This is a genomic window from Candidatus Magnetobacterium casense (assembly GCF_000714715.1).
In the GTDB taxonomy this organism is placed as follows: Bacteria; Nitrospirota; Thermodesulfovibrionia; order Thermodesulfovibrionales; family Magnetobacteriaceae; genus Magnetobacterium; species Magnetobacterium casense.
The window spans coordinates 1-115343 of record NZ_JMFO01000007.1; the positions used below are offsets into that span (position 1 = coordinate 1).

At 49.4% G+C, this 115343-nt stretch carries 96 protein-coding genes, 3 tRNA genes, 1 other RNA gene and 2 pseudogenes (1 of these 102 running past the window's edge); 48 read left to right on the top strand and 54 right to left on the bottom strand.

What is annotated here, in order from left to right; genetic code table 11:
* The 12 genes and pseudogenes from Mcas_RS05525 to Mcas_RS05575 all read right to left on the bottom strand — a co-directional run.
* Positions 1–335, bottom strand: a pseudogene (locus Mcas_RS05525) (ISAzo13 family transposase); the annotation flags it as partial.
* Positions 336–374: 39 nt separating this feature from the next.
* Positions 375–524, bottom strand: a complete 150-nt coding sequence (locus tag Mcas_RS18050; RefSeq protein ID WP_156033176.1) for a hypothetical protein — start codon at positions 522–524, stop codon at positions 375–377.
* 300 nt (positions 525–824) lie between these two features.
* The gene (locus Mcas_RS05530) at positions 825–6647 is read right to left on the bottom strand and encodes an alpha-2-macroglobulin family protein (protein WP_052566896.1); all 5823 of its coding nucleotides are present in this window, start codon (positions 6645–6647) and stop codon (positions 825–827) included.
* Between the two features lie 177 nt (positions 6648–6824).
* Positions 6825–7457, bottom strand: a complete 633-nt coding sequence (locus Mcas_RS05535) for a hypothetical protein (protein ID WP_040334535.1) — start codon at positions 7455–7457, stop codon at positions 6825–6827.
* Between the two features lie 19 nt (positions 7458–7476).
* Entirely contained in the window at positions 7477–8364 is an 888-nt protein-coding gene (locus Mcas_RS05540; RefSeq protein ID WP_040334536.1) for a ParA family protein, read from the bottom strand.
* Between the two features lie 88 nt (positions 8365–8452).
* Positions 8453–9001, bottom strand: a complete 549-nt coding sequence (gene rsmD / locus Mcas_RS05545) for a 16S rRNA (guanine(966)-N(2))-methyltransferase RsmD (RefSeq protein WP_040334611.1) — start codon at positions 8999–9001, stop codon at positions 8453–8455.
* Positions 9002–9080: 79 nt separating this feature from the next.
* The gene (locus tag Mcas_RS05550; RefSeq protein ID WP_040334537.1) at positions 9081–9548 is read right to left on the bottom strand and encodes a YbjN domain-containing protein; all 468 of its coding nucleotides are present in this window, start codon (positions 9546–9548) and stop codon (positions 9081–9083) included.
* Positions 9549–9575: 27 nt separating this feature from the next.
* Positions 9576–10811, bottom strand: a complete 1236-nt coding sequence (locus tag Mcas_RS16340) for a trypsin-like peptidase domain-containing protein (protein ID WP_081853635.1) — start codon at positions 10809–10811, stop codon at positions 9576–9578.
* A gap of 53 nt (positions 10812–10864) precedes the next feature.
* Entirely contained in the window at positions 10865–11614 is a 750-nt protein-coding gene (locus Mcas_RS05560; protein WP_040334538.1) for an N-acyl homoserine lactonase family protein, read from the bottom strand.
* A gap of 64 nt (positions 11615–11678) precedes the next feature.
* Complete coding sequence (locus tag Mcas_RS05565) at positions 11679–11939, bottom strand: nucleotidyltransferase family protein (RefSeq protein ID WP_200873640.1); 261 nt, start codon at positions 11937–11939, stop codon at positions 11679–11681.
* A gap of 47 nt (positions 11940–11986) precedes the next feature.
* Positions 11987–12220: a type II toxin-antitoxin system HicB family antitoxin gene (locus tag Mcas_RS05570; RefSeq protein ID WP_040334540.1), complete on the bottom strand. Its 234-nt coding sequence runs from the start codon at positions 12218–12220 to the stop codon at positions 11987–11989.
* Between the two features lie 86 nt (positions 12221–12306).
* Positions 12307–12495 (bottom strand): ferredoxin, encoded by a 189-nt coding sequence (locus tag Mcas_RS05575; RefSeq protein WP_040334541.1) that lies wholly within the window; start codon positions 12493–12495, stop codon positions 12307–12309.
* A 303-nt stretch (positions 12496–12798) separates the two neighbouring features.
* On the opposite strand from Mcas_RS05575, the gene Mcas_RS05580 reads away from it, so the two are divergent.
* From Mcas_RS05580 to Mcas_RS05590, 3 genes are all read left to right on the top strand, one after another.
* On the top strand, positions 12799–15030 hold the full coding sequence (locus Mcas_RS05580) for a heavy metal translocating P-type ATPase (protein ID WP_040334542.1): 2232 nt from the start codon (positions 12799–12801) through the stop codon (positions 15028–15030).
* 149 nt (positions 15031–15179) lie between these two features.
* Positions 15180–15710 (top strand): Uma2 family endonuclease, encoded by a 531-nt coding sequence (locus Mcas_RS05585; protein ID WP_040334543.1) that lies wholly within the window; start codon positions 15180–15182, stop codon positions 15708–15710.
* A gap of 43 nt (positions 15711–15753) precedes the next feature.
* Positions 15754–19143, top strand: a complete 3390-nt coding sequence (locus Mcas_RS05590) for an HsdM family class I SAM-dependent methyltransferase (protein WP_040334544.1) — start codon at positions 15754–15756, stop codon at positions 19141–19143.
* 174 nt (positions 19144–19317) lie between these two features.
* Here Mcas_RS05590 and Mcas_RS05595 read toward each other — a convergent pair whose 3' ends face one another.
* From Mcas_RS05595 to pstB, 3 genes are all read right to left on the bottom strand, one after another.
* Positions 19318–19569, bottom strand: a complete 252-nt coding sequence (locus Mcas_RS05595; RefSeq protein WP_040334545.1) for a hypothetical protein — start codon at positions 19567–19569, stop codon at positions 19318–19320.
* Positions 19570–19724: 155 nt separating this feature from the next.
* Complete coding sequence (phoU, locus tag Mcas_RS05600) at positions 19725–20393, bottom strand: phosphate signaling complex protein PhoU (RefSeq protein WP_040334546.1); 669 nt, start codon at positions 20391–20393, stop codon at positions 19725–19727.
* Between the two features lie 4 nt (positions 20394–20397).
* Entirely contained in the window at positions 20398–21159 is a 762-nt protein-coding gene (gene pstB, locus Mcas_RS05605) for a phosphate ABC transporter ATP-binding protein PstB (protein WP_081853636.1), read from the bottom strand.
* Positions 21160–21396: 237 nt separating this feature from the next.
* On the opposite strand from pstB, the gene ffs reads away from it, so the two are divergent.
* The 4 genes from ffs (at position 21397) to recR (ending at position 24488) form a co-directional block, all read left to right on the top strand.
* An RNA gene (ffs, locus tag Mcas_RS17445) (signal recognition particle sRNA small type) lies at positions 21397–21494 on the top strand.
* Between the two features lie 182 nt (positions 21495–21676).
* Positions 21677–23458 carry a DNA polymerase III subunit gamma/tau gene (gene dnaX, locus Mcas_RS16345; protein ID WP_081853637.1) on the top strand — a complete coding sequence of 594 codons (1782 nt, stop codon included), beginning with the start codon at positions 21677–21679 and terminating at the stop codon, positions 23456–23458.
* A gap of 55 nt (positions 23459–23513) precedes the next feature.
* A complete protein-coding gene (locus tag Mcas_RS05615) occupies positions 23514–23855 on the top strand; it encodes a YbaB/EbfC family nucleoid-associated protein (protein ID WP_040334548.1) in 342 nt (113 codons plus the stop codon).
* A 39-nt stretch (positions 23856–23894) separates the two neighbouring features.
* Positions 23895–24488, top strand: a complete 594-nt coding sequence (gene recR / locus Mcas_RS05620; protein WP_040334549.1) for a recombination mediator RecR — start codon at positions 23895–23897, stop codon at positions 24486–24488.
* Positions 24489–24644: 156 nt separating this feature from the next.
* On the opposite strand, the gene Mcas_RS05625 is transcribed toward recR, so the two are convergent.
* The 6 genes from Mcas_RS05625 to hpt form a co-directional block, all read right to left on the bottom strand.
* Positions 24645–25856 carry a type II secretion system F family protein gene (locus Mcas_RS05625; protein WP_040334550.1) on the bottom strand — a complete coding sequence of 404 codons (1212 nt, stop codon included), beginning with the start codon at positions 25854–25856 and terminating at the stop codon, positions 24645–24647.
* A 9-nt stretch (positions 25857–25865) separates the two neighbouring features.
* Positions 25866–27416, bottom strand: a complete 1551-nt coding sequence (gspE, locus tag Mcas_RS05630) for a type II secretion system ATPase GspE (RefSeq protein ID WP_052566899.1) — start codon at positions 27414–27416, stop codon at positions 25866–25868.
* An 8-nt stretch (positions 27417–27424) separates the two neighbouring features.
* Positions 27425–28444 carry an aspartate-semialdehyde dehydrogenase gene (locus Mcas_RS05635; protein ID WP_040334551.1) on the bottom strand — a complete coding sequence of 340 codons (1020 nt, stop codon included), beginning with the start codon at positions 28442–28444 and terminating at the stop codon, positions 27425–27427.
* Positions 28445–28685: 241 nt separating this feature from the next.
* Entirely contained in the window at positions 28686–30023 is a 1338-nt protein-coding gene (locus Mcas_RS05640) for a TldD/PmbA family protein (RefSeq protein WP_052566900.1), read from the bottom strand.
* Complete coding sequence (gene queD, locus Mcas_RS05645; protein ID WP_040334552.1) at positions 30013–30384, bottom strand: 6-carboxytetrahydropterin synthase QueD; 372 nt, start codon at positions 30382–30384, stop codon at positions 30013–30015. The genes Mcas_RS05640 and queD overlap by 11 nt, the downstream gene beginning before the upstream one ends.
* 39 nt (positions 30385–30423) lie before the next feature.
* Positions 30424–30945 carry a hypoxanthine phosphoribosyltransferase gene (gene hpt / locus Mcas_RS05650; protein WP_040334553.1) on the bottom strand — a complete coding sequence of 174 codons (522 nt, stop codon included), beginning with the start codon at positions 30943–30945 and terminating at the stop codon, positions 30424–30426.
* 270 nt (positions 30946–31215) lie between these two features.
* Between hpt and Mcas_RS05655 the strand changes: the two genes are divergently transcribed.
* Entirely contained in the window at positions 31216–32628 is a 1413-nt protein-coding gene (locus tag Mcas_RS05655; RefSeq protein WP_040334616.1) for a sigma-70 family RNA polymerase sigma factor, read from the top strand.
* Between the two features lie 404 nt (positions 32629–33032).
* On the opposite strand, the gene Mcas_RS18055 is transcribed toward Mcas_RS05655, so the two are convergent.
* From Mcas_RS18055 to Mcas_RS05670, 4 genes are read right to left on the bottom strand one after another with little or no spacing between them, the layout of a single operon-like run.
* Complete coding sequence (locus tag Mcas_RS18055; protein WP_156033178.1) at positions 33033–33227, bottom strand: hypothetical protein; 195 nt, start codon at positions 33225–33227, stop codon at positions 33033–33035.
* A 42-nt stretch (positions 33228–33269) separates the two neighbouring features.
* The gene (locus Mcas_RS17450) at positions 33270–33491 is read right to left on the bottom strand and encodes a DUF2335 domain-containing protein (RefSeq protein WP_040334554.1); all 222 of its coding nucleotides are present in this window, start codon (positions 33489–33491) and stop codon (positions 33270–33272) included.
* Positions 33475–33681, bottom strand: a complete 207-nt coding sequence (locus tag Mcas_RS18465; RefSeq protein ID WP_040334555.1) for a hypothetical protein — start codon at positions 33679–33681, stop codon at positions 33475–33477. Before Mcas_RS18465 ends, Mcas_RS17450 begins: the two co-directional genes overlap by 17 nt.
* Positions 33682–33684: 3 nt before the next feature.
* Positions 33685–34071 carry a nitrous oxide-stimulated promoter family protein gene (locus tag Mcas_RS05670; protein WP_040334556.1) on the bottom strand — a complete coding sequence of 129 codons (387 nt, stop codon included), beginning with the start codon at positions 34069–34071 and terminating at the stop codon, positions 33685–33687.
* A gap of 91 nt (positions 34072–34162) precedes the next feature.
* On the opposite strand from Mcas_RS05670, the gene Mcas_RS05675 reads away from it, so the two are divergent.
* From Mcas_RS05675 to ybgF, 12 genes are all read left to right on the top strand, one after another.
* On the top strand, positions 34163–34474 hold the full coding sequence (locus Mcas_RS05675) for a YlxR family protein (protein WP_052566902.1): 312 nt from the start codon (positions 34163–34165) through the stop codon (positions 34472–34474).
* Positions 34462–36813 (top strand): translation initiation factor IF-2, encoded by a 2352-nt coding sequence (gene infB / locus Mcas_RS05680; protein ID WP_040334557.1) that lies wholly within the window; start codon positions 34462–34464, stop codon positions 36811–36813. Before Mcas_RS05675 ends, infB begins: the two co-directional genes overlap by 13 nt.
* Positions 36814–36876: 63 nt before the next feature.
* On the top strand, positions 36877–37155 hold the full coding sequence (locus tag Mcas_RS05685; RefSeq protein WP_040334558.1) for a DUF503 domain-containing protein: 279 nt from the start codon (positions 36877–36879) through the stop codon (positions 37153–37155).
* A 22-nt stretch (positions 37156–37177) separates the two neighbouring features.
* Entirely contained in the window at positions 37178–37528 is a 351-nt protein-coding gene (rbfA, locus tag Mcas_RS05690; RefSeq protein WP_040334559.1) for a 30S ribosome-binding factor RbfA, read from the top strand.
* Positions 37528–38529, top strand: coding sequence for a DHH family phosphoesterase (locus Mcas_RS05695; RefSeq protein WP_052566903.1), 1002 nt, complete (start codon positions 37528–37530; stop codon positions 38527–38529). Before rbfA ends, Mcas_RS05695 begins: the two co-directional genes overlap by 1 nt.
* A 222-nt stretch (positions 38530–38751) precedes the next feature.
* Positions 38752–39534 (top strand): HD domain-containing protein, encoded by a 783-nt coding sequence (locus Mcas_RS05700; RefSeq protein WP_040334560.1) that lies wholly within the window; start codon positions 38752–38754, stop codon positions 39532–39534.
* A 44-nt stretch (positions 39535–39578) separates the two neighbouring features.
* On the top strand, positions 39579–40223 hold the full coding sequence (locus tag Mcas_RS05705) for a MotA/TolQ/ExbB proton channel family protein (protein WP_052566904.1): 645 nt from the start codon (positions 39579–39581) through the stop codon (positions 40221–40223).
* Positions 40204–40605 (top strand): protein TolR, encoded by a 402-nt coding sequence (tolR, locus tag Mcas_RS05710; RefSeq protein ID WP_040334561.1) that lies wholly within the window; start codon positions 40204–40206, stop codon positions 40603–40605. The genes Mcas_RS05705 and tolR overlap by 20 nt, the downstream gene beginning before the upstream one ends.
* Positions 40602–41519 carry a cell envelope integrity protein TolA gene (gene tolA, locus Mcas_RS05715; protein WP_040334562.1) on the top strand — a complete coding sequence of 306 codons (918 nt, stop codon included), beginning with the start codon at positions 40602–40604 and terminating at the stop codon, positions 41517–41519. Before tolR ends, tolA begins: the two co-directional genes overlap by 4 nt.
* Complete coding sequence (tolB, locus tag Mcas_RS05720; RefSeq protein WP_052566905.1) at positions 41516–42796, top strand: Tol-Pal system beta propeller repeat protein TolB; 1281 nt, start codon at positions 41516–41518, stop codon at positions 42794–42796. The genes tolA and tolB overlap by 4 nt, the downstream gene beginning before the upstream one ends.
* 13 nt (positions 42797–42809) lie before the next feature.
* Complete coding sequence (gene pal, locus Mcas_RS16350; RefSeq protein WP_052566906.1) at positions 42810–43373, top strand: peptidoglycan-associated lipoprotein Pal; 564 nt, start codon at positions 42810–42812, stop codon at positions 43371–43373.
* 21 nt (positions 43374–43394) lie between these two features.
* Positions 43395–44447 (top strand): tol-pal system protein YbgF, encoded by a 1053-nt coding sequence (gene ybgF, locus Mcas_RS16355; RefSeq protein WP_156033180.1) that lies wholly within the window; start codon positions 43395–43397, stop codon positions 44445–44447.
* Between the two features lie 106 nt (positions 44448–44553).
* On the opposite strand, the gene Mcas_RS05735 is transcribed toward ybgF, so the two are convergent.
* A complete protein-coding gene (locus Mcas_RS05735) occupies positions 44554–46038 on the bottom strand; it encodes a B12-binding domain-containing radical SAM protein (RefSeq protein ID WP_052566908.1) in 1485 nt (494 codons plus the stop codon).
* Positions 46039–46337: 299 nt separating this feature from the next.
* Here Mcas_RS05735 and Mcas_RS16360 point away from each other — a divergent pair, with 299 nt between their 5' ends.
* The 4 genes from Mcas_RS16360 (at position 46338) to Mcas_RS05755 (ending at position 51870) form a co-directional block, all read left to right on the top strand.
* Entirely contained in the window at positions 46338–47213 is an 876-nt protein-coding gene (locus Mcas_RS16360; protein ID WP_052566909.1) for a cyclic nucleotide-binding domain-containing protein, read from the top strand.
* 308 nt (positions 47214–47521) lie between these two features.
* Positions 47522–48583, top strand: coding sequence for an RNA-guided endonuclease InsQ/TnpB family protein (locus Mcas_RS16365; protein WP_052566910.1), 1062 nt, complete (start codon positions 47522–47524; stop codon positions 48581–48583).
* Positions 48584–48976: 393 nt separating this feature from the next.
* Complete coding sequence (gene serA / locus Mcas_RS05750; RefSeq protein WP_040334563.1) at positions 48977–50554, top strand: phosphoglycerate dehydrogenase; 1578 nt, start codon at positions 48977–48979, stop codon at positions 50552–50554.
* Between the two features lie 32 nt (positions 50555–50586).
* Entirely contained in the window at positions 50587–51870 is a 1284-nt protein-coding gene (locus Mcas_RS05755; RefSeq protein WP_040334564.1) for an adenylosuccinate synthase, read from the top strand.
* A 222-nt stretch (positions 51871–52092) separates the two neighbouring features.
* Here the strand turns inward: Mcas_RS05755 and Mcas_RS05760 are convergent, their stop codons facing one another.
* Both Mcas_RS05760 and Mcas_RS19155 read right to left on the bottom strand, forming a co-directional pair.
* Complete coding sequence (locus Mcas_RS05760) at positions 52093–53232, bottom strand: sigma 54-interacting transcriptional regulator (RefSeq protein WP_081853640.1); 1140 nt, start codon at positions 53230–53232, stop codon at positions 52093–52095.
* 156 nt (positions 53233–53388) lie between these two features.
* The gene (locus Mcas_RS19155; protein ID WP_353740384.1) at positions 53389–53478 is read right to left on the bottom strand and encodes a hypothetical protein; all 90 of its coding nucleotides are present in this window, start codon (positions 53476–53478) and stop codon (positions 53389–53391) included.
* 465 nt (positions 53479–53943) lie between these two features.
* Between Mcas_RS19155 and Mcas_RS05765 the strand changes: the two genes are divergently transcribed.
* From Mcas_RS05765 to Mcas_RS05780, 5 genes are all read left to right on the top strand, one after another.
* The gene (locus Mcas_RS05765; RefSeq protein WP_040334565.1) at positions 53944–55671 is read left to right on the top strand and encodes an AMP-dependent synthetase/ligase; all 1728 of its coding nucleotides are present in this window, start codon (positions 53944–53946) and stop codon (positions 55669–55671) included.
* A gap of 24 nt (positions 55672–55695) precedes the next feature.
* The gene (locus Mcas_RS05770) at positions 55696–56472 is read left to right on the top strand and encodes a sensor histidine kinase (protein ID WP_040334566.1); all 777 of its coding nucleotides are present in this window, start codon (positions 55696–55698) and stop codon (positions 56470–56472) included.
* Positions 56473–56487: 15 nt separating this feature from the next.
* Positions 56488–56946: a response regulator gene (locus Mcas_RS05775; RefSeq protein ID WP_040334567.1), complete on the top strand. Its 459-nt coding sequence runs from the start codon at positions 56488–56490 to the stop codon at positions 56944–56946.
* Positions 56943–57155, top strand: a complete 213-nt coding sequence (locus Mcas_RS18060; protein WP_156033182.1) for a PIN domain-containing protein — start codon at positions 56943–56945, stop codon at positions 57153–57155. Before Mcas_RS05775 ends, Mcas_RS18060 begins: the two co-directional genes overlap by 4 nt.
* Before the next feature lie 445 nt (positions 57156–57600).
* Complete coding sequence (locus Mcas_RS05780) at positions 57601–59415, top strand: GspE/PulE family protein (protein WP_081853641.1); 1815 nt, start codon at positions 57601–57603, stop codon at positions 59413–59415.
* Between the two features lie 60 nt (positions 59416–59475).
* Here Mcas_RS05780 and Mcas_RS05785 read toward each other — a convergent pair whose 3' ends face one another.
* The 4 genes from Mcas_RS05785 to mnmL form a co-directional block, all read right to left on the bottom strand.
* Positions 59476–60420 carry a ribose-phosphate pyrophosphokinase gene (locus tag Mcas_RS05785; RefSeq protein WP_040334568.1) on the bottom strand — a complete coding sequence of 315 codons (945 nt, stop codon included), beginning with the start codon at positions 60418–60420 and terminating at the stop codon, positions 59476–59478.
* Positions 60421–60501: 81 nt separating this feature from the next.
* Positions 60502–60573 (bottom strand) — tRNA-Gln (locus Mcas_RS05790).
* 57 nt (positions 60574–60630) lie between these two features.
* Positions 60631–63873, bottom strand: a complete 3243-nt coding sequence (locus tag Mcas_RS16370; RefSeq protein WP_052566912.1) for an ATPase, T2SS/T4P/T4SS family — start codon at positions 63871–63873, stop codon at positions 60631–60633.
* 155 nt (positions 63874–64028) lie between these two features.
* Positions 64029–64958 (bottom strand): tRNA modification radical SAM protein MnmL/YtqA, encoded by a 930-nt coding sequence (gene mnmL, locus Mcas_RS05800; protein ID WP_040334569.1) that lies wholly within the window; start codon positions 64956–64958, stop codon positions 64029–64031.
* Between the two features lie 179 nt (positions 64959–65137).
* On the opposite strand from mnmL, the gene Mcas_RS05805 reads away from it, so the two are divergent.
* From Mcas_RS05805 to Mcas_RS05845, 9 genes are all read left to right on the top strand, one after another.
* The gene (locus Mcas_RS05805) at positions 65138–65419 is read left to right on the top strand and encodes a hypothetical protein (protein WP_040334570.1); all 282 of its coding nucleotides are present in this window, start codon (positions 65138–65140) and stop codon (positions 65417–65419) included.
* Between the two features lie 155 nt (positions 65420–65574).
* Positions 65575–67095 carry an SPOR domain-containing protein gene (locus Mcas_RS05810; protein ID WP_040334571.1) on the top strand — a complete coding sequence of 507 codons (1521 nt, stop codon included), beginning with the start codon at positions 65575–65577 and terminating at the stop codon, positions 67093–67095.
* A 42-nt stretch (positions 67096–67137) separates the two neighbouring features.
* Positions 67138–68295, top strand: coding sequence for a radical SAM/SPASM domain-containing protein (locus Mcas_RS05815; protein WP_162176265.1), 1158 nt, complete (start codon positions 67138–67140; stop codon positions 68293–68295).
* Positions 68296–68448: 153 nt separating this feature from the next.
* Positions 68449–68521: transfer RNA gene (locus Mcas_RS05820), tRNA-Lys, on the top strand.
* A gap of 6 nt (positions 68522–68527) precedes the next feature.
* Positions 68528–68605: transfer RNA gene (locus Mcas_RS05825), tRNA-Glu, on the top strand.
* A gap of 117 nt (positions 68606–68722) precedes the next feature.
* Positions 68723–70654 carry a WD40 repeat domain-containing protein gene (locus Mcas_RS05830; protein ID WP_052566913.1) on the top strand — a complete coding sequence of 644 codons (1932 nt, stop codon included), beginning with the start codon at positions 68723–68725 and terminating at the stop codon, positions 70652–70654.
* Complete coding sequence (locus Mcas_RS05835) at positions 70624–72060, top strand: caspase family protein (protein ID WP_156033184.1); 1437 nt, start codon at positions 70624–70626, stop codon at positions 72058–72060. The genes Mcas_RS05830 and Mcas_RS05835 overlap by 31 nt, the downstream gene beginning before the upstream one ends.
* A 108-nt stretch (positions 72061–72168) precedes the next feature.
* A complete protein-coding gene (locus Mcas_RS16375) occupies positions 72169–75369 on the top strand; it encodes a caspase family protein (RefSeq protein ID WP_333782391.1) in 3201 nt (1066 codons plus the stop codon).
* A 79-nt stretch (positions 75370–75448) separates the two neighbouring features.
* Complete coding sequence (locus Mcas_RS05845) at positions 75449–76444, top strand: sensor domain-containing diguanylate cyclase (RefSeq protein WP_052566915.1); 996 nt, start codon at positions 75449–75451, stop codon at positions 76442–76444.
* Between the two features lie 306 nt (positions 76445–76750).
* On the opposite strand, the gene Mcas_RS05850 is transcribed toward Mcas_RS05845, so the two are convergent.
* From Mcas_RS05850 to Mcas_RS05860, 3 genes are all read right to left on the bottom strand, one after another.
* Positions 76751–80083, bottom strand: a complete 3333-nt coding sequence (locus Mcas_RS05850; protein ID WP_081853644.1) for an Lcl domain-containing protein — start codon at positions 80081–80083, stop codon at positions 76751–76753.
* A 12-nt stretch (positions 80084–80095) separates the two neighbouring features.
* The gene (locus Mcas_RS16380) at positions 80096–81547 is read right to left on the bottom strand and encodes a M23 family metallopeptidase (RefSeq protein ID WP_052566916.1); all 1452 of its coding nucleotides are present in this window, start codon (positions 81545–81547) and stop codon (positions 80096–80098) included.
* Positions 81548–82187: 640 nt separating this feature from the next.
* The gene (locus tag Mcas_RS05860) at positions 82188–83702 is read right to left on the bottom strand and encodes a glycoside hydrolase family 3 protein (protein ID WP_040334575.1); all 1515 of its coding nucleotides are present in this window, start codon (positions 83700–83702) and stop codon (positions 82188–82190) included.
* A gap of 292 nt (positions 83703–83994) precedes the next feature.
* On the opposite strand from Mcas_RS05860, the gene Mcas_RS05865 reads away from it, so the two are divergent.
* The 5 genes from Mcas_RS05865 to Mcas_RS16385 all read left to right on the top strand — a co-directional run bounded on the left by Mcas_RS05865 (position 83995) and on the right by Mcas_RS16385 (position 90736).
* Positions 83995–84219: a hypothetical protein gene (locus Mcas_RS05865; RefSeq protein WP_040334576.1), complete on the top strand. Its 225-nt coding sequence runs from the start codon at positions 83995–83997 to the stop codon at positions 84217–84219.
* A gap of 1007 nt (positions 84220–85226) precedes the next feature.
* Complete coding sequence (locus Mcas_RS18065) at positions 85227–85394, top strand: hypothetical protein (RefSeq protein ID WP_156033188.1); 168 nt, start codon at positions 85227–85229, stop codon at positions 85392–85394.
* Positions 85395–85740: 346 nt separating this feature from the next.
* Positions 85741–85863, top strand: a complete 123-nt coding sequence (locus Mcas_RS18965; RefSeq protein WP_268748987.1) for a hypothetical protein — start codon at positions 85741–85743, stop codon at positions 85861–85863.
* Positions 85864–86058: 195 nt separating this feature from the next.
* Positions 86059–87636, top strand: coding sequence for a DUF8213 domain-containing protein (locus Mcas_RS05875; RefSeq protein WP_040334578.1), 1578 nt, complete (start codon positions 86059–86061; stop codon positions 87634–87636).
* A 55-nt stretch (positions 87637–87691) separates the two neighbouring features.
* Positions 87692–90736 (top strand): InlB B-repeat-containing protein, encoded by a 3045-nt coding sequence (locus Mcas_RS16385; RefSeq protein WP_052566917.1) that lies wholly within the window; start codon positions 87692–87694, stop codon positions 90734–90736.
* Between the two features lie 508 nt (positions 90737–91244).
* Here the strand turns inward: Mcas_RS16385 and Mcas_RS05885 are convergent.
* The 15 genes and pseudogenes from Mcas_RS05885 to Mcas_RS05950 all read right to left on the bottom strand — a co-directional run bounded on the left by Mcas_RS05885 (position 91245) and on the right by Mcas_RS05950 (position 107266).
* Positions 91245–91910: a radical SAM protein gene (locus tag Mcas_RS05885; RefSeq protein WP_235203280.1), complete on the bottom strand. Its 666-nt coding sequence runs from the start codon at positions 91908–91910 to the stop codon at positions 91245–91247.
* A complete protein-coding gene (locus tag Mcas_RS05890; RefSeq protein ID WP_040334580.1) occupies positions 91907–93520 on the bottom strand; it encodes a glycosyltransferase family 39 protein in 1614 nt (537 codons plus the stop codon). Before Mcas_RS05890 ends, Mcas_RS05885 begins: the two co-directional genes overlap by 4 nt.
* Before the next feature lie 23 nt (positions 93521–93543).
* On the bottom strand, positions 93544–94995 hold the full coding sequence (cysS, locus tag Mcas_RS05895) for a cysteine--tRNA ligase (protein ID WP_040334634.1): 1452 nt from the start codon (positions 94993–94995) through the stop codon (positions 93544–93546).
* 153 nt (positions 94996–95148) lie between these two features.
* Positions 95149–95655, bottom strand: a pseudogene (gene cysE, locus Mcas_RS18680) (serine O-acetyltransferase); the annotation flags it as partial.
* 115 nt (positions 95656–95770) lie between these two features.
* Complete coding sequence (locus tag Mcas_RS05900; RefSeq protein WP_040334581.1) at positions 95771–96181, bottom strand: type II toxin-antitoxin system RnlB family antitoxin; 411 nt, start codon at positions 96179–96181, stop codon at positions 95771–95773.
* Positions 96178–97272 carry a type II toxin-antitoxin system RnlA family toxin gene (locus Mcas_RS05905; protein ID WP_040334582.1) on the bottom strand — a complete coding sequence of 365 codons (1095 nt, stop codon included), beginning with the start codon at positions 97270–97272 and terminating at the stop codon, positions 96178–96180. The genes Mcas_RS05900 and Mcas_RS05905 overlap by 4 nt, the downstream gene beginning before the upstream one ends.
* Entirely contained in the window at positions 97265–97588 is a 324-nt protein-coding gene (locus tag Mcas_RS05910; protein WP_040334583.1) for a hypothetical protein, read from the bottom strand. Before Mcas_RS05910 ends, Mcas_RS05905 begins: the two co-directional genes overlap by 8 nt.
* A 171-nt stretch (positions 97589–97759) precedes the next feature.
* Positions 97760–99325, bottom strand: coding sequence for a bifunctional ADP-dependent NAD(P)H-hydrate dehydratase/NAD(P)H-hydrate epimerase (locus Mcas_RS05915; RefSeq protein ID WP_040334584.1), 1566 nt, complete (start codon positions 99323–99325; stop codon positions 97760–97762).
* Positions 99326–99378: 53 nt separating this feature from the next.
* Positions 99379–99744 (bottom strand): holo-ACP synthase, encoded by a 366-nt coding sequence (acpS, locus tag Mcas_RS05920; protein ID WP_052566918.1) that lies wholly within the window; start codon positions 99742–99744, stop codon positions 99379–99381.
* A complete protein-coding gene (locus Mcas_RS05925) occupies positions 99741–100451 on the bottom strand; it encodes a pyridoxine 5'-phosphate synthase (protein ID WP_040334585.1) in 711 nt (236 codons plus the stop codon). The genes acpS and Mcas_RS05925 overlap by 4 nt, the downstream gene beginning before the upstream one ends.
* Positions 100452–100573: 122 nt before the next feature.
* Positions 100574–101986: a mannose-1-phosphate guanylyltransferase/mannose-6-phosphate isomerase gene (locus Mcas_RS05930; RefSeq protein ID WP_040334586.1), complete on the bottom strand. Its 1413-nt coding sequence runs from the start codon at positions 101984–101986 to the stop codon at positions 100574–100576.
* 64 nt (positions 101987–102050) lie between these two features.
* On the bottom strand, positions 102051–102515 hold the full coding sequence (locus Mcas_RS05935) for a dTDP-4-dehydrorhamnose 3,5-epimerase family protein (protein ID WP_200873642.1): 465 nt from the start codon (positions 102513–102515) through the stop codon (positions 102051–102053).
* 69 nt (positions 102516–102584) lie between these two features.
* Positions 102585–103952, bottom strand: coding sequence for a TRAFs-binding domain-containing protein (locus tag Mcas_RS05940; protein ID WP_040334588.1), 1368 nt, complete (start codon positions 103950–103952; stop codon positions 102585–102587).
* 100 nt (positions 103953–104052) lie between these two features.
* Entirely contained in the window at positions 104053–106275 is a 2223-nt protein-coding gene (locus Mcas_RS05945) for an ABC transporter permease subunit (protein ID WP_040334589.1), read from the bottom strand.
* 31 nt (positions 106276–106306) lie between these two features.
* Complete coding sequence (locus Mcas_RS05950) at positions 106307–107266, bottom strand: PstS family phosphate ABC transporter substrate-binding protein (RefSeq protein WP_200873646.1); 960 nt, start codon at positions 107264–107266, stop codon at positions 106307–106309.
* Positions 107267–107593: 327 nt separating this feature from the next.
* On the opposite strand from Mcas_RS05950, the gene Mcas_RS05955 reads away from it, so the two are divergent.
* The 5 genes from Mcas_RS05955 to Mcas_RS05975 are packed head-to-tail and all read left to right on the top strand — an operon-like array spanning position 107594 to position 111512.
* Positions 107594–107866 (top strand): hypothetical protein, encoded by a 273-nt coding sequence (locus Mcas_RS05955; RefSeq protein WP_200873643.1) that lies wholly within the window; start codon positions 107594–107596, stop codon positions 107864–107866.
* A 22-nt stretch (positions 107867–107888) separates the two neighbouring features.
* Positions 107889–109334, top strand: coding sequence for a cytochrome c biogenesis protein ResB (resB, locus tag Mcas_RS05960; protein ID WP_040334590.1), 1446 nt, complete (start codon positions 107889–107891; stop codon positions 109332–109334).
* Positions 109335–110414 (top strand): c-type cytochrome biogenesis protein CcsB, encoded by a 1080-nt coding sequence (gene ccsB, locus Mcas_RS05965; protein ID WP_052566919.1) that lies wholly within the window; start codon positions 109335–109337, stop codon positions 110412–110414. It abuts the gene before it with no gap.
* A gap of 31 nt (positions 110415–110445) precedes the next feature.
* Positions 110446–110895 (top strand): outer membrane lipid asymmetry maintenance protein MlaD, encoded by a 450-nt coding sequence (gene mlaD, locus Mcas_RS05970; RefSeq protein WP_040334591.1) that lies wholly within the window; start codon positions 110446–110448, stop codon positions 110893–110895.
* Positions 110896–110909: 14 nt separating this feature from the next.
* Positions 110910–111512: an MlaC/ttg2D family ABC transporter substrate-binding protein gene (locus tag Mcas_RS05975; RefSeq protein ID WP_040334592.1), complete on the top strand. Its 603-nt coding sequence runs from the start codon at positions 110910–110912 to the stop codon at positions 111510–111512.
* Between the two features lie 42 nt (positions 111513–111554).
* Here Mcas_RS05975 and Mcas_RS05980 read toward each other — a convergent pair whose 3' ends face one another.
* From Mcas_RS05980 to gpmI, 4 genes are all read right to left on the bottom strand, one after another.
* The gene (locus Mcas_RS05980; RefSeq protein ID WP_040334593.1) at positions 111555–112619 is read right to left on the bottom strand and encodes a tetratricopeptide repeat protein; all 1065 of its coding nucleotides are present in this window, start codon (positions 112617–112619) and stop codon (positions 111555–111557) included.
* Positions 112620–112627: 8 nt separating this feature from the next.
* A complete protein-coding gene (gene rpe / locus Mcas_RS05985; RefSeq protein ID WP_040334594.1) occupies positions 112628–113275 on the bottom strand; it encodes a ribulose-phosphate 3-epimerase in 648 nt (215 codons plus the stop codon).
* A gap of 451 nt (positions 113276–113726) precedes the next feature.
* The gene (locus Mcas_RS05990) at positions 113727–114821 is read right to left on the bottom strand and encodes an oxidoreductase (RefSeq protein ID WP_040334595.1); all 1095 of its coding nucleotides are present in this window, start codon (positions 114819–114821) and stop codon (positions 113727–113729) included.
* Positions 114822–114832: 11 nt separating this feature from the next.
* Positions 114833–115343, bottom strand: the final stretch of a protein-coding gene (gene gpmI / locus Mcas_RS05995) for a 2,3-bisphosphoglycerate-independent phosphoglycerate mutase (RefSeq protein WP_040334596.1). It continues 1115 nt past the right edge of the window; only the last 511 of its 1626 coding nucleotides appear in the window; its start codon lies beyond the right edge, outside the window; the stop codon is at positions 114833–114835.

Here is a 115343-nt window from a genome sequence, read left to right on the forward strand (position 1 = left end):
CTCTTACAGGTCCACCGTAATGGAGACTCAGGGTCTCCTCGGGTAACCGGATCTACCAACCCCTCAATATCTACAAGCACGGATGGGTCTGTTTCAACAACCGGCTTGCGTCCACCTCCAGGTAAACGTATCTTCTTTTTCCCTTTTGAAGGTTTTTCCTTTGATTCAGCAATACGTCTAATTCCTTCATATATCGTTGTCCGCGAAAGACCAGTAGATATGGAAACTGAAGTAACTCCTCCTCGTCCCAATGCCTCGGCTTCCACTGCAGCCCACATTCGTCTGCCTTGTTCGTCTAAAACATCTTTGAGTACTTCAAATTTTCTTTGTATCATAAGTTCGGTATCGCTTTGCACTTTTTGATCATAACATATTTAGACACCATTTGTACAAGTTATTTGTGGACAAATCCTTAGCTTCTTTTTTGGAAACACTATTGACGTTTTATCCTCGTTAATATCTACACGCCCGATTTCTTTCAGGTTTTCAGAAATCTCCCTCAATATCTTTCCACGGTTATCCATATAAAGATAACCTCCCGAGTATCTTAGCTCAAACGTTATAGAATTAGGCATTAGTGCGTCGTAACTAATCATGACAGGTATTATCGCACAACAAAATTACATTTGTCAAGGATATTTTCTTGTGCGATTGAATATTTTCCCGCTCACACTATAAAAGTAGGCACGATAAAGTAAACAGGCTCAAGTAGAAGGGGTCAAGGGGGTTGGCCCCCTTGCGGGGTGGGTCTGAGGGAGGGGCGGAGGGGGTGAGGCACCCCTGCCACAGACCGCCCCCTTCTTTCTTTTCTTCTTTTTTTTTCTTCAGGGCAGTATTTCCCAGTTTGCATTTGGGAGTTCTCCGAACATCTCAGGGGCATAAAGGGCCTCTACACGAGTCTGCGGCAACTGAAATACACCGCTGTTGTTGAGCCTGATCACGTAATCAACGCTCCAATTGCCCTTGGGGACGTACTCGTAATACACTCGCAGCCCCTCAAAGGAAAGCTCCCTGTATGCCTCCCACACCCAACCATTGCCGCCGCTATCTCGCGAAAGCAATGATGAATCACGCCCCAAACCACCCCCAAGGATCGTTGCCCCGGCCGGGATCGGATCATTTATCACAACCCACGTCATATCAGATTGTGCCTCCAGCTCAAGATGCACCTTTACGACATCGCCGCTGGTGTACTTGCCTTTGACCTTCTGGTCTACAGGGGTAACGGTCTTTTTTATCTTGTAGCCACTCGAAAACGGCTCCTTCAACACCGTGGCAGCCAGCGACTGCACGGTCAACCACGGTTTGCCAGTCCCATCGTGTTTAACGGTCAAGGTTTCCTTCGTCTCCGGCCACTTCAGGAGGGTACTCTCAGAGCCTTTGGCAGACCCCTTGACCGCTGTCCAATCAACTGCCTTAGACTGCTTGTTGAGCGTTGAAACCGTATGACCGGTAACAGGCACCTTCTCAAAGACCTGCGTAAATCGCGCCATCGCCAACACGCCCCAGGCATTGGCCGGCGTGGTATCCCACCTGCCCTTCCTCAACCTCCCCAACGCCCCTGAGACCATCCGCGGTATATCCTCCTTCCACGTTGGCAACTGCACAACGGCAAGCAAGGCCTTTACGGCATTGAGGTCGGGTGTGGTCATCAACCACCACAGATTATCCATCGATTCCGTGGAAAAGCCCATCGTCGTACCCTGGAAATTCATCCGGCTGTGCAGGATGTGCAGTGCCTCGGTCAGCTTCTTATCGGCATCGGGTATGGCCTTGAGCCTCTGTAGCACATTGATCCAATCTATCACCGCCGACGTCGGCCAAAGGTTTGGCTCTATCGCAATCGACCCCAACAGGGCCACATCGGCAGCCCCGTAACGACTGAGGGCCTCCACGGCGGCCATCTTCCGGATCGAAAGGTCTGCCGTGGGCAGCGCAGAACGCCGGATAACCTTGCCCTCAACAAAACCCCTCAGACCGGCAAGCAGCAAAGCACGCACGTTATCAGAAAGCTCATAGCCCGCCTCATGGCTGATCGCCAACACGTATGACGTCAGCACGTCGCTGCCATACTGCATGGTCGGAAAGTACTTAAGCAGTCCGGCGGAGTCTGTATGCGCCGGCATTTCATTAACGGTATCCTCCCACAGCAAATCATCCCTGAGCGCCACCGCCCGTGAGACCTTCTGCTCCATACACGTATAGGGATATGCCTTCATGTAGTCGGTTACACCAACCAGGGAATTTTCAAGCGTGGGCCTCAGCGTCACCCGTATTCCGCCAAGGGCGGGCAGGGCATCGGCGGGTCTTTCCACCTCCATGCTCGATGTACCGTCAAGTTGTGTGAGCGTTGCCTGGATGGTTCGCACCATGTAGGGGGCAATGGCCTTGACGGAGACCTTGACCTTATCAGCGGCTTCTCCGTTGGTCTGCCTGGCCTTGGCTTCGTAGGTGAGCTTATCCTGATTAGGGGCGACGATGTCCCAGCCTATGTTGTCTGCCGCACCGGGTTTGAGTTGGACGTTAATCGGTTTAAGTGCCGCGGTGGACGTCTTGTCACTGGTGAGGGTCACCTCAACGGTCATGTCCTTGTTGGAGGCATTTCTTACAGTAAAGCCGGCACGAAACTTGTCCCCCTGTCTTACAAGCGGAGGCAGACCGGACAGCAGCATCAGCTCCTGTGTTGTCCGTATGGAGGTCTCACCGGTGCCAAAAAGCCACGTTGTCGCGGTTGCCACTGCCACGATCTTAAATGACGTCAATGAGTCATTCAGCGGAATGTGTACCAATGCCTCACCCTTGTCATCCAACACCACGGTGGACTTCCACAACAACAGAGTGTCAAAGAGCTCACGCGTGGTGCTCTTGCCGCCACCACCCCCGGCGGGGAGCGACTTCTTGCCAAAGTGCCGCTTGCCCACCACCATCATCTGAGCCGTTGAGGTTTCGACCTCGTAGGGTCTGTGCTGCATCATTGCCTCAAGCAACTGCCAACTGAGGTTGGGTTTAAGCTCCAGCAACCCCTCATCTACGGCAGCGATGGCAACCTCTGTTCCTTTTGGGGGTATTTTATCAGATTCGCTCCTTACAGTCGCGGGGTCTGAAACCGTGCGCACCTTCACCTTGACCGCAGCCTTCTGGCGCACCTTGTAGACGGCTTGGTCGGTTGAAACGCTGACTTTTAAGGTGTAGGGCTGCCAGCCAACGTTTATCTGTGTCAGTCCCAGCTTGTAGGCGGGTTTGCCCGGGTCAAACAGTGCCGTTGGTTTACCCTCCCCCACACGGCCACGCACCACAATGGCCGAAACATAGACGTTGGGGGCATAGTTGTCCTTTATCGGTATTTCGATCACGGGGGACTTTCTGGATATCTTCTTCAGATATACGTTAATGATCCCCTCCCGTTCCACGCTGACAAGCACATTTGCCTCACTGAAGGGCATCCTCACCTGAAACCTTGCCATCTGGCCAGGCTCATACTTCTTCTTCTCAGGCAGGAGGTCGATCCGGTCATCGCTGCCTGCCTCAAACCACCACTCACCCTTGCCTGCCACCCAGACCTCCTGTCTTGTCACAGAGACCTTCTTTGAGTCGTCAATGGCCTGTGCCTGGAGGATAACGCTGCCCGATATGGGGCTTTTGCCTTCGCACGACAGGAGTCCTTGTGCGTTGGTCTTGCCGGTACACAGGGGGGCAACCTTTTTGATCTCCGTCATGTGTTCAAAGGAGTAAAACCCGCCCGTAAGACGCCTCCTGTGCGAAATCGTTCTACGCTCAAACATGTTTACCACAACGTCCGCACCGGCAACGGGCTTCCCACGGAGGTTGACCACGGCAACCTCACACTTGACTGAATCGTTTGAGAGCGTCCAGCCCTCCGGTTTTATGCCAATCAACCACTTTGACGGATACAGTGCAATCCGTGAGGATACGGTCTGAACCTCTCCGTTTGGGTCTCTGTATTCAAGCTCTGCGAGGATATCCCTTGGGGTATCTGCCGGTATCAGACCGGAAATCTTTGTCCTTGCAGCACCGGCCTTATCGAGGGTGAGGTCTGTGCTGTGCATCTTGGCACGTCTCTTTGCCTCTTCCGAGGGGACAGCGGCATCCGCGTCTTGCCCAACTGTGGCATCCGAGACATCGGTATCCTCCGTATCCTCCTGTTGCTGGTAGGCCGGAACCACACCCTCTTTGACACCTCCTGTTGAGAAGGAAAAACCCTCGTAATCGGGCACCGTAACGGTCTTGGGCTGTACGTCTGAACGCAGCTTAACGGGTAATCCGGATGTCCCCCCACCGGATAGATACGTCACGGCCACATCCACCGGAGCCTCCGTAACCCCCACGAGGGGTTCTGCCGGACCCTGGACAACACCCTTCATCAGCGGAACACGGAACTCCTCGACCCTGAAGCTGCCCGACAGCAGATTGGTTTTGTCCTTGCTGTTGCCCCAGACCTCCGCCTCTATGATCAACTCGTAGGCGCCAAGTTTGGCGTCTTCAGGTACCTTCCATGTGGACTCCGCACTACCCGTTGGTGTCCACTTCAGTGCAAGCTCGTAGGTCTGCTCGCTGCCCATGTGTCTGATGAGGAGCTTTCCGGGGGCTTTGGACTTTGGCAGGAACTCAAACCCCTTGGTGGTATGTCCCCTGATGATATGCTTCATATGCAGAGTCTCACCGGCCCTGACAAGCGTGCGATCAAAGACGGTATGGGCAATGAGACCACGACCTTCGCCACTTTGACTATAATCGCTCATCTCTGCTGCCGATTCAATCTTAAAGCGCCAAGGCTCTATGCCCTCATTCCAGGACGAATGGGTAAAGGTCATGTCATCGGCGCTGCGTACAAAGACAAACAGGCCACCGTTTATTCGTGTCAGTGAGCCGGACAGTTCGGAGTAGTTGAACTTATCGGCCTTGCACCAGGGCAGTTTACTCTGCGAGGGTAGTTCCTGGTCTATGCGTGCTAATCCGTCTGAGTCGGTCTTACCGGTCCATCTGACCTTGCCGGTACAATCCCTTATGACGACGGAGGCGTCCTTTACGGGTGCGGCATCATCCAGGGATGTCACCCACACGGCGGATGACTCTCGTCCCCACTTAAAGTGTGCCACCATATTGGTCACAAGCGCTGCCGTGGGGACGTACATGGGTGCGGGTTTGGCCAGCAGTGAGGCACCAAGTACCTCGCTCTCTAATTCGACTATGTACAGGCCGGGTTTTTTCAGTGGAATTCCTATGACCTCAAAGGCCTTGGCCCCTTCCGGTTTTGGTATCCTGAGTTCGTCAACCCCCTTGGCTGCCTTAAGTGCCGGCTTTTCACGCTTGGCAGAGGCTATGGTGTTTAGCCACTTTATGACCTCTTCATCATCGCCCGGGACGACCTTATGAATCTTGCCGTTGATGTTTGCGTTTGTTTCCGGTGGTTTTTGTTGAGGGTGTATATCCTGGCCGGATTTTTTTAGCCAGAGTTTAAGTTCCTGTTCGATGTTTCTGACGGTCAGGGGCAGCATGGCCCCGGCCTTAAGCTCTATGATCCCAAAGCGTGAGGCAAACTTCGCCAGTGGCGGATAGCCTTCCGTGCTCACCGCAAGCGGGAACTTGCCCTGATTGGACAGCTCCCTGCCGGAATCGTCCTTGAGCGTGGCATTTAATTCAAGTGTATACTTTGTGTGTTCGGGGAAAGGTCCCACAAAGTTTACATAGCTGACATAGTCGTCTTTGTTGGCCTTGCCGTCCTTGCTTTCGGCGGCGAGTGTGTTTTTTATGACCTTGCCATCGCTGCTCTTTAGCACGATGCCTCTTGCCAGGTCACTGCTTACGGGAGCCGAAAAGTTCAGATTCATGTTAGATATGGGGATACAGCCGCTGCCGGCCTTCTCTCGCATACAGTGAAACGTAGCCGTAAACTCTGCCCTGCTCTTATAGGCCAGCACCTGATCGGCAGCGTTAGAGACACCGCTGAGACTCTTAACATCCTTGCCCCAGACGAGTTTTACGATGGTGTTGGGTGGGAAGGTGCGTTTGCAGGTCAGGACGATGAATTTTGGGTTGGCGCTCTTTTTGTCGCCGTAACCGTAGGCGGTTTTTATGTAGTCCAAGCGATCTTGTCCCTTTAGGATGTTGACCCCGACTCGGTCATTTATACCGTCGATGGCGCAGTAGACGTTTTTGGTGATGCTGTCCTCAACGGCCTCCGTATTTAGCGTGAGCACGAAGACCTGTTTTTCATCGATCTGCTCGTTGCCTTCGTAGGGGCGCATTTTTACAATTACCGGCCCACCGGTGGAGAAGGAAAACTCCCGTTTGCCTTCGATGGGTCTGCCGTTTAGTGTCTTGAGTTCAGGTTTCAGTGTGAACTTGCACACCACCCCACCTGGGAGGTCATTATCGAAGTCGTATGACCAGTTTTTGCCATCCACCCATCGGCCTGCCCCCTTCTGGACGCAGTCAATCTTGAAAGGGTTGTCAAGACGGGGCTGTCCAAATGGAACCATCTGCTCAGAAAAGCGCACAGTGACCTGTCTTACGTTCTTAACCGTCCCCTCCGGAGAAAACATCTCAACCGTACCAGCAGCACCTGAATGCGTCGTCCCCGGAATCAAAAACACACAACCAAACAACAACACCAAAACCCTTAGCACAACCAAACCTCCTTAAAATACAACAAAAAGCAAAAACATAGATAGGGATGGCTTTGCCCCTTTTATGCCGGGGGTCGCCGACCCCTCCCTCAGACCCACCCACAAAGGGTCACGGACCCTTTGAACCCGTTATAGACTAATTCTACATGTTATCTTTATGTACAGATACTTTGATTGTTACCTATAACGTCTTCTTTCACGTAATTTATTATATATTGCCTTGAGCATATTTTCCCTTATAGGTTCACCTTTGATTTCTAAATAGTTTGCCTCGCATAAGCGTTGTAAATCTTCATCTGAGCAGCGTTCGACTTCGATTTTTACCTCTTTTTCTTTCGCCTCTTCTTCTTTTTTTTCCTCTCCAGATGCCCATATTCGTGACAGTTCATTGAATTTACTCTGTAGTTTTTCTCTATCTCCAGATGAAAGTTCAATAGTCTGCGTTGGTTGTGATTTTTGTTTTGAAAGTTCGTTTAAGTTTGATGTAATAAGACTTATAAGTTCTTCTTTCGACGGTCTTGTTTTTGTTTTTAATCCACTTCCAGTGCATAGCTTTTTTAAAGTTGGTATAGTGTGAGTTCTAATTTCTTGTTCAACTTCATCCTTTTTTCCAATATTCCAATCTTCTAGTAACTTATCCATTGTAGAAAGAGGTAGAGGTTCTTTTTTCGGCTTATTGTCTTTTATATCAGCAATAGCCTTGTCTATTTTAGATAGATGTTCTTCCAGATTTTTTATTGAGTTGTTTATATCTTTTAAGGCTTTTATAATATCGAGGTTAGTCAGCTTATCCTTATCTTGATGTATCAATGTTATTCCTCCGTGTTATCTAAAAACTAAGTTCGTCACAAATTTTATTTAGCTGTTCTCTGACATCATAGGGCAAATCATTCCTGAAAACCCTTTTAATTGAGACACTATCTCGTAGAAAATTATCTAAACATTCAATGATAAATGTATTATTATTTGAATATTCCACTGCTTTGCTTTTTGCGTCTAAGAAATAACTATTAGTCTCTTTGGTAAAAGAGCTACCTTTTGCAAGTTGTGCCTTGTTCATTAAGACGTAAATCTTCGGAAAAACGCTATGTTCAAAGATTCCATGATTTCTTAACTCCCATAGTACATCCTTTAAAAGTAAGCCAAGTCCATTGATGGCGAAAAAATCAGGATTTATTGGTATTATAAGCGTATCAACACATTGCAGTACAGAGAAACTCAAGATACTTAATGACGGTGGACAATCAAACAAAATATAATCATAGGGTGTTAATTTTTCCGACTTTTCAATCTTGTTGATTAATTGTGTTATAAACTCTCGGGAGTGTCTGATTATATTAGGGTCTATGATACGGACTATCTCATGGTAGTATAAGCCCTCTACGGCAGGCACAAAATGCAGACTGTTTGATAGTTCAGTGTATATAAAACCATTATCTACATCAAAATCGAAACGCCTATTTCCATCTACGAATTTTTCCCACGCGTTGCTAATGGTCATATTTTTTTGGCGACAGGCTTTTTGCCAATACCTGAAGTGAGCATCAATTGCGCCCTCCTCATCACTAGTCAGGGCTTGTGTCAGAGACATCTGGGCGTCGATGTCAAAGAGCAAGACCCGCTTCTTCAGGGCCTGGGAGACGTACTTTCCCAACAACCATGTAATCGTGGTCTTACCGACACCACCCTTAAAGTTTATTATGGCTATCTTACGCATATATCTTAATAGCTACCGAATTAGTATAGCATATTTGTGTAATATAATTCTTGCTGTAAAAAACCGGCAGCAACCCAATCAATCGTTGTCAAAGCCGGTATACACTGAGCATTGTATCGCCGTATCTGTACGATCGTTTAAGCGTAAGCCTCTCCGATATCTCAGACATGGAGCGCCTTGAGGGGTGTTCGACAATCACTACAGCGTCTTTTTTCAGTACACTGCCGGTGCCTATGAGGGGGAGGGTGATATCGATCTCATCGCTGTTATATGGGGGGTCAACGTAGACTACGTCAAAGGTCTCCGAGTGGATTGCAAATTTCTTTAGCGCCTCTGCGGCAGGTGCCACAATTGCCTGATTGTTTGGGGTGGAGCAGAACGGCGGATATCTCTTTATGTTGTCTATGGCTGCGGGGTCTTTATCGACGAAGCAGACCCATGCGGCACCCCTGCTGAGGGCCTCAAACCCCACCGCCCCACTGCCGGCATACAGGTCCAGGAAGGCCGCACCCACAATCCCCTCACGGAGGATGTTAAATAGCGCCTGACGTACCTTTGCACCGGTGGGGCGGACTCCCTTACCCGCCCCTGCAGAGGCAAGCATCCTGCCCTTTGAGCTACCACCTGTGATCCTCATGCCCCGCGCATGTAAGACTTGCTCTGTCACCTAAGACATCAGGGGATTTCCTGCTGCCTGGTAGTTATTACTTATTGTGCTAATACGGGTCATGCTCCGTAAAAATCCGCGCACCAAACTCATCCGCAAACTCATTGTCGTACTTGTCCGCAAAATACGACAGCGTATCCAGATTAAACTCAAGTTCCTCAATGTCCAGACCCTCTATAGGACGCCTGTTTACCAGATAAATGATATCGTTAACGACGGCAAATGCACAGTTGTTTGTATACATATTCAGCTCAAGGCATCGCCTGTAAATGGCAACTATCCTGTTGTCAGGCAAAAACACGACAGGAGATTCTATGCTGATAACCGTGATGTCCTCAACGATAAACAAACGAATAAATATCACCGCACTGCCCCTGGAAATAACCCAGTAGGGGTGCCTGGTCAGATTGTCCTTGTAGCGTGAATTTGCCACATTAATCCCCTTGCCTTCAAGGAGCGTATCTACCATGGAGATTACTTCATCAATAGTTCTTTCTGATTTCTTCTTTTTACTCATTCTTGTATCCTCGTCAGCGGCTTACGGTTAATCCTTTTTTATCACGGCACCACAGAATTCACAGTAATCATTGTATGAGGTCAGCTTGCCGCAGATGTGGCAGTAGTATTTTTCACGCATACTTCCGATGAGACCTCTGACCCTTTTAATCTTCTCCTGAAGTATATCGGCAGGAATGGCGAAATTAAGACCCTGCATACCTCTTATGCCACTGGTATTTACACCGATCGCCTCGCCATAGTCATTAAACAGGGGACCTCCGCTGTTGCCAGGATTTATGGCCACATTGGTTTGAATATATCTTCTGCTGTTTATCTGCCGGTTTATATCGCTGATCAGGCCATCAGTAAAGGTAAAACTAAGCCCCGCAGGATTGCCAATGGCATAGACCCTGTCACCTACCTCCAGCTTGTGTCTGTACAACTGAGCCATCGTAACCGTCCTGGGAGAAGCGGCGTCTATCTTGACAAACGCTATGTCTGCGTCTTTAAAGTGATATATCACCTTACCTCTGAACTCTTTTTTATTGTACAGTCTGACATTGACACTGACATTGTTTGCCACCACATGCCTGTTTGTAACAATCAGTCCATCGGGGGCCACAAAGAATCCGCTGCCACTGCCGTCACTTGTCTCAATCAACACAACGGCATCCACCACCTGGTTAAAGATTTCCTTAGGGGCCAGGGGATGGTGTTGTGGTTGCCCGGAGGCGGCATCAGTGCCGGCGGTATCGATATCAATATCGGGGGCATAGAACTTGAGTATTTCGCTGAACCCCCCGGAAAAACCCTGTCCCATGGCACTGAATCTCCATTCATCCGTGAAGTAGAGTTCACATGTAATTATCGACCGCTCCGAGGAGAAATCACTGCCGGGATACTCATACGAAAGCAGTGTCCCCACGGATGACAATACCTGCGTATAGGCGCCAGACAACTGAGACATCAGATCATTACCATCAATGGTTTGTACAAATATGAGCTTCCTTACGTCCTTTGACAACCTTTTAAACGAAACGGAGAAGTCCTTATAGCCGGCGTTGGCATTGTCAAATCTGATACCCTTACAAGGAGATTCCATCTGATTGTAGAATATGAAGTATTTTTCATTTAACAGCTTTTCGTGTGCATCCAGAGCCAGACAACAGACATCGAAAAAGAGCCTGCAGTTGCTACCCCAACCTATTCTGACTGTAACGTTGTCGTCGGTTGTCACGGTTGACAGCTTTAATCTCTGACCTCTGCTGACGGATTTCATCATAGCCTCCTAAATGCTGTGCTAAAATAGCTTACCCATGTTTACAACCCCAGGCTTTATGTCGGTATGGTATCAACGGAGGCGAAGCTGGGTTCGTGCAGGGGCAGCAGGATGTCGGCCATATCCCTGATTTGGACCATGATGTCGTATGCCTCATAGACGTTTACGTGGGTACCCGTGGGGATCACCTCCATGTCCATGCCCCTGATGGTGGGCGGTGGATTGAAGTTTTCCATAATGCAGCAAAAGCCCGTGATGATGGCCTTACCACTGTTTGTCTGCACCTCGATGCTCATCCCGCCTTCGGTGTGTACGGGCGTGTGTATGGCGACAATGCCGCTGACTATCTCCTTATCGACGTACATAGGCTTGAGTTGCCCCCTCTGCTCCACCTCCAGGATGTAGTCCTCCATGTACCGGAAGTCCAGGGGGTGGGGGTTGTGTATGCGTTGTATCTCTTCTGCGTGTACGTAGATGTCGGCGTTGACGCATTTTTCGTCGTTTTCGCAGTGGTCGTTGTGCAGGTGCGTGTGGATGACTATGTCAATGTCCTCCGGGACAAGGTTGTACTTGGCAAGGCCCTCCTCAAACGTGTATATTCTGCCACCTATGGCCTTTTCTGCCGCCTGGGAGCGCGCAGGGGCCAACTCCCCCGTATCAACAAGTATCTTAGGCCCATCACCCTCCAGATACCAACTGTAGATCGGTATCGTAAACACCTGACCATAGCCATACTGGTAGGTCATCATCGTCTTGTCAAACACCTTCATCCCCATCACTATGGGGTGTATCTTATAAACGCCCATGACTGACTGAAACCTCCTTTATCAGGGATTCTATCATAATTTATATAATATTTATCGTCTTTATTCACTGGTATATTACTCTGAGGTCTTTCCTTATATTGTCTATGAGATACGGACTAATGGCATGTTCAGTTAAGAGGTCAACCTTATGATTAATGCTTTCTGTCAACTCCCTCTCTATTGCAACAAGCTCAAGAAGGCTTTTGCTGTCGCTAAAACTTACAAGGATATCTATATCACTATCGGGTGTCTCCTGCCCTCTGGCATAAGAACCGAACAGTCCTATCATCGTGGCATCATACTGCCTGAGAACAGATACTATCATCTCTTCTATCTCTTGCGCTTTCATAGTACCATTAAAGCGTACAACACTTAAATGTTACTTAAAAACTCTTCAATGTTTATTTCTGCATCACGCAAAGAATTTTTTAACGTAAAACGGTCAACTTCATCGTAATCTGGCTCTATAAACAACTCAATAGCCTCCTTGATATTGGTCAAAACCTCCTGCTGAGTCTTACCTTGTGACCAACAACTTTTTAATGACGGACAATGGGCTACAAAATAGCCATCCTCTCCTTTTTCTACTATGACTTTTATCTTCATTTAAAACCTCCCTGACATTGTCTCTACCGAAAAGGGGACCACATCGGATGCAGCCCCCTCCAGTAGGTGTAGCCGTCTACGGCTAATTACTTCCAGGCAATAGCTTCAACAGGGCAAGTGTCAATGGCTTCCTGCACCTGATCCTTGAGGGATTCGCCCTTATCCGCACCGTAGGCAAAGGCCTTGTCTCCCTGCATCTCAAATACATCAGGGGCCAGTGAAACACACGTCTCACACCCGGTACACAGGTCAGAATCAACTTCCGGCATGCTCATAAATAAATCCTCCTTTTTTATATATACATTTCATTGGATGCTCTCTGCACCCAAAACTTGTCCCTTTATGGTACAATAATGTTAAACAAAAGAGTGACAAATATGCAAGTAAAAATATTTCTATGGTGTAAAATTGGCAGTTGACATCATCCTAAGCTTGGAACCTGTTCAGAAGGGGTCAAGGGGGCTGGCCCCCTTGCAGGGGGGTCAAGGGGGGGCGGAGGGGGTAAGGCACGATTTTCCCGCAGCGGGTCGCACCCGCCCCTGCCACAAACCGCCCCCTTGTTCTTTTCTTTTCTTACAATGAATGAGACAACGTCGATAAAGGTTCGGATAAAGGGTATGAGCTGTGCTGCGTGCGTTGGGGCTGCGGAGAGGGCCTTGCGCTCACTGAAGGGGGTCACCTCCGTGTCAGTGAACCTGGCCGCTGAGAGGGCATTCATCCAATACTTGCCAGCCATTGTCGATTTTGAGGGCATCAGGGTGGCCATCGTCAACTGCGGCTACGAGGCAGAACTTATCACACAATCCCGCACCGACAAGGAGAGAGTTGAACGCCAGAGGGACTTCAAAGCCCTAAAGACGCACTTCATCATAGCCGCACTGTTGACTATCCCGATTGCTGCGGGGTCGATGTTTACGCTGCCCGTGCTCTCCAACCGGTATGTGCTCTTTGTCCTGGCCAGTGTGGTGCAGTTGTGGTTGGGGATGCGTTTTTACGGGGCAGCCATATCGGCGCTGAGGCACTTTTCGACCAACATGAACACACTCATAGCGGTTGGCACCACCGCGGCATACCTCTACAGCAGTGTGGCGGTGTTTGCCCCGGGGCTATTTGAGGCCGGCGGGATTACCCCACACGTATACTTTGATACCTCGGCGGTGATAATCACGCTGATCCTGCTGGGCAGGATGTTAGAAATGCGGGCAAAGGGACACACGTCGGAGGCCATAAGGCACCTCATCGGGATGCAGGCAGAGACGGCAAGCGTCATACGCAATGGCGTGCAATCGGATATCCCCGTGGAGGACGTCGTCGTGGGCGACATCGTAGTAGCCAGGGCCGGTGAGCGGATCGCAGTTGACGGCGTCGTTGTTGAGGGGACGTCTGCTGTGGATGAGTCCATGCTAACGGGGGAGAGCTTGCCCGTTGACAAGACCGTGGGCGACATCCTGCTGTCAGGTACGCTAAATGGTTTGGCAGTGCTTAAGTTCAGGGCAACGAAGGTCGGCGAGGACTCCACCATCGAACGGATTGTCAGGCTGATTGAACAGGCACAGGGGTCCAAGGCCCCCATACAGAGGTTTGCCGATAAGGTGGCATCGGTGTTTGTCCCCGTTGTGATATCGATAGCCGTGCTGACGTTTTTGCTGTGGTACACTTGGGGGCCATCTTTTACGATGGCTATGATGAACTTCATAGCCGTGCTGATCATTGCCTGTCCGTGTGCCCTGGGGTTGGCAACACCTACCGCTATCATGGTGGGAAGCGGCAGGGGGGCACGTCAGGGGATACTCATACGGGATGCCGAGGCACTTGAAAAGACATGCAAGGTACGCACCGTCGTCATGGACAAGACCGGCACCATAACCGTTGGCAGACCAAGCGTTGCAGAGGTAAGCACAAGTCCCGGCTCTGCAATGGACGTTCAACAGGCACTGAGGTTTGCCGCGTCGATAGAGCAGGAGTCGGAGCACCCACTTGGAGCGGCCATTGTTAACCTCGCCAGGGACAGGGGGATTGAGCTCATTGGGGCAGAGGGCGTGGCGTCGCTGCCCGGGGGGGGCATCCGGGGACGCTTAAAGGGTATGGGCGATGAGATCGTCATTGGCAACATACAGCTTATGACGAGGGAGGGGATTGATTGCTCTGCGCTGATGCCCGATGTCGAGCGCCTGACGCAGGAGGCCAAGACAGTTGTGGTCATGGCAGTGGGTGGCAGTGCGGCGGCCGTCTTTGCCATTGCCGATACCATCAAGGAGACATCGCCCGATGCCGTCAGAAGGCTCACGGATATGGGCATAGAGGTGGTAATGCTCACCGGAGATAATCAAAAAACGGCGGAGGCCATTGCAGGGCAGGTCTCAATCACCCGTGTCTTTGCCGGCGTGCAGCCGCAGGAGAAACTCGATGTCATCAGGCAGCTCAAGGGAGCAACGACAGGATTGGTCGCCATGGTGGGCGATGGCATAAACGATGCTCCGGCGCTGGCACAGGCCGACGTGGGCATTGCCATTGGAACGGGGGCAGATGTGGCCATAGAGTCCTCCGATATCACGCTTATCAGGGGCGACCTCATGAGTGTTGTCGATGCCATAACGCTCTCACTCGCAACCATGAGGGTCATCAGGCAGAACCTGTTCTGGGCCTTCTTCTACAACATAATCGGCATCCCGATTGCGGGCGGAGTGCTATATCTCTTTGGCGGTCCGCTGCTAAACCCCATGCTTGCCTCGCTGGCCATGGCCTTTAGCTCGGTGTCGGTTGTCACCAACTCCCTGCGGCTGAGGGTAGCACTCCAATCAAGCGGGTAGCACCACAATCAACTGTGGTTAGCAGGATTTAAGCCATTTCTGTACCCGCATAATATGGCACTGTTAGTTATGCTTAAGCAATGTGTCCACGTTTGAATGGAGTGCTACCAGATGCTAAAAAACAACCCTCTATGCTACACTAAATCTATATGGAAACACAGACATTAGAGAGAGACCTTGACTTGACTGAGATCATCAATGGGGTGGAAGTTATGGGGCCTAGTCCGTTTGGAAAGCATCAGGATGTTAGCAGTAATCTATACGACCTTATACGTCAGCACATAAAAAAGACTAAAACAGGTAAGGTTTTTTATTCCCCGCTTGACGTTATCCTCAAAGAAGGTGAACAAAGATTACAGCCTGATATCTTGTTTATCAGAAAAGAGAATATAGATATCTTTCAAGACTGGATACGGGGTGTGCCCGATATGGTTTGTGAGATAGTCTCTAAGGGGTCAGTTACTAAAGACACTGTTACCAAGAAAAAAATATATGAACGCTATAAAGTGCCTGAGTTTTGGATAGTCCTTCCTGAATTTGAGACCATTGAAGTATTTATTATCGAAGGGGGCGTATACGAGCTTTTTTCCACATCAGAGGGAGAGGTGATCGTCAAGTCCAAGGTCATTGAAGGGCTGGAGATAGACATTAAGGACGTGTTTGGTGACTTCTCTTTTTAGGGATAGAGGATATTTTACCGGATGAGCCAACCTTTGGCTCTATATGGCAGACTTTAAATCCAACGAACGTGAGTTCACCGGGCAGGTCGTATTGTGGCTCAACGAGTCATTAGGGGAGGAGGGATATCCCTTTGAGGTGGTCTCATCGGAGGCCTCTTTGAGGGACGCGGAGGACAGTACGCTGTTTCCCGATGTCATTGTATGGCTAAACAGGCAGTCCCAACAGGGCTTTTGCGGCTGGGAGTTAAAGACCCCCTCCACGGCAGTTGATGACCGGGAGCTGCTTGAAAATGCCGCACGGAAGGCCAGGGCAATCCACGCCGATTACTTTGTTACGTGGAACATGGTTGAGGCCATCATCTGGAGAACCCCTCTGTACCCCGATCAAATGAGCAGGGAGCACAGGTTAAAGACCTACGCCCCGATAACCGTGGTAACAACACCCGACGACCTCTGGGTGGAATCCAAAAGGCTGCTTCTGAGGGCAAAGGCGAAGGAGATATTAAACGACCTTGCAACCCTTAGCAGGGAAGGACATCTCCACCTGATTGACGTTGACTCCACATACTTTGTCTACGAACTCTCCAAGGCCGTAGAGACCCTCAGACCACTCATGCACCGGTCATTGATAACGGAGCTCGGCAAGAGTACCGCCTTCAGGGAAGGGCTCTTTGATTGGGCGGTTAAACAGGGCATTGCCGCATATGATGCGGGGGATGTCTTTTTTGAGACCGTCTCAAGACAGATCGTATACAGACTCCTGGGAAAGATACTCTTTTATCTCACTTTGTATCGGTTTCGTTCAGATATACCCAGGTTTGACCTGCGTGCGGATGAATCAACCAGGATAGACTCCAAGCTCAGGGAATACTTTGAGATTGCAAGAAGGATAGACTATCAGGCAGTGTTTGAAGAGGACTTTTCCGACAAGGTGCCATTTCCACAGGATGGCGCTGAAACACTGATCAACCTGGTTACAGACCTCAACCGCTACAACTTTTCGCGTATGCCCCAGGACGTGGTGGGCAATGTCTTTGAGAGACTGATACCGCCACAGGAGAGGCACACACTTGGACAGTATTTTACCAACGAGGCCCTTGTAGACCTCATTACGGCCTTTTGCGTCCGGTCTGTGACAGACAGGGTACTGGACCCCACGTGCGGTACGGGGACATTCCTTATCAGGGCCTACGACAGGCTCAGAAATTTTGGAGAGAGAGACCACAGAAGGTTGCTCAGTCAGATATGGGGGGTCGATATTGCGCGCTTCCCCGCCGAGCTTGCCACGATCAATCTCTATAGGCAGAGGATCGAGGACTACACAAACTTCCCGCGCGTGATATCGAGGGACTTCTTTGAGATCAAGACCGGTGCCATATTAAGATTCCCGCCTCCGAGGCCGACTATCGGGGATGATTTTATGATTGACGAGGCCATACCGACCTTTGACGCCATCGTGGGCAACTTCCCCTACATACGGCAGGAGCTGATTGAGAAACGGATTCCGGATTACAAGGATACCATCGGGAATGTTTTGAAGATAGAGTATCCCGAGCTGTTTAACAATGGAGGTATACGGCTTTCAGGGCAGGCGGATATCTATGCCTACCTGTTTTTCCACGCAGCAAGTCATCTCAGCAACAACGGGAGGATGGGGATTGTGACGTCCAACTCCTGGCTTGATGTTGCCTACGGGTATGAGCTTCAGAGGTTCTTTCTGAAGAGATTCAAGATAGTGGCCATTGTTGAGTCCCGTTGTGAGTCGTGGTTTGAGGACGCGGCGGTTAACACGGTCTTTACGATCCTTCAGCGTTGTGAGAATGAGAATGACAGAAACGACAACAACGTCAAGTTCGTAAAGCTAAAGAAACGCCTCAAGGAGTTAATCCACTGGGATATAAATAACCCTACAGACCGATGGTGGGGGCTTAACTGGCTGACACATATGATAGAGAGGGTCGGTTCTGAATACTATAAGCTCCATGAACAGAGGATTGTAAACACCCTGGAGGGACATGTTACCTTTGAAAACGATAACTTCAGTATAAGGATAATCAGACAAAAAGAGCTATCTGACGGTGTAGAAAGCTCCGGTAAGACGGTCAAGTGGGGACAGTATCTCAGGGCGCCGGGGGTTTATTTTGAAATTTTGCAGAGGTGTGCAGATAAGCTGGTAGCGTTGAAGGAAGTGGCGAATGTGACAAGGGGAATTACAACTAATAATGTTAAGTTTTTTTATTTTAAGAAGGATATTATTGATCATTGGAGTTTGGAGAAAAATTATGTTGTTGGTCCTATAATCTATACGCCAAAAGAGGTTCCAGATATTCTTATAGATACGAGTTTGTTAAAGAGGTACTTGTTTGTTTGTAACGAAGAAAGAAAAAGATTAGCAGGTACAAGTGCACTAAAATATATTAAAGCCGGAGAACTAAAGAGGTATGACGCCTCTCTAACCTTTAAAAGTAGAGATGATTGGTATGGCATTGGTGAAATAAATGAAGAACCGTGCTGTTTGTATTATGCAAGGCAAGATGTTAGCTACAGAGTGATTTTTAATCCAGATGGCATTATCGCAAATGACAACCTTTATCGTATAACGCCACGAGACAAAGATAACAACAAGCTTCTATGTGGGGTGCTTAACTCTACGCTTTTTTATTTAGAGATAGAAATAAATGGCAGAATAAATCTTGGTGATGGGGCATTAAAAATTCAAGTCTATGAGGTTGAAATTTTACCCATTTTAGATATTAGTAACATCTCTAATAACATGAAAGAGTCTATCCTGAAGGCATTTGAAAAGTTGATCAGTCGTCCGGTTAAGTCCATCTTTGAGGAGGTCAAACTCAGGGATAGACAGGCCCTTGACAGCGCCGTGCTCGAGGCCCTCGGACTTGACCCCAAGGTCTATCTCAAGCCCTTGTATGATGGCCTTACGGGGATGGTCAGAGAACGGATCGAGCTGGCCAAGTCACGAAAGAGGTCCAAACAGGCAAGGACCACACGAGATGTTGAGAGCCTTAAAGAACAGGTCATTGAAGAGGTCATCCCCTATGGCCTGAAGAGATTTCCGGAGGGGTTTGTTGACCCCAAAGACCTTAAGGGTGTCAGGGAGATATCGGTGGACAAGGGACCCTTGAGGCTCGGTTCATACTTTATGGGGCAACAGGAGGTCGTCTCAGAGGGTGGATTCAGGTACGTTGCAGCGAGCTTGCATGAGGCCAGGTTTATTGTCTATGCCCACAGGCCGAATTCCTTTATCATAAGAATTCCAAAGGAGCCACTTGTTATAGCAAAGGCAGTTGATGACTACGAGCGATATCTGACAGACCTCAAGGCAAGGCTCTTTTCGGCGTTCCTTGTCAGGACACACGACCATAAACAGTCAGAGGCATTGGTGCAGCAAATGTTTCAGAGGCTTGGGTTATAACGCATTTAGATTGCGTGCAATACAAGAAAAAAAAGCTGCGGAGTCGCCCCCTTCTTTCTCCAAGGCACCCACGACTTTTTTATGCACCCCGACAACGACAATTTACGACGTTGACAAGATGATTGCAATCAGGTTATAATATCACATGATGCCGGCAAGGAAGGATTATGGGACTTATATAAAGATAGCCCTGTTGATGTTTTTCATCGTGATGACTGTCAGACCGGTTGATTTCAGTCTTACAAGAAGCAGCGATATGACAATATCCTTCACGCTCGACATATGCAACATCTCAAGTACTGTAGTGCATTCAAAGGCGGACATGCCTTTTATAAATGAATGTCTGTACTTTCTGATAATAATGCCTATCTGTGTTTTTATTGCATTAGAAAAGGTTTTCAGATATTTGGTTATAGGCTTTCCCATTGAGCACCCACCTGAAGGCCGCCTGAAAGCCGGAAGATAGGGAGATTAGCGGCATCTATGGATTTCACAAGTCCCTCAATGGCAGCCTTGGTCTCAGCCTCCCCGTGGGTGTTGCCTTCGTTATATGCCAAAGCGTCAGGGGAGGGCTGTACACCTTACAGGGATTCGTGGGTATCGGCTATGTGTCTGACGATACGGCCTTCTATCATGTAAATGACCATTTCGGCTACATTGGTGACGTGATCGGCTATGCGTTCGAGGTTTCTGGAGATGTAGGCCAGTTTGGTTGCGTGGACGATGGCCTCGGGGTGCTTTGTCATGATGGCCATCAATTCGTCTATGATGATGTCGTTGAGGTCGTCTACTTCGTCGTCGCGCATGATGACGTCCTTGGCCAGGCGCTTGTCTTCGTTGACGAAGGAGTCGATGGCATCCTTGATCATACGTTGTGCGACCTCACGCATCCGGGAGATATCGTCATAGGTGTTGTTGAAAGGCTCATTGCTGAGTTCGACGGCTCTCTGGGCAATATTTACGGCATGGTCTGCGATCCGTTCGAGGTCTGTGGTGATCTTCATCCCCGTGGTGATAAAGCGCAGGTCCTTACCTACCGGTTGGCGGCGGGCGATGAATTTGATGCACGCCTCATCTATATGGACGTCGTAGGTATTGATTACGTGGTCGTTTTTGATGACCTTGTTGGCCAGTTCCGTGTCCCGCTCCAGAAGGGACCTTACACTGTCCTTGATGGCAGCCTCAACCAGAGAGGCCATCTTCAGGAGCATATCCTTTATTGCCCTTAGTTCATCATCCTTTATTGACATATGCCTAAAATCTCCCTGATATATAATCCTCTGTGAGAACGTTAGAGGGGTTTGTGAATAAGAGGTCTGTCCTGCCAAACTCCACCAGCTCGCCGAGCATCATAAAGCCAGTCCAGTCCGATATCCTTGCGGCCTGTTGTATGTTTTGTGTGACAATGACGACCGTATAATATTTCTTGAGGCTTGCGGCAAGCTCTTCTATCTTCGATGTGGAAACGGGGTCGAGCGCCGATGCAGGTTCGTCAAAGAGCAGCACCTCCGGTTTGACTGCCAGTGAGCGAGCAATCACAAGTCTCTGCTGTTGTCCGGCGGAGAGACTGTAGGCACTGTTGTGCATCCTGTCCTTGACCTCATCCCACAGCACGGCGTGTCTGAGGGCCGTCTCAACGGATTGGGCAAGTTCGTTTTTGTTCCTGACGCCCTTTAAGCGCAGTCCGTAGGCAACGTTTTCAAAGACAGTCATCGGAAACGGCGTCGGCCTCTGGAATACCATGCCTATCTTGCAGCGCAGTTGGATGAGGTCTACGGCGCTGGAGAGGATGTTGGTGTTGTCGAAGTATATCTCTCCTTCGTAGCGGCTACCCGGGTAGAGGTCGTGCATCCGGTTAAAGCATCGCAACAACGTGGTCTTGCCACACCCCTCAGGGCCGATGAGCGATGTTACCGCTTGCTTGTAGATAGGCAGGGAGATGCCCCTGAGGGCATGGACATCATCGGAGTAATAAAACCCCAACGATTTCACATCGATTACCCTCTCAGATTCCATATCTGAAAACCTCTCTGACATAATCACTTATCATAAGCAGTAATTATATCATAGAGTACAAAATAAAAGCATATTTTTTGCAACTGGCAAATAGTCAGGATTAATTTGTTCTGTCTGAACAGGATTTTTTTAATGCAAGAAAAAAGTTCAAGACTTTCTTGTTTGAGATATGTTATGATTATCTTTGTGCGATATTACAGGCGCCGGTTGGTGACGCTGTTGGTTGAATGCAGTTGGGCAATGGCCCTGCGCAACAGGAGGGTGTGAACCCCGTCAGGTCCGGAAGGAAGCAGCGGTAAGCATTTATTCTGTGTGCCGCAGCAAGTCTTTGCTCGGCTGCATTGAAAAAACAGACGTCGGTGGACCCCCCCCGGCATCCAGGTCCGCCCCCGGTAGGCAGGTCCACCCCGGTTGTCGGAGTGCCAATGTGCCACAACAGTAGGGCACCACTGGGGGAACCAAATCCCCTTGGGCTGCAGAATAGCGGAGAGCTTTATAACGTGTTAAGGAGAGCTGATTGTCTTACTTAGTGCTCGCCAGGAAGTGGCGACCGCAGTTTTTTGAGGACCTCGTTGGGCAGGATACAATAATCAGGGTGCTGCGTAATGCCTTGCTGGAAAACAGGCTGGCACACGCGTATCTGTTTTCAGGTCCCCGTGGGGTCGGCAAGACCTCCGCTGCCCGCATACTGGCAAAGGCCCTCAACTGCGAAAACGGTCCCACACCTACACCATGTGGTAACTGTACCTCCTGCCAGGCAGTGCGCGATGGCTCCTTCATGGACGTTATCGAAATAGACGGCGCCTCAAACAACAGCGTGGACGACATCCGTGACCTACGGGAAAAGGTCAGGTATGCACCCTCCGGTTCCAGGTACAAGCTCTACATCATCGATGAGGCCCACATGCTCTCTACGGCAGCCTTTAATGCCCTCTTAAAAACCCTTGAGGAACCACCCCCGCACGTCATATTTGTCCTGGCCACAACGGCAGCCAATAAGATAATCGCAACGGTGCTCTCCCGGTGCCAACATCTGCCCTTTAAGCGCGTCCCCTCCGCACAGATCAAGGAGCGCCTTATGGTGATCTCAAAGGCCGAGGGGTTTAACATCACATCGGAGGCACTCGACCTCATCGCCAGGGCCGCAGATGGCGGTATGAGAGACTGTCTCACCCTGCTTGATAAAATAGCCTCTTTCACCACCGACATAACGGCCTCCGCCGTGAGAGACCTCCTGGGGATTGCAGACCTCTCCAATGTATCTGCCATTGCCAATGCCATTGTAACGGGTGACAGGGTACAGATACTCCGGATAATCGACACGCTCTATGAGGGAGGGGTTGACCTGCGGGGGGTTGCATCCGAACTTACCGTGTTCTTAAGAGACGCCCTGGTCCAGTGCGTACACAATGCCCCGACAACTGCCACCACAGGACTTTCTACCACCGTGGACGTGGAAACCCTGACCGTCATCCTGAACGAACTGATAAAGGCACATGCCACAATAAAGACCTTCTTTTCACCACGCATCGCCCTTGAAATGACGCTGATAAAGCTCAGTCTCCTGGGTTCGCTCAAGGGTGTGGAGGGCGTCATGGCGGACTTGCTCCAGAGGGCCAGGCAGTTGGGACCTCTACCCGCTCTGCCGTCAGCCGGACAACAAAAGACCATAATATCAGCACCAATATCAGTACCAAAGGCGCCGGAGCCAACACCTCCTCCCCCCCCTGCAACTGCTGCCGCTTCCGACAAGGACACAGGACCAAACGACGTCCTCCTCAGTCTGATACCATCTGAGCAGACGCCCCCGCCGGAGATACCCGCAGAACCACCACCGATGCCGCCATCAAAACCTGTTGATATCGGGCAGGATATCCCACAACCCACACAGCCAGTCAGTGGCAACAACCTGTGGCAGGCCCTGATTGAGGCCGTTACCAATGTCAGCGATCCCCTTGGCGGGAGACTCAATGAGGCAACCTTTGACATTACCGAAGACAATCTCAACGTGTATTTTTCGGGTGGCAAATTTAAAGTCCATGGCGAAGCGGCTAAAAAAGGCAAAACAACGATAGAAACCGTAGCAAAACAACTCACGGGTAAAAAATATAAAGTACATGTAAAGGAGGGTTCCCCCGATGGTGCATCAGTCCCGGAGACAACCGCCGTCACGGTTCAGGACGCCCCTCTCCCCCCGGTCAGGGACCTAAAGGCCGAGGCCATGGCAGACCCCGTCATCAAGGAGGCCCTTGATACCTTCGGGGGATACATCGTGTCGATAAAGCCGATTGATAAATGACAGAGAACATGTTTAAATACAAAACAACAAATCTTAAGAACAAAAAGGAGAATACATGTCAAAGAAGATGCTAGGCAATCTCATGCGTGAGGCCCAGAAGTTCCAGGAGAAGATGACCAAGCTGCAGGAGGAGGCGAGTCAGACCACGGCTGAAGCAAGCTCCGGCGGTGGAATGGTCAGTGTCGTTGCCAACGGCTCCGGCCAGATAGTGTCTATAACGATAGACAAGGAGGTGGTCAATCCCGACGATACCGAAATGCTCCAGGACCTGATAATAGCCGCCTGCAACGAGGCAATCAAGAGGGCTCATGAAGGCGTCCAGGAAGAGATGTCAAAACTGACTGGTGGAATGCAGTTACCCGGTATGCCGGATATCGCAAATCTGTTTGGGAAATAACAGGAGAGATACCAAGTTCTCTCCCAGGGAGCATAAACCATGTCTGAAGGCATCATCGAGACCCTTATAAGCGAGCTGACGCGACTACCCGGCATAGGCCGTAAGACTGCTCAAAGGCTGGCCTTTTTCATCCTCGCCATGCCCCCCGATAAGGCCAAGGGTATCGCACAGGCAATCATAGACGTAAAGGACAAGGCCGGGTTTTGCAGACACTGCTTTAACATCACCGAGTCTGACCCCTGTGCCATCTGCCGCGACAACTCACGCGACACCAGCCGCATCTGCGTAGTGGAGGAGCCGGCCAATATCATCGTAATAGAGCGCACGAACTCGTACAAAGGTCTGTATCACGTACTGCTGGGGGCACTTTCACCCATTGATGGCATCACACCCGACAAACTCAAGCTCGACGAACTCGTAACCAGGGTCAAGGGTGGCAGCATATCCGAGGTAATAGTGGCCACCAATCCAAATACCAAGGGGGAGATGACCGCTCAGTACATAGCCGGTCTGCTTCACCCCCTACAGGTAACGGTAACACGTATTGCCTACGGCCTTCCCATGGGGGGCGACCTGGAGTTCGCCGACGAGGTAACGCTTAAAAAATCCCTTGAGGGCAGAAGAAAGATGTAACACACGGGGGCAGTGGGTACGCCATTTGGCCCCTTCTTTTTAGCCGATCAAACTACTGTCTCTCTGTAGCAAGTGGGTGTAAATTAATCATCTGATGTTGACAGCAAAAAAGAAAGGGTGTGTGAACTAAGACGTTAGCGACACTTTGCAGGTATTCTACATAGGCATTTCGTTTATGCTAAAGATGGCCATGAGCATAGACATCACGATGAACCCCACGACAACGCCCATTATAAGTATCATGGCCGGTTCGACGATGCTTATGAACCTCCTGACGGTTGTCTTTAGGGCCTTTTCGTAGGTATCGGCTACCTTCAGGAGCATCGTATCCAAGTGCCCGGACTCCTCACCGACCTTGATCATGGATATGGCCAGGGCGGGAAAGACGTTGGATGCTATGATAGGCCCCGTGATACCTTGTCCCTCCTTGGCGCCCTTTATGACGCCGTCTATGGCCTGACGGATTACCACGTTGCTGACGACATCCTTGACGTTGCGCAAGGCATCCAGCAGGGGCACACCGCTCTTTAACAGCGTCCCCAGGGTCCTGCAAAACCTTGACGTCTCAAGTCGCACCACGATGTCCCTGAAGACCTTCAGCATTAAGGCATCCCATGAGTTCCGGCCCTCCGGTGAGTTGATGTAGACCCTGAATAGAAATATAATCGTTGCAATCGCAGCAACGATTGCCCACCAGTAAGCGATCATAAGGTCGCTGATCTTTAACAGTATCTGGGTTGGCAGCGGGAGAGTCTGACCGAGGTCTTCAAAGATCACCGAAAACTTGGGTATAACATACGTCATCAGAACAACAACCGATGCCCCGCCGCTTAACATAAGTATGATGGGATAGATCATGGCCGAGTATATGTGGTCTTTGAGCTCCTTTGAGGTCTCAAGAAAGTCGTTGAGCTTGAGCATGACAGAGTCAAGGACGCCCCCCAGCTCCCCGGCCCTGACAATGTTGACGTACAGACGGGGAAAGACGCTCGGGTGTTTCATGAGTGCATCGGAAAAGGAACTCCCCTCACGGATGTACCTAAGTATCGAGGAGATGACCTCCTGCATGGAGGCGTGTTCGGATATCTCACTGAGTATGCCCAGCCCCCTGTCCAATGGCAGACCCGCACCCAGGAGCGCCGATAACTCAGTCGTAAAGGTCAGAACCTCGGAGGCGGCTGAACGCTTTATCAGCTCCATCTTTTTGCCTGCCTCTGCCTTCTTGCCCTCCCTGCTCTGGGTGATCTTAAGGGGTATGAGGCCGGAATTTTTCAGGGACTCCGCAACCGCCCTCTCATCGGCGGCATTGATCACCCCTTCGGTGAGTTCCCCGGTGCGGGTGGTTGCACGATATTGGAAGACCGGCATTGTGTTTCCTTACACCTCTTGAGTGACTCTCAGAATTTCGGCGATAGTGGTCATGCCCTTGCTGACCTTGTCCTTGCCGCTTTCCAGCAGGGTTCTCATACCGGCGTGGCGTGCGGCATTTCTGAGTTGTGCGGAGTCGGCATTGGCCATGATGAGTTTTCTGACATCGTGGTCGATGGTCATAAGCTCAAAAATACCGGTTCTACCAAGGAATCCGGTGTGTGAACAGTTATCGCATCCCCTGCCCCTGAACAGCCTTGCCTCCGCACCCAGACCAATCATGGCAAGCTCCTCCGGTGTGGCCAGAGTATCGTCGGGTTCCTTGCAGTGTGGACAGATCATGCGCACAAGACGCTGGGCCAGCAGTCCCCTCAGCGTGGAGGAGAGCAGGAAGTTTTCCACCCCCATGTCTATGAGCCTTGTGATGGCGCTTGGGGCGTCGTTTGTGTGTAGCGTGGAAAACACCAGATGCCCCGTCAGGGCCGACTGTATGGCGATCTCTGCGGTTTCGAGGTCCCTGATCTCTCCGATCATTATGATGTCGGGGTCTTGCCTGACGATGTGTCTGAGCGTGTTGGCAAAGCTCAGTCCGATCTGCTGCTTGACCTGTATCTGATTAACCCCGTTGAGGTGATACTCGATGGGGTCTTCGACGGTGATGATCTTCTTGTCTTCGGTGTTGATTTTGTCCAGGGCGCCATAAAGGGTGGTGGTCTTGCCGCTACCCGTAGGACCGGTGACCAGGATTATACCGTGCGGCTTCTTGATGAGACCGTTAAAGGTATTCAGCAGGTCAGAGGGAAACCCCAACCTGTCAAGGTCTATGACGATGGACTCCTTGTCCAGGAGCCTCATCACTATGCTTTCGCCATAGAGCACCGGGATGGTAGAGACACGGATATCGATCTCCTTTGCGGCAATCTTGAGCTTTATCCTGCCGTCCTGGGGCAAACGACGCTCGGCTATGTTGAGCTTGGCCATTATCTTTACCCTGGAGATGATGGCAGGCTGGAGTTTTTTGGGAGCCGATTCCACGTCGTGCAGGACGCCGTCTATGCGGTAGCGCACCTTCAGCTCGTTATCGAAAGGTTCTATGTGGATATCGCTTGCCCTGCCCTCGATGGCTCGTGTAATCAGGAGGTTGACCAGCTTGATAATCGGGGCCTCCGAGGCCAACCCCTTGAGGTGATCGACGTCCTCGTCATATTCCTCCTTGAAGTCGAAGGAGGCATCGCCAACGCCAATGTTCTCTATTATCTTGTTGACGGTGGCCTCTTTGCCGAAGAACTTGTCGAGGTAGTCCTTGATGAGATTTTCATCGGCACTACAGACATCGATTTCGTGTCCCGTGGCCACAGACATGGCATCTATGACGTCCATATCCCAGGGTCTTGCCATTATAACGCGCAACCTGTTGTCACGCACATCGCAGGGGATTATGAGATTACGATTCAAAAACCGGGAGCTTATGCCATCAAGAACAAGGGGGACCTTTGGAAAATCACTGACGATGACCACAGCACTGGTGTTGACCCCATTACCGGTTAATTGCTCCTGCATTGGGGGTTCTACGCAAACTCTACGAGTTTTTCGGCTATCTGTACTGCATTAAGGGCGGCTCCCTTTCTGAGGTTGTCTGACACTATCCACATGTTTATCCCGTTTTCTATGGACTCGTCCTCTCTGACCCTGCCCACGTAGACGGCATCCATGCCGGAGGCCTCCAGGGCCAGCGGATATACATTCTTGTCGGGGGCGTCAAAGACCAACACCCCGGGGGCCGTTGACAACAGGGCACGCACCTCGTTGGCCGTGAGCTTGCGTTCGGTTTCAATGTTTACGCTTTCGGAGTGTCCGCGAAAGACGGGCACACGCACGGTCGTTGCCGTTACGCGTATGGAGTGGTCACCCATGATCTTTTTGGTTTCGTTGACCATCTTCATCTCTTCCTTGGTGTAGCCATTTTCTAGGAACTTGTCTATGTGTGGCAGACAGTTAAATGCTATCTGGTGTGGATAGACGTTGCGCTTTACCTCCTGGAAGTTCAGGATGCTGCGACACTGATCCAGGAGCTCATCCATTGCCTTTTTACCGGTGCCCGATACCGCCTGATATGTCGAGACCACGATGCGTTTGATCCGTGCGGCATCGTGTATTGGCTTGAGCGCTACGACCATCTGGATGGTCGAACAGTTGGGGTTGGCGATGATGCCCTTGTGCCATTTTATGTCTTCGGGGTTGACCTCCGGCACCACCAGCGGGACGTCATCACGCATTCTGAAGGCGCTAGAGTTATCCACGACCACGCACCCACTGTCTGCGGCTACGGGGGCATAGTCCTCGCTGCGTTGCGCACCGGCTGAAAACAGGGCTATGTCTATACCCTTGAAGGCATTGTTATCGAGACATTCCACCCGTATCTGGTCATCCTTAAAGTCCACCTTAAGCCCCTGGGAACGCTCGGAGGCAAAGAGTCTCAATTGTTCCACGGGGAACTTTCTTTCCTCCAGCACGGAGATCATCTCCTGGCCCACCGCACCTGTCGCTCCAACCACTGCTACCACGTAGCGTTGCTTCTTCTTTAACATCTTACCGTATCTCCTGTTTGTTTCATGTCATAATAATATTGATTCACATATTATAACATAAACATGCAAAGACGTTATTTATTAACCCAAGTCGAGGGTACATAAAAAAATGGTGGCGAAACAAGATGCACTACCTTCTTGTAAAGCAGCGTAAAACTTTCAACGAAGCCTTGTGAGAAGCGACCGCAGAAAGCGTGGGGGGGCAGCGAGGGGCGAGTCCCCCTTTCTTTGCTTTTTCTTTTTACCCGCTGATGTCTACGTCTTTTACGAGGAGCGCCGGGGCACCGATGTTGCCATAGAAGCAGAGGTCGTCGCCGAGGGCCTCAATGTTTTTGAGCAGTGTGATAAGGTTGCCCGAAATGACGGCTTCCTTGATGGGATGGCAGATGCGACCGTTTTCTATCCACAGGCCGCTTGCGCCAATTGAGAAGTCGCCGGAGATGCGGTTGGCCGTATGCACGCCCATCACGTCGGTGATAAGCAGTCCCTTGCCCATGAGTTCGATGAGCCTGTCTGTGGGGTATACGGATGCCGTTGAGGCAGGTTCTATACAGAGATTGGAGATACCCACGCCTGGCAGCCCCGATATCCCACCCTTGGCGGCATTGCCCGTGGAATTGGTGTTTGATTTTTTTGCGGTATACGTATTGTACAAAAAGCCGTTTAGGACGCCGTTGCTTACGAGGTCGTTGCGCTGGGAGGGGACGCCCTCGGCATCGAAGGGTCTGGTGCCCGTTTTGCCTGGCAACATGGCGTTGTCAACGATGTGGATGGCGGATGAGGCTATCTGCTGCCCCACCTTTGAGGCAAGCAGGGACTTGCCCTTCTGCACGTTGTCCGAGGACAGCGATGAGGTAACGATCTCCAGGAACTCCGCAGCGATGGAACTCTCCAGTATGACGGGGGATTTCACCGCGGCAATGCCCCTTGCCCCAAGGAGCTTGACTGCCCTGTCAGCGGCACTGGTACCAACGCGTTGAGCCGATACGGCACGGAGGTACCTGTCCACTTCAAACCCCCAACCCATCTGACTCTGCCCCTCTCCTTCGGCCAGGACGGTTGCCGAGGCACTAAATGAGGTGCCTGTGTAACTGCCCCGCAACCCCTGCGTGTTGGCAATCAACACCTCGCTGACCGAAAAGCCGGCCACCGCCTTCCTGACCTTCCTGATGCGCGGGTCAAAGGCCAGTGCCGCCCGTTCCACTTCCATTGCCGTCTCTATGACGTATGCCTCACTGGCCCCTGCCACGTCCTGGTCATAGATATCCACCTGCCGGTATGAGGCACCCCCTGGGGGATAATCCGTAAAGGGGTCCGGCTCTGTCCACTTTGATATTTCAAGTGCCTTGTCTGTGACCTCCCTCCACATGTGGAAGTCGTTTGAGTAACACAAGCCCTGTCTGAGGCCGTTGAGTACGCGCACCGAAAATCCTGCCACATCTGCACGCTGCAATGCCTCCACCTGACCATCCTTTGCCTCGGCACTGATGTTGCGCGAGCTGACGCAAAACACCTCCCCCCTGAGGCCATTTAACGACGATATATACCCTATTACCTTCTCTGCTATCTCAGTCTTCATAATAAGTAGCCGATGCCGTTTCGGACTCCCACACCGTTACCGCGGCAAGTCGCACGTCGTCCCCGGGCAGTTTCTTTTTGAGCGAATCGTAAATCCACTTGGCAATGTTTTCAGAAGACGGGTTTATCTCCGTAAACGGGAAGACGTCATTGAGGTATGCGTGGTCCAGTTGCTCGACAACCTCCTTTGCGTACCGCTTGATCTCATGGAAGTCCATTGCTATGTCTATATCGTTAAGGTCATCGGCCTGCACATGTACCTGGACCTTAAAGTTGTGCCCGTGCAGGTTCTCACACTTACCCTTGTAACCCCTCAACTGATGAGCGGCCGAAAAGGTCGCCTCGATCATTAGCTCGTACATGTCGCCTCTCTCTGTGTATTTTTGGATTTAGGTTTTCTTTCAGGTTGCCTTCTTGAGCGTAGATATGTAGGGAAGGTTTCTGAACTGGTCGTTATAGTCTACGCCGTAGCCTATGACAAACTCATCGGGTATCTCAAAGCCCACGTAATCAACGGGAACATCAACGATCCTGCGTGACTTCTTATCAAGAAATGCGCATATCTTAAGCGAGTCAGGTTCCATCTGCAACAACCTCTCTCTGAGGTAATTCAGCGTGATGCCGGTGTCTATAATGTCCTCCACCAGGAGGATGTTCTGACCCGCTATGGGCTGCCGGATATCGTAGTGGACGACCACCTTACCCGTTGTCTGTGTATCTACGTAGCTGGAGGTAATTATGAAGTCCATTGCCAGAGGACCATTCAACTGTCGTATCAGGTCGGCAAAAAATACGCAGGCTCCCTTGAGTATCCCTACGGCCAAAAAGCTCTTACCCTTGTAATCGTGGTTTATTGCCTTGCCCAGCTCGTGTACCCTGATCCTTATCTGCTCTTCGGTAAATAACGGCTTACCAACTACCATAGCTGACACTCCTTATTTTTTTTATATATAAAAGATGACTCTGCTTAATTTAATACTACAACAGTTCCTTGATGAATTTCAAGCCGGAAAAAAAAGAAAGGGGCGGCTCCACGAAAAATTTATGCACCCCACGGAAAAACGACTTGCAAAAAAATTGCTATCAATGCTACCATGATAAGTTGTGCTTATTATAATAAAGATTAGGAGACATTTTTTTGTACGTCGGTGTAGATGAATGTTAAGCAAGTTGGGAGATACGGGAGACACAAGATGAAAGAAAGGGATATTTTTGAAGAGATAATCAATATAGGCAAGAAACGAGGCACGCTTACCTATGATGAGATTAATGATGCCTTGCCCTCGGAGTTCTTTTCACCTGATGAGATAGAAGACCTGATGGACCTCCTGCAGGACATGGGCGTCAAGGTAGTTGATCAAGAGAGGGCTGCTGCCATCCTCGAAACCGAAGAGGATGTCGAGGGCTATGAAAAGACGGAAGACCTCGTTCAGGCCTACTTCCATTCGATGGGGGATATCTCTATACTGAGCAAGGACGAGGAGACAGAGCTTGCAAAGACCCTTGAGGACGGCAGGGAAATAATAAAGGATATCGTGGTATCTCTACCGCTTTTTAAGAGATTACTGGCCGGTCTTGACCTCAGCGATGACACCCTTGTTGAGGAGGAAAAGGTTGAGGAGGCATTAAAGCTAACCTTGGAACGTATTGAGGAGTTGATCGACACCGTCAGGAGCATAGATACGAAGATTGCCAAGTATGGGACGATAAGGGATGTTAAGCGCATCATAAACCTCAAGCAGTTTGCCTCAACGGCCACAAAGAACACGGGCAACATTTTACGAGAGGCTATCTCTGAGCACAAGAACATAGAGTCAGAGTTAGGCATCAAGGTTGAAGACCTCAAGAAGCACTGGGAGCGAGTGGCAAAGGCAAAAGAGCTGGTCGTCAAGGCAAAGGATGAGCTGATAACGAGAAACCTCCGTCTTGTTGTCAACATTGCAAAAAACTACGTAGGTCGAGGTCTGCCGCTTCTTGATCTCATCCAGGAGGGCAATATCGGTCTGATGAAGGCGGTGGATAAGTTCAAGTACGAAAAAGGGTTCAAGTTCAGCACCTATGCCACGTGGTGGATCAGGCAGGCCATAACCCGCGCCCTCATAGACCAGACAAAGACTATACGAGTGCCCGTGCATATGATGGAGTTCTACAATCGAGTGACGAAGGTTTCCCGTGAAATCACCCAGCAACTGGGCAGAGAGCCTACCAATGAAGAGATAGCCCAGCGCCTTGATGTTGCAGTACGGAAGGTGGAGGAGGTCTTTAGGGCCATACAGGACCCCATTGCGCTACAAACCCCCGTGGGGGATGAGGACACGGAACTGGAAGACTTTATCGGTGACAAGAACAGCCCCTCGCCGTTTACGGATGCCGAAAAGAGCGAGGCCTCCGAGTACGTCCAGAAGGTGCTCAGAACCCTGTCGGCCAAAGAGGAAAAGGTCATCAGGATGAGATTTGGTATCGGCGTTGACAGAGACCACACCTTGGAAGAGGTTGGCCGTCATCTTTCCATTACACGAGAGCGTGTCAGGCAGATCGAGGCAAAGGCCCTGCGCAAGCTCAAGCATCCAAGCAGGTTAAGGGCACTAAAAATCCTGACCTCTTAATAAGGATACACCTCTTTATCCAAGGCTAAAACATTTGACCAAAAAAAGGGGCGTTTTGTGGCAGGAGTACCCTCCCTTCGCCCCACTTTAGTCCCCCTGCAAGGGAACAGCCTCCTTTTATGACGGGGAAACTTAGCCGGAGGCGGCCCGCCCCTCGCTGACCCCATTTGGAATAGATAACACCCCTCTCTGCACAACAAAGCACTTATGACCTAGCAATGGGGAGTGTAAAATATGGCCAAATTAAACCTCTCCTATATTGCCAGTTGTACTAGAGCCTTGAGCAAACCATCGCCATTGGCAAAACTGTACACAGAAACGTTACACTATTGATATGTCCTGGCTGTCTCGTAATGACACGTCCTTGCTTTTTTGTATTTGTAATCGTGTGCTTATTTTAGGTTCTATTTTGGGTTCTTCTTTCTTATTTTTTTTTTATATCCGCCAACTACAAATACTGTAACAAGACCAACAACAGTAGTTCCACCAATTATTCCACCTACGACTGGATGTCCTAATGCAGTACAAGTTATTGCCGATGCTAAAGCTGATAAACCAATTATTAAACCATAAAGTTGTCCACGCTTTCGTTCTGCCACATCATAATCTAAAAATTTCTCATCTATCCGTAATTTCTCACGTTACACTTCGCGCGTATGTTTGGCTTCTTCTTCTGCCATTTTTAATATTCTTTCAGGAAAGCCGGAAGACAGCTCACCATATCCTTTGAGTATATCAGGATGAGGTACGGGACCTGACGAAAAGGAGAGCGCCGAAGCAGTAAGCACTTTACCTTTAATCTTTTCAGATGGATTAGGAGACAGTGTCGTTAAAGAATCATCTTGTTTATTCTTCCGTGCCATTTGTGTCATCACAAGTCATGTTGATGGCATATGTAATGTTGTTTCCAACCTTTTCCCAATATCTCCGGATACGGTCAGCAACGGTTTCTTTTTGAGACGGTTGACAATATCTCCTGTAATTGTGGGAAGAGGGGTAAATATCCAGTACGCTGCCAATACCAATTATTGTATTGCGGGTTTTACGCTTCATTTTTCAACCTCCTGTCTTAACTTGCTCTTTTGATTTCTTGCTCATTTGCTTTAGTGTTTCCTTGTCGATGTTTTTTGTCCGCTTTAATCCGTATAGGCTGTGGAGTAGAGCCAGGATCGGAGTTCTGAGGATCATCCACTTGCCCGAGTATCGCATTACGGCCTTTATTTTCTCCCGCATGGCGGGCTTGTAGCAGTGTATGGGGCACTTTGAACACGTCGGTTTGTCGTTTTGATATACACACTTGTCAAGACGCATCCACGAGTAGTTCAACAGCTCACTGCACTGACTGCATGAACCATACACCTCGGGGTGGTGCTTCTTGCAATACATATCGATCATTATCTTTACGGATTTTTTCTCTGTTGCTATCCTGTTGTCTTTAAACATGCTGTCACCAATCCTGAAAACGTCTCCCGATATTTATTAAAAGCACTTTATTGCATAAACCACTATGATTATGATAACATTACTATAAGCAATGATACAAGTGGCAGAGATACAAACAAAGCGTGACGCAAAAACGACACCAGAGCGAATGTGCATATGCTGCCGGCAAAGGCGTGACAAACCCGCACTGCTTCGGATGGTCATCAACGACAATAGCTTGGTCTTTGACCGGAAACAGAAAAAAGGCGGGAGGGGGTACTATATTTGTCCTGACCTGACCTGCATAGAGAAGTGCCTCAATGGCAAGAAGATAAAAAAAGTTGTCAACAACAAGGACCTTGAGGACTTGGTGGCACTTAAGGAGATAATGAAAAGGGAGGTTGGGATTAAATGGCAGAAATAAGGATATATGATCTTGCAAAGAACCTTGGTGTTAGCAATAAAGAGGTGCTCAGTGTTTTGAGAAAATTAGGAATTGAGGGTAAGACTCACTCTTCCGGGGTCTTGCCTGAGCACGTAGATAAGATAAAAGAAGAGTTGAAACGCAGGGCAAACAGGGCAGCACACGACAAAAGACCCGCTCCGCTCAAAAAGGACGAAAAGAAACGCCCGCATGTTTCGGAAGAAAAAAAACCCGCTAAAGAAGCTCACGCCAAAGAAACTCAAGCAAAAGAGGTTCACGGCAAAGAGACTCCCGCCAAAGAGGTTCCGGTAAAAGAGACGGCAGAGAAAAAACCGGCAACTGCGGTAACGGAATTGGAAGAAGACATAGAGATACTGGACAGATTTAAAAAGAAGGTAGACCTCGAAAAGGTTGAAAAAATAAAACCCAAGGTCGGTATGCAACGAGCCTTTCAGTCTATCAGGAAGGTGGAGCAGAAGAAGGTCTTTGACGCCTCGGCAGGCAAGAAGGGGCAGAAGATGCGTCCTATGGGTAAGTTCTCTCACCACAGGCACCAGCAACCACAACAACAGGCTATTACGGCACCCAGGAAGAAAATAATAAAGATACAGGAAGGCACAACGGTCAGTGAGTTTGCAAAGACAATCGGTCAAAAGGTGGCCGAGGTCATAAAAAAGTTCATGGAGCTTGGTATCATGACCACAATCAATCAGCCAATCGACCTCGATGCTGCCATTCTGGTGTCGGATGCTTTTGGTGTCAAGGTTGAACCGATGCAGGTGGAGGATATAGAGACGGTCGTAACGCAGGAGCAGCCAGGTGACCTTAGGCTAAGGCCCCCGGTTGTCACGATCATGGGACACGTTGACCACGGCAAGACGTCCCTCCTGGACGCCATAAGGGAAACAAAGGTGACCGAAACTGAGGCCGGGGGAATTACACAACACATCGGGGCATATAAGGTGACTCTCAGGGGCAAGGAAATAGTGTTTCTGGATACGCCCGGTCATGAGGCATTCACCGCAATGAGGGCGCGTGGGGCCAAGGTCACGGACATCGTCGTCCTGGTGGTTGCCGCCGATGACGGCGTCATGCCCCAGACGATTGAGGCCATTGACCATGCCAAGGCCGCTGCGGTGGCCATCGTTGTGGCCATCAACAAGATAGACAAACCCAATGCCGACATCAACAGGGTCAAGCAGGAGTTGGCAGAGCATGGGGTGGTGCCCGAGGACTGGGGTGGGAAGAACATCTTTGTGGAGGTTTCGGCAAAGAAGCGTATCGGCATCGGAGACCTGCTTGAGATGATCATCCTACAGGCTGAAATGATGGAGCTCAAGGCCAATCCCGACAGGTACTCAAAGGGGATAATCATTGAATCAAGGCTTGATAAAGGGCGTGGCGCCATAGCCACCGTGCTGATCCAGTCCGGAACCCTGCGCGTGGGGGATGTTTTTGTCACGGGTATGAGTTTTGGTCGAGTACGTGCCCTCATTGACGACGTGGGTGCAAAAATTGTTGAGGCAACGCCCTCGACCCCTGTGGAAGTGATTGGATTCTCCGAAGTGCCGATGCCGGGAGAAATATTTATGGTCGTTGAGGATGAAAAGAAGGCCAGACAGATTTCCATGTTGCGCAGGCAAAAGACCCAACTGGCACAGGCAGTCCCGGCAAAAAAACTCAGCCTCGATGAACTCTATGCACGCATAAAAGAACAACAGATAAAGGAACTCAACATCATCATAAAGGCTGACGTTCAGGGTTCTGCCGAGGCCATAAAGTCCTCCCTTGAGGGGATCAAGCACGCCGAGGTCAAGGTCAAGGTCATACATACCTCCATGGGGGGCATCAACGAGTCCGACGTGATGTTGGCAGCCGCCTCTACGGCCATAATAATCGGCTTTAACGTCAGGGCTGATGTAAAGGCCGCCAAGTTGGCCGAAAGGGAAGGCGTTGACATCAGATTCTACAACGTAATATATGACGCCATAGAGGACGTGAAAAAGGCCCTCGAAGGACTCCTGGAGCCAACCCTCAAGGAAACCATCCTGGGGACAGCCGAGGTGAAGCAGACCTTCGTTATATCGAAAATCGGCACCGTGGCTGGATGTCAGGTGATCGAGGGAGTCATACAGCGTTCCAGTGAGGGGATCAGGGTGATCCGTGACAATATCGTAATATATGAGGGAAAAATCGGCACGCTCAAGAGGTTTAAGGATGACGTCAAGGAGGCACAGAAGGGCTATGAGTGTGGTATACTCGTTGAAAACTTTAACGACATCAAAGTTGGCGATACGCTGGAAAACTACAAGATCGAAAAAATAGCAACCAAACTCTGATTCTTTAGTTTAAAAGGCGTTTTTTCTACGGCACTCTTAACGTGGTGGCTTGAAGGTGTGTGTGTGTTTTTAGGAACGTTGACGTTTGACCTCTATATACCCGAATCGGACTCGCTCAAGGGTAAGAGGTTTATAATCAAATCGCTCAAGGACAGACTGAGAAAGCGGTTTAATGTCTCCGTTGCCGAGAACGCAAACGACCTCTGGCAGCGCACTACGCTGTGGGTGGTGTGTGTCTCAAACGACGGACGGCACCTCTATAGCACGATGCAAAACGTCAGAGACATGATTGAAAAGGAACCACTTATCGAAATACTCAATTGTACCGTTGAGGTCAGTTGACAGTTAGCAGGAGGGAGATATTATGTTGCCATACAGACGAAGTCAGCGGGTGGGTGATCTGCTCAGACGTGAGGTATCCGATATTATCCTGACCAGGGTGAAGGACCCCAGGATAGGTTTTGTCACGGTGACGGATGTGGAACTGACCGATGACCTGAAGGTGGCGCGTGTCTATATCAGCGTGCTTAACAGCGATCAGCTTGAGCATACGCTGAAGGTACTGCGTCGTGCAACGGGGTTTATCCGTCACGAGTTGGCTATGAGCGTGGACTTGAGGCGTGTACCGGCGTTGGAGTTCTTAGGTGACCGCTCCATAGAGTATGGAAGCAAGATAGATGGCATTTTAAGGCAGATAAAGGAGGAAGAAGGTTAATGTCGGCAAGTTTGCAAGAGGGGGGCCGGACTCCGGAAGCAATGACGCCAAGGTGCCCCGATGAGCTTATTTCGCACCTGCAGGAGGCGGATGACTTCCGCATAGCGGTTCACGTCTTTCCGGATGGCGATGCGATAGGCTCTGCGCTGGCGCTGGCTATGGGGCTTAGGGCGATGGGCAAGCAGGCGACGGTTTACTCAAAGGATGTCATCCCGCAGATGTTTGGATACCTGTCGGCAGTGGAGGACTTCAAGGATATAAGCGTTATCAGCCGGCCGGATACCACTAAGGCAACGCTCATTGTGGTTGATTGTAACTCACCGCAGCGGGCAGGGTTGCCGGAGGTGAGGTTTAAAAAGGCAATCGTAATAGACCACCACCTGACCGAAACGGACTTTGGGGATATCAGGTGGGTCAAGCCCGATTATCCGGCCACGGGCCTTATGGTATATTTCCTGTTAAAGGCCCTGGGGGTCACGATAACCACCGATATTGCCACCAATGTCTATACGGCCCTGTGCATTGATACGGGTACCTTCAGGTTTTCCAACACGACGGCGGAGACCCTTCTGGTGGCTGCGGAGTTAGTCAATGCCGGCGTCAACCCTTCCAGTGTGGCCAATTATATATACAACACCTGGAGTGCGGCGAGGTTCCTGCTTCTCAAGGACGTGCTTAACTCCGTGGAGATACACAATAAGCTGGCGATGACGTTCATCACGGAGGCCATGCTCAGGCAGACAGGTGCGAAATCGGAGGACTCGGATAACTTTGTCAATTTCCCGCTAATGATCGAGAGTATTTCGGTGTCGGCGTTGTTCAAAGAAGTAGGCCCCGATAAGTGGAAGGTGAGTCTGCGCTCTCGTGGCGATATCGATGTTTCGGTCATGGCCCAGGAGTTCGGTGGAGGAGGTCACAGAAACGCTGCCGGCTTCAGGATCAGCGGCAGCCTCGTCAGCACCAGGCAGAGGCTGATAGAGTCATTCCAGGGGAGAAAATAAAGACAAACGCAAGAATGGAGGGATCTGCCCTCCCTCAGACCCACCCGCAAGGGAGCACGGCCCCCTTGACCCCGTAAAGGGGTGGTTGGTTAAGTTGGGGCGTAGCCGCCCCTTTCTTTCTCTTTGCTATAATTATGGGCAAAATATCATCACAGGATTTTTTACAGGAAGAAACAATTTACGATATCGATTAAGGATGAGTAGTCAACAGACATATGTAAGATGAACAGAGAAGACTTTGTTTCACTTAAGAGCTGGTTTAAGGACTTTTGCCAATCCTTCCATAGTGCAGAAAGAGAGGACCAGTTGAACATTGCATTGAAGGAGAGGCACTCCTTCAGCGTTTGGGAAAACATGGCGCTGATAGCACGGCAGCACCTCGACGGCGAAGGGGACGTCGTGCTTGCCGAGGCCGTGGGGCTGCTGCATGACGTGGGCAGATTCCCCCAGTACGCCCGGTACAAGACCTTCAGGGACAGCATCTCCGTCAACCACGGTACCCTGGGCATGGAAACCCTCATTAAGGAAGGCCCGCTTGCGCAGATGAACGACAAAGAGTATGCCATCCTCACACAGTCCGTCAAGTATCACAACGCCTACAAGATTCCCCCCGAACTTGACGCTGAGACCGTGACGTACCTGAAACTCATCCGTGACGCCGATAAACTTGACATCTGGCGGGTGTTTGTCGAGTACTTCGATACCGCTGAGGCCGACCGCCCCTCGGCAGCGGCACTTGGACTGCCCCTGGTTGGCGCCTGTAGTGATGCCGTATTGAGGTGTATTTACAACCGGCAAATGGTGGCCCTCAAGGACGTCTCCACGCTGAATGACTACAAGCTGCTGCAGTTGTCATGGATATTCGATCTCAACTTCAGCACCTCACACAGGCTGCTGTTAGAGAGGGGATATATTGGCCGTATACTTGAAAATATGCCACAGGCTGATGGCCTTGAGGCTTTTTTGACAGACTGCGTGCGGGAAAAAACCACGGTTGACTTTTAAGTAACGTTGTACTAAAATACCTCTTAGTAGAAGGTATAACAATTATGGATCAAACAGCGTTTAGTTTAGTGCTCCAGGCAGGGGTTGTCGTAAAGCTAGTATTGGTGACACTGCTGCTGTTTTCAGGCATATCATGGGGTATCATCCTGACCAAGTGGAGGCACTTCTCCAAGGCCAAGGGAGAGACCCTTTCGTTTCTGAGGTACTTCAAGGCCGGCAAAGAGGCATCTGGGCTTAATAAGGTGGCCAGGGCATGCACTCTTAGTCCGGTGGCCAACATCTATAGGTCTGTCTATGAGGACAGGGACATCGAGGGCGTAGACGGATTACGACGGGCAGTACGCAGGTACGGCTCCATTGAAAGTGCCAAGCTCGAAAAGTATTTGGCCTTTCTGGCAACCACCGGCTCCACAACTCCGTTCATAGGGTTGTTTGGCACGGTATGGGGGATAATGAACTCCTTCATGGGGATTGGTTCGGCGGGGTCAGCATCGCTGGCGGTGGTGGCTCCGGGCATAGCGGAGGCGCTCATCGCAACAGCCGCGGGGCTCGCAGCAGCCATACCTGCCGTTATGGGATACAACTTCTTCCTGAGCGTTGTGCGGACGCTCACGATAGAGATGGATGATTTCGCCGAAGACCTCGTTGCCTTCTTTCATGGGATGATGGATGAAGATAGAAAGAGATAGACGTGTCCTTGCCGAGATTAACGTCACCCCCCTGGTGGACGTTATGCTGGTGTTGCTGGTGATCTTTATGGTAACCGCTCCGATGATGAAACAGGGACTCGATGTAGACCTGCCAAAGACAAAGGGTACGTCTATGCCCAGTCAGGACAGGTTTACCATTACCATAAAAAAGACCGGCGATATCTATCTCAACAAAGAGCAGTTTACCATGCAACAATTGGTGCAGAAACTCAAGGCCATCAGTGCACGTAACCCCGATGTATACCTTGAGGCCGATAAAGACGTCCCCTACGGTAAGGTTGCCGAACTAATGGCAGAGATAAAGACCGCAGGAATTGAAAAACTCGGCATGGTTACCGAACCGGTACAATCGAAAAAATGAACAGACAACCAAATATAAACAGACAGCAAAATATCAGCAGGCGACCGGTTATAACCAGACAGCTCAATATCAACAGACAACCTAATATTATGACAAACACGGCGCTGTCATTTATACTCCATGCGGTGGTGTTTACGCTGCTGGCCTATACGGTGAAAAAGCAATCCCCGATGCTGATCCCCCCTGCGTATAAAGTAAGCCTTGTCTCTGTGGGTGATGGCGCCGGGGCTAAGGCATCCCAACCTCCGGTGAAAAAAGCGCCGGAACTACAACCGCCTGTAACAAAGCCTCGCGTGGAAAAACCGGAGGTGCAGCAACCTGTAGCCAAAAAGGACCCCCCGGTAAAAAAAGAAGAAAAAACCGTGCCCATCCCCAAGGAGGTACCAATTGCCAAAAAGGAACCGGTTAAGCCTGTTGCAGAGCCCAAAAAGGAAGACAAGGCAACGCCAGAACCAAAGCCCCAAGAACCTACGGTAAATGTCGAAGATACCATAGCGGCACTAAAAGCCAAAAAAAAGCTGCAACAGCAGAGCAAGCTGCGGTCTATGATAAGTCTCAAGGCCGATAGCAGCTCCAACAGTACTCAGGCGGCAACACAGCGTCCGGGTAGCAGTCCCTCTCTGTATGATTCACCCAACGGGGTTGAAAGCAACGATATATTGGCTCAATATATTGGCCTGGTTGGAACTCTGATCAGGAAGCAGTGGATATTTCCGGATTCTTCAAAAAAGGGCCTGGAAGCAATCGTCTTTTTTAGCATCACAAAGGACGGCAAGGTTGAACATGTAAAACTCGATAAATCCTCCGGCAATACCTTCTACGACCGCTCCTGCCTCAGCGCAGTGAACAAGGCGGTTCCGTTGCCGGTTCCGCCGGTGGAAAACATGGAGGTCGCCATAAGGTTTTACCCATGAAGAAGTCAAGCTTAATAAACACATTACAACTGCTCGTATTGCTGCTGGTGCTGTGTGCAGGCAGCGTGGCCCAGGGCAGGGTCTACATTGATGTAACTTCCCCCGGGGGACGGAAGCTCCCCATTGCCGTACAGGACTTTACCGGCATTGCGGAGGGAACCGGGGTGTCGGATATAATAAAGTCCGACCTGCAGTTTACAAATCTCTTTTCGTTTGTTGATAAAAATGCCTTTATTGAGACGTCGGATACGCCATTTAATCCGGATAACTGGAGACCGCTTGGCGTGGAAGCCGTGGTAAAGGGCGTCTTTGAGGGAACCGCTGACTCCTCCCTCAGTGTAACGGTGTCGGTGTACGACGTCGTTGAGGCAAGGAATATACTAAAAAAGAACTACTCAACCAGAAAGGACCTCCTGCGCCCCCTGGCACACAAAATAGCCGATGACATCTATGAGGCAATCACGGGTCAAAAGGGGATATTCAGTACCAGGATCGCATTTGTTGGTTACGACAGTGGTGAGGGCAGGTCTATATACCTCATGGACTTTGACGGACAACGCATAAAGAAAATCGTCAAAAAAAGCAGTCTCATCGCCAGACCACGCTGGTCACCCGATGGCAAGAGGTTGACATACTCCGCCATGAAGAAAGGGAAGTGGACTATTAATCTGTTGAACTTTGACACGGCTTCCGAAACGGAGATATTCTCCTCTAAGGCAACCGACCTTGTTGGGGACTTTACCCCTGATGGCAAGGCTTTACTGCTGTCTTCCTCCAGTAAGGGGTCCCCGGACATCTACATGCTACAGCTCAACTCCAAGGTGCTGAACCCGCTGACATATGCCGATACGATAGAGGTCTCACCGGCCTCCTCGCCCGATGGCAGACAGATAGTCTATGTCTCAAACAGGAGCGGCTCCCCACAGTTGTACATCATGAACTCCGATGGCAGCGATTCCCGCAGACTCACCTTTGAAGGCAACTACAACACGGCCCCTGATTGGTCACCGGCAGGCGATCTGATCACCTTCTGTATGACGGCAGGGGGCAGGTTTCAAATAGCCACGGTAAAACCCGATGGCTCTGGTCTGACGGTCCTCACAAGTGCAGGTAACAATGAAGAGCCGGCGTTTTCACCCGATGGCAGATACATAGTGTTTACCTCGGACCGTGACGGTGCAAAGGGCGTCTATGCAATGAGTGTAAACGGAGAAGGACAACACAGGATATCACCAAAAAATATAAGGGCCCTTGGCCCTTCATGGTCACACAATTAACGGAGGTTTTTGAATGAAACGTTTGGCGGTTTTGATTTTTGCAGTGCTCTTTATAGTGAGCTGCGCACAAAAGGAGGTTGTAGTCCCTGATCAACCACCACCACCACCTAAGGACAGTACCAGCAGGGATAAGGATGTCAGCTCTAAGGATAGTTCAAAGGACGGACGCGATACAACATCGATTGACAAAGATTCGATCAAGGACAGAGGACTGACGGAAGAGGAAATTAGGGCGGCAATGCAGAATGTCTTTAAAAACGTAAACTTTGCTTACAACAGATATGACATCCTGGATGAGGCCAAGCCAATACTGCGCAAGATATCAGATTGGATGTTGGCCAATAAGTCGGCGAGTATCCTCATCGAGGGGCATTGCGACGAAAGAGGTACCAGCGAGTACAACCTTGCACTGGGAGACCAGAGGGCACAGGCTACAAAGGCCTTTCTGGTATCTTCAGGAGTTCCGGCAACGAGAATGGAAACGGTGACTTTTGGTAAGGAAAAACCCCTATGCCCTGAACACAATGAGACCTGTTGGTCTAAGAACAGAAGGGCTTCTTTTGTAATCAGCAGGTAACTGCAGGCAGGAGGCGTTTAAGTGCGTTATAAGCCAGGACCATTGATACAACTATGCACGCTGGCAGTGGTGTCAGTTATCGCTAGTGGTTGTGCATCAACAGACGATCACAGCCAAATAAGAAATGAACTCAATGTGTTGCGTAGCGCTCAGTATACCCAAAAAGACGAACTACAGGAGGTAAAGAAGCGTTTGGCTGCTGTAGAGGCTCAAAAACAACAACAGCAACAAAAGCCCGCAAAGCCCGACGTCTCTGACGCTATACGTGAAAGCCAGGAGAATCTGAACTCCAGGTTTGAGCATTTAAACAAAGAGATGCAGCAGTTACAGGGTCGTTACGAGGAGCGAAAGTACTACGTAGACAAGATGTTTGGTGAGGGTAAAACAGACAGGGACGTTATTAAGGCTCAGATTGAGAACATTGAAAATGAAATAAAAGAGCTGCAACTGAAAATGGGCAGAATAGATGCCACATTGCAGCAGAAGGGTATGACCGTAATCCCTCCCGGACGCGAAACGAACCGTGAATTGCCTCAACCCACGCCTCCGCCTCCTACACCACAGGCACAACCGGAAAATGGTAACGTCAAGACCCTCTATGATGCAGCCATCAAGGACTTCCAGGATGGCAAATTCAAAGAGGCCAGAGACAAGCTTACTCGCTTGATCAAAGACAATCCGGCAAACCCCCTTGCCGGCAACAGTCACTTCTGGATTGCCGAAACCTACTACAGAGAAGGTAGCTATGAGGATGCCATACTAAGCTACGATGTAGTTGTAAAAAAATATCCGGGTAACAGTAAAATCCCTGCTGCAAAGTTGAAACAGGCACAGGCCTTTATTGAAATAAAGGACCCAAGAACTGCCAAGGTTATTTTGCAACAACTGATAGAGGAATTCCCAAAGAGTACGGAGGCCGAAACAGCCAAAAAAACCCTCCAGGGAATAACCACCACACCATCTCCTCGCAAAGTGGAACCTGTAAAAAAGCCCCAGGAAAGCAAAAAAACCGAACCACCAAAGACAAGACCCATCAGGCCTGTTGCTAACAACACTCAGCAATCCGACGAATAACCAGGTGGCACACTAAAGTGGGGGGGACAATAAGGGTACGGCAGGAACTTGCTCCTGCCTGTCCTTTGCCTGTTCCCTCTCATCTTTCTTGTCTGAGGCACTTCATTTAAACATCGGAGCCCCTCAGAAGGTGTCGTATGAACGTCTTTGCGGACTTGAGATTTCTCCTGAACTCATGAACGCTCCCCAGAGACTGCCACAGCTTGTAGGCAATATAACTAGGGCGCAGGTAGAACTGCCTCCTGGCATAATCACAGAAGCGGACAAGCTGTTCCGAGGACAGTGCGTGTGTCCTGATAACTGTGTTGTGTAACCCCGAGGGGGTCAACCACGCAGAGAAGTCCTGATTTTGCAACAATCCCTCCTGCTTGTACCAGTTGTACGCCACGGTTGCCGGGTAGACCATCACGGGATAAAACTGCACGGTGTCGGGGTTTAGCGACTTAGCAAGGGCCAAGGTCTCCTGCATCGTAGCGGTGGTCTCTGCGGGCAGCCCTACCATGAAGCATCCGTGGACCAGTATCCCGGCCCTGCGTGCATCACGCATAAAGCGATGCATGATTTCGATGCTGACCCGCTTTTTCATGCCATCAAGGAGCAGTTGACTGCCGCTTTCAAACCCCACACACAACGCCCTGCATCCGGCGGCCTTCATTGCCGCCATCGTGTCGTAGGTGAGATCGGCGCGTGCGTTGGCGCTCCAGGATATCCGCAAGCCCTCCCTGATTATCGCCTCAGAGAGCATCCTGCAACGGTTGGTATTTACGGTGAAAGTGTCGTCTTCAAAAAATATTGCCCTTGCCTCCGGGAAGGACTTAACGATATAGCGCATCTCGGCAATAACGTTATCGATACTGCGAGTTCTGACCCTGTGTCCCATCATTGTCTGCGGATACAGGCAAAAGATGCATTCAAAAGGGCATCCCCGGCTGGTCGTTATCGTAACCATGGGGTAGAGGGCGTTGGGATTAAAATAATTGCGATGATTAAGAAACCGCCTATACATGGGACTGACAAATGGCAGGTCATCGAGGTTGTCTATCAACGGTCGTCTTCCGGTATCTGTAAAACCGCCACCATGTTCACCATCCTGGCCGGCATCCCGCAGCACAAGCCCCTTGACCTCCACCGGAGACGTTCCCTGCCGCAGCGCCACGGCAAGCTCCCTCAACGTGTAATCGTACTCGCCGACGGCTACGGCATCAACGGCCCTCTCCAGCATTAGCGATTCTCGTGCAAGTGCGGATACATGCGTCCCAACCATCACGATGAAGCTATCGGGTAGCGCCTTCTTGAGAGGGACACACATGGCAGCGTCGTTGTATATGCTTGGCGTGCTGGTGTCAACGACTATCAGGCGAGGGCCAAATGCACGCACTCTGTCCGTAACAGCGTCGATGTTGATGTTGTCGGCAGGGGCATCGATGAGGTCTATCTCAAATCCCGCACCGGCAACAGTGGCTGCGGCATAGGATAACCACATGGGATAGTACAGCGTAGCGCTCTTGGTAACGGCAGGACTGCGCTGGCTGCGCGAAAAGCGCCTCAGAAAAGGCGGGTTGAGAAACGTCACCCGAAAGTCCCTGCTCAAGCTATCCCCCTCATGAGTGCCTGACAGCAGCCAGTACACAGGGCACGGAGAGTTCCCTGGTCGTGTAATTTGCTCCCGCTGCCTTTCGCTTTTGCGATATCAAACCCATTGTGGTTTAATCTAACATTAGTTTTTCACCGTTGTCAAAATTTCTGGTAAGCAGAAGAGGATTAAAAAACTCTTGCTGTAAAAAATTTTGTCAGGAAGAAAAAAACACAGAGACTCTCTTGCTGTATTTACGTGAAATAATGTATAGTAATAAATAGGTATGGGTTTATTTTTATAATTAGGGAAAAGTAATGGAAAAAGACAACTTAAATATTATGATATTGAACTCCGATCAACGGAGTCAGGATTTTGCCAAGGGTTCACTGAACTACTTGGGCTATGCAAAGGTCCTTGGGGTTTCAAAGGTAAACAGCCTGCTGAACAACCTCAGGACCGAAAAGGTAGACCTGTTGTTGGCCGATTATAATACTATAATGAAATACGACGAGGAACTGCTTGAAAAACTCAGGCAGTCTCACGAGGAGTCCCCGTTGCGGGTCATACTGATGATAGACAGCGACATAAACGTCAGAGAGCTAAAGCGGATGTACAGGGAGGGCGTCACCTCCGTCTTGCAATACCCCTTCCAGATGAACGATGTCGAAAAGGCCATTAACGATGCAATCAGGAGCGTCCCCATAGCCATCACCAAGACAGTCAGAAAAATCAGGGACCTGGACTTCTTCTCCTTTCTCTCCGACGATGAACTCATGTCGATGCTGAAGATATGCAAGTGCAGAAAATACAAGGAAGGCGACACCATCTTTGACGAAGGCGAAAAACCCGACAGATTCTACGTCATCGTAGACGGGATCATTGCTATCACCAAGGGGATTGAGCGCAAGCGAGAAGAGGTGCTGGCTCGTCTGCGACGCGGCAGTTGCTTCGGTGAGATGGGCATCCTCGATGGCTCACCACGTTCGGCACGCGCAAAGGCCTATGACGACGTTGTGCTGCTGGAGTTCGACAGACGCATCATGGAAGGCTACGACGACATCCTGACCCTAAAACTCTTCAAGAAACTCACGCAGGTCTTTAGCAGACGATTACGGGGGGCAAACAATAAGATAAAGGAACTGGCAATCTTCGCCCAGAGCAAAAAGACAGACTCGCAACCTAAGGGCTGACAGGGCAGTACTCCACCTCCTGCTCTGTTATCGGTCATTTTACAAATCTCCGGCAAAGGAACCGTTTTTTTTGTTAGTGGGGCGGTAAGTATTTCTTCTAATTCGGGGAACAGTACCCTCGTTGTATTTTAAAACTTAACTCAATCTATGTACAACTATGCCCATATGTGCAATAATATAGACATAAAGTTGAGGGTGCAAAAAATGCCTGGAATAAGTTATAATGGATGAGAGACGGTAAACTTGGCGCTTGTCAAATTTACACAGGATTGATAAGAGCAAACAATCAAGATAGAAGGAATTAACAAATGACAAGAAAATCAACAATTAACCTTAACTACGGCAACTCAAATAAAGATATAAAATTAAGAGAGTTTATATCTGAGTATACCAGGATAGTCAATATTTTTATAAACCTGCTATGGGACAAGCAGGTATTTAGTGGTTGTTTTATTTCAAAAGACTTTCTGTATCAGGCAACATGGTTAAGTGCAAGGGCAAAACAATGTGCTGGTAAGCAGGCATTACAAATAGTAAAGTCTCAAAGAAAAAAGAAAAACAAAACAAAACCTGTATTCAGTGGTAACTCCATTGAATTAGACAGCAGATTTATAGAAATACAGAAAGGTACCAATAGCTTTGATATATGGATAAAAATATCATCGTTAGGGAAAAAGATAGTAATTTTGATACCTTCCAAAAGACATTATCATTTTAATAAATTTGAAACATGGACTATGAAAAAATCTGCAAGACTAAGAATAGACGGTAAAGGTAAAATGTACCTTGACGTGTTTTTTGATAAGACAGAGAAGGAAAAGAAAAGTGAAGGGGAGAGTGTTGGTCTGGATTGCGGATATAAGAAACTTGCAGTTTTATCTAATGGAAATGTGATAGGAAGAGAATTGCAAAACAAAATAGAAAATATTAGCCGCAAGTTGCAAAAGAGTAAAGGATTTAACAGGGCATTAATAGAAAGAAACGAATACATAAACAAGGAAATTAAGCAGATCAAATTAGATAATGTAAAAGAGATGGTAGTTGAGGATTTAAAAAATGTAAAACATGGAACAAAAGGTAAAATAAGAAAAGAGTTTAACAATAAGTTACAAAGATGGGTTTATAGTTATTTTCTAAATAGGTTAGAGCAACATTGTGAGGTAGTTGGCGTCCAATTGCACAAAGTTAATCCAGCCTATACAAGTCAAACTTGTTTTGACTGTGGAGATGTCCACAGGGCTAACCGAAATGGTGAGTTATTTAAGTGTAGAAGTTGTGGCTATACAGCGGATGCAGATTATAATGCATCTTTAAATATCTTGAATCGGTTTAGACCACAGGTGCATATGGTCCCTGTACACAAAAACTAGTGATATGGCTATATTTGTCCATAGAAATAGTAACTATATTTTCCACTAACCATGATATACTCTCTGATAGTATTATGTTTTCATTTTATTTTGGTATCTTAGTTTGCTATATTATAGCACAAAAAGGACTAGTTCAGGAGTTTTGCAAGAGGCTCTTATGATATTACGTTAAAGCCATCCTAAAAGTATGGCCCCGGATATTTTTTAAGATGTCCACCGACGTTGATGCTACCAGGGTTTCTGGATGTCCGGTTCCCCTGTCGTCAAACAGGGGTTGCCACTTGTGAGGAGATATTATTATAATAAGCCTTCTCCCTTCAGGGAGGGTTATGGAGAGCAAATTTACCATAATTTTATAGTATCAGAAAAAAAGTTTATGGAGGTATTTACCCAATGAGGGTTCTTATTAGCGACAACATCTCAGCCGAAGGGGTTGAGATACTAAGGCAGGCCGGTCTTGAGGCAGACGTCAAGGTGGGGATGCCCAAGGATGAGCTGATTGCCTGTCTTTCTGATTATGACGGCATAGTGATCCGCAGTGCCACTAAGCTGACGGCCGATGTGATAGAATCCACGACGAGGCTTAAGGTGATAGGTCGGGCCGGTTCCGGTCTTGACAACGTGGACAAGGCCGCTGCCACAAGAAAGGGCATCGTGGTGATGAATACCCCCGGGGGCAATACCATTACTACGGCCGAACATACGATGGCCATGATGTTATCGCTGGCGCGCAAGGTGCCACAGGCCACTGCATCAATGAAGGATGGCAAGTGGGAGAAAAAGAAGTTCATGGGCGTGGAGCTGTATAACAAGACGCTAGGTATTGTCGGTATGGGTAATATCGGTACACAGGTGGCCAAGAAGGCCCAGGGACTTGAAATGAACGTCATCGGATATGACCCGTTTCTGCAAGAGGAGCTTGCCCTGCAGATGGGTATAAAGAAGGTCTCCATCCAAGAGTTGTTTAAGAACGCCGATATCATAACGGTCCACACCCCGTTGACCGCCGAAACAAAGAACCTGATAAACAAGGACTCCATTGCCACGATGAAAGACGGCGTGCGGATAATCAACTGTGCCCGTGGCGGGATCATCAACGAGCAAGACCTGTATGATGCCATCAAGGGCGGTAAGGTGGCTGGCGCAGCAATCGACGTCTTTGAGAAGGAGCCTCCGGAGGACTCCCCACTGGTCAAACTGGACGAGGTGATATGCACACCGCACCTTGGGGCGGCAACCGTTGAAGCACAGGAGAACGTTGCTTTGGCCGTAGCCGCACAGGTGGCCGACTATCTGATCAACGGCACCATCCGCAATGCAGTAAACTTCCCCTCCATTCCGGCTGACCAGGTCAGCACCCTCAAGCCATACATAGACTTGGCTGAAAAACTGGGATGTTTTGCCTGTCAGTTTGTCGAGGACGAGGTGAAAGAGGTAAACATAGAGCTCTGTGGTGAGGCCGCAGAGATAAACGACGCCCCGGTAACCCTGGCAGCCATGAAGGGGTTTTTGTCGCCGATATTGGAGGCTACCGTGAACTTCGTCAACGCCTCGGTTATAGCAAAGGACAGGGGGATTGAGGTCAAAGTGACCAAGAGCGAGGATGCCGGCGATTACAACACAATGCTGTCGCTGAAGGTAAAGACAGATCGTGCCGAGCACGTCCTTTCGGGGACGTTGTTTAGCAAGAGGGACCCAAGGATAGTCAAGGTCAACAACTTCTACATAGAGATCATCCCCGAGGGGATCATGCTGTTTATAAACAACAACGACAAGCCCGGCGTCATAGGCAACATCGGCAATCTGCTGGGACAGGCGGGTATAAACATCGCCCGTATGAACTTTGGTCGGGAGACCAGGGGGGGCAGGGCCGTATCGGTTGTCAGCGTTGACAGTGACATTGGGGCGGAGATGATGAATCAGATAAAGGGACTGCCCAACATCCTGAGCGTCAAGAAGATTACAATATAACTCAATTATAGGGATCAAAGAGAGGAGAATTAATGCCAAATATCGTGATTGTTGGTGCCCAGTGGGGGGATGAGGGAAAGGGCAAGATTGTTGACTGCCTGACGGAGACCTCCGACGTCGTTGCCAGATACCAGGGTGGGCATAATGCCGGTCACACGGTCGTCATAGGCAATGAAAAGTTTATCCTGCATCTGCTTCCCTCGGGGATACTGCACAAGGAGAAGCTGTGTATCATAGGCAATGGGTTGGTGGTGGAGCTATCAGCCCTTGTTGAAGAGATAGATGCGCTAAGGATGCGTGGTGTAGCGGTAGGGAGCAACCTCAAGGTCAGTAAGGCCGCACACCTGATAATGCCCTATCACGTGGCACTTGATCAGCTTAGGGAATCCGCCAAGGGCGACAAAAAGATCGGTACCACCGGAAGGGGCATTGGCCCGGCCTATACAGACAAGGCAGCCCGCACCGGTGTTAGGGTCTCTGACCTGTTCTACCCCGATGTGTTGCGTGAGAAGCTGCAGTACAATCTCACCGAAAAGAACCTGATTATCGAAAAGCTCTACGGTGGCAAGCCTGTCAGTCTTGATGAGGCCTATGATACGACCATGTCCTTCAGGGATAAGATAGAGCCTTTTGTGGATGACACTGATGTTACAATCAACGGGTACATATCCCAGGGCAAGCACATACTGTTTGAGGGCGCCCAGGGTACGATGTTGGACATAGACCATGGAACATATCATTGCGTAACGTCTTCAAGTGCGTGTGCCGGGGGTGCGTTGACGGGTTTGGGTGTAGGACCAAAGGTCATAGACGAGGTCTTGGGGGTAGCCAAGGCCTACACGACGCGCGTTGGTGGCGGACCGTTTCCCACCGAGCTGGAGGATGCCACGGGTGAGATGTTGCGCGAACACGGTGGGGAATATGGTGCTACAACGGGCAGGGCACGTCGCTGCGGGTGGCTTGACCTTGTTGTACTAAGACACGCCGTGAGGATTAATGGACTTACGGGGATTGTTATCACAAAGCTGGATGTCCTTGATGGTTTGAGTTCGGTCAGCGTATGTGTTGGTTACCGGTATGGTGGCAAGGTGTTGACGGAGTTTCCAAAGGAGATGACCATACTGGAGCAGAGTCAACCGGTGTATGAGCAATTTGATGGTTGGAGTAGTACTGCCGGAGTGAGGGATTTCCAGGGGCTACCGGATAATGCCAGGGCTTATCTGAAGATGATTCAGGAGCGGCTCAACGTACCAATTGTCATCGTCTCCACAGGCCAGGACAGGGACGATACAATTTTTCTGAAAGACCTGAGATAAGAAAAGAAGGGAGGGCTCTGCCTATATGCCAAGGGCGGCTTGCCCCCTCCCTCGGACCCACCCGCAAAGGGGTGGGGCACCCTGCCATATAGAGCGTTTCGATTATCCATGCAGTTGTGTTTCATACAAAATTGCCCGAAAAAAAGTCTTTTAGTCCATGTAAACACACGTCATATCTATGTTCGCTTGATACTCTGAATGGCTGATTTCAGCCTGTAGTTTTTACTTTAGGCCGTAGTCTTTTATTTTAGTAATGAGCGTCTTATAATCAATCTTTAGCAGGGCGGCAGCCTTTTTCTTGTTTCCACCGGTAAAGGCGAGCGCCTCTTTGATGGCCTTGCTTTCGGTCTGTCTGACCACCTCGGCAGTAGAGGCCTTAAGCGGTGGAATAGGTGAGCTTTCAACGGCAGACACTGACTTCTGACTCAACATCTCAATGTGCCGGGGCAGTAATCGCTCCGTCGTGCATACCAGGGTTGCTCGTCTGGCGACGTTTTTGAGTTCCCTGATATTGCCGGGCCAGTGATGTTGTTTGAGGATGGTAAAGACGTCCTCTGATATGTCCACAATATTGCGGTTGAGTTCGATACTGGCGTCGGCAACAAACCCACTGAACAGCGCAGGTATGTCTTCCTGTCTGTTTCTCAGTGGCGGGACGGTGATGAAGAACTCACCAAGCCTGTAAAACAGGTCATCGCGCATTGTCCTGTCCATCAGACTCACCGTAATATCCACGTTGGTGGCCACTACCAGACGGACGTCCACGTGGACGGCCTTGGCAGTGCCTACGGGGTAGAACCGCTTTTCTTCAACCACGCTCAGTATCTTGCCCTGCACCTTGCCGGAGAGATTTTGTATGTCGTCAAGGAAGATGGTGCCACTGTCAGCACTTTCAAAGAAGCCCTTCTTTCGCTTGTATGCCCCCGTAAACGAGCCCTTCTCATAGCCAAAAAGCTCCGTCTCTATGAGGGACTCCGGCACCGCATTAATATCCACGTGGACAAATGGGTGCGAGCTACGCTTGCTAAACGTGTGCAACAGACGCGCTATCATGGTCTTGCCGGTGCCCGTCTCTCCCTGGATAATTACGGAAAAATCCGTCCCAGCTACAAGGGTTATCTTTTCGATAACCTTTTGCATCTCCGCATTCTTGCTATATAGAAGATGATTATTTATAAGTTCTCTTCCCTGTTGACTTATGTAATTTTCCTGACCATCTGAAACGGACAAGGTAATACTCCTCCGCGGCAGATCATACGTCCACTTACCCTCAGGAACATAGCTGATACCAATATCTGTCGCATGAGCGTTTATGGTTCTCATCAAATGCTCAATAAATAGGTGCAATTGGTTATAAGACATCACTTTCTCATATATCGTTCACCCCAATCCACCGATAACCTGGTTTGTCATATTCTCTCTATGACCTCTCTTTTCACAATCCCAACATTATCCTTGCCATAAAAGGATAGCTACAGTATAACCAAGTATCAGAGATGGATTCCAGTGAATTTTACTTCACATGTTTTTTTTCACTATAACCGTTTTGCCAGAAAACACGGTTATATCTTTTATTTTTGGCGTATATCCACTTTTTTCGAGCATAATCTTGTATTTGCCTCAAGCCCTGTTGAGCTTGTTTAGACCTAATTATAGCAGACATCCTATAAGAAAATACAACGCCGTGTGAACTCTCTGAGAGGTTGGACAAAAGGATTTATTTCATCTATAATTAAAGCTGGATATAAACACTGATAAGTACATGAGCAAAAGTTTTGTTATATTAAACTCAGGATTAAGCATTACAGGTATCCTCTTTAAAAAGCAGGGTAGTTTTTATTTCACGATTAAAAGGTATGGATTCCTGCTTTCGCAGGAATGACAGTTACAGCCGTTTTCCAATTGTGCCTGCCCTTGGCTCGAACAGGGGTCATTCCTGGCTTGACCAGGAATCCAGGATGCGTAAAAGTATAGTTACCATGAAATATAAAAAAGATACCATTACAGAGTCAAGGGTAGAGGGAACGGAGGGTACAGTCCCCTTCTTGCCTTTACATAAGGAGGTATAAAAAAATGACAGAGGCGCAGATACTTTTTGAAACGGGCACGAAGCATCCTCAGGCCATAAGGTTTATGTATGAGGGTACAGACGGCACCTGGCAAGGCATCACGTGGGGGGAGTTTCTTGGACGTGCAACGCAGGTTGCCCTCTACATGCGCAACATCGGCACAGGGTCGGATAAAAAGGTTGCCATCTTTGCAAGAAACCGAATCGAGTGGCCCTTTTGCGTGATGGCCATACATGTCTGCCGTGGGGTGCTTGTTCCGGTCTACCAGGCAAACACACCTAACCAGACCCGGTACATACTCAACCACTCGGACTCCGAGGTGCTCATCACCGAAGCTGATTTGCTACCCACTCTGTTCAAGATATGGAGGGAGCTGCCCAGACTTAACAATATCATTGTCCTGGGACTCAACGACTCCGACGAGGTGGAGAGACGCCTTGAGGAGTTCAACGCAACCGCAACCCTGCCCCTGAAGCTGGCAGACGTTACGCAGAGACTGGTTTCAATAAACGACGTCTACGGCACCGGTGAGGCACTAAGCAGGCAACACCCTGGCGCCTTTGAACAGCTCTGTGCCTCGATAACAAAGGACGACGTATCATCAATCCTCTATACATCGGGCACCACTGGCCAACCCAAGGGCGTGACCCTCACCATAGACAACCTCTACACAAACGCCAGTGACTGGATCGAGGTCTTAGGGCCGCTGATCCCGGAGAGTCGCGTAGACCTCTTGTGGCTGCCCATGTCGCACATCTTTGGTCTTGGCGAGCTGGGGCTTGGCAACACGCTGGGGTTTACAACGTACCTTACGACCCCGCAGGCCGTCCTGGGACACATGACTGAGGTGCATCCGACGGTCTTTATGAGTGTGCCGGCATATTGGGAGAAACTTTACCTCGACGCCGTTGGATTCTCCGGGCAGAGGTCGCAGCAGCTTGACAGACTCCACGTCCTGACGGGCGGACGTCTGAGGTTTTGTCTCTCCGGTGGGGCAGGGCTGAAGAGACAGGTCAAGGAGTTTTTCTACGACGCCGGGCTATTGATCATCGAAGGCTATGGCCTCACGGAGTGCTCACCGACGTTGACGATGAATCGCAAGGACGACTTCGACTTTGACACCGTGGGCAAGCCGTTTCCCAACGTGCAGCTCAGACTTGCCCCCGATGGCGAAATTCTGGCAAAGGGGCCAAACATCTTCCGGCAATACTACAAGGACGAGGTCGCAACGGCTGAGGCATTTGACGCTGACGGCTGGTTCAAGACCGGCGATCTCGGTTCACTCACTGACGACGGTTTTTTGAAGATACTGGGGCGCAAGAAGGACATAATTGTCACATCTGGCGGTAAAAACATCTCTCCGCAGATAATAGAATCCCTGTTCCGTGACGACCCCTACATAGAGCACATCGTCCTCTACGGGGATGAACGTAAGTACCTGACGGCGTTGATCACGCTAAAGGCATTTGCCTTAATGGCATACGCCGCAGGGGCAGGCATCGTAGAGGGGGATTATTCGGCACTGGTCAGACGCCCGGAAGTCGTTGCCCTCGTGCAAAAGGCCGTGGATGCGGTAAATACCAATCTCTCGTCCGTTGAGACGATCAAACGGTTTTACATCCACGACGGGTCGTTGAGCGTAGAGGAGGGCTTTCTGACGCCGTCGTTTAAGCTCAAACGCAGGCAGGTACACGAGCGCTTCAAGGACGTTCTGGACGGACTGTATAAGTAAGGGATTGACGGATGAGGTGTTGACGTGAAACTTTTTAATAAAATCATCAAGGGCCTATCTTTACCCATCAGCCAAAAAAGACAAAAGATACGCTCAGATGCCATCCGTGATCTGACTACCGGCATCACCCATGAATTTGGCCAACCAATCACCAATATACGGTTTACGGTTCAATTTTACAGGAGGAAGTTTGAAAAGGAGGGCGAAGACGGTAAGATCGACAGGGAAGAGGTCTTTAAGGTATTTGACTCAATCCTTGAGGAGACGCAGCGCCTGGGTACCCTCAACAAGAGGCTGTCTCCCCTGACCTCAAGCAAAAGTGTTACAGAGACCTTTGATGTCGTTGAGCGTATCAGGAAGAGGCTGGAAGCTGAAAACCTGTGCATAAGAAACGGCAATATCACCGTAGAGGTATCTTCCAACAAAGGTGCCGTAAGCCTCAACGCCGACCCTGTTATATTTGACCAGTTGATAAACAATCTGCTTATAAATTCAATTGATGCTATTAATGAAAAGACGACGCAAGGGCCCGGCAAAATTGACATAAGGATTAAAGGGGACTATAATAAAGATTATATACGGCTTGTGTTTGAAGACAATGGCGCGGGGATACCAGTGAAAGATAGAGAAAAGGTTTTTCATCCATTTTTTACGACCAAACCGGCAGGCAAGGGTGAGGGGTTAGGTCTGTTCATAGTACACAACATACTGAAGATGTACGGTGGTACAATCTCAATAGATGAGGCATTTAATAACGGAACACGGTTTATTATAACAATTCCTAAAAACATTGAAAATTAAAAGGAGGTTTTGATTATGGTAGACATGGTTTTATTGGTTGAAGATGAGCCAAAGACAGGTGAGATGCTCAAGAAGGCATTGGAGTATGAAATTAAGGACATTTCTGTAACGTGGGCACAGGATGGAAAAGCCGCTATGGGGGAGATGAAGAGGGGGAAGTTTGACCTTATAATATTGGACCTCAGGCTCCCTGACTTTGAGGGTGCAGAGTTACTGAAGATGATACGAAAGGTTGACAAATATGCCGAGGTCATAGTATACACGAATTATCAAGACCCGACGGTGATGAAAGAACTGATCAAAAACAGGATTGGCGCTTATATTAACAAGGGACCAGAGTCAGACGTATGGGAAATCGTTGAATGGGCAAAGGATTATTTGGAACCCTTTACTGAGCAAGAGAGAGAAGAGCTGCTTGCTGCATTACCTGCGGGGATGTTTCAGGAAGCCAGGAGAAGAGATGGAGACCTATGATGCCATCACAATTTTTACTGGACACAAATGTCTACTATATACTCTTTGATCCGTTATGTCCTCCATCCTACGCAGCATTGACTGCAAAACTAAACGATAAAGGAGTTGTTTCTTTTTATATCTCCGAGATAACATCAATGGAGATTCATTCGGTTTTAGGACAATACAGAAAAAAATCTCCTCCTCTAATGCCTATTGCACCATCTTAGCCATGATCAAAGATTGTGAGGCCGGTAGAGGGAATATACAGGCAACAACGATTAAGGTTGATTCCTTTTGTGTAAAGCACGCTCAATATCTGTTAGAGGAGTACAGTGGGCGGTTTAATTTTGGCTCTCATGACGCGCTTATTGCCGGTTCGCTCATCGCTGCAAGACAACGGGATGGCTTTGGATTTGGAATTGGTGACATCAGACAAGGGACTCAAGGCAGTCCTTAAAGAAGAGAGCATTCCTTATTTTGATCCGTCTGATCCCATAGCGTGACAGTACCACAGTCAACCGAGGTTGCCTTGATTTAAGCCACTTTTATATTTTCGTGGTATGGCATTGTTACTGTGCTTAAGCGATATGACCACGCCGGCCTGAAGTGCTCCGCAATCCGCAATTTTCGTAGGGTATCATAATTTCAAAAACTCTGGTATAATATAGGTCTATGGCTATAAACGACAAGGGTTCAAAATCTCAGATCAAGAGCTTAAACGTGGCGATGGTGACGGCTATGCTCTTGAAGCGGGGGCTGATTTCGCAGGAGCAGCATGATACGTTGATGCTCAGGGGGGAGGAGCACCGTGTCAGGATGCAGAGGGCTAATGATGCAGCCCTGGCCAAGAGACACAATCAGGTACGTGATGTGGTTACCCCGGCTGAGGCCATTGGTGCCTTGGGACTTGAGATGCCAATGTCTAACGGTAAGCTCCTAACCGAAGACAAGATAACCGAAGTCATTGCGGCGGAGTTTAACATGCCCTACAAGAAGCTCGACCCGTTGAAGCTGGACCTCAAGATAGTCACCAGTCATATCCCCAGGCCTTTTGCCATGCGGCATCTCATCGTGCCTGTGGAGGATAGTCGCGGGGTGGTTGGCATGGCGGTGGCCGATCCGCTGAACACCGAGGGCATAGACAGTATCAAGCGCGTTAAGAAGTTTGATATGCGACTGATCCTCAGTTCCAAGTCTGACATATTAAAGATCGTGCGGGAGTTCTTTGGTTTCCAGGCATCGATTGTGGCGGCAAGTGCGGAGATGAAGCCCTCCATCGACCTTGGTAATCTCGAACAGTACGTTAGGATGAGGGGACATGCCGAAATAGAGGCTACCGACTCACACGTCATCAATGCTGTTGAGTATCTGTTGCAGTATGCCTTTGACCAGAGGGCGAGTGACATCCACGTCGAACCAAAGCGCGACCGCTCTATTGTGCGTCTGAGGATAGATGGTGTGATGCACTACATCCACTCTATGCCCAAGAGCGTCCATTCTCCGGTGGTGTCGAGGATAAAGATGCTGTCGAGGCTGGATATAGCCGAAAAGCGTCGTCCGCAGGATGGCAGGATCAAGGCACATCACAGGGACAAGGAGCTTGAGCTCAGAGTATCGACGCTGCCGGTGGCCTTTGGTGAAAAGGTGGTCATCAGGATATTTGACCCCGACCTGGTCATGCAGGAGTTGAGCGAGTTGGGGTTTTATCCGCGGGAGTATCAGTTGCATTCATCGTTTATAAGGCGTCCGCACGGAATATTGCTTGTGACCGGACCAACGGGAAGCGGCAAAACTACCACGCTGTACTCGTCGCTCAAGGCCATAGCCACCCCCGAGGTGAACATCATCACAATCGAGGACCCCATAGAAATGGTCATCGAGGAGTTCAATCAGGTGGGTGTGCAGGCATCGGTCGGGATAACGTTCGACAGCATCCTGCGCAACTTTCTGCGCCAGGACCCCGACATAATCATGGTGGGTGAGATCAGGGACAAGGAAACGGCAGACAACGCCATACAATCGGCCCTAACCGGACATCTCGTGATGTCCACGCTGCACACCAACGATGCTCCCAGTGCCATAACGAGACTCCTCGACATTGGGGTACCGGCCTTTTTGATTTCGTCAACGGTGGTGGGGATAATTGCCCAGCGTCTGGTAAGGAAGATTTGCACGCACTGCAAGGTCGAACGTGAGATGACGGAGGAGGAGATGGATTATCTGCAACTTGAAAAAAAGCCTTACGTGATATCCTACGGGGAGGGCTGTTTAGAGTGTCGCGGCACCGGTTATCGGGGCAGGATTGGCATCTTTGAGGTGATGGATTTTACTGAAAACCTCAAGCGTATCCTCAGAAATAACGTCGAGCTTGCCGAAATCATCGACGTAGCCAAGGCAGATGGGATGGTAACCCTCCGTCAGGCTGCAATCCGCAAGCTCCTCGACGGCATGACCACCTACGAGGAAGTTATCTCAATGACCGGATAGGGGGTAACATCTTCTTTCCCCTCCGGTCAAATGCTATAGCCCTGGTAAGTCCCCTGCCTGCTACAAGAACAGCGAACTGATGGAGGACTCTACGTGTATCCTTTCGATAGCCTCACCAAGCAGACGCGCCACGCTCAGAATGGTCAGTTTGGGGCAATTTTCTCGTTTGCTGTCAAGGGGGATCGTGTTTGTGGCAATGACCTGCTCAATGACAGACTCATTGATCCTCTGCACTGCCGGGCCTGAGAGGACGGCGTGCGTGCAGGCGGCATACACGACCTTGGCGCCGTTTTCTATCAAAATCTGGGCAGCCTGAGCCGTTGTACCGGCGGTATCTATCATATCGTCCAGTATCAGGACGTCTTTGCCTTTTACGTCACCGATGACGTTCATCACCATGCAGACGTTTGCCTCCTCACGCCTCTTGTCAATTATGGCCAGGGAGCAGTTAAGGCGTCTGGCAAACGCCCTGGCCCGCTCCACGCCTCCGGCATCGGGGGAGACAATGACCAGGTTATCCACGGGGCAGTTCTGGCGGATATACTCCAGGAGCACCGGGATGGCATAGAGGTGGTCTACGGGGATGTTGAAAAATCCCTGAATTTGTCCGGCGTGCAGGTCTATGGTCAGCACCCGGTGTGTGCCTGCCACTTCGATGAGATCGGCTACCAGCTTCGAAGATATGGGCACGCGCGGTTGCACCTTTCTGTCCTGCCGGGCATAGCCGTAGTAGGGGATAACGGCCGTTATTCTTCCAGCAGAGGCTCGCTTGAGGGCGTCTATCATCAGCAGCAACTCCATGATGTTGTTGTTGACAGGCATGCACGTTGACTGTATGACGAAGGCGTCATCACCGCGAACGTTCTCGTTAATCTTTATGGATATCTCACCATCGCTAAAGTTCTTTACCGATGTGTCAATTAACGGGATGTTCAGGTACTGAGACACCTCTTCTGCTAACATGCGGTTAGAGTTACCCGTTAGAAGTTTAATCTCTTTAGGCATTCTAATAACTCCTTTACTAAGTTGGCCAACCTTGTTAAGGTGGCCATCCTGCTAATTAATTAGGCCCTCTTGCCAAAATTCCTGGGACGGGAGGATTCGAACCTCCAGATGGGAGATCCAAAGTCTCCTGACTTGCCGTTTGTCGACGTCCCAACTGTTCAAAGGGAATTATAAACCATATGCAGCACAATTGTCAAAAAAGAAAAAAATCTACGCCGTTGCCACTTCGGTGAAGCTCTTTGTGCAGTAGGGGCAGAAGTGCCAGCCTGGCAACCTCTGTTTGCCGCAACAGGTGCATTTATCATCCCTGAGGGTGCCACAAAAGGGGCAGAGCACATAATCGGGATAGAGCATATTTCCGCATTTCGTACAGGGATGCCCCATGCCCTCATCATCATGCTCGGTATCCCCCATATGGATGCTCCTGACAACCTCATCAATGGTTGTCAAACCGTTTTTGACCTTATAGATGGCATCATCACGGATAAAAGACATGCCACCCTCCACGGCCGCCTTCTCTATTTCTTGTTCGGGTGCCTCTTTGACGATCAGAGTGCGTAACTTCTGATTGAGCGTCAGTATCTCAAAGATGCCCATACGCCCCTTATAGCCCGTCTTGCCGCAATTGGAACATCCAGCGCCTCTGGAGAAGTTAAAGCTCTGTGATTTTGCGTTGCCGTTAAGCCCTATCTTTAAAAGCTCTTCACTTGAGGGGGTGTATGACTTACTGCACTTGGTGCATATCTTGCGCACAAGCCTCTGGGCAATGATGCACCTCAGGGCCGAGGCCAGCATAAAGGGCTTGACCCCCATGTTGACCAGACGTGCAATGGCCCCCACTGCGGAGTTGGTGTGCAGCGTTGACAACACCAGATGGCCCGTAATAGAGGCCTGTACCGCTATGTTGGCCGTTTCGGCATCCCTCATCTCACCCACCAGGATGATGTCAGGGTCCTGCCTCAGCGCAGCACGCAGACCATACGCAAACGTCATGCGCTCGGTGATTGGTATCTGGTTTATGCCATCAACGTTGTACTCTATTGGGTCCTCGAGGGTCATTATGTTAATTGTTGGTTCCTTGACTGAGTTGATTATGGCATAGAGCGTGGAGCTCTTACCACTGCCCGTAGGCCCCGTTACAAGGACAATGCCGTTAGGGACGGACAACGCACCATTTAACCTTGTGGCGTCCCTGTCTGTCAGCCCTATGTCCTTGACGTTGAGGATGGCCGAACTTGAGTCCAAAAGCCGCATGACCACCTTCTCCCCATACTGGCTGGGCAGCGTATTGACACGCAAATCGACCTCCTTGCCGTCTATCTTGATCTTTATCCGACCGTCTTGCGGAATCCGTCTCTCCGCTATATCCAGCGCCGACATGATCTTCAACCGCGATGACACCGCACGTTGCACGTGTGCGGGCAGTTGATTAACGCTGCGCAACATGCCATCTACCCTGTAGCGAATGTCAAGAGTCTTCTGCTTTGGCTCGATGTGGATATCGCTGGCCTTCATCCTCACGGCCTGAAGCAGTATCTTGTCAACTATGCGGATGATTGGGGGGGAGTTGATGTCATTTATCAGGTCATCGCTGGTCTGATATATATCCGCATCAATATCTGCCTTGTCTGCGCTTACGTTTATATCCCTCAGGGGGCTGTTGTACTGATAATAGCGCATGATCGCATCCCTGATCATCAACGGGGTTGATACGTTGACCGTTATCTGCTTTCCGGTGATACGCCCTATTTCCTTTATGGTTGCTATGTCCAGGGGGTTGGCCATGGCAATGGTCAGGTCGCGGTTGTCCAGCTTCAGGGGGATTAACATATTGGCCTGCGCCACCGCCTCGGTGATAAGCTCGATGGCCTTTATGTCGGCTGTAACTACGGTCAGGTCCGTGAAGGGTATCCCCAACTGCGTGGAGAAGGCCTTGCAAATGTCCCTTTCGCTAACGATACCCTTTTCCGTGAGCAGTTCGCCCAACTTCTTTGTGCAGCTCTGCTTGTCACTAAGGGCTTCCGATATCTGCTGCTCGGTTACCAGTCCTGCATCCATGAGGATGTCGCCCAGTCGTTTTACCGGTTTTTTTTGATAAAATTGGACTATCCCCTTTCGTATGTCCGTGGCAGTAGAAACCTTTACCCTGATGCTCTTACCGGAGGCAAACGTCAGGGTATCAATTACCTCTCTGTCGAGGGGATCGCTTGTGGCTACATACAGGATGTTTCCCTCAACACTTAGCGGTATTGTCAGAAACTTGACGGCCAGCTTCTCCGGGATGAACTTCAATGCCTCCGGCTGACAATTGTAATCATCCATTTCAACAAACGGTAAGCTCAGTTGAGCCGATACCGCCCTGGCTATATCCACATCCTTGATCAGGCCCTCCTCAACCAGGATGTCCCCCAGTCTTTTCTTTTTCTCCTTTTGAAGCTCAAGGGCATGTTCAAGATTAGCAGGTTCCAGCAGTCTGGCTGCCAGCAAGACATCGCCCAGCATCACCTTTTTACCTGATGGCGAGTGCTTTGTCTCTATCGCATTTGCCAGAGATGATGTCACGGGTATCTCACCCAAACACTGGGGGCATTCAACGTTATAAAACCTGTTAATCGCCTCTTTTATCTCCGTTGTAGTGGATATCACGATCTTCATGATCATCCCCGTGGCAATGGCAATGGCGTTGATGGCGTTGATGTCGAGTGGATCGGCCATGGATACAACCAGCACCCGCCTGATAATTGTCAAAGGGACGATGAGGTGCAGTTGAGCCAACCCCTGGGGAATGAATCGCAGGGCATCCTGGTTTGCTTCAACGTCTTTGAGCTCCTTGTAGGGGATGCCCAACTGTGCGGAGCAAGCCAGAACGATGTCTTTTTCCGTAGCCACCTTGTCGGCAACGAGTATCTCTCCCAGTCGGCGGTTGTCCGTCTCTTGTTTTTTCAGTGCTGCGGCAAGCTGTCTTTTGTTTATGACCTTTGCCTTTATGAGAATGTCACCTATATGCTCAACCTTTATCCCGGTGTAGAATCTGATTATAGCCTTTCTTATTTCGGTAGTGGTGGCCACACTGGTTTTGATTTCCTTACCGGTGGCAAACCTTATGGCCCCCCGGAGGTGGTCATCGAGGGGGTCGGCCATGGCAACGCTTAAGATATTGTTTTCAAAGCTCAGGGGCAGGGTCAGGTACCTCTTGGCAAGGCTCTGCGGAATGATCCTCAGGGCCACGTGGTCGGGTTCAAAGGTTTTCAGGTCAACATAGGGGACTCCCAGCTGATTGGAAAACGCCCTTACTATATCCTCTTCCTTGAGCCACCCCTTATGGCACAAGATTATACCGAGACGCTTCTTTGTCCGCTTCTGCTCCTCCAGTGCCTCCTGCAACTGCTGCGACGTAATCATGCCGGATTGCACCAGGATGTCACCGAGTTTTTCACTTGCCCTTAACACCACATCAAAAGCTCCTTATGCCTACTTTTTTAGCAGCCCCTATGTGCTTAAGAAACACCTCAACATACTTCATATTATTTTAATTTATCGGTTAATTAAAAGTAAATCTTTATCTAAATACCCATAACCCATGAATAAATTATATAATTATCGCTTAACTACAGGCAGTCTGTTGTTTTATTGTACCGCTTACCCTGTCGGGCATTCTTTTGTCTGAACGTACTGTCAATGTCTCTGATTATCTGTTGTCGTGTCCGGTGCCACCTGGGGGCAATGAGGATGTCATCCGGGGCCAGGGCAAAGAGCCTTTGCAGGACGATCCCCGGGGCGAGTCTTTCCACGAACTCAACGAGGAAGTCCAGGTAATCATGGTAGCTAAAGACGTAGAAGGGGTTTTCGTTGTATATATCGGCCATCCTGGTGTTTTTTACAACCTGGAGCTGGTGTATCTTTAGAAACTCAACAGGCAGCGAGGAAACCTCATCGGCCATGTCAAGCATCTCCTGGATAGTTTCAGTGGGCAGGCCAACGATGAGGTGTGCGCCGATGGCGATTCCCCTGTCTCTGGTTATTTCAATGGTATCGAGAAAACACTTGTAGTCGTGTCCCCTGTTGATGTACAACAGACTCTTGTCGTAGATCGATTGCAGGCCATACTCCACCAGCACGAAGTGGGTCTTTGATATATGACTCAGGAGGTCAACCTTTTGTTCGTCGATGGTATCGGGTCTGGTGCCGATGGCAAGGCCGATGACGTCGGGGTGTGCCAAGGCTTCGTAGTACATCACAGAGAGCGCTGCGACATCGGCATAGGTGTTGGTAAACGGCTGGAAGTACACTATAAACCGTTTTGCCTTGTATCTGCGCTTGAGGTAGACTATACCGGCGCTTACCTGGTCCTTGATGCTCACGGTTGGCTGACAGGCGGAGGGCCTGAAGCTGTCGTTGTTACAGTAGATGCAGCCACCGTAGGCGACCTTGCCGTCCCTGTTGGGGCACGTAAAGCCGGCATCCACGTTCACCTTGTAAACGATTTCGCCAAACCTCTGTCGCATGTATGAACCAAAAGAGTTGCTCCACTGTTGCATACATTATAATTATCCACCTTTAGCTCTGCATATGTCAAACACGCCTGATTTGCCCTCCGGAGGATTTTTTTTACGGCAAGGATATTTTTGCATTCAATCAACGCGAAATCTGCTATAATATTTCGTGTAGACAGATAGGGCTGTTTTGTTGCCCTGATTGCCGGATTTTGGTTGTTGCGATGAAAATAGATGCTCATACAGGCTCAGGGATAGCCCTGATTGTTATAGGTGCATTGATCAGCATAGGTAACTGGCTGATACTCATAAGACGTATGACAGGCAAGCGTTTTATATCAGCCGTACCTCTGATAGGTGCGTTGTTTATTGGCATTGGAATGTTGTTTATTCCGGGCATAAGGCGATATTTCTTTATCGCCCTGTTAGTGGATTTCGGCACCCTTGAGTTGCTGTACTATCTGCCTAGGGTTATTATACGTGAAATCCGGGACTCACGTAAGTAGCGGGTTGATTAAGTGCCTGAACATGATTAACTTAACATACGCAACGAAACTTTATAATTTTACTACGGAATTTTGCTACTGAATCAGGGGGGCTTGCTTTATTTGAATCAAAAAATAAATACTATAGGATATTTATATTACGAAGGAGTGATTTTATGAGTGACAGTAGCATTATCGTCATAGATGATGATAAGAATAACTCCCAACAAATAAGCGAGATACTAAGACAAGAAGGTTATACAGTTTACAGTACCACGACCAAGGCTGAGTCTGTGGCTCAGGTGAAGAAGAATCCGCCCGGGCTGATATTTGTTAAGTCCATGCTGATGGACGCCAGCGGCTATGAGATTATCAGGGACATTCGGAGTACACACCCGGACATCCCCTTTATCATGCTCACCGAAATAGATAAACGATATGATGACAGATACAGAACCATCTACAAGATAGTCGATACCGTAAGGATACCCGTAGAGCGGGAGGACCTCCTGGAAAAGACAAGAATCCACATTGTAGACGCAAACGACATGCTCAACGAAACGGCCCCCTACGACCCTGACATTGACGACGTGGCCACAGAAAAAGCCTCGCGACCACTACCTCAATATGAGCAGGAGCAGGAAGAGGAGGAGGTTCACCCCCGGGAAGATGACTCCTCTGGGCATCGTGAAAAGGCTGGACTGTTTGAACTGGAGGAGGTATCGTACCAGAACGACCGGGATACCCAGGATGCAGAGGGGTTTGGACAGGACACACAAGCCTTCGCAGCAGAGTCGGCAGAAGATACCCCTGATTTTGAAGAAAACCCCAGACTTGCCGCTCTACGCCAAAAGAGGGAGAGGTTTGACTTTGAGGAAGAGATCAATCGTCAAAATAAAGACTACGCAGAGGACATCACCACGCTGGAACACGATGAGGAGGAATTTATACGGTCGCTGAAGGAGAAAAACGCCAAGAAGAAGCGGCTCATTGCCGGGATAGTTGCGGCGGTTTTCGTGGTAATCGTGGGCGTGGTCTATATGTTTGCAGTAAAGGATGGCCAGCCTGCAAAGGGCAAAAAGCCGCTTATCGCTCAAAAAGCAACCCCGCAGCCCATCGTGCCGGTTGTAAAACCCACGCCGCAGCAACTTCCGGTGGTTGTCGCTACACCTGCACCTGTTGCTGCAACACCGGAGCCGTTGAACCGGGTTACGCCGGAACCACCAAAGCAACAACGCATTACGCCTGAGTACGTTGAACCAGAAGAGGTAAAAGTACCCCCCAAAGAACAGGTACAACAGCAACGTCAGGCCCAAAAGTCTCCAAAGGCAGTCCCCGATAAGCCTAAGCCCAAGGACAAGGCCGTTGTTACCAAGGAGTCAAAGCCTCATAAAGCGGCCAAACCCGTAAAAGAGGATAGGCAGAAAGCCCCCGAAGAACCCGTCGATACAGCCCAGGAGGCCTACACGATACAGTTGGGTTCTTTTGCAGACCCCTCAAATGCCAAGCGTCTGAAGGAATCTCTCAAGAAGGAAGGCTACAGTGCCTATGTCAGGGAGTTTCCGCCACAGTCGGGGCAAGACGTTGCCATGCACAAGGTCTTTGTTGGCCGGTACAAGAACAAGGCCGATGCACTTAAAACCGTAAATAAGCTCAAAGGGACGAAAAACGTGGACCTGATCCTGAAAAAGATGTGAGCACTGCCCTGTAGTACGCAGATGTCAGGGACGAGGTATTTTTTGGCACCGGGGTGTCACCTCAAGCGGCTCGAAACGCCGTGTCTATACCGTGTGGAGACGGACGACCTCTATGAGGTTGACGATACAGCGTTTGAGTTCCTGGCGATGGCGGCCTCTGATGAGGGTGTCTTAGGTGAGGCAACCGAGTTCGTTGACTTCTGTATCGGTGAGGGTATCCTGCAACAGGCTATGCAGCGGACCAAAAGACCAACCGCTCCACTGCAGGGCAGACCCAATCCGCAACAATCGCCTCTGCCGTCACTGCGATACCTCGAACTACAGCTCACGGACGAGTGTAATCTGAACTGCAAGCACTGCTACATAGAGTCGTCCAGGACTAACAGGATGACCGTGGAGCAGATATGTTCGGTACTGGGCGAGTTTGAGGACATGCAGGGGCTGAGGGTGTTGCTAACGGGGGGAGAGCCGACGATGCACCCCGATTTTGCACACTTAAACGCCCTGCTGCCACGGTTTGCCCTGAGAAAGCTCCTGTTTACAAATGGCCTGTTACTGGATAACGACATGCTTGATACCTTAAACGTGGATGAGGTAATCATCAGCGTGGACGGCATGAAGGATGGCCATGAGGCGTTGCGGGGGGCAGGTACATTCAACAGGACGTTGGAGGCCATTGAGGCATCTGTCAGCAAGGGGTTTGCCACGTCCGTTTCGACGATGATACATGCCTTAAACGTCAACGACTTTGACCACATGCAAGGGATGTTTACAGAGATGGGGGTCAAGGACTGGATAGTTGACATCGCCTCTGTAGCCGGTAACTTTAAGGAGCACACAAACCTGAAGGTATCTCCGGCAATTGGCGGGAGGCTGTTGAATTACGGTTTTGGTGGAGAAATCCACTACGGTGATACGGACTTTGCCTGTGGCTATCATCTGATGTCCGTCCTGGCAGATGGCAAAGCAGCCAAGTGTGCCTTCTACGCAAGTCAGCCCGTTGGCAACGTAATGGAGGATGGCCTGCTGAAATGTTGGCAGCGTATTAAACCGATAACGATAGCGAGTCTAAAGTGCAATGATTGCCAGGAGAAGCTGACATGCAGAGGCGGTTGCAGATACAGGGCCGCAGAGTTCGGTGACCCATCAGGCAAGGATCTCTACAGATGTCAGAAGGCAAGAACGGAAAAAGAAATGTGATAAGGGCAAGCATCCTCCCATGCAGCATAGGATGGATTTGCGAATATCTATGGCAAGACCATTGCTCGTAATTAATTAAAAAAAATTGTCCGAAAAAAACACTGTTGACATCGGCAAAAATATCCTGTATAATTAAAGGATTGAGCTTGGTTTGAGCCGCTAGCTCAGCAGGTAGAGCACCGCCCTTTTAAGGCGGGCGTCCTGGGTTCGACTCCCAGGCGGCTCACATGGAGTCCCCATCGTCTAGTCCGGCCTAGGACATCGGCCTTTCACGTCGGTAACACGGGTTCGAATCCCGTTGGGGACGCCAACTCCACTTTTTTACGGCTAAATATGATAGCCTCCCATAAGCAAAATTGCCTTGTTGTTTATTCCATTGATATCGTATAATATATACCTGAGCGATAATAGCCTTAAAGGGGTAAATATGAAAAAAGACGTTGGACTCCTAATTGTTAAAGCCGCAAAGGTAATTGTTGCAACCATATTAACGCTGCTGGCCTCCGTAGGGGTTTACGGAAACGACAAGGTGGAGGTTTTTGTTCAGGCGGGGCATTTCGGCCCGATTACCGCCGTAGCTATAACCCCTGATGGCAAGTATGCCGTCTCCGGCAGTGAGGATAGAACCATGAAACTGTGGGACATAGACACGGCAAAGGAGATCAGGACTTTCAGAGGACATTTTGGCCCGGTTACATCCATTGCAATACCCCCTGATGGCAGGCATGTTCTATCTGCGAGTGAGGATAAAACCCTCAAGCTGTGGGACATCGCCTCCGGCAGAGAACTCAAAACATTCACCGGACACTCGGACAAAGTTCACTCGGTAGCAATATCCCCCAACGGCAAGTATGCACTATCTGCAAGCGAAGATAAGACACTCAAGATGTGGGACATAACCTCCGGCAGGGAACTCAGGACTTTCACCGGACACGCAGACAAGGTTCACTCGGTAGTGATAACCCCCGACGGCAAGTATGCCCTATCTGCAAGCGAGGATAAGACCCTCAAGCTGTGGGACATCGCCACCGGCAGGGAACTCAGAACGTTCATCGGGCACTCAAAAGGTGTAAGGGCAGTGGCACTGTCCCCCGACGGTAAGTATGCCTTATCTGCAAGCGGGGATAACGTCCCGAGGCCGTGGGACTTAACCACCGGTAGGGAACTCAGAACTCTCAAAAAAGGGTTCTACCCGGTGGCAATAACCCATAACGGCAGGCATGCCCTGGTTGCAACCCTTGGGACATCCCTCAAGATGTGGGACTTAGCCACCGGCAGAGAGGTTACGACTTTCAAAGGAAGTTCGACCCCTGTTCAACACCTGGCACTGTCCCCTGATGGCAGATATGTTTTATCCGGAGATGCCTATAGTGACCTGAAAATGTTGGATATAAACACCGGCAAGGAGGTCAAAAATCTCAAAGGCTATGCCGATCTGATCAGCTACGCAACACTATCCCCTGACGGCAAATATGCCCTATCCGGAGGGTGCGACAGAACCCTCAAGCTGTGGGATATGACCACTGGCAGCGTTAAAACTCTTACGGAATATACGGAACCAGTCAACGCCGTAATAATGCCCGCTGATGACCCACACACCGGTGCCAAAGCCCCACCCATGATAACTATGCCTAGCAACAGAATTAAGGGATATATTGAGGCCGTTAACTCTGCAGCAATATCCCACGATGGCAAGTATGTCGTCTCATCCTGGGATCATACCATGCAACTGTGGGACATAGCCTCCGGCAGGGCAATTAAAACCTTCAAGGGACATAGCAATTATATTTACTCCGTAGCAATATCACATAACGGCAGGTATGTCTTATCCGGAAGCAGGGACAAAACCCTGAAGCTGTGGGACATCGACTCCGGTAACGAACTCAGGACATTCTCTGGCCACTCCGACAAGGTCACCTCCGTAGCACTATCCCGCAACGACAAGTATGCCTTATCCGGCAGTTGGGACAAGACCCTGAAACTCTGGGACACGGCCTCTGGCAACGAACTCAGGACCTTCACCGGCCACTCCGACAAGGTCACCTCCGTAGCGCTGTCCTCTGACGGCAGGTACGCCTTATCCGGAAGCAACGACAAAACCCTGAAGCTGTGGGACATCGCCTCCGGCAAGGCACTAAGAACATTCACTGGCCACTCCGGCAGGGTCACCTCCGTAGCGCTGTCCCACGACGGCAAGTACACCTTATCCGGAAGCAACGACAAAACCCTGAAGCTGTGGGATATCGCCTCCGGCAAGGCACTAAGAACCTTCACCGGTCATCGGGCGGGGGGATTTCCGTATCGCTGTCCCACGATGGCAGGTATGTCTTGTCTGCCGGTACGAGTATGGACACGGTAGGGCCATCACCCGAATATGGAGATAAGACCCTGAGACTCTGGAATATAGCCACGGGTAAGGAACTCGTTCAGTTCGTATCCTTTATTGATGGCCAGTGGGTGGCTTTTACCCCGGAGGGCTACTACAGTGCCTCGGCAGACGGCGAAAAATACATCAACGTCCGCACGGGAAATACCGTCTATGGCATTGACCAGTACAAGGCAGTCTACTATAACCCCCAGATTGTGGAGGCGGCGCTGAAAACCGGCAATATCCAACAGGCCGTTGCACAGGTATCCGGTGCAAATAAGGAAATGCCTGTTGCTGCCGACATTCGGGGCATTATGCCGCCCTCCGTGGTGATTAAATCCCCCGACAATAACGGAGAGGTTTACTCTCAATTGCAGGATATCTCAATCAATATCAAGGACGACAACCATGCCGTTAAACAAGTGCGAGTACTGATCAACGGTAGGGAGGTAACGGCAAATGCCTCCTCCCGCACAATTAAGATACCCAAAGGACAAAAGACCATTGCCTTGAAGGTCCCCGTCAAACTGGACACCGGGGAAAACCTCATAGAGGTCTTTGCCTCAAACGGCTACTCGGAAGGCCGTAAGAACGTGCGTGTAACCTTTGCTCCAACCACTAAGCCGACCCTCTGGATACTCTCTGTCGGCATAAACCGCTATGACAACAAGCAGATTCCCGCCATCAACTATGCCGCCAATGATGCGGAGGCAATCGTTGCGGCATTTGAAGAACAAAAGGGCAAGCTGTTTCGTGAAGTCAACAGCCTCATTATCAGCGACCTCAGTGACATCAAACCGACATACGACAATATTGTGAAGAACCTGGACTATCTTGCCAAGGCTACTGCGGATGACGTTGTCGTCCTGTTCATATCGGGACAGGGCATTACCGATAACCATGGTGCGTACTATTTGTTGCCATCCAATGCCGGCTTCAACGACGACGGTTCCGTTGACCCCTCAACGGCCATATCGGGACGGGAGCTTAAGTCTGCCCTGGATATCATCCCGTCAAGAAAACTCGTCTTTGCTGACACATCCCACGCCAACTGGACAAGTGGCGGAAGTACCAGAGGGGTGGATAACGATGGCTTCGTTGGAGAACTCAGGGACGTAAAAACGGTCATATTTACCGCAAGCCGGGCAAGGGAACTCTCTCTGCAGTCCGATAAGTGGCAGCAGGGCGTTTTCACCTACGCTACCATTAGAGGGATGGCAGGCAAAGGGATGGAGGGTGAGGGCACATCCATCAAGACCCTAACGGTTACGATGAAGCAACTGGCCACCTACATATCCGAACGCATCCCAAAACTGACAAACGGCTCCCAACACCCCATGACTCACATCCCACAAGGATATGTAAATTTCCCCGTGGCAGTAATAGACCTAAAGTAGGGAAAAATATGTGCTATAAACTCAGACGGAGGGCAGTGTAAGTATGAAGAAAAACATTGGAAATCAGATTATGGAAGCCGTAAAGCAATCGTTACAGCCATCCTGTTGTTGCTAACCACCGGAGGGGCTTACGGGGGCAATAATGCGGAGATTTCCGTACAGGGTGGGCATTTGGGTCCGGTTAACTCCGTAGCGATAACCCCTGATGGCAAGTATTTTGTCTCCGGAGGTGCTGATAAAACCGTGAAATTGTGGGAAATAGACTCCGGCAGAGAGATCAGGACTTTCAGCGGGCATTCACAGAGCATTATCTCCGTATCGCTCTCCGGCAATGGCAAGTATGTCCTGTCTGCAAGCGATCTTGATAAAGTCATGAAACTGTGGGAGATAGACACTGGCAAAGAGGTGAGAACGTTCAACGAATCCAGTCACATTTACGCCGCTGCTCTATCCCCCGACGGTCAGTATGCCCTGTCTGCATGTGATGATAAAACCCTGAATTTGTGGAGCATACGCACCGGCAGGGTGGTCAGGACTTTCAAGGGGCATTTGTCCGGGGTTCGCTCCGTTGTGATAACCCCCGACGGAAAGTATGCCTTATCTGCAAGTTTTGATAATACCCTGAAGCTGTGGGACATCGCCTCCGGCAACGAACTCAGAACATTCACCGGACATTCAAAAGAGGTTCGCTCTGTTGCGATAACCCCCGACGGGAAGTATGCCTTATCCGCAAGTGGTGATGCAACCCTGAAGATGTGGGAGATAGACTCCGGCAGAGAGATTAAAACTTTCAAAGGCGCCTTCCCCCCTGTGGTGATATCCTCCGATGGCAAGTATGCCTTATCCGGGGGTGATAAGAAACACCTGAGACTATGGAACATAGCCACAGGCAGAGATGTCGGTACCTTCATAGAGCCTTCAAACCCTGTCAGCGCCCTGGCGCTGTCCCCCAATGGCAAGCATGTCTTGTCTGAAAGTTACGGCACCCCCCTGAGACTGTGGGACATAGCCACAGGCAAGGATATCAGAACTTTCAATGGCTATTCCGGGCAAGCTGGGATGTCGGCTCATGGCGACGAGGGTTATTCCGAGCAGGTTGGTTCCGCAGCGATATCGGCTGATGGCAGATATGTTGTCTCCGGAGGTTGGGACAAGACCCTGAAACTGTGGGATATATCTCACGGGATGGAGATGAAAGCCTTCAAGGGGCATACAAGCGCTGTAACCTCCGTGGCAATATCGCCCGATGGCAAGTATGCCCTATCCGGAAGTTGGGATAACACCCTGGGACTGTGGGACATAACCACCGCCACGAAAACAGCAACCTTCAAGGGACATAACAGCCATGTCTCCTCCGTAACGATATTCCCCAACGGCAAGTATGCCCTATCCGGCAGTTGGGATAAAACCTTGAGGCTGTGGGACATATCCACCGGCAAGGAACTTAGACTTTTCACCGGACATTCCGAACCGGTGACCTCCCTATCAATATCTCACGACAACAAATATGCCTTATCGGGCAGTTGGGACAAGACCCTGAAACTGTGGAACACAACCTCCGGTAAGATGCTCAGAACCTTCTCCGACCACTCCGCTGCGGTTACCTCTGTAGCGCTGTCCTCCGACGGCAGGTACGCCTTATCGGGCAGTTGGGACAAGACCCTGAAGCTGTGGGATACAGACTCCGGCAAGGTGCTCAGAACCTTCTCCGGACATTCAGCTCCGGTTACCTCCGTAGCACTGTCCTCCGATAACAAGTATGTCTTATCCGCAGGCAGCGATAAAACCCTGAAGCTGTGGGACATAAATACCGGCAAGGAGCTTAGAACCTTCACCGGTCATGGCAGTGGACCGATCTCCGTATCGCTATCCCCCAATGGTAGGTATGTCCTGTCTGCCGGTACGGCTGTAAACACCTCAGAGACATCGTCAGAGTATGGAGATAAAACCCTGAGACTGTGGGATATCACCACGGGCAAGGAACTCGTTCAGTTCGCTTCCTTTGCTGATGGCCAATGGGTGGCATTTACCCCGGAGGGCTACTACAACGCCTCTCCAAACGGTGATAAACACATCAACGTCCACACAGGAAATACCGTCTATGACATTAGCCGGTACCGGGCAACCTTCTACAACCCCCAGGTGGTGAAGGCGGCACTTACGCTGTGCAATACCCAACAGGCCATTGCACAGGTACTTGGAATCGATCAAAAAAACTCCGCCGTTATCAGAATCCATGATATACCACCTCCTGTTGTCGTGATTAAATCCCCCGACAATGATACAGAGGTTTACTCCCAAACCCAGGACATCTCTATCAATATCGAGGACGGCAATAATGACATCAAACAAGTAAGCATCCTGCTCAACGGCAGGGAGGTAACGGCAAATGCTCCCTCCCGCACAATTAACATACCCAAAGGGCAAAAGACCATTGATTTGAAGGTCCCCGTCAAACTGGACAACGGAGAAAACCTCATAGAGGTATTTGCCTTTAACGGCTACTCGGAAGGCCGTAAAAGACTGCGTCTAACTTTTACTCCAACCACTCTGCCAACCCTCTGGATACTCTCTGTCGGCGTAAATCGCTATGACAACAAGCAGATTCCCCCCATCAGCTATGCCGCAAATGATGCGGAGGCAATCGTTGCGGCATTTGAAAAACAAAGAAACAAACTGTTTCGTGAAGTCAACAGCCTCATTATCAGCGACCACAGTGACATCAAACCAACATACGACAATATTGTCAAGAATCTGGGCTATTTTGCCAAAGCCGCTGCAGACGATGTTATCATCCTGTTTATGTCGGGACAGGGCATTAACGACAACCGTGGTGGGTACTATTTCCTGCCATCGGATGCCGCTTTTAACAACGATGGTTCGGTTGACCCATCAAGGGCCATATCGGGGCGGAGGCTTAAGGCTGCCTTGGATATCCCGGTCAAAAAACTCGTCTTTGCCGACACGTGTCGTTCTAACCAGATAGGTGGCAAAAAAAACAGAGCGGTTGATAATGACGCCTTTGTCAGGGGACTCAAGGACGTAAACGCTGTCATATTTACCTCGGGCAGGGCAAGAGAACTCTCTCAACAGTCCGACAAATGGCAAAATGGGGTTTTCACCTACGTCATTAGTGAAGGGATTAGCAATGGAGGTATCCAAATTTATAATTCCGCAATTACGATAAAAGACCTGGAGACCTACATGCACAGAGAAGTCCAACAATTAACAGGTGGTGCCCAACACCCGATCACTTACATCCCTGAAGGATACGTCAATTTCCCGGTGGCAATGATACTGCAACAGTAGATAAAAACAGAGATGAGGGATTCATAAATTTTCGGGGATTTATTTTTGTATTGAACTTATTGTACACTAAATATCCGTGATGAAAGACGAGGACAAGACAAAGCAGCAGTTGATCGATGAGTTGTGTGAGTTTAGGAGCCGTCTCTCTGCCATGCAGCGCGCTAATATGGGGTGTAACGAAATGGAGGCACACCTGGTTGAGAGCGAAAGCAGGTTTCGCATAATGGCAGACTCGGCGCCCGTGTTTATCTGGATGTCGGATGCCGATACGGGACGCAACTACTTCAACAAGGTCTGGCTTGAATACACCGGCAAGGGTCTCAGCGAAGAAGCCAATGAGGGTTGGCTAAAGGGCGTACACCCGGAGGATTACCAGAGGTGCAGGGAGATGTGCAGCGAGTCACATCAGAAGCGACAGCAATTCCGTCTGGAGTACCGGTTGCGACGCCATGATGGCGTCTATCGCTGGATTTTGGATACGGGCAACCCACGCTTTACAAATGATAATAAGTTTATAGGCTTCATAGGCTCCTGTGTTGGCATAACGGAGAAAAAAGAGGCCGAAGAAAAACTCAAGTACATTGCCCACTTTGACGTCCTGACCGGATTGCCTAACCGTATGCTGTTCTTTGACCGCCTGGAACAGGCCATCGTACAGGCAAAGCGTTACAGTCACCTGGTAGCGCTGCTGTATGTAGACCTCAACCGCTTCAAACATGTCAACGACACGTATGGACACCAGATCGGCGACCTGGTTCTCAGGGAATCGGCCAAGCGCCTGTCGGGTTGTGTGCGTGACGCCGACACGGTTGCACGGATAGGCGGAGATGAGTTCAATGTAATACTCACCCGGGTCGGCGAAAAAAAAGACGTCCAACATATCGCTGAAAAAATAATCGACGTTATTAGCAAGCCATTTCAGTTTGACACCATTGAGTGTACCATCGGAGCCAGCATTGGCATCAGCCTCTATCCACAGGATGCGCGCGATACCGATATGCTCATCAAAAAGGCAGACTCCGTCATGTATAAGGTAAAAGACCTCGGCAGAAGCGACTTCATGTTCTGCTCCTGAAAAACCAAGCGTAGTACTCCAGCTTCTAATAAGCAGAAAAGCATAAGTAGCTATAACGTAATTCACCCAATTAAAAAAAGAAAGGGGCGGCTCCGCCCCCCTTCAGAACCCCCTGCAAGGGGAGGGGCGAGGCGCCCCGGCCGGAAAGAAGTCCCCTTGACCCCATTATTTCACGCTCAATTATCATGCCTGAAAAAACCTGTGTCATTTCAGTATACATGTTTATGCTCGGCTACTTAAAAAAAAGGGCTGCCCAAGTGGACAGCCCATCTTTGTTTGTATGGTTACTTTAGTGACAGATTGTATCTATCGACCTATAACTTGCCACTGGCCAGGAACAGTCTTGTCTACATAGATTCTTTGATTGATTGTTGAATCCTTCATGATCCAAACAGCAAGATCACCGTTAGTGTTTTGCCACAGTATATCTGCCGTACCATCGCCGTTATAGTCCCCAACTGCCCTAAACTGCCAATCTGAAGGCAGCTTTCCTACAGACTTCTTCGTAGGGCTTTGTAAGCCGTCCATGAGCCAGATAGCAACCTCACCGTTTGTGTTTTGCCAGAGCACGTCGGCCTTACCGTCACCATTAAAATCACCAACGGCCTTAAACTGCCAATCTGAAGATACCACTCCTACAGTAGCCTTGCTTGGGGTGGTGTTTTTGTCTTTTATGAGCCAGACCTCTAACTCATCGTTAGTGCCTTGCCACAGTACGTCTGCTTTGCCATCGCTATCGAAGTCCGCAACAGCCTTAACCTGCCAATCCGCCACTGTCTTTGTGGCTACATAATAGTAATCGGAAACTCCAATAGCGCTCATGAGCCAGATAGCAACATATCCGGTCTCTTCATGTCTCCACAAAATATCCGCAACTCCGTCTCCATTAAAATCTCCAAACTTTTCTATTTGCCATAGGCGTGGAGACGATGGCCCTGTACCAGGTTTAATCCAATATACATCTTTGGGGCCATGTTGCAAGCTGTTCATAAACCATATGTACACAGCATCGTTATTGACGTTTTCCCATAAAATATCGCTTTTACCGTCACCATCAAAATCCTCTACAGCCAATACCTGCCATTCACCTGGTATCCTATCCCCCTTCTCTGCAAGCTCACGGGATAAGTAGTTTAAGCTGTTTTTGTCTATAGACCAAACAACAATATCACCTGTTGTGCTGTTCCGCCACAAGATTTCGCTTTGACCATCGCCGTCGAAGTCGTATCTTGCCTTATTGCCTGGCGTAGGTTGACTTGAAGTAAAAGTTGCCACAACTGTGTGGTCTGCGGTGATGTTAGTTATTGTGTAGGTGTTGTTTGACACCTTCGACAACACATCTGCACCGTTGTCTGTGAGACCTGAGAGGGTATAACCGGTGCTTGGTGTTATGGTGCATGTGGATGAACCGCCACTTGATATGTTTGCCATAGGGTTACAGGATATCGAACCACCCGCGCTTGGTGTTGCTGTTGCGTTTACGGTGTATTGAGTTGATGTGGTTAATGTAAAAGTTGCCACAACTGTGTGGTCTGCGGTGATGTTGGTTATTGTGTAGGTGTTGTTTGACACCTTCGACAACACATCTGCACCGTTGTCTGTAAGGCCTGACAGGTTGTAGCCAGTACTTGGCGTTATGGTGCATGTGGATGAATCACCGCTTGCTACGCTTGTCGGTATGCAGGAGATCGAACCACCCGCTGTGGGTGTTGCTGTTGCGTTTACGGTATATTGAGTGGTAGGGGCTGACCAGTTACGAACTGGCCAAACGTAGCGGCTGCTCGTCTTGCCGTAGGCGTCCACGTTACCATCGTACATGCCGACAGCCCACGCGGAGGACGCATTGACAGCGTAGGTAGTAGACGACCAATAGCAGTCGTAGCTAATATTTTCGCTACCATGCACGTTGATAAATGGATTGCCTGATGAAATTGATGGTTTAGACGTTGACCGGTCAATCAAGCTAAACAGTTCTTCTTTGTTTGGCAGTCTCCAATCGCTATAATTAAGGTATTTAGCCTCATTCAGACACTTAACGTAATCCAGCGCTGCCTGCCAGCTCATACTACCGCCTGTGCAACTGCCCTCAGTTGGTGTACTGGCATCCTTGGCCCAGATAAGCCCAGTAAGGTTGTCGGTAACCACCTGATTGCTATCATCGAATCTTGGATTAGGCCACACCACGCCTTTTTGTAATTCTCCGTCATCACCAGTAGCGTACATGATAGTCTGTCCGGTTTGCCAAATGGCCGCATTACCAAATGCTCCAGACTGCCCAGAACGTACTGGCCATACGTAATAGGGCTCCGTCTTGTTGTATGCAAACACGCCGCCATTGTACATATAAACGTACCACGCGCTGAATGTATTGTTATTGTAGATATAGGTAGTAGACGACCAATAGGAGTCAGATTGTACGCTGACAAAGCCCTGCGAATTTAGCCATGTTGATGGATCAGCCTGGCCGGCGTTGGTAATACTCTCCAGTTCATTAACGTTTGGCAGTCGCCAATCGTTGTGGCCAAGGTGACTGGTCGTATTCAGACAGGCCACATAGGTCAATGCCGCCTGCCAGGTCATCTTGCCGCCGCTGCAACTGCCCACTGTTGGCGTACCGGCGTCTTTGGCCCAGATCAGACCTGTGAGGTTGTCGGTGACCGTCTGATCAGTATTGCTTGTAAATCTTTGATTAGGCCACGCCACGCCTTTTTTTAACGCCCCGTCGTCGCCCGCGTAGTAGCTCGTCATCTGGCCAGTTTGCCGCAGACTTACAGTTCCGGCGGTTGAGGATGATTTAAACGTTGCCACAACTGTGTGGTTTGATGTGATGTTGGTTATTGTGTAGGTGTTGTTTGACACCTTCGACAACACATCTGCACCGTTGTCTGTGAGGCCTGAGAGGGTATAACCGGTGCTTGGTGTTATGGTGCATGTGGATGAACCACCGCTTGATACACTCGTCGGTGTGCAAGAGATCGAACCACCCGTACCGGCTGTTGCGCGTATGGTGTATTGCCCAGTGGTTCCACCTGAAAACGTTGCCTCAACTGTGTGGCTTGATGTGATGTTGGTTATTGTGTAGGTGTTGTTTGACACCTTTGACAACACATTTGTACCGTTGTCTGTGAGACCTGAGAGGGTATAACCGGTGCTTGGTGTTATGGTGCATGTGGATGAACCACCGCTTGATACACTCGTCGGTGTGCAAGAGATCGAACCACCCGTACCGGCTGTTGCGCGTATGGTGTATTGTTGTGTTGTGCCTGCCGTAAACGTCGCTGTCACATTCTTTGCCGCCGACATCGTTACCGTGCAGGTTGAATTTGACCCTGACGCTGCACAATCCCCGCCCCATGTTACAGTTGAACCAGAGGTTGGTGCTGCCGTTAGGGTTACTGGTGTACCTGAGTCATACGACGCCGTGCCGGTATTACCATTCCATGTAAGGCTGTCGGTGGAAGTTGTTACCGAACCAGTGCCTGACCCTGATTTTGTTACGGTTAGAGTATAACAGGGGTCCTTTCCATTACACACTGCATATGCCAATTGTACCGACATACACAACATAGACAAAAACACGATACTCACCGAAACAATGTGCAATATGTAACTATGCGTTAATCTTCTGCGTGAACTCATTCTAATCCTCCTTTAATTTACACCGGGGCAACTTGCCTTTATCGTTAAATCCTCAGTTGCAGGGTTTTTAAACTTGACTTCTATGACCTGCCAATCACCTGAAGGATATATTGTATAGGGCAATGTTGTGTTGACCCCACTTGCTTGTGAATCAGGTGCATTCCAGCCCTTTACCTTAATTTCAACACCAGGGCTTCTCTCGCTCCCCTGTGAATTATACGCAGTCAATATAAGCCGGTTACATCTACTGGACCATGACTGCCATTGGAAAAATGCAACCGGTTTATAATCTGATTTTTTAACTTTAACCATATCCTTAAAGGCACCAAAAGATACAGAACTGTCGTAGATATTCTCAAAATAATCACTCATTATAGAACCATTTCCATACCACTTGTAAGTACCGTCATACAATGTACCTGCTCCAGGATAGTTAAAGGCCATACCCCAAGTAGTATAATCTACCCCCTCAGTTGTACATATCGCATATAAACGTCCATTAGTGGTAGTGATAGTGTTATTAAAAGTAACCATTACAACGTTCCAATTTCCATCAGATACGTTGTTGCCCAAGGGATGAGTAATGACTACTGGTAACTCCTGATTCTTAAATATGACATCATATAGTCTATCCTCCCACCATCCCATAGTAATGTCAACCTTCTTTTTTTCACTGTCTGAAAGTCCAGTGCTGTCAATTTTTAGGCGACCACATCCGTTTGTTGCATCTACTTGCCATTGGAAAAAAGCTGCTGGCTTGCCAGGATGTATCCCGTCAATATCAAAGTTCAAACCAGCGTAATTTCCATTCAACTGCAACTTCCTCGCATAGTACCTTATAAGCGAACCCGTGCCTGTCCAGTAGCGGAAATTGTTTATAAATGCTATTGGATCATAATAGCGCTCCTTTACCCACTCTTCACTCTTTCCACAAGGAAAAGAGGTTGCTGCTGCAGATGCCATGTTACTTTTTCTTATTTCAAAATGCAAATGGGAACTAGGTGTCCCTGTTTTACCTACCTTACCTATAAGTTGACCATATGTAACATCATCGCCATCATTTACCAGCACCTCGCTTAAGTGACCATATAGAGATAATACGACATCTCCACTGGGTAATGTGTGCGTAATTAAAATACTTGCCCAACTTGATGTTGATGTGGCTACAACAGCACCGTCAGCGGCAGCGTAAACAGGTTCTCCGTAATCTCCATCTCCACTAATATCATCTTTATTAAAGTCTATGCCAGGGTGGTAAACCGAACCACAATTGCCACCGTAGTCATGGCCTTGAAGCCACTTCAAACCATTCTTATTGTTTAACCATCCATTTCCATGCTCATCTCCAACTGGATATCGAAAAGCATACGCCGTTGTTGCCCAAGATGTTGTGGGTGACAGGGCTGTTACCATCACAAAAACAAAAATACTTATTACAACTATTATGTATCTCTTGTTCTTCATAAATTTATATCTCCTTGTCTTAATTTTGATACGTTTACATATCCTCATTACTTGTTTAGGATCATACGTGCATACCCCAAACCCTGCAAAAAGTTATAATCACACAAATCTGACAGTTTCACATACCATTCCCTCCTTGCGTTTAATGAACTCACTTACAGGCGTAACACCACATGGCTTAATAGCAACACCACACCCTTGCTCATTTACATAACACAAGCGGATTAAATTTAAAAACTGAGGCATAACAAAGAAAAATCCCGCTACTTATCCATAATTAACACCCCCTTCTCATTGGGATGAATAAGCTGCTGGTTTTTTGTAGGAAAAGTGACTAAAGGTATGCTATTTGACTGAGCGCAAGAAGGTATTCCCCTGGTATTCCCCTGGTATTCCCCTGGTATTCCCCTGGTATTCCCCTGGTATTCCCCTGGTATTATTTACCTTCCATATACCCATAATATACTATATCACTATCGAAAATATTTGTCAAGTCCCCGAAAAAATATCTTTTACGGTAACGGCAAATTAAGCATGGATATTAAAGAATCAGGCTCGAGCATTACGGGGTCAAGGGGGACGAGGGGGTGGGGCCGTTGATGGATGGTGGTTCTGAATGGAGGACAAAACTCACCTTAGATTACGCCTTGATTGTAACGGGCAGGTGTCCGGAGAATGCCATCTCCCCGCGCAGAGCCTTGATTACGGACAGTTGGGCGTGCACGGACTCCTCATAGGCCGCTATCAGGATGTCTGCTGCATCAAAGTGCCTCAACACGTAGGGACTGCCAAAGGATATGACAACGCAATGACGACAACCACGTATAATACCGTTTATGAGGTCTATGTCGCTCTGGATTAGCCCGGAGTTTCCACGCCACGCCTTGACGCTTGTAAATACCGCAATTACAACCGCCATGTGGGACATGTCCGATGGGGATGTGCAGAGACGGGAGATATTCCTGATGTTTGTGCACTTGTCAAAGTACGTCAACAACGGAGAGGCGTCACAGGGTTTATCCTCACCAACGATTATAAGGCGTGACTGCCAGGGCAGAGGGAATATCTCTCCCTTTCCTTTTACAAGGGTTATGGACATTTCGGTCAGTTGCTCCGACAACCGAACATGTCTCCTGGGATTTATTATGGCCCTGTGACGCATGTTGAGTCTGCCCTTGACTGAGAGGATACGTTTACAAGCCTGGTCTATCTGTCTCTGTGCTATGATACCGGTTTTTAATGCCAGAGTCAGTTCATCCACCATGTCATCAACATCCAGGGGGTGGAGCAATACATCTATGCCGGCATTGATGCAACTGGCCGGTACGTTGTCTATCTGCTTTAGTGCGTCCATGTTCAGGGCGTCGGTTATGATGAGACCGTCAAACATGTACTTCTTGCGCAGTAGTCCCGTCACTATCCGATGCGACAGGGTGGCTGGTGCCTCATCGAAACAGGGGACGCTCAGATGTCCAACCATGATGCCCCGAGCACCCGTGCTTATGGCCTCCGAAAAGGGGACGAGGTCTACGTCGTAGAGTTCCTGACAACTCTTGTTTATTATGGGCAGGGCGATGTGTGAGTCTGTAGCGGTATCTCCGTGTCCGGGGAAGTGTTTGACGCAGCACATGATACCTGCCTGTTCGATGGCCTCGACGTACAGGCGGCCAAGCCAGGATACCGTGTGAGGATTGTCGGAGAATGCCCTCGTACAGATAATGGGGTTAAACTGATTTCTGTTTACATCCAGGACGGGAATCAGAGGCATGTTGATCCCCATGTCAATGCACTCTGAGACAATGGCATCAATGGCCTGTCGCAAGAGCATGACATCATCCTCGGCATCCATTCTCACTGCCGCTGCCACAGCCATTTGACATGGAAACATTGTAGCCCCGCTTATCTGCTGCCCCACGCCACGTTCAACGTCAGAGGCAAAAAACAGCGTCCTGCGGCAACGTCCCTGACACTCCTCTATAAACTGCTTCAACCGCCCCCTGTGCCCGCCAAAGATTATAAATCCACCGATCCCCTTATCCACAAGCCCCAGTATCCGCTCACGGTAGCACGCTGAATCAATCATGTTACCATCCAGCCTGCCTATTATCAACTGATATAGCTTTTCTGTCAAGGTCAACCCTTTCAGTTCTGTCATGTGTCTGTGCTCACAATATACCGTATAGAAGAGTCTATCAGAAACCCCTAGATAGTTACAATATTGACTGATACAGAATCAACAACATTTTTCCCAACCACAGGGAAAACTTTTCTCCTGCAGCAGTGCCCGATGCCTCTGGCAGACTTATGCCGGTGGGCATTACTCATAGGGCAATGAGACTTTATTTTTACTGGCACGGGATTTGATATACATAATGCGAACGAAATTGTTGATATAGGCTTAAGCGTATATAAGAAAGAATTAAAGACAACCGAAAGGAGACAAGATTATGAGAGCTAACGAAGTTGTGCAAAGAGGAACAAACGAGGTAGTACTGTTAAAGGATTCCAAACCGTTTGATTCGTTGAACGAGGATGAACAAATAGATGCGCTTATCTGCGCACTGCGGCAGTACGGAAAGATATCAGTGCCCATGTGTGCGCAGTTTGAAAAGGCCGTGGAAGATGTTCACCAAGAAGCAGCACAAGTAACCATGCCATTTTATGTGAAATAGATATAAATCAGTATTTCTAAGTCTATCCATTGTGTACTCTCCAATCAATAACCCTTCATTACTTGCCGGCAGAAGCACAACACCCTGTCGGCAAGCCTTCTCCCCCCTGACCGCAGTGCAATAGCATTTGACCGTAAGAGAAAAGAAAGGGGCGGTTTGTGGCAGGGGCGGGTGCGACTTTCAGCCAGGGGCACTGAGCCAGGGGTTGCCAACCCCTTGCCAACCCCCCGCTGCGGGAAAATCGTGCCCCACCCCTTCCATCCCTTTCTTTCTTGCATGCAAGCAATTTTGATACCCCAAAAACTCGAATCCGATCAGTATACCGGGATTATAAGTTTATCACAATAAAACAATACCTTCGCCAAAATATTTTTACTGTCAAAAGTCCCGCGATGAGACATTTACACACTTGACGTCATAACACAAAAGTTAGACTTATAAGAGTTGTATCACCTCATTATAAACGGGAACCCTTTCAGGATGAGTGTAATAAGTGCATAGAATCGCTTTAGCAGGAATAATTCATCCATTACCACTACCTACAACCGTTTTGCAGATAATTCAGGTTGCTATATCATCACAGGCTTTTTATGGCATCCGTCTTTTTGGCGAAGGTATTGAATAAAAACACTTGACTAATCATGCCCGATTATGCCATGCCTAACCGCACTAAAAAACCCGTGAACAAAAATTCACTTGACACCATTTTCCCCTTCGGTTACAATAACCACATGACAATCACGAAGGGGTCAAAGATGATTGGACTCAAGGCAGGGTGTCCAAGCACCACCGTGGCATCGGCCTGTCTGGCAACGTTCTTGCCACACGCACACACAATGCAACGCTAATCTTGGCTGTTTTCTTAATTGTTTTTGGAGAGGGTTATGTTCAGGAGAGATAGCAACCCAAAAGAGAAGAGGTATCCCATCCGGTTGAAAAATATTTGACTAATAGACTGACCATGTATTATTATATAAACAGGCAAGTTTATAGAAAGAGGTGGAAATATGAAAACGGTGGATGTTTTGGATTCTCAATCGTGGTTTTGGACTGAGGAAGTTCAGGAGAGTTTAAGGAAGGCTGAAGAAAATTACAGTTCCGGTAATTTTAAGAGTTACACCAATGTTGAAAAACTAATAACAGACCTTCGTGGTAATAATAACGATAGAGCCTGAAATATTTTCTCAATACAGGAGCCTTCCAGAAATTGTGCAGAGGAAATTTGATAAGCAGATACGTTTGCTATCAAAAAATCCAAGACACCCTTCCTTGAAGATTCATAAGATACAAGGTTCAGATTATTGGGAATTCTACGTAGATAGAAGCTACAGGTGTGTTTTCAGGCAGGAGGGTAATATCTACAGGCTGTGTGCGGTAGGTAATCATGACATTATAGGGTGAACATAGATAGCGGATTCTGAAGCAATCACCTGCTCCACAACAGAAGTAACACACCCTTAAAAAAAACCCGTGAACAAAAATTCACTTGACACCATTTTCCCCTTCGGTTACAATAACCCTATGACAATCACGAAGGGGTCAAAGATGGTTGAACTCAAGGCAGGGTGCCCAAGCACCGCCGTGGCATCGGCCTGTCTGGCAACGTTCTTGCCACACACACACACACACACAATGCAACGCTAGTCTTAGCTGTTTTCTTACCACCAACACCGCGATCTCCGGCCTTGTGTCTTCCACTATGGGGGGTGAAATTTGCCCGAGTGTCGCCTATGGATATACCCTTGATTTTAGCCATTTTACGCAATTAAACAATAGAATAAACCGACCGGTTTCACCGGTCATAGAGTAAAAAAGTCCGAAGTGTTTTTGGAGGAAGTTATGTTCAGGAGAGGTAGCAACCGAACGAAGATGAAGCATTGCCAGTCCCACGGTATGTCTGGCGTAATCCGTGAAGTGTTTTTAGTTGTAATCAGTTTGTTGGTTTTGATTAGTGCGGTGTTTGCCGAGGATGCGTCTACAACATGTATTTCTGGAACTTCCGCTACAAGATTGGCGATTTCCACGAAATCGGATGATAAGATCGAGGGTTATACAATTGACGTTGGTAAGACCAAAGACACCCAAAAGCCTGGAGTCAGATTCTCGGCTGTAAACGGACGTTCAGACGAGGCAATTGACATAAACCTTATCGTAAACGACAAGCAGATAAACGTAAGGATCGGTTATGGAAGCAAAGAAGGTGATTTCCATATCAGGGCTTATGACAGCAATAGTCCAGTGGCGATGCTTACAGAAGCGGACAATGTCCTTGTAAACAAGGCTTTAAACGTGGTGGCAAGAGAACTCAGAGGTTCAACACTCGTAGAGGATAAGTTGGTGCGCACCTTAAACCTGATGGATAGTTGGCCGAGCAATCTACCCTTAAATATGCTTGAATACGCACAATCTTTTGCGGAGTCTGAGACAACTAAAGCTGTATCGTGGTGTGGAATTTCACTTCCTACTCCAAAGAGTGATAGTATTTGTGATGCTTTTACAGATGGATCAGGTAAACGTGATGCAACATACACAAAAGATGGTGGCAATTACTGTTATATACCATTTGCTTTATACCCTCAATATATTACTTACTTCGGTATGATAAACTTTCTCTCTATGAAGTTACAACCACCTTTAAATACTGAGACAGAAGAAGTTTCTATTGGTGGAGATAAGTGTTTGGGGCGCTGTGGCAAGGGATGCATAGGGGATGGGGTTCCTAATAGGGAAGTGAATATATACACACAGGCCTGTTTAAATCACGATGTTTGTGTGGACAACTATGGTTACAAAGATGCACGCTGTAATTGGATGTTTGTTTTTGCTATGCCAGATTTTGTTGCTGGACCGGAATGTCAGGTTTCACCTTTACCCTCATCCCCTTGTGGATACATTGCTACTACCAATAGTTTTAATGCTACTTTTTTCAAATGGTGGACGAATTTCCCTAGTGCTAAATTTTATACGCTTACAATTGATGGTAATGATGGTAATGATTATGTTTATAAAGGAAGGGCGGATGTAGATAGTAAAACCTACTGTTCTACATCAATTCCTTTGTTTAACACAGATTGTCAGTACGAGATAAAAAACTTGCATATTAAACTTGAAGAAGGAACTTTATATAGGTGGAAGATACAACCTTATTATCAGAATGCTGACTCAGTATATGCTCCTGGCGCAGAAAGTTGGTATCTACATTTTTTCTTTTGTGAGGATGGCAAGCGATTTTCTGATACAACTATGTTGTGTGAATATGAGACATCTTCTATAACAGCAACATCTGTGGCACCAAATCTTACCAAGTTTACTACTCCTACTTGTGTACCGAACAATACTAACTGTAGAAATAACGTTTGCACTGGCATGTTTTGTTGGGATGGATGTAAATATGTCAGAGGAATAAAGTGTTGCTGATAGAAGTATTCAGAATCATGAGCAGTATCTATTCCAAAGATCAGGAGGTAAAACGATGGAAACAAGGTTACTGATATGGTACAAGAAATTTTATTTCAAAAAACTGATGGGAATTTTCATCCTGGCTTTTTGTTTAATTGTAAACAACCTGTACGCCGACGACTATCAATTCAAGACCCAGTGGGGCGGCAACGGTTCAGGCAACGGAACGTTTGGTCTGGCATATGGCGTGGCAGTGGACAAATTAGGCAACGTCTACGTGGCAGATTCCTTGAACAACCTCATCCAAAAGTTTGACTCAAACGGCGATTTCAATAGCCAATGGGGCGGAAGCGGCACAGGCAATGGGATGTTTAACTCCCCGATTGGTATAACTGTGGACCTTGGTGGTTATGTTTATACAACTGACGCCGGCAACAACCTCATCCAGAGGTTTGACTCAAATGGCGGTTTCAATAGCCAATGGGGCGGAAGCGGAGCAGGTAGCGGAATGTTTAACACCCCATTTGGCATGACAGTGGCCGTCAACGGTTATATTTATGTGGCAGACACCTTAAACAACCTAATCCAGAAGTTTGACTCAAATGGCACATTCACGACCCAATGGGGTGGAAGTGGTACAGGTAACGGCAAGTTTAATGCCCCCTATGGCGTAGCAACTGACACTATAGGCAATGTTTACGTGGTAGACACCTTAAACAACCTCGTCCAGAAATTTGACTCAAACGGCACTTTCAGTATCCAATGGGGCGGCAGTGGCGCAGGCACCGGAAAATTTAACAACCCCACTGGTATAGCAGTTGACAGCTCCGGTGATGTCTACGTGGCTGATTCCTTAAACAACCTTATCCAAAAGTTTGACTCAAGCGGGGTTTTTAAGACTCAGTGGGGTGGAAGCGGTACGGGTAATGGTAAGTTTGCCATGCCATTTAGCGTAGCAGTGGACAGCTCCGGTAACGTCTATGTATCAGACGTCTTAAACAATCTCATCCAAGCATTTACTGTAACTTCAACGCCGACACCAAATTTATACACTCTCACCGTCACGAAGACCGGCACCGGCACGGTGACCGCCTCAACGGGCACCCTAACCTGGAACGAAAACACCGGCACGACAACCTACGCCAGCGGGACATCCGTTACCCTGACGGCAACAGCCGATACCGGCTCAACGTTTAATAACTGGACAGGATGCGACTCCACAAGCGGCAATCAGTGTACCGTTACAATGAGTGCCGCTAAGAACGTTACGGCAACCTTCTCCTCTCAAGGTCAAACAACCTACACCCTTACCGTAAGCAAGGCAGGCAATGGTTCTGGCACTGTAACTGCCTCAACGGGTACTCTCACATGGACTGGAAGCATTGGCACGGCAACATACACCAGCGGGACATCCGTTACCCTCACGGCAACAGCCAGTACCGGCTCAACGTTTAATAACTGGACGGGATGCGACTCCACAAGCGGCAATCAGTGTACCGTTACAATGAGCGCCGCTAAGAACGTTACGGCAACCTTCTCCTCTCAAGGTCAAACAACCTACACCCTTACCGTAAGCAAGGCAGGCAATGGTTCTGGCACTGTCACTGCCTCAACGGGCACTCTCACCTGGAACGAAAACACCGGCACGACAACCTACGCCAGCGGAACATCCGTTACCCTCACGGCAACAGCCGATACCGGTTCAACGTTTAATAACTGGACGGGATGCGACTCCACAAGCGGTAATCAGTGTACCGTTACAATGAGTGCCGCTAAGAACGTTACGGCAACCTTCTCCTCTCAAGGTCAAACTACCTACACCCTAACCGTCACGAAGACCGGCTCCGGCACGGTCACCGCCTCAACGGGTACTCTCACATGGAACGACAACACCGGCACGGCAACCTACGTTAGCGGGACGTCCGTGATCCTGACGGCAACTCCAACGCAGGAGTCAAAGTTCGGGGGCTGGACGGGATGCGACTCCACAAGCGGCAACCAGTGTACCGTAGCGATGTCGTCAAACAGGAGCGTCTCCGTCAGCTTTACACAGGGCGTCTGCCTGCTGTGCAGAATCCCCAGGATGGATTTTAACGGTAACGGCAAGAGCGACATCCTGTGGCGCAACATGTCAAACGGCATAGTCTACACGTGGCTCATGAACGGGATCAACATAGCAAGCGGCGGTTCACCGGCAACGCTCGGCGACGAGTGGCAGATCGAAAGCATGGGCGACTTCAACGGCGACGACAACACGGACATCGTCTGGCGTAACGCCTCAACCGGGATGGTCTACGTCTGGCTCATGGGCGGGGCTACGGTAGCAAACAGCGGTTCACCGGCAACGCTCGGCCATGAATGGCAGATCGAAAGCATCGGCGACTTCAACGGCGACGGCAAGAGCGACATAATGTGGCGTAATACCTCCAACGGGATGGTCTACACGTGGTTCATGAATGGCGCAAACATAGCAGGCGGCGCCTCACCATCGTCGCTGTCGCAGCCATCGGCGGTTGACTCCGACTGGCAGGTGGTAAGCTCAGGCGACTTTGACGGCGACGACACAAGCGACGTCCTGTGGATAAACACCTCAACCGGGATGACCTACATATGGTTTATGAACGGTAAGGCCGGAGGTTCCCCGGGGACGGTTGGGACTCAGTGGCAGATTGCGTGCGTGAGCGATTTTAACGGCGATGGCAAGACCGACATCCTGTGGCGCAACATATCAACCGGCATGGTCTACATCTGGCTGATGAACGGTGCAACGATAGCAAGCGGCGGTTCACCGGCAACGCTTGGCCTGGAGTGGCAGATAGTCAACGTGGGCGATTTCAACGGCGACGGCAAGAGCGATCTCCTGTGGCGCAACACCGAAAACGACATGGTCTACACATGGCTTATGAACGGCACGACCATAACCGGCGGCGATCTGACGGCCAAGGCCGGCACTCAGTGGCAGATCATAAGCGTTGGCGATTTTAATGGCGATGCCAAGAGAGACATAGTCTGGCGTAATACCGCAACCGGAGAGATATGCATCTGGCTCATGGATGGTACGCAGTTGTCACTTGGCGGCTTACCGGCGGTGCTTGGTACGGAGTGGCAGATTCAATAGGCTGAAACCTGGGGGGCTGACGGAGCAATCGCATTTGACCGTAAGAGAAAAAAAAGGGGCGGTTTGTGGCAGGGGCGGGTGCGGCTTTCAGCCAGGGGCACTGAGCCAGGGGTTGCCAACCCCTTGCCAACCCCCCGCTGCGGGAAAATCGTGCCCCATCCCCTCCGCCCCCTTCAGAACCCCCTGCAAGGGGAGGGGCGAGGCGCAATCTTGTCGCAGCGGGTCGCACCCGCCCCGGCGGAAAGAAGTCCCCTTGACCCCATTATTTCACACTCAATTATCATGCCTGAAAAAACCTGTGTCATTTCAGTATACCTTTTTTCGTATCTTCTTTATATTTCATGGTAACTATACTTTTACGCATCCTGGATTCCTGGTCAAGCCAGGAATGACACACTTGGAAAACGGCTGTAACTGTCATTCCTGCGTAAGCAGGAATCCATGTCTTTAAGCCATAAAGTTAATTTTACCATGCTTTTTAAAGAGGATACTTTTTTTCTTATGTCTTTCAGACCATCCGTCTGTCTGTGCCGTAGATGTATTTGTGAAGCTGTAGGTTCAGCCGTACCTCAAGGGCATCCTGGAGTATCCAGGCGGCGAGTGTTTCGGCCTGCAGCACACCGGCAACGGGGGACAACAGAACATGGCATCGCTGAGTCAGGCGATACCGTGCTATCAGCTCTGAGGCCCACCGGTAATCGTCCCTGTTGCCGAGGACTATCTTTACCTCGTCGGTGGGGCTTAGAGCCTTGAGGTTTGACAGGTCGTTGTGGTCAACCATCCCGCTTGAAGGCGCCTTGAGGTCAACAATAAACACGGCAGACCTGTTAAAATGGCCTATATTTATGGAGCCGTTTGTCTCAATCAGCGTCCTCAACCCCATGTCAACAAGGGCGTCGATCAGAACCGGCGTCGCAGACTGGATGAGTGGTTCACCGCCGGTTAGCTCAACCAACCTGATGTGGGTGCCCTGCACCTTATCCAGCAGGTCGGCTACAGACATATCCGTCCCTTCCGTGTAGGCATAGCGTGTGTCGCAGTAGTTGCAACGCAGGTTACATCCCGTCAGGCGTATAAACACGCATGGCAGCCCGGCATAGGACGATTCCCCCTGGATGCTTGTAAAAAACTCGCAGACCTTCAGTGTCTCATTCATCCCACTGTCGCTTGTCAATACGTCTGCGGCGTCTTGTCGTGCAGCCTTGTAAACCCAAGACACTTGAAGATGGAATACTGCCTCAGGACACGCCCGTTTTCCCGGATATCGAGGAGTTGCTTATTGCAACTGTCAAAGGCATCAAGTACAATATCGTTGATGGGGGCGTCGCCATCGGTGACAAAGAGTCCGCTTATGGGTTTTGTTGTGCGTTGCCTTATTGTTGCTGCGGCCTTGTTGATACCGGGCCACATGTCGTACTCATTCATGCGTCTGCCGAGGTTGATGCTGTATGTAATCGGATTGCCGGGGACGTAGAAGGCCAGGGCGCTCGTTATCTGATACTTGTCAGAAAAGAGCAGTACTTCCGTGGTTTCTGCCAGTTCATCGTAGACCCTGGCAACCGCCGCACCGAGGCTCTGCCATCCCCTGAGCCTGGCAGTGGGGTCGAGCTTATGGGGGAGTCCCGCGGCCTGGGGAAAGAGACCTACCGCCGTCAGCAGAATGGCCACGATTATCCCGATAACTACGGCCCTCCTGGTGTGTACGCCTGTTATTTTGAGGGTCTCTTTGGTCTGAGCATACAGGAAGTATCTGACAAAGGCAATCAGTCCCGTGATGTATGCCGTCATGGCCCAGTTGGCCTGGACCTTGCCCTGGATACTCTTGAGCAGGAAGAATCCAAACACCGGTATGGAAAAATAAAACAAGAAGGCCCCCTGTTGCCTTGTGCCATCTCTCCTGAGCTTAAACAGTGCAACAAAGAGCAGCACAAATATCACAGGTGTTACAACCCCCGCCTGTGAACCGATAAACTCGAAAAAACTTCCCGGGACAATCCTCAGTCCGTCCGATACATGTGCGTGTCCGGCGGTGTGGCGTAGTGTTACCCAGTTGTGCTGCATGTTCCATATGGCAACCGGTGAAAAGCACACCATGCTTACGACAAATGCCACGTATGGCCCTAGAGTTCGCAGCAATGCCCTGTGCGGGGTCAGAAGGAGAAATGCAAAGGCACACGGTATAAACATGGCCATGATGTACTTGGCCTGCATCCCCAGCCCGATTGCCACCCCAAGCAACACCCACGTACCGTATCCCTGTGGTGGCTCTGTGATGGCCCTCCAGAGAAGGTACAGGGCAAGTATCCAGAAAAAGACAAATGGTGAATCGATCGTAAATACTATCGCATAGGTGCCAAAGAGCGGTATGACCTGAAATATCAGCACGCAGACAAGGGCGATGAACCGAGGATCGCCATAGTACGGCTTATTTATGCCGGAACTCACACCGGGTACAGGCTCGTTATCGTAGAGCGCAATCACGAGTTTATACAGGCATATGCTGCTGAGGAAATATATGACCACAGCCATTATCCTGATGGCAAAGACATTGTTACCAAGCAGCGACGTTGAGGCATACATCAGGTAGACAATAAGTGGCCCCTTGGAGTAATAACTGAGTTCCAGGTGGCGGGTACAATCCCAGTACAACGTCTCATCGGCGCTAAGGTCAAGCGGCCCATAGAGGACGTAAAACACCCTCAGTACACTCAGACACAGAAGGACTGTTGTGAGTATCCGTTGATAGGCGTATCCTGCACCATTTGTTTCTCTGAATAATCCCATGCCTCCTCTTCTCTTCTTCCTCCTTACACCTTGACCTTCCATACGGTAGCGTCTACCCTGTCTTCGAGGATAATGCCTTTTGCTTCGAGGACTTTGCGGATTTCGTCTGCCTTCTTCCAGTCCTTCAGGGAACGTGCCTGATTGCGGGTATCTATTATGCCGTTGACCTCAGCCTCGTCGATGTTGAGGCGGCGCCTGATAATCAGGGACTGGTACCACTGTTGCGGGGTACGCCTGAATATGTTTAACACACCACAGACCTCCGATAACACCGCCATTGCCGAGGTAATCAACAGCGTGGCCTCCTCGCCACAGGGCCTGACGTCGAGATACTTGTTCAACTGCCGCAAGAACTCAAATATGTGTCCCACAGCCAGGGCCGTGTTAAAGTCGTCATCCATCGCTTCAACAAAGCGCTCCCTGAAGCCGTCCACAACGCTCCTGAAAGTTTCATCCTGTGCCGGTTTAGCCTCCTTGCCCCTCTTGTCCCTGAGGAAGGTCTCAACACGGATAACGGTGCTGTAGTAGCGGTCTATCGAGGTTTCGGCATCCCTCAACTGTTCCTGCGAAAAATCGATAGGGCTGCGATAGTGCGTCCCCAGTATAAACAGCCGCAGGGCCTCCGGGTCAAAATCCCGCAGTATGTCCTTGATCGTAAAGAAATTGCCAAGGGACTTGGACATCTTTTCCTTGTCCAGGTTGATAAAGCCGTTGTGCAACCAGTACTTGACAAAGGGTTTTTTGGTGTAAGCCTCCGACTGCGACAGCTCGTTTTCGTGATGCGGGAAGATGAGGTCTGCCCCTCCGCCGTGGATGTCAAAGGTGTCGCCGAGGTATTTGCGTGACATGGCACTGCATTCGATGTGCCACCCTGGGCGTCCAGCCCCCCAGGGACTCTCCCAGGCCGGCTCCCCCGCCTTGGACCCCTTCCAGAGTACAAAGTCTATCGGATTACGCTTCCTGCTGTCAACGGCCACCCTCGCACCGGCCTCCATTCCCCCAAGGTCGCGCTTGGAGAGCTTGCCGTACTGCTCAAAGGTATCAACCGCAAAATAAACGTCGTCGTCCAGGACATAGGCGTGACCGTTGTCTATCAGCCCCTGGATTATCTCCGTCATCTGCTGTATGTGTTGCGTGGCCAGCGGCTCGACGTCTGCGCGGGCAACCCCAATGGCGTCCATGTCGTCGTAGTAAGCAGCGATGTACTTATGTGCCAGTTCGTTGCAGGAGATGCCCTCCTCATTGGCACGCTTGATTATCTTGTCATCGACGTCGGTGAAGTTCTTGACAAAGCGCACGTTGTAGCCCTTGTACACCAGGTAGCGCCTGATGACGTCAAAGACAATGGCGCTGCGTGCGTGTCCGACGTGACAGAGGTCATAGACGGTGACGCCACAGACGTACATTCCCACAGCCCCCTCCCGCAGGGGTGTAAACTCCTCCTTTTCGGAGGTGAGTGTATTGTAGACTTTCATTTTCTTTTTTCCGTGTATCCTTTCTATTTTATCTTCGAGCTTGGCAATATAGGTTTCAAGCTCCTTGATTCTCTTCTCTACGGGATCGGGCATATCACGTTGCCACTCCTCTGCCGCGGCATGTTCACCAACCCGCAGTACCTTGCGCTTGACGACCCGGCCCGGTACTCCAACGACAATACAGTGATCGGCCACGGAGTGCAGGACAACGGCGTTGGCTCCAATTGTAACATAATCGCCTATGTCAATAGGGCCAAGGACCTTTGCTCCCGCCCCGATGACCACATAGCTGCCAAGAGTGGGATGTCTTTTGCCTTTATCCTTGCCGGTTCCCCCCAACGTAACACCCTGGTACAGCAGGCACTCACTGCCAATCTCCGATGTCTCCCCGATAACAACACCGCTGCCGTGGTCTATAAACAACCCCGGTGCGATGCGCGCCCCAGGATGTATCTCCACACCGGTGAACAGTCTCACAAGCGTTGATAGCACTCGCGGCAGTACCGGCACCCCCCGCTGCCATAGACGGTGCAAAAACCTATGACATACCACGGCATGGAACCCGGGGTAGTTCACCAGGGCATCCACGTTGCCACGCACTGCCGGGTCACGCCTGAATATCGCCCTGAAGTCCCGGGCTATTTCATCCCATATGCGCATAATAGTTAAATAGAGAGAAGGGATAGTTAAATTTATTATTTTTTATCACACCTATATTGCTATTTATAACAAACAACGGAGGTTATATGGTATCTTTGATTTCGAATCAGTGTTTTCAAATTGGAGCTAATATTAGTTTTTCCTTTTCCGATGAGGTCAGAATTGAATATTTAGTGGCCTCTTCTAAGTGCTTGCCATAAAATTCCTGTAAAGTGGATATTATATCAGCAGGCAGAGTTTCTCTCTCTATCGTCTCTGTTGATAGAAAATCAATTGCTTTACCCTTCTTGTCATAGGTTGTCTTTGCAAATCTATTTATTCTATTTCCAACACAAGAGAGCAAATCAAAATAAACCTCTATTACATTCATTTTAATAGTCTGAGATTTATCTATAATAGTCTTTGTAAGTACATGTAAAAAATCGAAAGGACTATCAGAACCTATAGATATTACCAGTATTTTGTCTTTTATTACATCAATGTAAAAAAAGGAAGAACAACATTTATTGTATATTTGTTTTTTCATGAGAGCACGTTTAAATGAGCAGCATATTCTCTAATCAGGTCAATGACTTCTTCATATAATTCTATGGCATCACTTTTATTTGTAACTAATGGTATAGACACACCGTTATTATGAAAATATCTATTCCTTTTTGTTTTGAAGAAAATATATAACTTTTCAATATATTTAATTGTGGACTCCTGAGATATTTGGATTGCATGAGAGCTTTTCAATTTAATATCCGGGGCATCCTCAAACTGGGCAAATCCACCAGTTTTGGGAATGAAAGAATTCAATCCAAAATTTCGTATACAAATTCTTTTCAAAATACCTTCAATAACTAAAAAACAAGGATATATTACATATGAATATGTAGGTAGTTCAATATTTATCTTTATCAACAACAAAGAAGTTCTTAATAGTTCTTTTTCAAATGATTTTATAGCTTCATATCCTTTGTGGTTTTTATAATAGATATCTCCCAACTGTACCATAAGCTCATCGTCTAAGGATTTGTAATCAGGGTAAGCAATCGTCTGCTGTGGTATCTTATAATTACCGACAAACAGGTTGTTAATAAAAGATGTTGGGTTGTCAGTGGTCTTTGAAGTGAACCAATAAATCACAGAGTTCCATAGTAAAGTAGACATACCTTGTATAAGTACCTTATGAGTAGTTTTGTACCAGGTTACAGCTAAAGTTACATTATCATACGATAACTTCAACACTGTTCTTATATTGTCATCCTTGGTTTCATGGTTAATATTTGCTTCTCTCAAATACTCCAGAAATTCTCCCCATAAGTTTTCGTGTATGGATTCAAAAGATTTTGATTCATTTTTTACTTTTTCTGAAGATTCAACTATTATATTTGCGATGTCAGATGATAAAATGTTATTTTTACCTGCATCAGGATTTATGCTTATTCCCTTTTTAGTTATATATACATTAATTAAAGCTGTTTTTTGCCCTGGAATTTCTATTGATAGTTGTGTTAAATTGTTGGGTCTTTCATTGCATGATAATACTCCATTTAATGATCGGATATAATTATTGATCAAGTCTATAACTTCTTCCAAAGTTATATTTAAATTTTTATACTTATCATCCATATAACAACGCTTTCACTCTAATCAATAGTTTATTATAATATATGTCCGGCTCGTTGTCAATAATGATAAGTTGACTTGTCTCTGCTTTACCAGGAATTGGCCTTGGTGTGTCGTATGTGGACGCTACAGACTTGAGATACATTAGGGCGAAAAATATAATTGTCCCCGCAATCACGGCAGAGATCAGTATCTTATACAGCGTCCTGCGCAAGTCTGGTCCAGGCGGCTGAGGGCTATCCGCAGACTCCGTCGGGAGGGACGGTGCAACAGGCTCGTTATCACTTGTTATCTCCTGCCGGGACTTGGGCTCTGCCATCTTAAATCTCCTTCTTTATGCCGTATTTGGTTTGCTCTAAAAGCGAGAGTATTTTAGCAGTTTTTCAATCCTGCAATCAATGGAAATTGCAGACACCACCCCCGCAGACATCACCCCCTTGCAGGTAGTCTGAGGAGAGGCAAGAGGCCCCTCCTTGCCGTGCTTTTTCTATTACATCTCCATGAGCAGATTCAATGCCTGTGATATGCTGTCGATGATCTCACTTGCAAGCGTGCTGTGTAATCCCGCTCTTTCAGCGGCCAACTCCCCGGCAAGACCGTGGACGTAGACCCCCAGAAGTGTTGCATACAGCGGAGGCAGCCCCTGACCGGCAAAGGAGGCGATTATGCCCGTCAAGACATCCCCGGAGCCGGCCTTGGCCATTGCAGCCGTTCCCGATGGATTTACGAATGTCTTGCCCTCCGGATCGGCTGTCACGCTTGGAGCGCCCTTGTACACCACATAGGCAGTGGAGGCAGTGGCAAAGCGCGCCGCACAGTTTATCTTGTCAGACTCTATGTCGGAAATCACGGAGGTCAGTTCCCCAGGCCCCTCCGACAAAAGACGAGCCATTTCGCCTGCATGAGGCGTTATTATGACAGGCGAACGAGAGGTGTTCAAAACACCCAACCTCTCCGTATAGTCAAGCATTGCAAGACTGTTTATGCCGTCGGCATCTATGATCACCGGCACCGGAGACCTCTCTATTACACCCCTTATGATCTCAACCGTATCGTCATCCACGCCCATGCCCGGACCAATGGCCAGACAATCACACTTCTTGCCCAGAAAATCAAGTATCTGTGGCAGGGCGTCTTTTGAAAATCCCTTCTTGCTGTTGCTTGCACATGGCAGGGTCATCTCCTCAAGCACTTTTGTCTGGTACACGTCCATCAGCGTCTCCGGCACCCCGATGGTCACCAGCCCTGAGCCGGTACGCAGCGCCGCCCGACCGGCCATCAACACCGAACCCGTCTTGCCAAGACTCCCGCCAACTATCAGGACATGCCCAAAACTCCCCTTGTATGAATTATCCGGCCTCAGCGGCACCAGTGCCGACATGAATTCCTTGTCTATCAGGTCACACTTTATCGCCTCGGAGTTCAATAGGGACGTGGAAAAGCCTATGTTTTCGACGATCAGTTCACCGGTGTAGCCCTTGCCGGGGTACTGGACGTGCCCACGCTTGGGCAAACCAAAGGTCACAGTCCACCTGGCCCTGACCGCACTGCCCATCACTGCTGCCGTGTCTGCCGATATGCCGCTTGGAATGTCAATGGCAAAGACGTCTCTCTCACGCCCATTTAGCAGGTTGATCACTGCGGCGATATCCTCCTTGACGTTGCTCTTAAGGCCGGTACCAATGAGTGCATCAATTATCAGTGAACAGTCAAGGTCGGAGTCACTCAGCACGGGTTTGTAAGCGATGTCGATACCAAGCCGTTTGGCTATCTCATACTGTCGTCTGTTGTCATCAGACATGGTCATGGGGTCGGTTAGCAGAAACACCCGAACATCAAAGCCGTCATTAAACAACTCCCTGGCCGTGACAATGCCGTCACCTCCGTTGTTGCCCCCCCCACAGAGAACCACCACATCCGTGGGAGCAACCCGCTCCCTGACATGCCTGGCCACGGTAACACCGGCTCGCTCCATAAGCACACACGCTGGTATACCTATGTCCTCTATGGTCACCCTGTCTATGTTTATCATCTCCGCTGCCGTTACGACTTTCACTGTAAAGATACCTCCTTCTTAGTTATACGTCAGGGGTGGCTCACCCCGTTTTATTATACTTCCAGTATGACGACTGCCACGCTGTAGTGTCTTTCATGGCTGATACTGAGGTGGCTTGCGGTTATGCCCAAGGCCCTCATACACCCCTCTGCGTCACCGTGGAGTCTGAGTGAGGGTTTACCCCCGGTGTCTGAGACAACCTCGATATCCCTGAAGGCGGTTGCCTTGCCGCAGGCTTTAATAAACGCCTCCTTTGCCGCAAAACGCCCAGCCAGCGAACCTATCGGCGATGACTTTGAAAAACAGTATCTGCGCTCCCCCTCGGTAAAAACCCTGTTGACAAAACGTTCCCCCCACTTGCCAACGGCCTCTTTGACCCGATCGTTTTGCGTTATATCCACACCAACGGCGTAGATCATTTAATGAATTCTTTCATTTGGCTAACGGCCTGTTGCATGCCAACCATCACTGCCCTGGAGACAATGCTGTGCCCTATGTAGAGTCCCCTGAAAGACTTAATGGCAACAATGGGAAGTATGTTATGGTAGTTCAGACCGTGTCCGGCGTTGACGATCAGGCCATTGTGCAGTGCCCTGGCCACCGAGTTCTTGATCTTGTCAAGCTCCAGGGCGACCTCCTCATACGTCATTGCGTTACTGTACAATCCCGTGTGAACTTCGATCATCATTGCCTGCACCTCGGCAGAGATATCAACGTCTGTCCTGTTGGGGTTTATAAACAGGCTCACGGGGATGCCCTCACCCTGGAGGCGTTTAACGGCCTCGGCTATGTGCGTCTTTTGAACTGCAACATCCAGACCTCCCTCGGTTGTTATTTCCTGCCTTTTTTCGGGCACCAATGTAACCATGTCGGGTCTTTTGTCCAGTGCTATTGCGATCATCTCTTCTGTGGCGGCCATCTCCAGGTTAAAAGGCACATTTACAGTCTGACGCAGCAGGGTCAGGTCCCTGTCCTGTATATGCCGCCTGTCCTCTCTGAGGTGTATGGTTATGCCATCGGCTCCCCCTAAAACGGCAAGTGCCGCCGCCATCAGAGGGTCCGGCTCCATCCCCCCCCTGGCCTGTCGCAATGTCGCTACGTGGTCTACGTTGACACTTAAGATCATGTCCAGCCTCCTGCGATATATATATATTTCTACTGTGTCATATAATAACCTGTCGGAAGAATGTCAATATAATATTTTATATGGTATGATTATTGAGATTGGATACTACACTGTCCGACTATTCACTCCTGCCTGTCGTAGATGTCCTCAAAGCGGATAATATCGTTTTCTTCGAGGTACTCGCCGTTTTGTACCTCTATTACCTCCAGTGGGATAATGCCGGGATTTTCGAGTCTGTGTCTTGTTGACTTTGGCACAAAGGCCGACTCGTTTATATGTACGAATATCTCCCTCTCTCCCACGATAACCTTGGCGGTGCCATTGACCACCACCCAGTGCTCTGACCTGTGGTGGTGCATCTGGAGGCTTATGCAGGCCTTGGGATTGACCATCAAACGCTTTATCTTATAGCGTTCCCCGTTCTCCAAGATGGTGTAACTGCCCCAGGGTCTGTATGTGGTGACGTGTTCGTTGACCTCATGACGTCCTGCCTTTTTTAACTCGGTAACGACCTCCTTAACCTTCTGGGCATGTCCACGCTTGGAAACCAGTACCACGTCATCGGTCTCCAGCACCAGACAGTTTTCTATCCCTATGGTTACGGTCAACCGGTTATCTCCAAGTATCATGGTATCTTTTGTGTCAAAGGTAAAGACGTCACCCTTTTTGGCATTACCGTCGGCGTCCCGCTCGATGATCTCAAACAGGGAGTCCCACGAACCTACGTCGTTCCAGTAGATGTCCAGGGCAAGTGTGGCAATCCTCTCTGATCGCTCCATAACCGCATAGTCTATAGATTTGTTGGGCATATCGGCAAATGATGCCAGCATCTCCCTGTACCCCTTGCCGAGCATCTGCGATATTGCCGGAACGTATTTATTGAACTCTTCCAGCATAACCCCTATATTAAAGGCAAATATCCCTGCATTCCAAAAGTGTTTACCGTCCCCTATGTATGTCTGTGCTGTCTGTTCATCGGGTTTTTCGGTGAATCTTTCAACCTCATACCCTTCAATCCCCTTGAGGGAGTGCTTCAGTCTGCTGCCCCTCTGTATATACCCATAGCCTGTCTCCGGTTTTGTTGGTTTCACTCCAAAGGTCACAATGTATCCTGCCGCCGTTATCTCCGTAGCCTGCTTCAGATAATCAGCAAACCTGTCATCGGGTCTTATTATGTGGTCTGAAGGACACACAAAGACCGTTTCATCCGGTCCGCAACCAAGCACATCCTGACAATATTTGATCCCAAGGGCTATGGCAGCAGCCGTGTTTCTAAGTGCGGGTTCGAGCACTATATGCACCCGCTGTACTATGTCGTGCCCCATGGAGCTTATATCCGATTTTACGTGAAACTTGTATTGCTGGTTTGTCAGTATGACAATGTCATCGGCAGAGACAACGAGCATAAGCCTGCGTACGGTTTGTTGCAGAAGAGAATCATCACCGCTTAACTTTAAAAACTGCTTTGGAAATCCACTCCTGCTCAGAGGCCAAAGCCGCGTCCCACTACCACCCGCTAACAGTAAGGTCTTCAACCCAACACCTCATGCACACGCACAATCGCCACCCGCTAATACTCAGTTATCCCGTTCCAGGTGCTTAATCAATGACATAAGGAGAATCGGGTACGTCTTCGTGTCTGATCTCATCTACCTCCCTGGCCCTCTGCCAACCGGCATAGAGTCTGTCGGGCAGATTTATCACAAGCCCCGGTTCACCGGAGACGTTCTTGTAGGCATGTACCACACCTGGAGGAACTATAACGATCTTGTTGCGTGCATCCCTGATAACCAACCTGTTTCCATACGTCCTGCCGGCAGGTCTGCCATCCCACAGGTACAGTACAAAGTCGCCTAAGAAGCAAAAGTAATCCGTCTGCTCAACGTGCCCATGAGGCCCTCTCACCTGACCCGGTTGCGTCATTGAGACATAAGCCATCTGCGGGTTAAACCCCTCCGGCAACTCGTCCTCCCTGAACAACTCCGCAAGCCAACCTCGCTTGTCCTGGAAGTACCGAAGCTCTCTTACTATTACCCCGTCTATTTCTCCCGTCTTAAACTGCACTTGCATATATCCTGATTGTATCATTGCCACATAGCCATTGTCAAGGTGCCCAATAATTCTCAGACACCGTTATCTGCCGGCTCTTTTCGATAGCTCCTCTTCAATCTTCTCATCCCACAACAGTACCTCACCACGCTTATGTCTTGCCTCTCTTATGAGGCGGAGATTTCGTTGAGTCGTCTCAGGCTCAAACTTCTCCCGCACCACTGCCAGGGCCTTGTAGAGAGTTTTTGTTGCCTGCTCCTCATCCTTTGCCAAGACCTGTAGTTCAAGAATGGTTGCATAGTCCCAATAATCCGGTTTCCCCCCCGCCAGACGTCTCTGTGCCGAATACGTGACAACAGGTATTAGCTTGTTACGTTCCGGGTCTGGTGGGGTCTTGAGTTCCATCAAAGTGATGGCATTGATCCCCGGGTAGGTATCACGCCAGTCGGCCTCAAAACCCTTAACATAGGCATTAATTGCCTTGTCAAGATACTCATTAGCAAACCCACCATCTCCGGATTTTAACAATTCCTCCCAACGATCCTTGTAGACACGCCCCAATATTCCATAGGTCTCACTGCTTGGACCACGTTCGTCTATCAATTCAAGCAGTTTATTTTCAGCCTCCTGCCATCTGCCGACACGATTTAATGCAAGAGCGTGCTGCTCCCTGACCATTACCGTTGCGGCAAGTGCCGGAAACATATTGTCAAAAAGACCTATCATTGCATCCCAAGCCTTAACCCCGCGATATGAAAGAAACAGGTCTATCACAACCCCGGACTCCGCTTCTTGTATCGGAAAAAGTTCCTCTTCTATACGACGCAGTGCATCTACGCCCTGCTCTTTAGCAATAGTAAGACGTTTTTTCATACCCGTAGAGTAAATTACCAGTTTTTCCCTGCAAACGTCCGTCTTTGTGTGGTCAACGTCAGGATAACCTTGTACAAGCTGATATATTGGGCTATCTGTTTGTGGATTTTTTGCTGCAACAAGACGTTTGGTTATTTCGGTTTTTGTGCCTTCTGCATTAACCAGTATTCCTTTATTACTAAGTTTATACGGTATCGCCCTAAGCGGTGCAACATCAAAAGGTAGCTGACCACCAGCCTCGGCGTATATCAGTACCGTACTCCAGGGACGCACGGCATGTCTCACTCCCAACTCATAAAAAACATTGGCATTGGCTGTTGTAAGGTCAGCTACTGCATACTCACAGAGAATTAAACGCTCATACATTGCCTTATGAATAATGCCACCAACTTTCTCCTCATCAGCACGAAGCGGCTCCATACCGGCATCCTTGATCGCCGCAGATATCATATCGTTGTAGACGGCATCAAAGTCGATTAATCTGCCTGATGTATCAAAATCGATTAAACTGTATGTGTCAGTTGGATTCTTGCGTTTCTTGCCAAACGGCATCAGGACAAAACACAGCGGATGATTCATTGCGTAACCTCCATATTATCTTTATTACACCAAATTACACCAAAAACATATATCCTTACCATATCGAACAACGGCTTTGCATTCCTGGAATTTACCTCAACTACAACTGCCTGAGCTTCCGTTTGATTTTCATGCGTATGATTTCGGCGGCGGTATTTAGGACGAATGTGAATAAGAACAGCAACAGCGCCGACAGAAACAGCGTTCGATAGAGGGTTCCTCCTTGTGGGGCTTCTGGCATTTCGACGGCGAGGTTTGCAGACATCGCCCGGAAGCCGTTAAAAATGCTCCAATCCATAATGGGGGTGTTTCCCGTTGCCATCAGGACGATCATCGTCTCACCGACGGCCCTGGAGAGGCCTATCATCACGGCAGAGAAGATGCCCGCTGCGGCCGCCGGCAACACCACCTTTACCACGGTCTGCCACCTGTTGGCGCCCAACGCCAGAGAGGCCGATACCAGGTTCTGGGGGACGTTGGACATAGCATCCTCGGCTATCGTGAATATTATCGGGATGACGGCAAAACTCATGGCGTATCCGACGATCAGGGAGTTGCGCTGGTCGTAGGTCAACCCCAACGCACTGTGCAACCACAACCGAAAGTCAACCTGCACAAACAACCCCTGGATCACCTCATTAAGCCACAAAAATACCGGTAATCCCAAGACAAACACCGGCAACAGTATCAGAAACTCCGTCCCTCGCCTGAACTTTGCCCGATAGGAACGGGGCATCAGACGCCACAGAAGCAACGTCAAAAACGCCATCACCACCACCTGTACCGGTAAAAGAAAGATCGTTGGCACAAGCCTCTCTACAAGTGGTGCCATCCACAGACCGGCCACAAAACCTATCACGACACTGGGCATGGCTGCCATGATCTCAATGACGGGCTTTATAACGGCACGCAAACTGTGGTGCATAAACTGCGATACGCATATGGCCCCACCGATGGCTATCGGCACGGCAAACAACATGGCATAGAGCGTCCCCTTGAGCGTGCCAAAGATCAATGGCATGAGACTCAGCTTGGCCTCGAATTCGTCCCCCGACCCTGAGGACTGCCACGAGTACTCAGGGCGGTCGTAGCCCTCATACCAGACCTTGCCAAACAACGTCCCGATCGTCACCTCCGGATGTGCGACGTCGATGTCCCAACCGTACATGGCGGTCCGTTGATTGACGGCAACCACGCCGTCACCACGCGGGGCGTAGGCAATGGCGCTCAAGGGCACGTTGTCGACATTAAGACGCAACAGCGTCCTGGTTGTAGGGCTGTGGTGCAGGATGACATTGCCGGTGGCGTCAACACTCAAAAAACTCCTGTTGCGCTTTGTCGGCACCAGCATGACAACGGCTGCCTTGTGCGATTCAAAGGCGTGAACGTTGGTTAGTTGCTTTTGTCCATCGGCCTTATTGTTGCTTACGTGAAACCACACGGATACACTGCCGGAGCTACGCCCCACAATTAGCGACCTCTGCCCAACCAAAAACCCCAAAGCCGTGATCGCAGACGCATCATTGGCAGGTTCAACCAGCATGGGCACCGGTGCGGCGGCATCCCTGATGTCCCAGTTGTAGAGCATACCGCTCCTGGTGCCAACGTAAACGTTTTCAAGACGCTGGTCAATGATAATGGCCGTGGGGACGTCACCCTTGAGGTCTGCGGTGAGGTCGTGCTTAAAGGTCTCCGTGGTGCCTTCGTCCAGGAGAGAGCGTTTTTGCTTGTGTATCGTTATCAACACCTGTCCCGTGGCTGTGATTGCGGCAATCGTACCGGCATCCTCCTCCGATGTTACGGCAACGGCCTGATTTATTGGAGCGGAGGCAATCAGCTCCGGCTCTCCCTCCGTGACGGTTGGCTCAAGGACCCGCTTGCCGTGAGCGTCAAAAGACGACAACACACTGACCCTCACCGGTACAACATAGCCATCGGCCGTACCAATGCTGTAGTGCTCGTTGCCCTGCAACGACGTCACTGAAACTATTTCCTTGCCCGCCAACTTATCAAGCGGCATACTTTTGATAACATTGCCCCCTTTGAGGGATATGAAGTCCACGGAAGCCTTGGCCGTTATGACATATGCCACCTCCCTGTATTCCTCAACGCCCGTGGCAAGCACATGCTTGGACGTGTGGTCGATCCTGGCGGTTAACGCCGATTTTGGGGACTTCCACAACGGATAGACTTCGTACATGATAAAAAACATGATGGCGATAATGCTAAATATAACTGCCACCCCCCCAAGGGTTATAACGGCGGTGGCAGTCTTGTCAACGAGGTCGCGCCTGGTTAGACGAGCGCCGGGGTCTCTTTGCATAACCTCTCACACGGCATTGACTCCGGCATGATTACTCGAGTTCCTTTAACTGCGTCCTGACTATCTTCTCCGGCAAGGGGTCATAGCCGTCCTTTACGACGACCTTCTGTCCCTCGGCGCTGAGTATGTACTTTATGAATTCGCTGATGAGTGGGTCAAGTGGCTTTTTGGGTGGTTTGTTTACGTAGATGTACAGGAACCTTGCAAGTGGATATGAGCCGTCGATGACGTTTGCGTAACTTGGCTCCTTGTAAGGTTCACCCTTCTTAGAAGCTAGCGGTAGGGTACGCACGCCGGAGGTCTTGTAGCCTATGCCACTGTAGCCGATGGCATATCGGTCTTCGGTTATCCCCTGGACGACGGATGCGGAGCCTGGTTGTTCCTTGACTTCGTCCTTAAAATCGCCTTTGCACATGGCATGTTCCTTGAAAAAGGCATACGTGCCAGATGCGCTGTTGCGTCCGTATATGCTGATGGGACGGTTGGTCCAGTCGCCGGTCATGGCCAGTTGTCCCCATGTTTTTATGTCCTGTGTGGCGCCGCATTTTTTGGTCTTGGAAAATATGGCGTCGGCCTGGTCTATTGTCAGCCCTGCGATTGTGTTGTCCTTGTGGACATAAATGGCCAGGGAGTCAAGTGCGCTTTTGATCTGTGTTGGTTTATAGCCGAATTTTTCTTCAAATCCGTCGCTTTCGGAGCTTTTCATAGCCCTTGACATCGGACCGAGCTGGGCGGTTGCGGCAATCAGTGCCGGCGGTGCGGTGCTTGACCCCTTGCCCTCTATCTGACACTTGACGTTGGGATAGTGCTTGGAAAACCCCTCGCACCACAGCGTCATGAGGTTGTTCATTGTATCGGAGCCAACGCTGTTGATGCTGCCCGATACCCCGCTTACCTTCTTGTATGGCAGCAGTTGTGCGTCAACCCCCTCTGCAGCCAAGGCCCTTTGCACAAGCACTGTGGATAAAAACAGCAACAGCAATGCCATCATTCCAAGGACGCCGGCAAGCCTCCTGCCACTCATACCTGCCATATCCGTGCTGTTATTCTGTCTGTGTCGCATAAATTGAGTCCTCCTTAATATTTTTAATAACGTACCATTTAGAATAACATTTGTCCACCGGCAATGACAATTTTTTTTCAGGCTCTGAAAAAATGCTGATTCCCCTGCTGAGTTTAATCCTTTAACATCATTTTATCAATTTCTTTAACAGTATGACATACTGATTATGATAATCAACACCCGGCATAAAAAAAAGGGGCTGCCACCTAACTCACTGTTTACAATTCCGTTGCCTTTCTGGTAGAGTTATCTGGTATGTTTACGATGACATTTAACAACAACGTCTGGCCGATAGCCTTGCTGTTTGTCTTTGCTATGGTACTCAACCTTCCGTTTGGGTATCTCAGGGCAGGGCAACCAAAGCGTTCGCTTAAGTGGTTTTTATACATCCACCTCCCGATACCGTTTGTTATTGCGATGAGGTACGTAATGCACCTCAATATCAGATATCTGCCCATTTCGCTTGCAGCTTCTGTTCTCGGTCAACTCATAGGTGGTAAGATAAGAGGTGCTGACAAGACTATATGATAATCAGGGAGGATTGTAAAAGGTGACAGATAGGGCAAAGGACAAGACGTCGGTGGTTAACGCCATATGGAGGTTTTTCTCTTCGGTACGGCTTGCCGTAGCGTTGATCGCACTGATAGGTTTGCTTTCAATCCTGGGCACGGTGATAGAGCAGAACGCAGAACCCGAAAAAAACGTCCGACTCTTTAAAAAACTCCTTGGCGATGCCCTGGCCCCCACAGCTTATCGGATAAGTGAGTCGTTGGGCTTTATGGATATGTACAGTTCATGGTGGTTTTCACTGCTCCTGGCGTTGCTTGCCGTAAACCTCGTTGTATGCTCCTTTGACAGACTGCCCGGTATCCGCAGAATGGTCTCCAAACCAATTGAACCACTGAAGGAGGACGGGTTTGGGCATCACGGTATAAATAAAGATTTTACGGCCAAGGGGACACTGACCGATGTCAGCGTAAAGGTGCAAGCTGCCTTGAAACAACTCGGCTTTAATCCCACCGAAGTTACCTCTGACAGGGGCATACAGTATTACGCCCAGAAGTGGCAACATGCACGCTACGCCGTGTATGTCATCCACCTGAGCATAATCGTCATACTTGCAGGGGCGGTGATCGGTATACAATTTGGTTTCCATGGCTTTATGAAGATCGACGAGGGACAGACCACCGACGAGACTATCTCAAGAAAGGGCGAAAAACATCATCTGGGCTTTTCGATAAGATGCGACGACTTCTCCCTGCAATTCTACGGTGACACCGATACCCCAAAGACATATCTGAGCTGGTTGACCGTCATGGAAAGCGGTAAGGAGGTGCTCAAGACCTCTATCGAGGTAAACCGCCCGTTGTCTTACAAGGGATATACGTTTTATCAGGCCAGCTATGGCGCACTCGGAGAGGAAAACGGTGTGCTGATTTTCAGGATGACATCCAAAAACGGCAAATCGGAAGTGATATCCAAGTACGTTGGAGATAGCTTTAAACTCCCGGAGTCTGACCTTGAAGCCAGGATAATGGCATTTTCACCAGCACTAGGCTTTAACAAGGACGAAAAACCATACACCTATACCGAAATGTTAAACAACCCTGCCGTGTACGTGTTGTTCAGGGAGAAAGGTAACGACAAGTACGGAGGCTGGATATTTAAACGCTATCCCAAGTCGTGGGACATTCCCGATGGTAGCAAGTTGGAGCTGATCGACAACTGGGGCTATCAGTACACGGGCATCCAGGTCAGAAAAGACCCCGGCGTCTGGATAGTGTATCTTGGCTGCATCTGTATGACGCTGGGGTTGTACTTTGCCTTCTTCCTGAGTCACAAGAGGATATGGGTGCTGCTGCTTAACAACAAGGGCAATGTTGAGATAAAAATAGCCGCCTCTGCACATAAAAACAAAGGCGCCTTTGATACAAACATAGACAAGGCATTTGGCACCTTGAGGGATCAGGTGACTGCCGATAAAAAAGGAGGGTAAATGGGAAACAGCTCGGTCTTTTTTGGCATAGCAGAGATAGGCTACTTTGTGGCCATGATGTTATATATCGCCTACTTTGTCTTTAAGGGGGAGTACCTTGGCAAGGTGGCAACCACCGTAACAATAATCAGTTTTTTGGCTCAAACGGTAGCCTTTATCAGCAGGTGGGTGGAGTCCTACAACATAGGCATAGGGAGACCACCGTTGACAAATCTTTATGAGTCACTGGTGTTTTTCGTCTGGTGTCTGATGCTCGGTTATCTCATCGTGGAGTTCAAGTACAAGAAGCGTTCGCTGGGGGCGTTTGTTACGCCGTTAGCGGCCTTGGCGCTGGGCTTTGTCGATCTGACCGGCATGTCCAAGAGTATAGAACCCCTCGTGCCGGCGCTTCAGAGCAACTGGCTACTGGCCCATGTGACGATGAGCTTTATCGCATATGCCGCATTTGGCCTGTCCTTTGCCGCCGCCCTGATGTACTTGATCGTAAAGACGGATAAACGCAGCGAACCTGCCTACATTTTTTGGAGTGTCTCCGGCAGCATCTTCTTCATAGTGGTATCTGCCATGCTCCTGGACTACGTGAACTACAAAGTGGTTGGCGAAAGCGCCGAGGGGTTCATTAAAAACTCACTGTTCAGGTCTACTTTTCGGAACTCGTCACCCGGTATCGCTATTTTTAGCTATCTTGCGGCCATTGGCATCGTTTTCCTCACCTGGCGCTATGGCAGCATCCTTAAGAGAACCATTGCCGGCTTTAACGTCCCCGTGGACTTCCTCGATGAGCTCAACTACAAGGTAATAGCCGTAGGATTCCCCATATTTACCCTGGGGGGATTGATCTGCGGAGCCGTTTGGGCAGACCAGGCCTGGGGTACGTACTGGAGTTGGGACCCAAAGGAAACCTGGTCGCTTATTACGTGGTTTGTCTACGCATTCTACCTCCATGCCAGGTATCTCAGGGGATGGCGCGGCAGAAAGGTTGCCGTTGTCTCTGTCGTTGGCTTTATTACGGTGATATTTACATACCTTGGTGTAAATATCTTGCTGTCGGGGCTGCACAGCTACGGAGACTTGATGTGATGTGCTATAATACGCGGCAGTTGCAGGTAACATGAAAAGGTTTGATATAGAAATAGCGGTAGGTGTTTTCCTTGTGCTGGGGTTTCTATCCCTTGCGTATCTTTCTGTAAGTATGGGTAACCTCAATATTCTAAGCGAAAAGGGCTACGTGGTGATCGCCGAATTCAACAAGACGGGCGGACTAAAAAAAGGCGCCCCCATCGAAATTGCCGGCGTGGAGATCGGCAAGGTCAAGGATGTTTCCCTTAATAAAGACACCTACCAGGCCCGTGTAACCATGTTTATCAAGCCCGCCGTCAAAATACAGGAGGATGCCATCGCCTCAATAAAAACAAAGGGATTGCTGGGTGAGAGATACTTACAGATATCTCCCGGAGGCTCTCCCACGCTACTCAGTGATGGTGGCAAGCTCAGAGAGACAGAGTCCGCAATAGATATCGAGGAGCTGATATCCAAGTATGCCTTTGGAGAGGTCAAATAATAACGGAGGTAAGAATGAAAGGTTATAGGTTAGCCGGTTTTTTTGTCGTGTGTGCCTTGATTGCTATACCCCTAAGGGGTGAGACCACACAACAACCTAAGGAGTTAATTACGGGTGTAGTGAACAATGTCCTGACAGTGCTGAAAGACCCATCATTAAAAGGACCCGATAAACAGCAACAACGTCGCATAAAGATACAAGAGGTCATGGAGGAAAGGTTCGATTTCATCGAAATGTCACAGAGGACGCTCGCCTTACACTGGCAAAAGAGAACGGAAGCGGAAAAAAAGGAGTTCACCTCCTTGTTTAAGAACCTCCTGGAGGGCGCCTACATAAGCAAGATCGAAAAGTACAGTGACGAGCAAGTCAACGTTATAGAGGAAAAGACGGATGATGGATTTAGCACCGTTAAAACTGAGGTCATAACTCAGAAAGCCAAGATACCTATAGATTACCGTCTGAAGTCCGTAAGTGACGATAAGGGCTGGAAGGTCTACGATGTTGTAATAGAGGGCGTCAGCCTTGTAAACAACTACAGGTCTCAGTTTCAGAGTATCATAAACACCAAGGGGTATGATGCCCTGACCAAGATGCTTAAAGAGAAGAAAAACGAATAGCTTATGACAGATGCTGGTGGGGTACCTGCTCCATTGTCTCTCTCAGGGGATGTTCAGGGGTAATGCCTCACCCACATTGGCAATCCTCAGTTGCTCATGGCAATCAGTCGTGATACCCTTCAGTACCGCACCTAGCTTTATGCAATGACACCTTTCAACCGCAAAGTCATATTGATTGGCATACTGTAATGCCCTGTCCAGAAGCACTGCATTGTCTGCGCCGGTATTGGTCAAATGGCCTAACTGGCACTTACCAAGGAGTGCATAAATGCTCCCACGCGCATCAGAGGTGGTCTTAAAGCGTTGTTGTGCCTTATCAAAAAAGCTCTCAGCCATTTCATACTTCCCTGTTGTCGTATACAACAAACCGAGGCTTAACAGCGTGTAGGCCGAACTGACAATGTCACCAATCTTGCCATAGAGGGTCAGCGCCCTGTGCAGGTAGTCCTTTGCCTCTTTGAGTTCGCTCTTCATTCTGAGGGCATTGCCCACACCACAAAAGGAATATGCAGTACCAAAACGGTCATCCAAGGAGGAGAACAGGGTGTTTGCCCTGCTGTAGCAGTCAAACGAGGTCTGGTATGAACCTTCGATCCTGTGCGCCCCGCCCAAACCGCACAGAGAGTACCCTACGCCCGATTCATCACCCAGCTTCGTAAACTGCTCCATCGCCTGCTTAAACAGCTCAATACAACCGGGGATATCGCCCTTGACCCGCAACGTACCGGCCTCGGCCCAGAGACTGAAGGCAATCCCGGCCCTGTCGTTGGTGTCGCAGTAGTGTTGTCTTGCCTGTTGCAGGGCGGTGAGGGCCTCCTTCCACTGCCCCAGTGCCCTGCGTGCAAGGGCTAGACCCACCTGGGCATCCACTATCTGACGCAAATGTTTGCCTGGCCCACCTGCCTTGTCTGGCCCACCTGCCTTGCCTGGCCCACCTGCCTCATGCGATATATCTGCCTGTTGCCCTATCCTGGAGACTCCTGTTTTGGCAGTCTCCCTCCTGGTGGAGATATCTATGGCCTGACGATAGTACTTAATGGCGGCCTTGTAATTACCCTTTAGGCGTTGCTCATCAGCCAGGGACTTTAAATCAGAGGCCGTACCCATTGTTTCGCCTAAGCAGACCTTACGGCACGAATGGTTTCTTTGTAATCCTTTGACTTATAAAATGCCGACCCCATAACCAGGATATCGGCTCCGGCCTGTATGATCTCTGCGGCATTTTTAGGCCCCACCCCGCCATCTACTTCTATGAGGGTCTTTAACTCCATTTGGTTAATAAGTTTTTTGAGCCGCCTGATCTTTTCAACAGACCGAGGAATAAACTCCTGTCCGTCAAACCCGGGATTGACCGACATCAAGAGCACCACATTGAGATACGGCAGTATTTCCGTCAGGGATTCAATGGGTGTGGCGGGGTTTATGGCAACACCGGCCTTGCAACCCGCCTCTTTTAGTAAGGTTACGTTTCTGTGCAAGTGTCTGTCTGCCTCAAAGTGGACAGTGATGGTGTCGGAACCAGCCCTGATGAAGTCCATCAGATATCTATCCGGAGACTCTATCATCAGGTGTACGTCAAGGGGGAGAACCGTTGCCCTCCTTATTTGCTGCACAACGAACGGACCAACCGTTATGTTTGGTACAAAACTACCATCCATAACATCAATGTGGAACATATTGGCGCCGGCCTCCATGCTTGCCAGTATATCAGCTCTCAACTGCAATAAGTTCGCTGAAAGTATGGAAGGTGCTATCAAAACCATCGTATTTGTGCTCCTTTCTTTTTTTATTCTACAGCAGATATATATTTGATTAAATAATTACTATCTCTATGGGGGTAGCACCCAATCAACCGTGGTGGCCGGCATTTAAGGCACTTTTATATTTTCGCTGTATGGCATTGTTGCTGTGCTTAAGCGATGTAACCACGCCGGACTGGAGCGCTACCTTATAAAGATTTGCTTCCATTTACATTAATTATTATAACTCTTTTTATGCCACTTGTCAATCTTGTTTTCCAGGTATCCTCTTAAAAAAGCACGGTAACTTTTATTTCACGCTTAAAAGGCATGGATTCCTGCTTTCGCAGGAATGACAGTCACAGTCGTTTTCCAAGTGTGTCATTCCTGGCTTGACCAGGCATCCAGGAAGCGTAAAAGTATAGTTACCATGAAATATAAATTAGGATACAACGATTCCTTCTTTTTTTTCTTGTTAGTCTTCTATCTGGATGCACCTGACCATGTCAAGCTTCTTGAACCTCATGCAACCGTTACAGGAGATGCAGTCGGCCTTTTCCTTGCCATCGCGGAGTTTGTCAGGCAGGTCCGGCTCACGTATCAGCGGCCTGGACAGCGATATCAGGTCCGCACAACCACTCGCCAAGAGTTCTTCACACACGGCCCTGCTGCGCATTCCGCCAACCAGGATGACGGGTATGTCCAGCTCCTTCTTAAACATGGCAGCCATCTCCTTGAAGTAGGCCTCATCCTCAGGCCTTAGAATATCCCCACGGGCAGCCCTGAGCCTGACGTCTGACTCAAACATCCCGCCACTTACCTCAATGGCGTCAATACCCAACCCTTGCAACTTCTTAGCAATTGAGAGGCTCTCCTGCGGGTTCAACCCTCCGTCTTTTAGAAAGTCGGAGGAGTTCATCTTTATCATGACGGGGTAATCGGCATCGACATTTGCCCTGATGGCCTTGACCACCTCCTGGAGGAAGCGAAAACGCCGCTCTTCGTCACCACCCCAATCGTCCTCCCGTCTGTTTGTGTGGGAGGAGAGGAACTCGCTGATCAGGTAGCCGTGTGCCGCATGTATCTGCACGCCGTCAAACCCCGATGCCTGCACCCTCTTTGCTGCACTGCCAAATGCCCCGATCACCTCCCATATCTCATCCTCCGTCATGGCACGCGGGGTTACGTTCAAGATAGGTTCATAGACGGCAGAGGGTGCTATCGGGGGATTGCCGCCAAGCATATCGGGATAACACTGCCGTCCGCCGTGGGTTATCTGCATAACGACCTTGCCGTCAAACCTGTGTATGGCATGAACCAGACGCCTTAGGCCCGGTACATAGGCGTCGTCGTAGATGCACACCGCCCGCTCAACGGAAAACCCCGATGGATGCACAATGGCGTTGCCCGTGATTATCAGGCCGACTCCACCCCAGGCAAGCGTCTCATAAAACTCAATAAGCGCATCTGTGACAAACCCCCGTTCATCTGCCCGCTTTTCGTAGGTGGCCGAGCGAACCAGGCGGTTTTTCAGCTTAAGGTCTCTTATAAAGAATGTGTCAAACAACATAGGTCGCTCCTTTATTTGGTAAAGCTGATAAGTGAGGCATCATACTGTGGCGGCTTCTCAAATCCCAGGAGGTTACAGATCGTGGCTGCCACGTTGCTCAGGCCGGGATTGCTGATCCCGGACAGACGATACTCCGACTTAAAGCCAAAGTCAGCGATCACAAAGGGTACCTTGTTTAGCGTGTGTGAGGTTTTTGGTGTCTTTTTGCCTTTTTTGACCTCAAACATCTCATCGGAGTTACCGTGGTCTGCCGTTACGATGACGATCCCCCCAAGTCCCTCAACAACGCTCAGGAGCTTGGCAACGCACTCGTCCACGGTCTCAACTGCCGTGATGGCCGCCTCCATGACGCCGGTGTGACCGACCATGTCTCCGTTTGCGAAGTTGAGACGTCCCCACTTGAACTTCCCCGACTTCAGGAGTTCGATGGTCTTTTCGGTGATTTCGTATGCCTTCATCTTTGGCGCCTGGTCAAAGGGTATTCTGTCAGAGGGTATCTCTGCGTAGGTCTCAAGGTCAGCG

Coding starts and splice junctions, on each gene's coding strand:
- Mcas_RS18050 (WP_156033176.1), bottom strand. CDS start 524: ATGGATAACCGTGGAAAGATATTGAGGGAGATTTCTGAAAACCTGAAA.
- Mcas_RS05540 (WP_040334536.1), bottom strand. CDS start 8,364: ATGCGTAAGATAGCCATAATAAACTTTAAGGGTGGTGTCGGTAAGACC.
- rsmD (WP_040334611.1), bottom strand. CDS start 9,001: ATGAGGATCACAGGTGGTAGCTCAAAGGGCAGGATGCTTGCCTCTGCA.
- Mcas_RS05550 (WP_040334537.1), bottom strand. CDS start 9,548: ATGAGTAAAAAGAAGAAATCAGAAAGAACTATTGATGAAGTAATCTCC.
- Mcas_RS16340 (WP_081853635.1), bottom strand. CDS start 10,811: ATGATGAAATCCGTCAGCAGAGGTCAGAGATTAAAGCTGTCAACCGTG.
- Mcas_RS05560 (WP_040334538.1), bottom strand. CDS start 11,614: ATGGGCGTTTATAAGATACACCCCATAGTGATGGGGATGAAGGTGTTT.
- Mcas_RS05565 (WP_200873640.1), bottom strand. CDS start 11,939: ATGATAGTATCTGTTCTCAGGCAGTATGATGCCACGATGATAGGACTG.
- Mcas_RS05570 (WP_040334540.1), bottom strand. CDS start 12,220: ATGAAGATAAAAGTCATAGTAGAAAAAGGAGAGGATGGCTATTTTGTA.
- Mcas_RS05575 (WP_040334541.1), bottom strand. CDS start 12,495: ATGAGCATGCCGGAAGTTGATTCTGACCTGTGTACCGGGTGTGAGACG.
- Mcas_RS05580 (WP_040334542.1), top strand. CDS start 12,799: ATGAATGAGACAACGTCGATAAAGGTTCGGATAAAGGGTATGAGCTGT.
- Mcas_RS05585 (WP_040334543.1), top strand. CDS start 15,180: ATGGAAACACAGACATTAGAGAGAGACCTTGACTTGACTGAGATCATC.
- Mcas_RS05590 (WP_040334544.1), top strand. CDS start 15,754: ATGGCAGACTTTAAATCCAACGAACGTGAGTTCACCGGGCAGGTCGTA.
- Mcas_RS05595 (WP_040334545.1), bottom strand. CDS start 19,569: ATGGGAAAGCCTATAACCAAATATCTGAAAACCTTTTCTAATGCAATA.
- phoU (WP_040334546.1), bottom strand. CDS start 20,393: ATGTCAATAAAGGATGATGAACTAAGGGCAATAAAGGATATGCTCCTG.
- pstB (WP_081853636.1), bottom strand. CDS start 21,159: ATGGAATCTGAGAGGGTAATCGATGTGAAATCGTTGGGGTTTTATTAC.
- Mcas_RS05615 (WP_040334548.1), top strand. CDS start 23,514: ATGTCAAAGAAGATGCTAGGCAATCTCATGCGTGAGGCCCAGAAGTTC.
- recR (WP_040334549.1), top strand. CDS start 23,895: ATGTCTGAAGGCATCATCGAGACCCTTATAAGCGAGCTGACGCGACTA.
- Mcas_RS05625 (WP_040334550.1), bottom strand. CDS start 25,856: ATGCCGGTCTTCCAATATCGTGCAACCACCCGCACCGGGGAACTCACC.
- gspE (WP_052566899.1), bottom strand. CDS start 27,416: ATGCAGGAGCAATTAACCGGTAATGGGGTCAACACCAGTGCTGTGGTC.
- Mcas_RS05635 (WP_040334551.1), bottom strand. CDS start 28,444: ATGTTAAAGAAGAAGCAACGCTACGTGGTAGCAGTGGTTGGAGCGACA.
- Mcas_RS05640 (WP_052566900.1), bottom strand. CDS start 30,023: ATGAAGACTGAGATAGCAGAGAAGGTAATAGGGTATATATCGTCGTTA.
- queD (WP_040334552.1), bottom strand. CDS start 30,384: ATGTACGAGCTAATGATCGAGGCGACCTTTTCGGCCGCTCATCAGTTG.
- hpt (WP_040334553.1), bottom strand. CDS start 30,945: ATGGTAGTTGGTAAGCCGTTATTTACCGAAGAGCAGATAAGGATCAGG.
- Mcas_RS05655 (WP_040334616.1), top strand. CDS start 31,216: ATGAAAGAAAGGGATATTTTTGAAGAGATAATCAATATAGGCAAGAAA.
- Mcas_RS17450 (WP_040334554.1), bottom strand. CDS start 33,491: ATGGCACGGAAGAATAAACAAGATGATTCTTTAACGACACTGTCTCCT.
- Mcas_RS18465 (WP_040334555.1), bottom strand. CDS start 33,681: ATGAAGCGTAAAACCCGCAATACAATAATTGGTATTGGCAGCGTACTG.
- Mcas_RS05670 (WP_040334556.1), bottom strand. CDS start 34,071: ATGTTTAAAGACAACAGGATAGCAACAGAGAAAAAATCCGTAAAGATA.
- Mcas_RS05675 (WP_052566902.1), top strand. CDS start 34,163: ATGATACAAGTGGCAGAGATACAAACAAAGCGTGACGCAAAAACGACA.
- infB (WP_040334557.1), top strand. CDS start 34,462: ATGGCAGAAATAAGGATATATGATCTTGCAAAGAACCTTGGTGTTAGC.
- rbfA (WP_040334559.1), top strand. CDS start 37,178: ATGTTGCCATACAGACGAAGTCAGCGGGTGGGTGATCTGCTCAGACGT.
- Mcas_RS05695 (WP_052566903.1), top strand. CDS start 37,528: ATGTCGGCAAGTTTGCAAGAGGGGGGCCGGACTCCGGAAGCAATGACG.
- Mcas_RS05700 (WP_040334560.1), top strand. CDS start 38,752: ATGAACAGAGAAGACTTTGTTTCACTTAAGAGCTGGTTTAAGGACTTT.
- Mcas_RS05705 (WP_052566904.1), top strand. CDS start 39,579: ATGGATCAAACAGCGTTTAGTTTAGTGCTCCAGGCAGGGGTTGTCGTA.
- tolR (WP_040334561.1), top strand. CDS start 40,204: ATGAAGATAGAAAGAGATAGACGTGTCCTTGCCGAGATTAACGTCACC.
- tolA (WP_040334562.1), top strand. CDS start 40,602: ATGAACAGACAACCAAATATAAACAGACAGCAAAATATCAGCAGGCGA.
- tolB (WP_052566905.1), top strand. CDS start 41,516: ATGAAGAAGTCAAGCTTAATAAACACATTACAACTGCTCGTATTGCTG.
- pal (WP_052566906.1), top strand. CDS start 42,810: ATGAAACGTTTGGCGGTTTTGATTTTTGCAGTGCTCTTTATAGTGAGC.
- Mcas_RS16360 (WP_052566909.1), top strand. CDS start 46,338: ATGGAAAAAGACAACTTAAATATTATGATATTGAACTCCGATCAACGG.
- Mcas_RS16365 (WP_052566910.1), top strand. CDS start 47,522: ATGACAAGAAAATCAACAATTAACCTTAACTACGGCAACTCAAATAAA.
- serA (WP_040334563.1), top strand. CDS start 48,977: ATGAGGGTTCTTATTAGCGACAACATCTCAGCCGAAGGGGTTGAGATA.
- Mcas_RS05755 (WP_040334564.1), top strand. CDS start 50,587: ATGCCAAATATCGTGATTGTTGGTGCCCAGTGGGGGGATGAGGGAAAG.
- Mcas_RS05760 (WP_081853640.1), bottom strand. CDS start 53,232: ATGTCTTATAACCAATTGCACCTATTTATTGAGCATTTGATGAGAACC.
- Mcas_RS05765 (WP_040334565.1), top strand. CDS start 53,944: ATGACAGAGGCGCAGATACTTTTTGAAACGGGCACGAAGCATCCTCAG.
- Mcas_RS05775 (WP_040334567.1), top strand. CDS start 56,488: ATGGTAGACATGGTTTTATTGGTTGAAGATGAGCCAAAGACAGGTGAG.
- Mcas_RS18060 (WP_156033182.1), top strand. CDS start 56,943: ATGATGCCATCACAATTTTTACTGGACACAAATGTCTACTATATACTC.
- Mcas_RS05780 (WP_081853641.1), top strand. CDS start 57,601: ATGGCTATAAACGACAAGGGTTCAAAATCTCAGATCAAGAGCTTAAAC.
- Mcas_RS05785 (WP_040334568.1), bottom strand. CDS start 60,420: ATGCCTAAAGAGATTAAACTTCTAACGGGTAACTCTAACCGCATGTTA.
- mnmL (WP_040334569.1), bottom strand. CDS start 64,958: ATGCAACAGTGGAGCAACTCTTTTGGTTCATACATGCGACAGAGGTTT.
- Mcas_RS05805 (WP_040334570.1), top strand. CDS start 65,138: ATGAAAATAGATGCTCATACAGGCTCAGGGATAGCCCTGATTGTTATA.
- Mcas_RS05810 (WP_040334571.1), top strand. CDS start 65,575: ATGAGTGACAGTAGCATTATCGTCATAGATGATGATAAGAATAACTCC.
- Mcas_RS05830 (WP_052566913.1), top strand. CDS start 68,723: ATGAAAAAAGACGTTGGACTCCTAATTGTTAAAGCCGCAAAGGTAATT.
- Mcas_RS05845 (WP_052566915.1), top strand. CDS start 75,449: ATGAAAGACGAGGACAAGACAAAGCAGCAGTTGATCGATGAGTTGTGT.
- Mcas_RS05850 (WP_081853644.1), bottom strand. CDS start 80,083: ATGAGTTCACGCAGAAGATTAACGCATAGTTACATATTGCACATTGTT.
- Mcas_RS16380 (WP_052566916.1), bottom strand. CDS start 81,547: ATGAAGAACAAGAGATACATAATAGTTGTAATAAGTATTTTTGTTTTT.
- Mcas_RS05860 (WP_040334575.1), bottom strand. CDS start 83,702: ATGACAGAACTGAAAGGGTTGACCTTGACAGAAAAGCTATATCAGTTG.
- Mcas_RS05865 (WP_040334576.1), top strand. CDS start 83,995: ATGAGAGCTAACGAAGTTGTGCAAAGAGGAACAAACGAGGTAGTACTG.
- Mcas_RS18065 (WP_156033188.1), top strand. CDS start 85,227: ATGAAAACGGTGGATGTTTTGGATTCTCAATCGTGGTTTTGGACTGAG.
- Mcas_RS18965 (WP_268748987.1), top strand. CDS start 85,741: ATGACAATCACGAAGGGGTCAAAGATGGTTGAACTCAAGGCAGGGTGC.
- Mcas_RS05875 (WP_040334578.1), top strand. CDS start 86,059: ATGTTCAGGAGAGGTAGCAACCGAACGAAGATGAAGCATTGCCAGTCC.
- Mcas_RS16385 (WP_052566917.1), top strand. CDS start 87,692: ATGGAAACAAGGTTACTGATATGGTACAAGAAATTTTATTTCAAAAAA.
- Mcas_RS05890 (WP_040334580.1), bottom strand. CDS start 93,520: ATGGGATTATTCAGAGAAACAAATGGTGCAGGATACGCCTATCAACGG.
- cysS (WP_040334634.1), bottom strand. CDS start 94,995: ATGAAAGTCTACAATACACTCACCTCCGAAAAGGAGGAGTTTACACCC.
- Mcas_RS05900 (WP_040334581.1), bottom strand. CDS start 96,181: ATGAAAAAACAAATATACAATAAATGTTGTTCTTCCTTTTTTTACATT.
- Mcas_RS05905 (WP_040334582.1), bottom strand. CDS start 97,272: ATGGATGATAAGTATAAAAATTTAAATATAACTTTGGAAGAAGTTATA.
- Mcas_RS05910 (WP_040334583.1), bottom strand. CDS start 97,588: ATGGCAGAGCCCAAGTCCCGGCAGGAGATAACAAGTGATAACGAGCCT.
- acpS (WP_052566918.1), bottom strand. CDS start 99,744: ATGATCTACGCCGTTGGTGTGGATATAACGCAAAACGATCGGGTCAAA.
- Mcas_RS05925 (WP_040334585.1), bottom strand. CDS start 100,451: ATGATCTTAAGTGTCAACGTAGACCACGTAGCGACATTGCGACAGGCC.
- Mcas_RS05940 (WP_040334588.1), bottom strand. CDS start 103,952: ATGAATCATCCGCTGTGTTTTGTCCTGATGCCGTTTGGCAAGAAACGC.
- Mcas_RS05945 (WP_040334589.1), bottom strand. CDS start 106,275: ATGCAAAGAGACCCCGGCGCTCGTCTAACCAGGCGCGACCTCGTTGAC.
- Mcas_RS05950 (WP_200873646.1), bottom strand. CDS start 107,266: ATGATGGCATTGCTGTTGCTGTTTTTATCCACAGTGCTTGTGCAAAGG.
- Mcas_RS05955 (WP_200873643.1), top strand. CDS start 107,594: ATGTTTACGATGACATTTAACAACAACGTCTGGCCGATAGCCTTGCTG.
- ccsB (WP_052566919.1), top strand. CDS start 109,335: ATGGGAAACAGCTCGGTCTTTTTTGGCATAGCAGAGATAGGCTACTTT.
- mlaD (WP_040334591.1), top strand. CDS start 110,446: ATGAAAAGGTTTGATATAGAAATAGCGGTAGGTGTTTTCCTTGTGCTG.
- Mcas_RS05975 (WP_040334592.1), top strand. CDS start 110,910: ATGAAAGGTTATAGGTTAGCCGGTTTTTTTGTCGTGTGTGCCTTGATT.
- Mcas_RS05980 (WP_040334593.1), bottom strand. CDS start 112,619: ATGGGTACGGCCTCTGATTTAAAGTCCCTGGCTGATGAGCAACGCCTA.
- rpe (WP_040334594.1), bottom strand. CDS start 113,275: ATGGTTTTGATAGCACCTTCCATACTTTCAGCGAACTTATTGCAGTTG.
- Mcas_RS05990 (WP_040334595.1), bottom strand. CDS start 114,821: ATGTTGTTTGACACATTCTTTATAAGAGACCTTAAGCTGAAAAACCGC.